The sequence below is a fragment of the Glutamicibacter sp. V16R2B1 genome (assembly GCF_005774635.1).
Lineage (GTDB): Bacteria > Actinomycetota > Actinomycetes > Actinomycetales > Micrococcaceae > Glutamicibacter > Glutamicibacter creatinolyticus.
This window is the reverse complement of the sequence record NZ_VATX01000014.1, coordinates 1-86,775: the sequence shown is the minus strand read 5'-3', so window position 1 is coordinate 86,775 and position 86,775 is coordinate 1. Positions and strand designations below refer to the sequence as shown.

The following is an 86,775-nucleotide window of genomic DNA, read 5'->3' as shown; positions in this document are numbered from 1 at the left end:
CACCATCACCCAAGAACGCCCACACGTGCTGATCACTGGTGTCCTTGATGCCCCGGTTGTGCAGGTACCGGTTCAACTGGGCCTGGTAAATCGCGTTGGCCGGACCCAACCCCATCGACACGGTCGGGAACTGCCAAAACTCCGGCATCGAGCGCGGGTGCGGGTAGGAGGGCAGGGCATGGCCCTGCTTCGACTTCTCCTGCCGGAACCCGTCCATGTCCTGCTCCGAAAGGCGCCCTTCCAAAAACGCGCGCGCGTACATGCCCGGCGAGGCGTGGCCCTGGAAGAAAATCTGATCCCCACCCCCGGGATGGTCCTGACCACGGAAGAAGTGGTTGAACCCGACCTCGTACAACGTCGCCGCCCCGGCATAGGTGGAAATATGCCCACCCACCCCGATATCCGGGTGCTGGCCACGATGCACCATGATCGCCGCGTTCCAGCGCATATACGCCCGGTACCGGCGCTCGATCGCCTCGTCCCCGGGGAACACCGGCTCCTGATCCACCGGGATCGTGTTCACATAATCAGTGGTCGTGACCATCGGCACGCCCACCGACTTCGCCCCGGCCCGCTGCAACAACGACCGGATAATGAACTGGGCCCGCTCGGTGCCCTGCGACTCGACCAGCTGGTCAAAGGAATCCAACCATTCCTGGGTCTCTTCCGGATCCCGGTCGGATAACTGATACGTCAGACCACTACGGATACCGGTGATCTGCTCGTCCGTGGCCCGGGCACCCTCGGCGGCAGCCGGATTGCCGGAGTGGCGGTTTGCACCCGTGGTCGGCGCGTCTTCAATGATGGTCATGGATACAGTCCTTCATGGGTCGAAGCGTGGTGGCTTAGGGTAAAACAACACGCTTAAACTTCCGCTTTATGGAAACTCTCTATCGCATACTAAGATTAAGTGAGAGCCCTCACAAGTCTTGGGATGAAACATGCGTCATTCATTCCGCCGGGACCTACGGTTAAAGCCGAAGCCAACACACGTATTGCCAACACCCCAGGGAGCCACAGGTGACAACGAATCCGGTATCCGTTTCGGAAGAATCCCGCCGCACCATCATCATCACCGGAGCGGGCTCCGGCATCGGCCGGGCCAGCGCCCGCGTGCTGTTGAGCCAGGGGTGGAACGTGGTGCTGGCCGGACGCACCGAGGAAAAGCTGCGCCAGGCGGCCGACGGAAATCCCCGCGCCCTCGCCGTGGCCGCCGATGTTGCCCAGAGCGCGGACGTCGCAGAACTTTTCGAGAAGGCCAGTGCACGCTTTGGCCGCATCCACGCCCTGTTCAACAATGCCGGGACCTTCGGGCCCGCCGTCCACGTCGGGGATTTGAGCGAAGAGGACTGGGACGAAGTCTGCGCGGTCAACCTCACCGGTGCCATCAACTGCGCCCGGCAGGCCTTTAACCACATGAAGGACCACGGTGGCGGACGCATCATCAACAACGGGTCCATCGCCGCCCAGGTTCCCCGCCCCCAGTCGGTGGCCTACGCGGTCACCAAGCACGCGATCACGGGGTTGACGCGGTCCATGGAATTGGATGGGCGCCCCTGGGGCATCACGGCCTCACAGATCGACATCGGCAACGCGGCCAGCGAGATCATGGATCAGCTGGGCACCTCCACCGGCGCCCTGCAGGCGGACGGCACGCGCAAGGTTGAGCCCACCTTCGCGCTGGAGGAAGCGGCCCGCGCCGTCGCATTTATCGCCAGTGCGCCGGCGAGCGCGGCCGTTAACCAGCTGACCATTACCGCAGCGGGAATGCCCTACATCGGGCGGGGTTAAGCAAACCCGTCACAGGCCACTGCCGGGCGGGCGGGGAGCGGGCGTAGAGTGGGAACCTGGCTGCGGCCAGAAGCACTGACGCACAGCACGGCAAGGAGCACTTTTTTGACGTCCGACAACGCGGCTGCCACGCCCCTGGAAATCATTGAACCGGAGAACTGCGGCAATGCCCCGCGCGCCCAGGTCATTCGCGACCTGGTGGTCGCCGTGCAAAGCAAGGATGCCGAACACCTGGCGCAGTGGCTGGCCGATGACGTGCAGTGGGAAATTGTGGGCTTCCAGCGCCTGTCCGGTTTGACCGAGGTGCTCAAGTGGGTGACCAACGCCCGGGACAACACGCAGCTGCGAATCAACAGCATCCTTACCCATGGCCGGGAGGGGAGCGTGGACGGGCGGGTGACCAATGTACAGAACATTTCCGTCGCCTTTTGCTACATGATCCGTTTCACCAGCACCGCGAAAACGGCAAAGATCGCACAGGTGCGCAGCTACCTGGTCTCCCGGCCCATCTAGGCCGGCAGCTGCCGGAGGGACCCTTGGCTTAGAAGAACTGGCCCAGCAGGCCGGTCAGCTTGTCGAACGCCGATTCCCAGGCGGCGGTACTGCTGGCCAGCACCTCACGGGGCAGCGGGCCCTGGGTGAGGGTAACGATGGTTTGCCCGGCGAATTCCTTCAAGTCGATCCGGGTGTGAATTACCAGATCCAGCGTCATTTCATGCGGTCCGTCGGCGCTGACCAGGCAGGTGTACTCATCGAATTCGGTGATCGTGGCCTTCAACGGCACTTCCTGGGTGGGGTCCTGGTGCTGGTACATGACCAGTTCGTGGCGTCCGCCGACCTTGGGTTCCAGGACCACGGAGGATTCCTTGATCCCCCATCCGGCCGGACCCCACCATTGGGCGATAATTTCCGGTTCGCAGAACGCGGCCCACACGGCGGTGCGCGGCGCGGCAAAATGGCGGGTCAGTACCAGTTCGGTCATCTCATCCATGCCTTGAAGATTACCGCGTACTTCACCGCCACAGCGAGGTATCCGGTGTGCCGTTGGCCTCAGCGTCCGGAAGGACCCGGGGACTTAGCGCGGCTGCATGCGCGCCGCGGTCTGCACCGTCTGCGCATCCGCCTGGGTTCCGCGTGCTTCGTGGGCCCGCAGCACCTTGACCGCACGCTCCCATTTCACCCGTTCCCGCGGACTGGAGTGCACCGAGCGTTCCGCGGGGCCGAAAATCGTCAGGCCAGCGTACTTCAGGCGCCACAGGAAGCGGTATCCCAGGCTTAGTCCCGTGGTATCGGTGATGACGGGCAGTGATGACTCGTCCATGATTTCCCCTTTAGCTCTGCGCCCGATGCGGGCCTTACATCTATTGTAGGCAAATAATTGGGGCACCAACTAATTAGTCGGCGTTATCATCAGCACTTTGTGCCGCGCTGATCAACCGGGTCATCAGCCGCTGGATGTCATGCACATCCTGCTCATCCATCTGCAGCCGGCGCATCATCTGCACCGGGACCTGCAGGGCCTGTTCACGCAGCTGCGCCCCCCTTTCGGTCACCTCGATCAGGATGGCCCGCTCATCCTCCGGATTGCGCCGCCGGGTGACCAGCCCGTGGGCCTCCATGCGCTTGATCAGCGGGCTGAGGGTCCCGGGGTCCAGATGCAGCTGGGCGCTCAGCTCCCGCGCCCCGATCGGGCCCTGTTCCCACAGGGCCAGCATCACCAGGTATTGCGGATGGGTGAGCCCCAGGGGTTCAAGCACCGGACGGTAGGAGGAGATGACCGATCGGGAGGCCACTGCCACCGCGAAACACACCTGGTGCTCCAGCTTCAGCAGATCGTCCTGATTCAACTCCGCCTGTCCCACGTTCGGGCCTACTTCCTTTTTGATGATGCCGCGTGCCGAACCCGGCACCGGGGCTATTGCTCGAGCCGCGCCACCGTTTCAATGGTTTCCCCATCGGGCAGCGTGCCCCGGGCATAGTGCGCATCACGCACCTTGCGGGCCCGTTCCCATTTCATCCGCTCGCGGGGACTGGACCCGACCGAACGCTCGGCCGGGCCGAACACGTACAGTGCGCAGTAGCGGATCCACCACCTGAGCCGGTATCCCAGGCTCAGCCCGGTGGTGTCGTGGACAATCGGCAGTGGTCTGTCATCCATGTGGGGCCATCCAGGGTCCTGTGCGGGCCGGGGCGGCCCTATATCCAGTGTAGGCTCACCGCGCTGTTGTGTGGGTGCAGTAACTTGGAAGATGCACCACTCGACCGCGGGCCGCCCCGCCACTTCACCTCAAGGAGATCCGTGAACGTCACGCCCAGCACCATCCCCGGCGCCGTCACTCACTGGATCGCCCACCAGTCCCCGGCCACCTTCTCCTCGGTGATGGCCACCGGGATCATTGGCTACGGGCTGGGTTTGGCCGGGCACCGCACCGTGGGCCAGCTGTTCTCCTGGACCGCGGTGGGCCTGCTGCTGATCCTGCTGGCCGCCCTGGTGGTGCGGCTGATCACCCACGGCCGGGCGATGCTAGCGGATCTGCTCAACCCCTCGGCCGCGTTCGGGTTCTTCACCATCGTGGCCGCCTGCACCGTGGTCTCCCTGGACCTTGGCGCCCTGGGCCTGACCCGCATCTCGCTGGGGATCGCCACCGCCGGCGGGATCCTGTGGGTGGGCCTGTGCTATGTGATCCCGGCACTGCTGGTGCTCATTGAGCGTCCCGAACCGGGCATCGCGCACGCCAACGGCTCCTGGTTCCTGTGGGTGGTGGCCACCCAGGCGGTGGCCGGCACCTTCGCCTTCCACCCCTACATCTTCCGGCTGGGCAATATTGCGGCGCTGGCGATCTGGCTGCTGGGCTGCATGCTGTACCTGATGATCGCCACCCTGGTGACCATCCGGATGCTGCGGTACCCCAACCATCCCGAGACGCTCTCCCCCACCTACTGGATCTTCATGGGCGCCACCGCGATCACGGTGATGACCGGCTCCCAGCTGCTGTCCCTGGCCAATGCGGGGGTGCTGGAGCCGTGGCTGCACCCGATGATCGCGTTCACCTGCTTTGCGCTGCTCTCGGTGGGGGTCTGGTTCATCCCGCTGCTGGTGCTCTTCGGATACTGGCGCCACGTGGTGCGCCGCCACCCGCTGCGCTATGAGACCAGCCTGTGGGCGATCGTCTTCCCGCTGGGCATGCTGGCCAGCTGCTGCCAGTTCCTGGGACGCGAAACCGATTTCCCGGCGCTGCAGCACTTTGGCCAGGGGTTCATCTGGGTGGCGGTGGCCGCCTGGGTGGGCACCACCGCGTTATGGCTAGGCATGCTGGCCCGGAGATCCTAAGCTGGGTGCATGAGCAACCTTGAGCAGGCCCCGGCGGAGATCGGCTGCACGAATGCCGAGCCGACCGAACAGGTCCAGATCCTGGAACCGCGCCCGGTGCCGCTGGGCGGGCCGCGCGCCATGACGGTCTACCGCACACTGCCGCAGAAGCAGCGCAGCCTGATCGGGGCCTGGTGCTTCCTGGACCACTACGGTCCGGACGATGTCTCCAAGAGCCTGGGGATGGCCGTCCCACGTCACCCGCATACCGGCCTGCAAACGGTGTCCTGGTTGTTCACCGGGGCGATCGACCACATGGACTCGGCAGGTTTCAAGGCCACGGTGCGTCCCGGGGAGCTGAACCTGATGACCGCCGGGTACGGGATCACCCATTCGGAATTCTCCACGAAGGACACCACCGTCCTGCACGGCGCCCAGCTGTGGGTGGCGTTGCCGGAGCATGCCCGCAACATGGAGCCGACCTTCGAAAGCTACCGCCCCGAACCGCTGACCGGCCCGGGCTGGAGCCTGTCGGTGTTCCTGGGCACGCTGCGCGCCGAGGGGCAGGAATCCACCTCCCCGGTGAGCGTGTACACGCCGCTGACCGGCGCGGAGCTGACCCTTCAGGCGGGGGCCTCACTGTGCATTGAGGTGCCCGAGGGGCACGAGCACGGGGTCATGGTGGACACCGGCGCCCCCACCGTGAACGGCCAGGAACTGGGCCACCGCGACCTGGGCTATCTGGGGCGGGGCACCGGCGAACTGCGCATCCAGGCCGGGCAGGACCCGGTGCGGGTCATCATCATCGGCGGGGAGCCGCTGAACGAGCAGATCCTGATGTGGTGGAACTTCGTGGGCCGCACCCATGAGGAGGTGGTCGCCTTCCGTCAGCAGTACCAGGCGGAGATCGGCGCCGAGCCCGGGGACGCCTCCGAGGACCGCTTCGGCCCCTTCCCCAAGGACACCCCGGCCGCGCTGCCGGCCCCCACCCTGCCCACCGTGCGGCTGCGTCCGCGCGAAAACCCGCCGGTGTAGCGCCACCGGCCAACCGATTTTCCATCATCCGACAACCCAGCGACACAAGGAGCACCATGAGCCAGATCGTCCCGCAGGCACTGCCCGAACGCGACCGCTACGTCCTTGACGATGCGGGCAAGCACATCGGCGCCGCCCACTACCGCGACTACCAGGGTGAGAACGGGGTGGAGCGGATCTTCTTCCACACCGTGGTCGATGAAGAGTACAGCGGCCAGGGCCTGGCCTCGAAGCTGGCGGCCTTCGCCCTGGAAGACACGGTCTCGGCCGGGATGAAGATCGTCCCGGTCTGCCCGTACATCAAGAAGTATGTGGGCAAGCACCAGGAGTTCGAGCCGGACGTGGTCCCGCCGCGCCCGCACCACCTGCAGATCCTGCCCAAGGCCTAACCGGGACGGCGGCCTACCCGCCGACCGCGTGCAGGGTGAAGGCGCTGAGGAACCCGAGGGTGACCAGCAGCCCGGTGTAGTCGTGGTCGACCGCGTACGCCTCGGGGATCATGGTGTCCGCGATCATGGTCAGGATGCCGCCGGCCGCGACCGCGGTGGCGAACGCCAGCACCTCGGCGGGCATCTGTGCCAGCGCGATGGCACCGATGAAGGCGGCCAGTCCGCTGGCCACCGCGATTGCGCCCCACAGCGCCAGCACGGCGCGGCCCGGGCGGCGGGCCTGCTTCATGTCCGCGGTGCTGGCCAGTCCCTCGGGGATGTTGGAGATGAAGATGGCCGCGAGCATGGTGGGGTTGATTCCCGCTCCGGCCACGACTCCCAGGCCCAGGGCCACCGATTCGGGAATCCCGTCAATCAGCGCTCCGACGGCGATTGCGGTGCCGGAGGAGTCCTGGGTCCGCGGGGTGCTGGCGTGGCGTCGCGCCGTCAGCCAGGCCAGCAGCCGATTGGCGCCGAAGTAGAGCCCCGCGCCGGCGAGCACCCCGGCGACGCTGGCCGCCAGGCCGCCCTGCTGGTAGGCCTCCAACACCAGCTCAAAGCTCAGCGCACTGATCAGCACCCCTGAGCCGAAGGCCATGATCGCGCAAACCCAGATCCGCGGAATGCGCAGCCACCAGGCCGCCCCGGCCCCCAACAGCAGGGCCGAACCGGCCACGGTGCCCCACAGCAGGGCTTGAAGGCTCTGGATCATGGCACCCACTATAGCGGTGCCTGGATGCCCGGGCTGAGCGGGATCAGCCCAAAAACACAGCCCTGCATTCAAGGCCCTGACATCACCCCGATCGGGTCTGCCGCATCGTGCTGCCCGTGGATGCAGAAATCGGACTCGCTCCTGCCCAGGTGCCAGTGAGGACCAAGACTCTGGACAATCTCTGCTTCGCCGACTCGCCGCCCCGATAACGGCGTGTAGTAGCTCGATTTAAAGACAACCGTGGTGCTTTTGGCGTTGATCTCTGCCGTTACCTGCGTCTTCACCTGCGGGCTGCCGGCCCTCTGGCTGGAGTCGGATGCGCCTTCGGGATTTGTCCTACCGTGGCTCGGGTCAAGCCAGGGGTTGCCCCTACCCTTCGCTTTGCATGTTGCTGAACCGGGAGTAGTGGCCCTGGAAGGCGACGGTAATGGTCTTGGTGGGACCGTTGCGGTGCTTGGCCACAATCACGTCGGCCTCTCCGGGACGATTTTCCTTGTCGTACACGTCCTCGCGGTGCAGCAGGATCACCATGTCCGCATCCTGCTCAATCGAGCCGGATTCACGCAGGTCCGAGACCATCGGCTTCTTGTCCGTACGCTGTTCCGAACCACGGTTCAGCTGCGAGAGCGCGATGAGCGGGACATCGAGCTCCTTGGCCAGCAGCTTCAGGTTACGGGAGAACTCCGAGACTTCCTGCTGGCGTGATTCAACGCGCTTGCCCGAGCTCATCAGCTGCAGGTAGTCCAGCACGATCATCTTCAGCTCGTTGCGCTGCTTCAGGCGGCGGCACTTGGCGCGGATCTCCATCATCGACATGTTCGGGGAGTCGTCAATGAATAGCGGAGCCTCATTCAACCGTCCCATGGTGGTGGCGATCTTGGTCCACTGGGCATCCTCCACCGACCCCTTGCGCAGGTCCTGCAACTGGATCGAGGCCTCCGCGGAGAGCAGACGCATCGCGATTTCATTGCGCCCCATTTCCAGGGAGAAGAACACGGTGGCCATGTTGTTCTTGATTGCCGCCGAACGCGCAAAGTCCAGGGCGAAGGTCGACTTGCCCACGGCCGGACGCGCGGCGATGATGATCATCTGCCCGCCCTGCAGGCCCTGGGTCAACTCATCAAACTCGTAAAAGCCGGTGGGGACACCGGTGATGCCGTCACCGGCGTTGGCCGCATTTTCGATCTCATCGACGGTGCCCTCGATGATCTCGCTGAGCCGGACATAGTCTTCGCTCGAGCGATTCTCCGCAACCTTGTAGACCTCGGCCTGCGCCTCGTTGACGATGGCGTCCACGTCCCCGTCCGGGGAGTAGCCCATCTGCACGATCCGGGTCCCGGCGTCGACCAGGCGGCGCAGCACGGCGCGTTCGCGCACGATCTCGGCGTAGTAACCGGCGTTCGCGGCGGTGGGCACGGACTGGATGAGGTTGTGCAGGTATGCGGCACCGCCCACCCGGACGATTTCGCCCCGCTTGGTCAGCAGGTCCGAAACGGTGACGGCATCAGCCGGTTCGCCCCGTCCGTAGAGATCAATGATGGCCTCATAGATCGATTCATGGGCCGGACGGTAGAAGTCGTTGCCGCGGACCACCTCAATGACATCGGCGATCGCGTCCTTGGAGAGCATCATGCCGCCCAGAACCGACATTTCCGCGGCGATGTCCTGCGGCGGCGTACGCCCCGCCTCGGAGTCGCGGTTCTCGTAGGCCTGCTCAGCGCTGGCAATAGACATTCAAATCCCCTTCTACCCACCGGGAACTCGGCGACCGGTTCACCGTCCACCTCGTATCGTTCCATCGGGCCCCGACAGTTTGGGGGCGCTGGGGAAACTTGTGGATATTTCAGTTCCAGAGCCAACAGTAGGCCTCTTATGTAAGGGCGTAAACTCACTTATCCACAGGATCTGTGGACAAGCGGCAGCTATCTGTGGAAGGGGGTGTGCAGGAACTGGGGAGAACGCTGTGGATTTCCCCACTTAAACGCAACTAATACCTCATTGACTTGGTTGTTTAGGTTTTCACACGTGTGGATAAAAAATAAATTTTCCTCCGCGGCATTGTGGGTTTTGGATCTTTTCCACAGCCGGAAAGCCCACAATTCGGGGGCGTGGAGGCGTCAACCACGGTTATCCACCCCCAATCCACAACGCTGTGGAAAGCTTTGTGGATTACTTCAGATCTAAAAACTCGCTACTCATCGCAGGACCACCCATTAAGGTCCTTCGGATGCGGGGCTTCGTCCACAGATCCCCGGCCTGCCTCATCTCGGGACTGTGCACTGCGCCTGACACGCAACCCGGTTTGAAGCGGTTAACGCAATGAATCCCACCGCGGCGTACGACGCAGTGGGATTCATCGATGCCGCCCTGCCATTAGACCAGGGCCGGCACCTTGAGGGTGTGGAAGGCGGAATCATGGAAGATCGACGGGGTGTGCGCCGAGGCCTGGTGGCCGTGCACCTGCAGCAGGACGACCCAGTGGTCCCCGGCTTCAACCTCGTTGTAGATGGAGGTATCGAGCCAGAGGGTGGATTCCTCGATGAACAACGCCTGCTGCTCGGTGATGTGGGTGTGCAGCCCGGCGAAGCGGTCACCCTTCTTCGAGGCGATCTGGGCGCAGACCCCCTCGTTGCGGCTGCTGAGCACCGAGACCCCGATACGCTGTGCCCGCCGCAGCTTCGGCCAGGTGTTGGAGGTCTTCTGCACGGCGAACATCACCAGCGCCGGATCCAGGGAGACCCCAACGGTAAACGAGGAGGCAACAATTCCGGTCTTGACGCCATCGATTTCGGCGCACAACGCCGCGACGCCCGAGGGGTGCTGGGCGAAGACCTTGCGCAGGGTCAACGGGTCGAGATCCTGATTCAATGACATGATTCGTATCCTTAGCATCAGGCCCACCGTGGTCGGCGACGGTCGAATGCCCATAGCGCCGCAGGGCCAAGCTGCTGCACTGTGGATTCGAAGGTTTTACGCCTCGGTGTGCGGTACTTGTTCCACGCGGTGGCGCGCGGAACCGAATCCTCACCTGGAGCACCCCACTACCGTTTAGAGGGTTGCCGGCCAGCTAGCCAGGGCTTGTCAGCTGACGCTCTTGATTCTGTCTACGACACTATGGCCCGTCGCGGCGTAACGTCAAACATTTCCTGTCTTATACCGCAATCTTCGACATATTGTTTCGTCCGCCCCCTCCTTCCGCTACGCTCGCCGCCGATAATTTCGCCCGACGCAGCTCACCAACGGACACCGCCTCCTACGCTGGTCGCCCCGCGGGCGCCGTTGAGCGCAATGGCACGCAGTTTCTTTGTCTGGGGTTCAGTTTCATGCCACGATGTCTTGCGAGGTGCCCTGCGTCACAGCGCAGGGCCGGATAGTTACCGACCCCGAGGAGCCCCCATGGCATCGTTGCTGGCCAACCACTCAGAATTGACTCCCCTGCGCTTCCTGGAACGCTCCGTGGAGGTCTACCCGGAGAAAACCGCGGTGATTCACGGTTCGCGCAGCTACACCTGGGCCCAGTTCGAGGAGCGCGTCCAGCGGCTGGCCCAGGTGCTGGCCCAACGCATTTCCCCGGGCGACCGGGTCGCGGTGCTGGCCCCGAACACCCCGGAAATGCTGGCCGCCCACTACGCGGTCCCGCTGGCCGGCGGCATCCTCGTTGCCCTGAACACCCGCCTGGCCGCCCACGAGCTGCAGTACATCTTGTCGCACGCCGAGGCCCGGCTGCTGTTGGCGGACACCGAGCTGCTGGGCAACACCGCACGGCTGCGCCAGGAGGTGGCGAGCCTGGAGGCGCTGATCGAGGTCACCGACGACCAGTACACCGGCCCGCGCCCCCAGGTGCCGGTCGACGCGGTGCTGGAGGACCTGCTGCGCCACGCCCCCGCCGGCCGCCTGCCCTATACGGTGGGCGACGAGCGGGCCCCGATCTGCCTGAACTACACCTCCGGGACCACCGGCAAGCCCAAGGGGGTGCTGTATTCACACCGCGGCACCTATCTGAACGCGCTGGGTGAGGCGTTCCACCAGCAAATGGACGTGCACACCCGCTACCTGTGGACGCTGCCGATGTTCCACTGCAACGGCTGGTGCACGCCCTGGGCGGTAACCGCCGCCGGCGGCACCCACCTGTGCCTGCGGGCGGTGCGCGAGGACGCCGTCTGGGATGCCATCGACCAGCTGGGCACCACCCACCTGTGCGGGGCACCAACCGTGTGCTCGATCATCGCCGACGCGCCCCGGGCCCACCGTGTGGGCCAGCCGCTGCGCATCACCACCGCCGGCGCTCCCCCGTCACCGGCCATCATTGGCAAGCTGCACCGGCTGGGCATCGAGGTGGTGCACGTCTACGGGTTGACCGAGGTCTACGGCCCGTACACGATCTGCGAGTACCAGCAGCACTGGGATGAGCTGGACGCCGAGCAGCGGGCCGCCAAGCTCTCCCGGCAGGGGGTGGGCATGGTGACCGCGGAGTCCGCCCGCGTAGTGGACCTGGACATGAACGACGTGCCGGCCGACGGACAGAGCATGGGCGAAATCGTGCTGCGCGGCAACAACGTGATGATCGGCTACTACAAGGACGAGCCGGCCACTGAACAGGCCTTCGCCGGGGGCTGGTTCCACACCGGGGACCTGGGCGTGATGCACCCGGACGGCTACATCCAGCTGCGCGACCGGGCCAAGGACATCATCATCTCCGGCGGGGAGAACATTTCCACCGTGGAGGTCGAGCAGGTGCTGGCCAGCCACCCGCAGGTGCTGGATGTGGCGGTGGTGGGCATCGCGGATGAGAAGTGGGGCGAACGCCCCATCGCCTACGTCGTCCGGGCCAGCGGCTCACAGGTGGATGAGGCGGCCCTGATCGCCCACGCTCGCGAACAGCTGGCCGGGTTCAAGGTGCCGCGCACCATCGTTTTCCCGCAGGATTTGCCCCGCACCTCCACGGGCAAGGTGCAAAAGAACGTGCTGCGCACCCTGCCGCTGCCCTCCGCGGCCACCACGCGCTAAACCCGGCGCGCGGTGGGCTGACGTGCCGGCGCCTGGCTTGCTACGCTGTTGCTCCCCGGGGTTGAGGAGGGCAGCATGCGAGGCCGACACTGCTGGTACCCGCTGGCCGCCCTTTGCCTGCTGCTGGTCGCCTGCAGCGGCCCGGCGCCAATCCCGCCGGCCGCCCCGCAGAGCGGCGCCAGCCCCACCGCCAGCGGGCCCACCGGGCCCTCCCCCGCGCACCGCGCGGAGGTCACGGTCATCACCCGGAACCTGCAGGCCCCGTGGTCGATCTGCCGGGCCATGGACACGACGCTGGTCAGTGAACGGGACACCGCCCGGATTCTGGAGGTCGACACCGCCGGGCGCCAGCGCACGGTGGGTACCGTGCCGGGGGTGCGCTTGGGCGGTGAGGGCGGGCTGCTGGGGCTCGCGTTCGCCGAACCGGACCAGCTCTACGCGTATTCGACCGGGGCCACCGGCAACCGGATCCAGCGTTTCACGCTGCACGGTAAGCCCGGCTCGCTGCGCCTGGGGCAGCAGCGGACGGTCATCGATGAGCTGCCCGCCGCCGGGATCCACAATGGCGGGCGGATCGCCTTCGGGCCGGATGGCAAGCTCTACGCCGGGGTCGGGGACGCCGCGCAGCCGGACGCCGCGCAGGACCCCGAGAGCCTGGGCGGCAAGATCCTGCGCCTGGAACCCGATGGCGGCATCCCTGCGGACAACCCGTTCCCCGGTTCGGCCGTCTACAGCCTGGGCCACCGCAACGTGCAGGGCCTGGCCTGGGACGGGCGGGGCCGGATGTACGCCAGCGAGTTCGGGCAGAACACCTTCGATGAGCTGAACGAGATCCGTGCGGGGGGCAACTACGGCTGGCCGCAGGTGGAGGGCCAGGCCGAACGGCGCGACCGGCGGTTCACCGACCCGATCGCGCAATGGCCCACCGGGCAGGCCAGCCCCAGCGGGATCGCGATCGCCGACGGATGGGTGTACCTGGCCAACCTGCGCGGGCAGCGGTTGCGCCGCGTGGAGCTGGCTAACCCGCAGCACCAGCAGGAGCTGCTCACCGGCCAGGGGCGATTGCGCGCGGTGCTGGAGGTCGGGCCGGGACAGCTGTGGGTGCTGACGAACAACACCGACGGGCGCGGCACCCCACAGCCCGGGGATGACCGGATCATCCAGCTGCGCCTTCAGGCGCCGCCGGGCAGCTAGTGCCGCGGCCCGTCCAGCATCCGGGCGAGCCTGGCGCGCCAGCGGGCTGGCCGGGCCGGCGCCGGGGCCGGACGCATCAGGTAGAGGGCCCACAGGCACAACCCGCCGGCCACCGGGGCGTGCAGCTGCATCCACTCATACCAGCTGGCGGTGCCCGCCAGCACCCACAAATCCACCCAGCCAAGGTCCGCGCCGAAGGCGCCCAGCCAGATCGGCAGCACATAGAGGATCCCGCAGCCCACGAACGCGCCCACATACCGCCATCCGGACGGCAGCCGGGGATCCAGGTGCGCCAGCGCCGCGGCCCACGCCACGGCCAGCAGTGCGCCCACCAGGCGCAGGGGGTTGAGCATCAGCTCCCCCAACCCGGTGCCGGCGGAGAATACGGCTTCACCGGTGGCCGACTGTAGCAGCTGGATCAGGTAGCCGGGCAGCGGGGGAAGCACCAGCAACACCGGCAGCAGGCCGGCCAGGATCAACCCGTTTTTTCGGCTCATTCTCCCAGTATGCCCGGCGTGCTAGCGTGCGTCGGCCAGCAGCCCCGAACGCACCGGCTGCATGTCCCCGGTCTCGATGTAGCGCTGGTGCCAGGACAGCGCCTCATCGAGCAGGTGCGGGGTGTGCTTGCCATAGCTGTTCTTCCGGGCCCGGTCGAAGTAGTCCTGCAGCATCGGGCGGTAGTCCGGGTGCGCGCAGTTATCGATGATCACCTGGGCCCGCTGCTTGGGTGAGAGACCGCGCAGGTCCGCCAGGCCCTGTTCGGTAATCAGGATCATGGTGTCGTGCTCGGTGTGGTCCACGTGGCTGGCCATCGGCACGATCCCGGAGATCTTCCCGCCCTTGGCGATGGAGGGGGACATGAACACCGACAGGTAGCCGTTGCGGGCGAAGTCCCCCGAACCGCCGATGCCGTTCATGACGTGGGAGCCGACCACGTTGGTGGAGTTCACGTTGCCGTAGATGTCCGCCTCGATCATCCCGTTCAGTGCGATGCAGCCCAGCCGGCGGATCACCTCGGGGTGGTTGCTCATCTCCTGCGGGCGCAGCAGGATCCGTTCCCGGTAGTAGTCCACGTTCTGGTTGAACTCGGCGATCCCGGCCTCGGAGAGCGAGAAGCTGGTGGCGGAGGCGAATTCCAGGGTGCCGTCCTTGATCAGGCTGAGCATCCCGTCCTGGATCACCTCGGTGTAGGACTGCAGCCCCTTGTAGCCGCCGCGGGACAGGCCGGCCAGCACCGCGTTGGCGATGTTCCCGACGCCGGACTGGATGGGCAGCAGCTTCTCGGTCAGCCGCCCGGCACGGATCTCATGGTCCAGGAAGTCCAGCAGGTGGTCCGCGATCTTCTCGCTGGTTGCATCCACCGGGGCGAAGGGTGAGAGCCGGTCGGGTGCCTTGGTCTCCACCACGGCGATGACCTTGGAGACGTCCACGTCCAGATAGGGCTGGCCGATGCGGTCCTTGACCGTGGTGATCGGCACGGGCTGGCGGTGCGGGGGCAGGGCGGTGCCGTAGTAGATGTCGTGCATCCCGTCCATGGCCGCGGACTGTTCCTCGTTGACCTCTATGATCACCTTGTCGGCCATCTCCAGCCAGGTCTTGTTGTTGCCGACCGAGGAGGAGGGGATCAGCTGGCCCTCGGCGGTCACCCCCACGACCTCGACGATCGCCAAGTCGATCTTGCCGTAGAAGCCGAACCAGGCGTGCTGGGCGACGTGGGAGAGGTGGATGTCCATGTATTCCATCTCGCCGTCATTGATGCGTCGGCGCAGCTCCGGATCCGACATGTAGGGCAGGCGCAGGTTCATGCCGTCGGCCTTGGCCAGCACCCCGTCCAGTTCCGGGGCGGTGGATGCGCCGGTCAGCACGTTGATCTTGAAGGCCTGGCCCGCATCATGGGCCTGCTGCATGTGTTCGGCCAGCGCGCCGGGCACAGCCTTGGGGTATCCGGCACCGGTGAAGCCGCTCATGGCTACGGTCATGCCCGGCTGGACCAGCCGTGCCGCGTCAGCGGCACTCATCAGGCGGTCGGTGAATGCACGGTGGTGAATTCTGTGGTGCACGGGTGGTCCTCTCTGCGATCGATACGTACGACGGTGTGGCGTATCCCAGCGAAACACTCTATCGCCGTCGGCGGGGATGATTCCTCTTTTCGCGCTCCATGGAAGGTGAGGGGGCGAACTGCTCGCTGGAAAGTAGTGAATCTGCGGTGAGAGGACAGTGAATGTGCCGCTCGTTACGCGCCATGTTGCCAGGACATGACCCCGGACACGCGCGCACTTGAAGTGGCCCACAGCCGATGCGGACTCCCCTGTGCTGCAAAAATGCCGTGGTGCGCCGTGCCAGCGCATAGGCTAGCTTCCAACAAGGGGCCGGCTGTTCAGGGCCGGCCAAAGAATGTGAGCCACCACCATTAGGAGCCTTAGATGGATGACACCGCCTCGGACCCACTGCTGTCGCAGATGCGCCGGAACAGCCGATTCACCGAAGCCACCGGCCTGATCATTGACGAGGTCAGCAGCACCTCAGTCACCGGGCACGCGCAACTGGGCGAGGAGCACCATACCCCGTGGGGCGTGGTGCACGGGGGCGTGTACGCCTCGATGGTGGAAACCGCCGGTAGCGTCGGGGCCAGCTACGCGGTGGCCGACCGGCAGCAGTTCGCCGTAGGGGTGCACAATGCCACGGACTTCCTGCGGCCCACCAGTGCCGCCCAGGTGCGGGTCACGGCCCGGGCCCTCTTCCAGGGCCGGACCCAGCAGTTGTGGGAAGTAATCATCACCGACGTCGACAGCGGCAAGGACCTGGCCCGCGGGCAACTGCGCACCCAGAACATTCCGGCGCCACAGGATTCCGGGCAGTAGTCCTTCCACGAGGATCCCTTGTCACAGTTGATTTAAGATTCCCGCCCTGCCGCTTGTCGGGAGGCCGTTAAACGTCAGCGGGTGGCCTGCCTTCCCGAAGGAAAGCAGGCCACCCGCTGTACAGAAGTGGTCGAGAAGACTTACTTCTTGGCCGCAGCGACGACCTGCAGGCGCAGGTTGGCGCTGACGTCGTCGTGCAGACGAACGGTGGCGGTGTAGTTGCCGGTCGACTTGATCGACTCGGTCAGCTGGATGCTGCGCTTGTCCAGCTTGCCCAGGCCAGCAGCCTCAACGGCGTTGGCGACGTCGGCGGTGCGCACGGTGCCGAACAGGCGACCGGTGGCGCCAGCCTTGACGGTCACCTTGACCGGCTGGGACTTCAGCTTGGCAGCCAGTTCCTGCGCGTCCTCGAGGTTCGCGATGGCGCGAGCGGCACGTGCAGCCTTGATCGACTCCACCTGCTTCTCGCCGCCCTTGGTCCACACGATTGCGTGGCCGCGGGGCAGCAGGTAGTTGCGTGCGTAGCCGTTCTTGACCTCGACGATGTCGCCAGCGGTACCAAGACCGGATACTTCATTAGTCAGAATGATCTTTGCCATGGTGGTATCCCTCTTCCTTAACCGCGGCCAGCGCCGGAGTAAGGCAGCAGGGCCACTTCGCGGGCATTCTTGATAGCCTGAGCGATCTTGCGCTGTTCCTGCACGGACACGCCGGTCACACGACGAGCGCGGATCTTGCCGCGGTCGGAGATGAACTTGCGCAGCAGTGCGGTGTCCTTGTAGTCGATGACGGTGATGTCAGCGGCCTTCAAGGGGTTGGACTTTGGTTTGGGCTTACGGATTTCAGCCTTAGCCATCGTGGAGCTCCTTTAGTTTGGGAGCCCGCAGATTCCTCTGCGGGATGGTGAATAAATAGTGGTTAGAAAGGCGGTTCGTCGCTGCCGGGATTGCCCCAGCCGCCATGGTTGCCGCCGCTTGAGCCGCCGGTGCTCCACGGGTCGTTGGATGGTGCATTCCATCCGCCACCCTGCTGCTGTTGCTGCTGCTGTGGGGCACTTTGCTGCGGGGCGTTGGAGAAGCCTCCACCGCCGCCAAAGCCGCCGCCTCCGCCGCCGGAGCGCTGGGTGCGGGTGACCTTGGCCGAAGCGAAGCGCAGCGAGGGGCCGATCTCGTCGACCTCCAGCTCCATGACGGTGCGGCGTTCGCCTTCCTTGGTGTCGTAAGAACGTGAGCGCAGCCGGCCCTGGGCGATGACGCGCATGCCCTTGGTCAGCGACTCGGCAACGTTCTCTGCGGCTTCACGCCACACCGATGCACGAAGGAACAGGGCTTCGCCGTCCTTCCACTCATTGGTCTGGCGGTCGAAGGTGCGCGGAGTCGAAGCGATCGTGAAGTTCGCGACGGCGGATCCGGAGGGCGTGAAACGCAGTTCCGGGTCGGCGGTCAGGTTTCCGATCACGGTAATTACAGTCTCGCCTGCCATGCTCTCTCCTCAGGTTGTTCGAACGTTGTTCTTACGAAGTGGAAATGCTGCTCGCGTAATTAGACGCGGGCTTCTTCCGGACGAGTGACCTTGTGGCGCAGGATCTGCTCGTTAAGCTTCAGCTGACGCTCGAGTTCCGAGGAAGCGGCCGGCTCCGACTTGTAGTTCACTACAATATAGATGGCTTCGGACTTCTTCTGAATCTCGTAAGCCATCTTGCGACGGCCCCAGATGTCAACGTTGTCGATCGAGCCGCCGGCGGAGCGGATGACCTCGAGGTACTTCTCGATGGTCGGTTCCACGGTACGGTCGTCGACCTCGGGGTCGATGAGGACCATGAGTTCATAAGCACGCATGTGAACCCACCTCCTTTGGGCTAAACGGTCACGGTATTTCCGCAACAGGAGGTTCTTTGCGTTATCCAATGCCTCCCGTGCCCGCTTTTTGGGCACGATGCAGCACAGACTTTCCAATCCTACCCGATTCCCGGCGGCCGGGGATGCGCGGGTGGCCCAGATCATGTTCGATGAACCGCATGGCGCCCTGGTTCCCGTCTAGCGGCCGTCCAGGGCGGCCTCCAGGCGCTGGCCGAACACCGGTGCCAGGGTGCGCATGTAGGTGTCGGAAATATGGTGTTTGTCCCGGTAGACCAGCACGTTGCCGATCACGGCCGGGCACCGTTGTGCAATGCAGAACTGGTCACTGAAGTCCAGGACCTGCACGCGCGTTTCCCTGGCCGCCGCTTCGCGTGTCACGTCCCCCCGTTCGAAGGCCTTGGAGCGCGCAACGGAGCAGCGCGACAGATCCTGCTGATGCTGCTGCACGCAGTCCCGGGCATACTGCTTTGTTCCCGGGCGCGGGGTGTCCACCACGGCAAAGACATCCAGCCCGGCATCCTCCAGCTCGCCCCAGAGTTGTGCGTACCCCTGCGCCGGGTCACCGACGAACTCGGCCCCCGCCCAGTTCGCGGTGACGACGGCGTCAATGTCCGTGCGGGAGGTGAGCAGTTTCGTGGTCTGCTCGGTGGCCTGCCGGCAGCTGATGCTCCCCTGCCGTTCGGCCGTTCGCTCGCCCGCACTGTAGGGGCAGGAGTTCTTCAAGTAGGTGATTACCCTCCAGCCCCGCTGGGCGGCATGAGCGTGCAAGGCCTCATACCAGTGGGCGGCGTGGGAATCACCGACCAGGGCCAACGTGAAGGTGGCCTGCGGGCTGCCGGATTCACATTCGGTGATCGAGGTTGACTGTGGTTCCTGCACGCAGGACCCCAGTTGTGGCTGGTCCTGCTCGGCCGTGGCCGGGATGGGGACGATCTGGTTTTGGCGGGGCAACAGCGCCGGGGCGCCGGCGGTGACCGAGGCGGCCCCGAAGCCCTGGGGCGGCGCGTTGAGCAGGGCCGTGACTTCGCGCTGTTCGCGGTCGATGGACTGCTGCTGCAGCAGCACCGGGGTCAGCGCCAACAATGCCACCAGCCCCATGGCTACCGCCCCCGCCCCCAATGCGCGGGGCGGCGAACCTGCCAGTGGACGGTAATTCCGGGCCGGGTTTTCCACCAGATACAGGCTGGCGGCCGCCAGCGCCAGACTGATCCCCAGCAGCACCAGTGACTCCACCGGCGAGCGGTTGGCCCCGGTGAACTGTTCGGCAAAGACGATCAGCGGCCAATGCCACAGGTACAGCGAATAGGAAGCCAACCCCACCCACTGCACCCACCGCCAACGGACCACAGGCCGCAGCGATCCGGGGCCGCTGGTGTCCCCGGCCGCAATGATCGCTGCGCAGGCAAGCACCGGCAGCGCCGCGGCAATCCCGGGGAAGACCGTGGCCGCATCATAGTTCCCGGCCGCCCAGAGAATCAGGGCCAGCCCCAGCAGCACGGCGGCGTTGCGCACAGACCAGGCGCTCACCCAGCGTGGAAGGCGCAGCCTGCCAGCGGCGTGGGCGTGCACGGCCAGCGCGAGAAGCCCGCCGGCGGCCAGCTCCCAGATGCGGGTGGTGGTGATGAAGTAGCCAGCCGCGTTGCCGCGGTACCCAGTGAGGACCGAATAGCTCAGGGAAAGCCCGGCCGCGACGCTGAACCCCACCCACAGGACGCGTTCCAGGCGCGTCGGCGTGCCGGCCCCGCGCCCGGTGCGGGCGCTCAGCCAGCAGGCGCCGAGCACCAGCAGCGGCCAGAACAGGTAGAACTGTTCCTCAACGCCCAGCGACCAAAAATGCTGCAGCGGCCCCGGCGCCTGGTCGGCGGCCAGGTAGCCGACCGAGTCGGCCGCCAGCACCCAGTTCTGCACCGAGAACGTGGAGGCGAGCGCCTGGATCCCCAGCTCCTGCCATTGGGTGCGCGGCAGCAGCAGGAGGGATCCACCAACCACCGCCGCGATGACCACCAGGGCCGCGGGCAGGATCCGGCGGGCGCGGGCGGCAAAGAACGCGGGCAGGTTCACCGTGGCGGTGCGCTGCGCCTCGCGCAGCAGGTGCCCGGTAATCAAGAAGCCGGAGATCACAAAGAAGATGTCCACTCCGATGTACCCGCCGGGCAGCAGCCCCGGTTCCAGGTGGTAGGCGACCACCAGCAGCACCGCCAGGGCGCGCAGGGCCTGGATTTCGGGCCGGAAATTCTTTGCGGGCACGGAATTCGAGCTCATGGTCTTCGATCTGAGCATGCCCGAGTTAACTCCCGGTGACCAGATGATGACCAGTTGCGCGCCGCCCTGGCGGCGGGAATTATGCCGCGAAGAATTCCTTGGAGACCCTGCTCAGGTACCAGGGATCATCCACGCCGCACATTTCGCGGGCCGAATGCATCGACAGCAGGGGGATGCCCACGTCGATGGTGCGGATGCCAATCCGGGTGGCGGTCAGCGGCCCGATGGTGGAACCGCACGGCACCTGGTTGTTCGAGACGAACTCCTGGTACGGGACCTGCGCGGCCTGGCACCAGCCGGCGAAGGCCGCGGCGCCCACCGCGTCGGTGGCATAGCGCTGGTTGGCGTTGATCTTCAGCAGCGGCCCGGCGTTCAGCTGCGGACGGTTGGCCGGGTCATGACGTTCGGGATAGTTCGGGTGCACGGCGTGTCCGGCATCGGCCGAGAGGCACACCGAGTTGGCCAGGGCCCGGGCGGTGTGTTCGGCCCCGGCCTGGAAGGAGGCCTGGATCCGGGAGATCAGTTCCTCCAGGAACGGTCCGGCGGCCCCGGAGCGGGAGGCCGAACCCAGCTCCTCGTGGTCGAACGCCGCCAGCATCGCAATGTGATTGCCGCTGGGCTTGCGGAAGTGCTCAATCAGGGCGATCAGTCCGGCATGCACGCTGGAGAGGTTGTCCAGCCGCCCGGAGGCGAAGAAGTCCTTGCCGTGCCCGAACACTTCCCCGCGTTGGGCGGCGGCGGTGAGCACGTCATAGCCGGCGATCTGCTCGGCCTGCACCCCTGCCGCGGCGGCCAGTTCACCCAGGATGTCGGCCTCGGCCAGGTCTCCGGCCCCGAACACCGGGTTGGTGTGGGTCTGCTTGTCCAGCTTCAGGCCCTCATTGACCTGGCGGTCCAGGTGGATGGCCAGTTGCGGGATGCGAAGCAGTGGTTCGGTATGGGCCAAGTGCACCGAGCCGTCGCGCAGCACCAGCCGTCCGGCCAGCACCAGCTCGCGGTCCAGCCAGGAGTTCAGCAGTGGCCCGCCGTAGACTTCCACCCCGGCCTGCCACCAGCCGTTGGAACCGGTGGTCGGCTTCGGCTTGAGCTTGAATCCGGGGGAGTCGGTGTGCGCCCCGAGGATGTGGAAACCAGTGGTGGCCGTGGCGGCCTCGGGCTGCACCCAGGCGATGACCGCCCCGTCGCGCACCACGTAGTAGCCGCCGGCGCCCAGTTCCCAACCCTGGGTTTCATCCAGTGCGGTGAACCCGGCCGCGTCCAGGCGCCGGGCGGCGGTGGCGGCGGCGTGGTAGCTGGAGGGCGAGGTGGCGACATACTCGGCGAGGTCGGCAATATGGGCCATAGCAGCGGCGTGTGCCATTACTGGATGCTCACTTCCTTCATGGGGTTGCTCGGCCCGTCGGCGTTGGCGGGGCCTTCTCTAGCTTAGCCCTCCGCCGCCTGGCTCACAGTTGCCCTCCGGGGGCAGGGCAAGGGCCGGGGCGCTTCAGCGCCCCGGCCCCCTTATCCGGCTACTGGCCCTCGTCCTGCTGCTGGGCGTCGCCGCGGGCGTTTTGCTCGGCGACCGGTTCGACAGCGTCCTGGACCTCCTGGGGATCGGTGTCATCCGGGAAGGGCTCGGTTTGCCGGTGGGCTTCGACGTGGTCCGGCTGCTTGCCCTTGACCATCCCCTCGGTCTCCTGCTTCATCTGGTCATCGAGATTTGATCCGTGTTTGGTGTTGCCGCGTTCGGCCATGACGTTCTCCTCCCTACGTGGCTGCGCCACGCTCGTGCCGGTTGGGTGCCTCACGCTAGCACCGCACCGGAGGTGACAGAAGGCATTGCGGGTGATCCCCAAGAAACGTTCAGGCTGCCGGGCCACGCCGGTGGCGCAGGACGCGTTCGTCGGCGCTGACTGGGAATCCGCACTGTGCTACCCCGCCGCGGCGGCAGCCGGGAGATGATGTGCCCATGTGGATTGGATGGATCGAGTTTGACCTGCTGCTCGGCGACGTGCACTCGCTGAAGCAGAAGCGTTCGGTGGTGCGCCCGGTCATTGCCGAGATCAAGCGGAAGTTCGAGGTTTCCGCGGTGGAAAGCTCCCACCAGCAGCTGCACCGCCGCGCCGGGGTCGGGGTGGCGGTGGCCGCCGCCGACGCCGCCCGCATGGTGGAGGTGCTGGACGCGGTGGAGCGGCTGGTCGCTTCCCGGCCCGAGGTGGATTTGCTTAGCGCCCGGCGCGGGACGCATTCCTCCACGGACGACTAGATTTCCCGGGCCGGCGGGGGTGCGCTTAGTAGTCCAGGCCCTGGGAGGGGATCACCAGCCCGGTCTCATAGGCGTAGACCACCGCCTGCACGCGGTCACGCAAGTGCAGTTTTGTCAGGATGCGGCGCACATGGGTTTTCACGGTCGCCTCGGAGAGGAAGAACCGGTGGGCGATCTCCGCATTGGACAGCCCCTCGGCGAGCGCGCGCAGCACCTCCTGCTCGCGCGGGGTCAGGTCATCGAGCAGCGGGTCGCGTTCCAGGGTCCCTGCCGGGCGTGCCGGGGAACCCCCCGCGGCGGTGCGCACATAGGTTTCCAGCAGCCGGGCTGTCACCCGCGGGGCGACGACCGCGTCCCCGCTGGCGACCAGGCGGACCGCGGAAACCAGCTCCTCGGGGGCCACGTCCTTGAGCAGGAAGGCGCTGGCCCCGGCCTGCAGTCCGGAGAACGCGTACTCGTCGAGGTCGAAGGTGGTCAGGATGATGATCTTGGTTTCCGGGTGGGCCTTGGCCAGCCGCTCAGTGGCCTCGATGCCGTCCATCCGGGGCATGCGCACGTCCATGAGCACCACGTCGGGGGCCAGGGTTTCGGCCTGGGTCAGCGCCTCGAGCCCGTCGGCGGCCTCCCCCACGATCCGCATGTCCTGCTCCCCCTCCAGGATGAGCCGGAAGCCCATGCGCAGCAGCGGCTGGTCATCGACCAGCATCACCTTGATCATTTGTTCCATCGGGACTCCTCCTTGGGTGTGGTGCGCTGGGGCGCGTCGGTGTCGGGCAGCTGCAGGCAGGCCTTGACGATCCACCCGCCGTGGGCGCCGGGTCCGGCGTTGACGCCCCCGCCGAACAGTGCGGCCCGTTCGCGCATGCCACGCAGCCCCTGCCCGGAGCCGGCGCTGGGCCCGCCGCTTCCCTGTCCGTTGTCCACCACCTCGATGCGCAGTGCCTGCCGGTCCCGGTCCAGGCGCACCGAGACGGCGGTGACGTTTCGAGCGTAGCGCAGCGCGTTGGTCAGCGACTCCTGCACAATGCGGTGCACGGTGAGCTGGAAGGCGGCGTCCTCCGGCAGCGGCTCACCGGTGTAGGTGTAGGTCAATGGCAGGCCGGCGACCCGGAAGCCCTCCAGCATCTGGGCCATGGACCCCTCGGTGGGCTGCGGGGCCAGCTCCCCGCCCTCGGTGTTGCGCAGCACCCCCAGCATCCGGCGCATGTCGGCCAGGGCGGCCCGCCCGGTGCCGGAGAGTTCGCTGAGCACCGATTCGGCGCGGGCCGCGTCCTTGCGCCCCACCACCCGGGCTCCGTCGGACAGGGCGATCATCACCGACAGCGAGTGGGCGACGACATCATGCATCTCCCGGGCGATGCGGTTGCGTTCCTGCACCTGGGCCAGGCGGGAGACCTGGGAGGCCCAGTGGTTCAGCTCGGCCTCGTGGATCCTCGAGTTGCGCACGTTCAGCCCGATGATGGCGGCGGTGAGGTACACGGTGGCCAGCAGACCGCCGGCCACCCCCAGGAACAGTGCCTGTCCGCCGTAGTCGTCCACGGTGGTGCCGTCCTCGAAGACCAGTCCGCTGGTGCCGGGGTAGCCAATAACCAGCAGCAACAGCAGCTGGAACGCGGCGGCCAGCACCGCCAGCGGGATGGAGCGCTTGCCCGAATAGTTCGTTCCCACGCTGTACAGGGCGATGATCATCCCCACCCCGGAGTAGCTGGCGTCGTTGCCTGCCAGTACCATTCCGGCGCAGTCCAGCACGAATACGATCACCAGCACGCTCATCGGCGCCCGATTGCGCCACAGCAGGGCCACGCCGACCGCGAGCATCAGCAGCAGCACCCCGACCGGGTTGAAGTCGCTGATGTAGGCGGCCGGTACGAAGGAGAGCAGGCTCAGGAACAGGTACACCGCCGAGGTGCCCACGGCGACGAACACCGGGTGCTGGCGCAGGTAGCGGCGGATCCAGCCCACCCGCTTGGCGGTGATCGCGTCGAAGGAGACCACCGGGTCGGCGGTATCGGACTGGCTCATGATCCCCAATATAGTCCCTGGCCAGTGCGTCCGCTCCGGGTGCCGCGGGCGGTCACCTAGATGTCCCGGGCCTTGACCAGGATCCCGGCCAGCACCAGCGGGATCAGCATCCAGCCGCCCACCACCAGCAGCTGCTGCCAGGTTTCCCAGTCCGAGGGGTAGCTCAACGGCAGGGCCAGGGACATGCCAGCCTGGTCGGGCAGGAACGGGGCGACCTTCTGGAACCAGTCCACCAGCGAGGCGATGATGCTGGTGGCGATCGGCACCACGAAGAACAGGGCCACCAGCACCGTGATGCCCCCGGCCGAGTTGCGCAGCATGGTGCCCAGCGCCAGCCCGATCATCGTCACCATAACCAGGTACAGGGTGCCGAACCACATGGCGCGCTGGAACGGTTCGGAGGTGAAGTTCAGCGGCATCGAATACATCTGGGCCAGCGGCTTGCACACCAGGTAGGATAGGGCGAAGGAGGCCAGGCCCACCACGACGGTCACCCCGGTCATCAGCAGCGCCTTGGCCGTGAGCACCCGCAAGCGCTGCGGGCTGGCCAGGAAGGTGCTCACCGCGGAACCGGTGGTGAACTCCCCGCTCATCAACAGCACGGCCAACGCGCCGATGATCAGCTGGGCGAAGGAGAGCCCGGAACCGATCATTTCGGCCACGAACCCCTCCGAGGCCATGTCCGGCATGCCCGGGGTGCCGGCGGCCGGCGTGCCGGCGACCATCCCCACGCTCCACAGCACCAGGGCCGCGAAGCCGACCATCACCAGGATGGAGACGGCCACCAGGATCCGGGTGGAGGTCAGGGCGAAGAACTTGATCGCCTCCCCGCGCAACACGCCCCAGAGGCTGACGTTGCCGCCCAGAACGGGCACTGCGTGCTTGCTCATCGGTGGTCCCTTCGTGCTGCCAGTTCCTGCTCGGACTGGGTCTGGTATTCGATTGCGTCGCGGGTCAGCTCCATGTAGGCGTCCTCCAGGGTGCGCTGCAGCGGACGCAGTTCGCTGAGCACCACCCCGGTTTCCAGGGCGCGGCGCCCAATGTCCTGGGAGCTGGGCCCGTAGACCTTCAGCGTGGTGGCGTCCTCGCGCACCAGCTGGACCCCCTCGGCCGCCAGCGCGTTCATCAGCACCTCCAGCTGCTCGGACTTCACCAGGGTCTGGCGCACCTCGGCCTCCAGGAACTGGCTGATCGGGGCGTCGGCCATGATCCGTCCGCGCCCAATCACGATCAGGTGGTCGGCGGTCTGCGCCATCTCGCTCATCAGGTGGGAGGAGATGAACACGGTCTTACCCTCGGAGGCCTGGTGGCGGGCCAGGGTGCGCACCCAGGCCACCCCTTCCGGGTCCAGGCCGTTGACCGGCTCATCCAGGATCAGCACCCGCGGGTCCCCCAGCAGGGCGGTGGCGATCCCCAGCCGCTGGCCCATGCCCAGGGAGAAGCCGCCGACCTTCTTGCGCGCCACCTGGCGCAGCCCGGTCAGCTCCAGCACCTCATCCACCCGGGAAAAGCTGATCCCGTGGGTGGCGGCCATGGCGCGCAGGTGGGAGCGCGGGGTCAGTGACTTGTGCACGCTCTTGGCCTCCAGCAGCGTGCCCACCTCGGTCAGCGGGTGGCGGGATTCACCCAGGCGGCGGCCGTTGACCGTCACCTGCCCGGCACTGGGGCGGGCCAGTCCCACAGCCATGCGCATGGTGGTGGACTTGCCGGCGCCGTTGGGGCCGAGGAACCCGGTGACCATCCCGGGCTGGACCGTGAAGGAGACGTTGTCCACCGCGGTCTTCGCGCCATATCTCTTGGTTAGCTGCTGGGCCTGAATCATGCTTTCAGCCTAGGCTCTGCTCGTCGGGCGGTCACCGCCCGCAATGTTGATTTTGCTGATCCCCCATAAGGATGAGTTCACCCCGCCCCGGGCGGGGACCGGGCCTAGTTCAGCGACTGGTTCAGCGAAAAGACCAGCCCGAAGATCAGCACCGCGGCAAAGGGCAGGGCCAGCACCACGAAGGTCTTCCACTGGTCGCGGGCGATGGCGATGAATTCGCGCAAAAATGCGCTGGGCCGGTAGTAGGCGGCGGTCTTGCCGCCGAAGGAGGCAGCGTCGTAGCCCAGCTGACGGGAGGCCAGGGCGGCGCGCAGGCTGTGGTAGTCGCTGGTGACGATCCACAGGCCCTCTTCCCGGCCCTGCTCCCGGAGCAGCTGGTGGGAGTACTTCAGGTTCTCCACCGTGTCCCGGGCCCGGTCCTCCACCAGGATCCGCTGCCGGTCGATCCCCTGCTCCTGCAGGTAGCGGGCCATGCTCACGCCCTCCGGCTCCGCTTCGTCACTCCCCTTGCCGCCGCTGGGCACAATCCAGGCGCTTTCCGGCGGCAAGCGGCGGAAGAGCTCAATCCCCTTGTCCAGCCGTCCGCGCAGCAGCGCCGGCACCGTGCCGTCGATTGTTCGCGAGCCGAGCACCACAATCCCCGAGGGGTCCTTGTAGACCGGGAACTTGGCGTACACCCAGGCGTAGAGCAGCACCATGGCGAACATCATGGCGGTGAACACGGAACCCATGAACAGCACGAACGCGCTGACCAGCCCCAGCCAGTGGTGGGAGAGCACCAGCAGCACCGCTAGCGCCGGAAGCCCCAGCACCAGCAGCCCGGCGATCAGCGAGAGCAGGTTGCCCAGCCGGGCCCCCTCCCGGCGCCACATCAGCACCCCATTGTAGATCAGCACCCCGGCGAAGATCAGGACCATCAGCGGCAGCGAGAACAGCAGCAGCGCCAGCACGAATCCGGCCCCGGGCACCGTGCTGGACAGCGCCTCGGTGATGCTGCTCAGCGTCAGCAGCACCGCTGGCAGCAGGACGGCGGCGTTGATCAGGCGGCGCGGTTCGGAGCGGTACATCCAGATGAAGACGATCCACAAGGTGGCAAGGGTGATCAGTGTGGCCATGCCTCGATCCTATTTCATCACCGGTTTCCGCGGCCGGACATGGCGCTGCCGGGATTCAGCGGATCCCGAACTCATGGGACAGCATGGCCTTTGCCCCCAGATAACCGCCCATGCCGTGCACCGACGGGCCCGGAGGGGTGGCCGAGGAGACCAGGTACAGTCCCTTGGACTGCAGCCACCACGGATTGGTGCTCACCCGGGGGCGCCGGATACTGCCCAGCAGATCCATGGTGCCCCCGGACAGGTCGCCGCCCACCAGGGCAGGGTTTTGCCGCTGCAGTCCGCGCGCGGTACGCACATGCTGTTCGAGCACCACGTCCCGGAAGCCGGGGGCGGCAGCCTCAAGCTGGGCTGTGATGCGCGGTGCCATGTTGGCATCGGAGCCCAGCGGGACATGGCAGTAGGCCCACAGCACCTGCTGCCCGCCGGGGGCCCGAGTGGGGTCAAACTGTGAGGGCTGGGAAACCAGCACGAACGGATGATCGGCGGGACGACGGCGACTTTCCCGTTCGGTGCGCAGCACCTGCCGGGCGGTACCGGCCAGGTGGATGGTGCCGGCCTGGGCCAGCAGCGGATCCCTCCAGGGCACCGGTTCACGCAGCACATAGTGCACTACGCAACTGCCTGGGGAACGCCGGGGATTCGCCAGCCGCTGTGCCAGGGCATGCGGAATCCGACCTCGCCCGAGCCGGGCGGCGGTTTCCGGGGAGGTGTCCAGCAAGATGGTCTGCGCGTCCATTTCCCCGAGTTCTTCGATGCGGCGCCCGGTCTCAATCCGTCCTCCGTGGGCCCTCAGCTCGGTGGCCAGCGCCTGGCTGATCGCCTGGGAGCCACCCCGGGGTATCGGCCACCCGCCCGCGTGGGCAGCAGCGGCCAGAAACAATCCGGCTCCGGCACCGGCCGGTCCGCGCGAACCACCGGCCACATGGGCGGCGCAGCCGGCCAGCAGCGCGGCCGCCTTCGGGTAGCGTCGGCTCAATGCCTGTTGCAGGCCCATTCCGCCCAGGGTCGCGGCCCCGAACGCGGTCAGCGTTCCAGGATGGGCGGGTAGTCGCAGCAACGGATTCAGCAGGGTGTCCCCCAGCTGGTTAATCCGCTGCACCAGCGGACCCAGGAGTCCGGCGAACACCGCGCCCTGCCCAAGGGGTAGGTTCGAGCCCGAATCCAGGTGCTCTACGGTCCGGTCCAGATCCTGCCAGGCGTAGGCGGTGCGCTGGTCGAGCACGTGGGCGTAGGACATCTGGGGCACAAGGAAGTCCACTCGTTCGCGGACCTTCAGGTCGGCGAACGCCGGGGAGAGCAAAGCCATGGGGTGCACCGCGCTACCCACATCGAAGACCGCCTCGGACCCGTCCAGGGGGATGGTGCGCGCGGCGCCGCCGATGGTGGTGTTGGCCTCGTAAACCGTGACATCCAGTCCTGCCCGTGCCGCCACACACCCCGCCGCCAGCCCGTTGGGTCCGGCCCCGACCACGGCGACCCGGCTCATTCAGCGCTCCTACCGCCGGCGGAGGTGGTGGCTTCGAAAGGGATGCTCCCACGCCGACTTCGCACAATGCTCCAACTGATCCGGTCATCCGCCCCGGCGAACGGGCCGGCTTGCGGGTCTTCTTGGCCTACCGCTCTGACTGGGTCATATTCCGGTTTTAGAATACTTTGAACGACACGGAACATAAGGTATCCGAGCATGAACATATGGGCCAGGACCAACACGACGTAACCCGACTCGGGGAACGCGTGATTGGCCTCCACCTCCGAGGAGTAGCTGTGGATGTAGAACCACAATCCATAAAAGTGCAGCACCTCCACCGCCATCCACACAGTGAATTCCTTCCACCGCGGCAACGCCAGGGCAAAGAGCGGAATAAGCCACACGATGAACTGCGGCGAATACACCTTGTTCACCAGCACGAACGATCCCACAATCAGGAACACCAGGCTCGCCACTCGCGGACGGTGCCGGGCGAAGAAGGTCAACAACGCCACCGCCACGCAGGCCAGGAAGAACAGAACCAGCCCCAACCGGGAGATGGCCTGGGCCTCCAAATGCACCATCCCCGGCACCTTCGCGGCGACAATGTTCCACACGTGCCAGAAACTGGATAGTCCGGCACCGCGTTCGGAAGTGAACTTGAAGAAGTGGGCGAAGGACTCGGGGAAGGCCAGGGCGTAGGGCATGTTGACCGCCAGCCACGCCGCCAATGCCGACCCGCCGGTCACGGCAAAAACCCGAAGCTTGCCGGTGCGCAGCGCAAGGACAAGCACGGCGCCCAGGAACAGGACCGGGTACAGTTTTGTGGCGGTCCCCAAACCAATGAGCACTCCCGCCAACACCAGGTGCCGACGTGCAAAGCTGAGCATCCCCAGCGCGAGCAGGGCCACTGCCCACATGTCCCAGTTGATGCTTGCCGTCAAGATCATCCCGGGGGCAATGGCGACCATGGCCGCGTCCCACGGACGACGCCCGGCCATGCGGGCAGTGCACAGGACGGTCACCAGCCAGAGCACCGAAACCAGGACCAGGTTGAGGTCAAAGTACAGCAAGGCGCGGTTCACTGCCGTCTCCGGAACCAGGGCCGCCACCCCGGAAGCGGCCGCGCTCATCAGCACCGGGTACTCGAATTCGGCTCCCGCGCTGAAAGGGGCCCACGGATTTTCGGCAAAGCCCCGCGCTCCGAAGAGCGGAACCCAGTCGGTGTAGCAGGCCATGAGGTAGGGATTCTGCCCCGTCCAGCCGTTGACGCGGCATGGGTTCTTGGCCAGTAGCATCAAAAGCGAACCGGTGACGGTGAGGATGATCAGCACTCGTTCGACCGTAAAAATCCCCGGGCTCACCCGCCCGGGATCGCTGCGCCGCCCCAATGGACCACCAATAACGCGAGTGAACTGACGCAGGAAGGCGTCACTGCGCGAGGGCACGGTGATCCGCCACGGCTGGCGGGTCTGCTGTCGCTTTCTTGGCTCACCCATGATCCCCACCCTAGTTGTTGGAAATGTCGAAGACCCGCATCAGGCCCGCTTGTCCTGCATGTGTTAACGCATGACCCCGCGTCCCACCGCTTCCTGGGCGTCGCTGCGTTTTCCGCCTGTACCGCCGACCGGCGGAAGGTAAAGCGGACGCCGGCTCAAGCACTGCCAGCAACCCACCCGCCAATCCCCGGGCTTCCAGCTTGTCTTGGGCCGCAAGGACTGTGGGTGGCTTTCTGAACCAAATGGACGGGGCATTTCCGGCCCGCGTTGAATTCCCTCCCCGGCGAAACCTGTCACCAGCGAAGAACCAGGCGCTCGAGCAGCACTTGCGCCGCCCGCCAGGGACGTTTCTGAAAATGCAGGACATGCAATCTACTGTCGGCGCGTTGGCCAACTTCCGACCCGCTTATAGTGAGGACATGGAAACGGGGCAGCAGCGGGCCATGGACGCGGCCATTGAACTGGTGGGGACCCAGGGGCTGCGTGCCCTGACCCATCGTCGGGTGGATGAACATGCCGGTCTGCCCGCGGGTTCCACCTCCAACTACGCCCGCACCCGGGCGGCCCTGGTACATGCGGTCATGGATCGGATCATCGAGCTGGAAGCCCGGGCCACCGAGGCGGCCACGATGCCGGCAACGGCCGCACAGCTGCTGGAGTCCATGGCCCGGCTGATCGATGCGACCACCGGCGAGCGCCGGGTGCTGAGCACCGCGCGGCTGATCCTGTTCATGGAGGCCAGCCACGATGAGCGGTTGCGGGAACGGGTCACGGCCGGCCGGGTGATCCTCGAGCGTTTTGTCACCGCCGCCCTGCAACGCCTGGGCGCCGGGGATCCCCAGTCCGGGGCCAGCGCACTGATGGCGTGCGCGGAGGGCATCATCCTGCACCGCATCGTGCGCCAGGACCGCTCGGATGCCCGGCCCGCACTGCGCCTGGTGCTTTCCGGCATCCTTCCTATCGACCCGGTCGGTGCGTAGGCGGGTAATTACACCTGCACTTCACCCCGCGTTTACCCAAAGGGTGCGCAACGGTTAACTCCGGCTCCTAGCGTCAAGGACGTGAGCAATACCAACCAGCCCAGCGTCTTGGCGATCATCCCGGCCCGTGGAGGATCCAAGGCGGTACGGCTCAAGAACCTGCGCAAGGTCGGCGGCCAGAGCCTGCTGGGCCGTGCGATCCAATCGGCCCAGGCCGCGGCCTCAGTCAGCGAAGTCGTGGTCAGCACCGATCATGAACAGATCCGGCAGGAGGCCCTGGCCTACGGCGCCAGCGTTGTCGACCGCCCGGCCGAAATCGCCGGGGACACGGCCAGCAGCGAATCGGTGCTCCTGCACGTGCTCGCCCAGCGCGAGGAGCACCCGCAGATCACCCTGTTCATCCAATGCACCTCCCCCTTCATCGACCCGGCGGACCTGGATGCCGCGGTGCAGCAGGTGGCCTCCGGCAAGGCCGATGTCAGCTTCGCCGCGGTCCCCGATCACGGCTTCCACTGGGGCCTGTCCCCGGAGGGCGCGGCGGTGGCCGTTGGCCACGACGCCGCGCACCGCCCACGCCGCCAGGACCGGGAACCCAGGTTTCGGGAAACCGGCGCCTTTTACGCCATGCACACCCCCGGCCTGCTGGCCAGCGGGCACCGCTTCTTCGGGACCCTGGCGATCCAGCAGGTACCGGTGGAGCACGGCATCGACATCGATTCGGAAGCCGACCTGCACTGGGCGGACCAGCAGGCGACCGGCGCCGCCGGACACATCGAGGTGGATGCGGTGGTCACCGACTTCGACGGGGTGCACACCCCGGACACCGCCTATCTGGATGAGCGGGGCACCGAATCGGTGCGAGTTTCGCGTTCGGACGGGATGGGGGTCGAACGGCTGCGGGCGGCCGGGGTGAAGTTCTTGATCCTGTCCAAGGAACGCAACCGGATCGTTTCCGCCCGCGCCGCGAAGCTGCAGGTGGAGGTCGCCCAGGGCATTGAGTCCAAGGCCGAGTACCTCTCACGCTGGATGGCCGATGAGTCCATCAATCCCGCTCGGGTGGCCTATTTGGGCAATGACATCAATGACGTGCCCGCCATGGAACTGGTGGGTTGGCCGGTCACCGTGGCCGATGCCCGTCCCGAGGCCCACCGTGTGGCCCGACACCGACTTACCCGTGCCGGAGGGTCCGGCGCGGTGCGTGAACTGGCCGAACTCGTGTTGGCCGCGCGCAGCAGGTAAAGACCGTCCGGGGCTGGTCCGCAGCCCCACGACCACAGACTTTCCACCACTACGAAAGGCAGTATCCATGACCACCGTGAACACCGAAATCAAGCCCGTTGCCATCGGCGAGCACCTGCTCGGTGCCGGCCAGCAGGTGTACGTGATCGGCGAAATCGGAATCAATCACAACGGTGACATCGAGATCGCCAAGCAGCTGATCGACGTGTCGGCGGCCGCCGGGGCGAACGCGGTGAAGTTCCAGAAGCGCACCCCGGAGGTCTCCACCCCGATGGACATGCGCGACAAGATCCGCTCCACCCCGTGGGGCGAGATGACCTACCTGGACTACCGCTACCGGGTCGAGTTCGACCAGGCCCAGTACAAGGAGCTGATCTCCTACGCCGCCTCCAAGGGCATGCACGCCTTCGCCTCCCCCTGGGACGTTCCCTCGGTGGAGTTCATGGAGGCCCAGGGCGCGGTGACCCACAAGGTCGCCTCCGCCTCGGTCACCGACCTGGAGCTGCTGCGGGCGCTGGCCGAGACCGGCAAGCCGATCATCCTGTCCACCGGGATGTCCACCATCGAGCAGATCGACAAGGCCGTGGAAACCCTGGGCACCGACAAGCTGGTGCTGATGCACGCCACCTCCACCTACCCGCTGCCCCCGGAGGAGGCGAACCTGCGCACCATCGAGACCCTGCGCGATCGCTACCAGGTGCCGGTGGGCTACTCCGGGCACGAACGCGGCCTGCAGATCTCCCTGGCCGCCGTCGCCCTGGGCGCGGTCACCGTGGAACGCCACATCACGCTGGACCGCACCATGTGGGGCTCGGACCAGGCCTCCTCGCTGGAGCCCAAGGGCTTCGAGGCGCTGATCCGCGACATCCGCATCCTGGAGCAGGCCATGGGCGACGGGGTGAAGAAGGTCTTCCCCGGTGAGCTGGCCCCGCTCTCGCGCCTGCGCCGCGTCGACGGCTAACCCGGTCCCGCCCGGGAACCACCCCTGATTCCGGGGCCCGCCACGGGCCCCGGAATTCGCGCTTTGCCCGGCCTGGCCCGCCGCAGCCCCCTCCCCCCGCCACCTGCCCCCGCATGAAAGATCCGCAGTGACCGCAACGCACACCCCCACCGGAACCGCACGGGTTCCGGGATTGATCAGCGTCATCATCCCGGCCTACAACCAGGAGCCCTTCATCAACGACGCCCTGGACTCGCTGGTCGCCCAGCGCCTGGGCCGCCATCGCCTGCAGGTCATCGTGGTCGATGACCACTCCAGCGACCTGACGCCCACCCTGGTGCAGGACTACCGGGGCCGCTTCGAGGACCTGCGGCTGATCACCCACCCGGAAAACCGCGGGGTGTCCGCGGCCCGCAACACCGGGTTGGCGGCGGCCACCGGCAGCTACGTCACGTTCCTGGACCCGGATGACTGGTTTTCCCGCGACCACCTGGCCTCCCTGGCCGACGGGCTGGAACGGCTCGAGGTGGACTTCGTGCGCTGCGACCAGGTGCGGGTGCGCGGCACCAGCCGCAGCATCCACCGTGCCCCGCAGGCGCTGCACAATGTGGTCCTGGATCCGCGGGAGGACATCCTGCCGGTGGATGCGGCCAGCATGATCGACTACCCGTATGTGTTCACCGGCATGTACCGCCACGACGTGCTGGGCGACACCCAGTGGTTCGACCCGGCGCTGGCCACCTGCGAGGACCGGCCCTGGCTGTGGCGGCTGTACCTGTCCAGCACCAGCTACGCGGTGGTGGGTGAGGCCAGCCAGTTCTACCGGCGCAACCTGCCCGGCTCCCTGACCCAGGTGTTCGACGAACGCCAGCTGCACTTCATCCCGGCCTTCGGCCAGATCGTGCAGCTGGTCAGCCAGGACCGGGAGGCCGACCGCTTCCTGCCCAAGGCGCTGCGCCAGTTCTTCGCGATCGCCTGCCACCATCTGGACCGCATCGGGCAGTTCCCCGCCGCGCTGGCCGCCGAGCTGCGCCGCCAGCTGGGGGCCGCCCTGGCCCAGCTGCCGCCCAGACCGATGGCCGAGGCGCTGGAACAGCTGGACCCGCGCCGGCGCAAGCTGCTGCGCACCGTGTACACCCCGGCGCCGGTGGGGGTGGGAGCATGATCCAGCTGCTTGCCGCCTCCACCAGCTTCCAGGTCATGTGCCTGGCGGCGATGCTTGACGCCGGACTGCTGCCCCCGGCCGAGCGCCGCATCCTGGTGCTGGCCAACGGCTCAATGGCCCCGGAGCTGACGGTGCCGCTCGATGAGGTGCCCGGCTTCCCGGCCCTGGCCGAGCGTTTCGATGCCGTCGTGGACTTCGGGGCGCTGATCGCCCCGCGCCGGGTCGGGGCCTTCAACCCGCGCACCGAGGAACTGGTGACCTTCGAGCGCCTGCTGCGCACCGCCTGGGGCCTGGGCCGCGAACCGGTGCACCTGGTGCTCGAGTCGATCCAGGTCAATCCGGCCCAGGCGCTGGCCCGGATCTTCCACGACGCACCCATCACCGTGCATTCCGATGGCCTGATGTCCTACGGGCCCACCCGCAGCAGGCTGCCGCGCCCGATCGCCCAGCGGATCGCCGGCACCTGCCATGTGGATCTGGTGCCGGGGCTGCGCCCGCTGCTGCTGCACGAGCTGTGTCCACGGCGCACCGTGGTGCCGCTGCCGGCGCTGCGCCGGGTCTTCGACGAGGTGGCCCGCGACCCGCAGGTCACCGGGCTGCTGCCCCGGGTGCCGGCCGACCATGCCCTGGTGCTCGGCCAGTACCTGGGGGCGCTGGGACTGCTGGATGATGAGCAGGAACTGGAACTGCACCGTCAGATGCTGCAGGAGGCCGCTGACTGCGGAGCCGGGCACGTGGTGTTCAAGCCGCACCCCAGTTCCTCCCCCGCCTCGGCACGCAGGCTCGCCGTCCTCGCCGCACAGCAGGGCCTGGGGTTCACGCTGCTGCGCACCCCGCTGCTGGCCGAGACCGTGATCGGGGCGCTGCGCCCGCAGCGCGTCATTTCCTGCTTTTCCACCGCACTGGTCACCGCCCACTACATGCTCGACATACCGGTCAGCGCGGTGGGCACCGACGCGCTGCTGCAGCACCTGGCCCCGTACCAGAACTCGAACCGGATCCCGCTGACCCTGATCCACGCGCTGTTCCGCCAACAGCTGCCGGCCCCCTCCCGGGTGCGGTCGGGTTCGGTGGATGAGCTCAGCGCCCTGGTGCGCGCCGTGTCGTACTGCATGCAGTCCGGGCAGCTCGAATCCCTGCGCGCCCAGACCGAAGAGTACCTGGAAGCCAACTATGCGGCCCACCCGGAGTACTTCAAGCGCCGCCGGCTGGCCAAGCTGGACCTGCCCCCGCGCTGGGCCCACCCCAACTCGCAGCGCAGCCCCGTGCTCCGGTTGCGTCGCGCCGCCGGCCGCTCGGTGCGCGGCATGCAACGCCGCGGGGCGCGGGCCTTTAGCAGCATGGCCCGTCGCCTGGAGTCGGGAGCGCGCGGGTGAAAAAGATCGTGCACCGTCCGCAGGCGGAGGTCAGCCGGCCACGCTTCGGCCACTGCCGAGTCTGGGTCGAATCCCCACTGCAGCTGCTCTCTGCGGTGGAAACCCATGCAGCGGGGCTGCTGGGCAGCAACACCCGAATCGTGCCACGGCAAAACATGCCGCTGGAGGCCACCACCAAAGCACTGCTGCAGGCCGCCCCCCGCGGGCTGGCGATTGCCGAGCCCTCCCGCAACCCACCGGCACCGCTGTCCACCGATGAACGCTGGGTCACCGGGGACGCCTACTCGGGCAGGGTGCAGCGTGCCCTGCTGGGGCCGGTGCAATCCCGTGAAGTGGTCATCATCGACGACGGGCTCGCCACCTTGGCGCTGATCCGCCAGCTGACCAGCCAAGATCCGGTACCACTGGTGCGTGAGCGGGTGGAGAACTCCGCGGGCCGCAGGGCACTGGGACTGGCGCTGTGGTACCGGCTGCGTTTAATGGCGCGCGATCAGCGCCTGCTGATCGTCTCCGCCCTGGACGTGGATGAGCCCACGCGCGAACGCATGGAGCAACTGGGCATCAAGTTTGCCCAGCACCGCTTCGAATGGCTCGCCGCCCAACCCGTGGCCGAGAGCTTCGCCGAACCCACCTTGGTCATCGGCTCGGCGATGAGCACCGACGGGCTGATCCATCCCGAGCCGTATCTGGAATGGCTGCGTGATGTGGCCCAGGACGGGCCGCTGGCGTATTTTCCGCACCGCCGCGAAACCCCGCGCCTGCTCGAGCTGATTGGCCGGATCCCCAATGTCCGGCTCAAGGAGCACACCATTCCCATTGAGATGCGCCTGCGCCGGTTGCGCTCCGGTCAGCTAATCCGCTCCTTGCCCTCCACAGTGGTGCCTTCGCTGCGCCTGCTGCTGGGTACGCAACGTCACCAGGTCATTCCCCAAGCGGTGCCCGAACACTGGTGGACCGCCGCGACATCCCGGCAGCTGCGCGAGCACCTGTCCAATTCCCTGAAGGTGTGATGCCCGGTGACTCCCTCCATCTTGGCCGTGGCCGACTCCGACTCGTACCTGAAGCTGGCCGCCCATCTGCTGCACCAGCTCGGCGACGGATGGCGGCGGCGGGTCGTGGTTGTCCGCACCCCCACAAGCCCCACCGACGAGCAGATCCGGGCGGCGTTCAGCGGCACGGATTTGGACCCGCAGCACGTCCAAATTCTGCCGCTAAGTCACCTCACCGCCGGTACCGTCACCGAAGATGTGCTGTTCGCTTCGGCCACCGGGCCGATTGTCTCGGAAATTTATGCCAGGATCCTGCGCAGCGAACCGGTCGATGCACGCCGCACGGCGCTCGTTTCGGCGCTGCCCGGAGTAGCTTTCCCCGCGACGGCGAAAGGCTGGAACTATCGTCGGGCAGGGGATGCCTTCATCTGCCATTCGCACGCCGAGGTGCGGGATTTCTCCTTCCTGGCCGACTCCGAACCCGGCCACCAGCCCACCCTGTTGCTGGGCAAGTTGCCGTTTTTGACCAGTCCTGGCTTCCCCGCCACTTGTAGCCAGCCGATTAACCGAGTCGTGTTTGCCGCCCAGGCCAAGGTTCCGAGCGCACGTGATGAGCGTGAACAGATCCTGCTGGCTCTGGAAGGCACGGCCCGGATGAACCCGGGTACCGAGGTCATCATCAAGTTGCGCGCCCGGGCCGGAGAACCGCAAACACATCTGGAGCAATACCCTTATGACGCGCTGTTGGAGCAGATGGTCCAGGACGGACGGCTCTCCCGGACCAGCCACATCCGTTTTGCCACGGGGGCGTTGCACGAATTTCTGGTTCCGGGAACGGCGTTGGCCACGGTTTCTTCAACCGCGGCACTCGAGGCCCTGGACCACGGGTTGCCGACCCTGGTCATCAACGACTTTGGCGTTGACGTTTCACTGATTAATACGGTGTTCGTCGGCTCCGGGATTCAAGGCAGTCTGCAACAACTGCAGATGCTCGGACTCAGTAATCCGAACCGCGCATGGCTGAGGGAAAATTACTTTCATCGCAATGCCCGCGATCTGCATGACGCACTGCAACTCCTAGCGTCTAGAGCGCAGACTGGAACGCTGCAGACAGACGAGCAAGTGCTGTCACGTCTGAAGAACTTTCCTCTGCGGCAGCGCGTACGCACCGTAATGCCCCGCCCAATGCTGGAAATTGCCCGAAAGTTGCGGCGGATTCTTGGACAGGCGTGAAATGAGAGCTACCAGACACCTCATGAGCATCTGAAATTTTGCTAATGACATAATATTTCATGATTTTTCAAGCCTAATAACGTGCTCTACGCTCACCGAGCGCGGTCGTTCATGCCCAATAGAATTTTTGGTACTGACTTTGTTTTCAGTCATTACCGACCGAACTCAGGGGAGTTTCCGTCCGCATGAGGTCGGGTGGTAACAGTAACGAGCCTCGCTTCCCAATCTCTTCGCCGAAGCGGGAATGAAAGTGCATAGTAAGGGACTTAAGATCTATGGGGGAGCCTGTTTGCGGATAACTCTTATCTCTTGGATCCGCTCCCCAAAGCTTTCATCGTTTTCCAAAGGAGTTCATGTGTCGGCGAACCCGATCAGAGTTGCCATCGTCGGTGTGGGTAACTGTGCCACGTCACTTATCCAAGGCGTCGAGTACTACCGCGATGCGGCAGCTGATTCCACCATTCCGGGTCTGATGCACGTTCAGTTCGGCGACTACCACGTCAGCGACGTGCAGTTCGTCGCCGCTTACGACGTCGATGCCAAGAAGGTTGGACTGGATCTTGCTGACGCAATCCTGGCCAGCGAGAACAACACCATTAAGATCGCGGATGTGCCGCAGACCGGAATCACCGTCCAGCGGGGACATACCCTGGATGGCTTGGGCAAGTACTACCGCGAAACCATCGAGGAGTCCTCGGCCGAACCGGTGGACATGGTTCAGTCCCTCAAGGACGCCCAGGTCGATGTACTGGTCTGCTACCTTCCGGTGGGTTCGGAAGAAGCGGCCAAGTTCTACGCACAGGCTGCGATTGACGCTGGCGTTGCCTTCGTCAACGCACTGCCGGTCTTCATTGCCGGCACCCCGGAATGGGCGCAGAAGTTCACAGATGCTGGTGTTCCGATCGTCGGCGACGACATCAAGAGCCAAATCGGTGCCACCATCACCCACCGCGTCATGGCAAAGCTCTTCGAAGACCGTGGGGTTGTCCTGGACCGCACCTACCAGCTGAATGTGGGCGGCAACATGGACTTCAAGAACATGCTCGAGCGCGAGCGTCTGGAATCCAAGAAGATCTCCAAGACCCAGGCGGTCACTTCCAACACCTCAGCTGCCCTGGGTGCCGATGACGTACACATCGGCCCGAGCGACTTCGTGTCATGGCTGGACGACCGCAAATGGGCTTTCGTGCGCCTCGAGGGACGCAACTTCGGTGATGCGCCGGTCAACCTCGAATACAAGCTGGAGGTTTGGGATTCCCCGAACTCCGCGGGCGTCATCATCGACGCGGTGCGCGCCGCGAAGATCGCCCAGGACCGCGGCATTGGTGGTCCCATCCTCTCCGCTTCCAGCTACTTCATGAAGTCGCCGCCGGAGCAGTACGACGACGAAACCGCGCGTCAGAAGGTAGAGGCCTTTATTCGCGGCGAGATCGAGCGTTAACGGTCCACTCCCCGCCCGAGTCTTCAGGTGCCCACCGTGTCCACAAGGCGGTGGGCACCTGCATTTAAGAGCTCTCGTGGTCGGACTGTGAAACTCCTGCATTGTTCCAAGGCCTTCGTCATCTGGGTGCGGCGAGGCCCGCCGGGCCACAGGCCGGCGGGCCTCGTCTGGATATTCGGTTGCGGTTCCATCATGTATCCCCCTTGGTCTGGCACTGACGGTAATGGCGTCAGCCGACCCCTAGCGGATACGGAAGTACATTTCCGGTGGAACGTGATTCTTCATTTCACGTTCGCGACGTGCCTGATGGAATCGCGTTTCCTTGAAGCGATCAGTCTGATCGCCGCGGTAGCGCTTTTTCACTAGCCTCCCCTCCTTTCCGTTTGCGTCGAAAGGACGGGAACAACTTGAGGGTTCGAAAGCGAACTACGCGCTTTCAGGCTCTCCGGTCCGGCGAAGATCAATTCCGCGGCGCGGATAGCACGGGTTGGAGTAGTGCAAAGAGGGGCAGACATGAGAAAAGTTCCTAGAGGTTTCGGTCGAATACTGACTATTCAGCCTCAGGAACTTTTTGATGAGTTAGTGTGAGAGAACTAGATCGTCATCTGTCCGGAGGCTGGGGAAACTCGCCGCACGCGGGCGTAAAAGCCGGCAAATCCGCCGCCATTAGTCCAAGAAATCTGGATCATATTCATGTTTCCCACCTCCTTAGGTCTGCTCGAGTCGATCGCACCTCAGGTGCGAGACTGCAACGTTTATTGTCTCTTCGATCTCGTTAGTCTCATTGAGACTTCCCAATCACGATACCCAGCATAACTGAACTCTGCGCGGAATATCCAGCCACAAGGGAAAATACTTTAAAGATTCTTCGGCTTCACGGGCCACGTGGTGCCGCCGGACGTGTGAAGACTGCTGTCCCAGAAGCAGAAGGCAGCTGCAGCTGCAGCTACCAATACATAGCAACGGCAGTCATCCGGAAAGTCTTCGGGCAAGTCCTACCGTCACGGAAAGCACAAACAGCCGCCGTCCTGCAATCACCACACGGCAGCGCGCAGGAGGGCGGCAAACCCGCAATGTGCGCGGCTTAGTCCCGCGACTCGGGCTGCTCGGCCCACCACTGCAGGAGGCGTTCTCCGGCCTTGTCCTCCCCCAAGGGGCCTTCGTCAAGGCGCATGTTCAACAGGAACTTATACGCACGTCCCACTACGGGTCCCGGAGAGATCCCCAGTAGCTTCATGATCTGCTCGCCGTCAAGGTCGGGCCGAATGGAATTCAGCTCCTCCTGCTCAGCAATCTGCTGGATCCGGGTTTCCAGGTCGTCGTAGGCGAACGACAGGCGATCGGCCTTGCGGCGGTTGCGCGTCGTAACGTCCGAGCGGGTCAGGCGGTGCAGACGCTCGAGCTGGGGACCTGCATCTGTCACGTACCTACGTACCGCGGAATCTGTCCAGCCGGCTTCCCCATAACCGTAGAAACGCATATGCAGTTCAACCAGACGGGCAACGGCCTTGATCGTTTCCTTGTCGAAACGCAGGGCACGCATCCGCTGCTTGACCAACTTGGAGCCCACCACGTCATGGTGACGGAAACTGACCGAGCCGTTGCTCTCGAATTTCCGTGTCGCCGGCTTGCCGATGTCGTGCATCAGGGCAGCGAAGCGCAGCACAAAATCTGGTTTCGGAACCGCTCCGTCGGCATCGGTCTCGTGATCAATCGCCTGCTCCAGCACGGTCAGTGAATGCTGGTAGACATCCTTGTGCCGGTGGTGCTCGTCGATCTCCAGACGTAACGCAGGCACCTCGGGCAGCATGATGTCGGCCAGGCCGGTTTGCACCAGCAAATCGATACCCGATCGCGGGTCCGCGCCATTGATGAGTTTGACCAGCTCATCGCGGATTCGCTCAGCCGAAATGATCTCGAGCCGGTCAGCCATGTGCCGCATGGCCTTGCGAACCTCCGGTGCAACGTTCATTCGCAGCTGCGAGGTGAAGCGCGCAGCCCGCATCATCCGCAGTGGATCATCGGAAAAAGAGACTTCCGGAGATCCCGGCGTACGAATCAGCCCCTCATTCAGGGAGGCGACTCCGTCAAAGGGATCGATGAGTTCCAGCTGCGGCAAACGCAGTGCCATGGCATTCATGGTGAAATCGCGTCGGTACAGATCGTCTCGCAGATTATCGCCAAAGGCCACGACGGGCTTGCGAGAATCCTTGTCATAGGCATCCGCGCGGTAAGTCGTGACTTCAATGGTGTCCCTGCCCTTACGCAGCGCGATGGTTCCGAAGTCACGGCCCACATCCCACGTTGCGTCCGCCCAACCCTCAATGACGCTCAGGGTCTGATCCGGCAGCGCGTTGGTCGTGAAATCCAGGTCAGGTGAGACGCGTCCAAGGTAGAGATCACGGACCGGTCCACCGACCAGCGACAGCTCGAATCCAGCTGCGACGAAGCGGTCAGCCAACTCGAAAATGACCGCGGGAAGAATCTGGCGCAGCACTGCGTGGGAAGGAAGTTCGTACATAGTCCTTTAAGGGTGCCAGATTTCCCGGCCCCGTGTGCACGTACTCGGTGGTATTCACTGCGACAAAACTCTCCGCGTCACGTTGTTAACGGAATGTTAGGCGTTTTGTCGATACAGTGGTTTCATGAACCGTCCGATCCCGTCCGCACCTAAGCGCACGCCATTGACAGCGTCAATGGCGCATGCGCACGCGGCTGGAGGGCACCAACAGCTGCCCACCGTCGAGGAGGTTTCCTCCGGCGGTATCGTGATCGATTTCGATGATTCCTCCTTCCCCGTAGCAATCATCGCCCGGTACAACCGAGGCGGGCGGCTCGAGTGGTGTCTTCCCAAGGGCCACCCGGAGGGCGAAGAGACCAATGAGGAAGCCGCGATCCGGGAGATCGAGGAAGAGACCGGAATTGCCGGTCGGATTCTCGCGCCCCTGGGATCCGTGGACTACTGGTTTACCGTCACCAACTACCGGGTCCACAAAACGGTGCACCACTTCCTGCTCGAGGCCACAGGTGGCGAGTTGACCATCGAAAACGATCCGGACCATGAAGCCGTGGACGTCGATTGGGTTCCCCTGAACGCATTGGGCAAGAGGCTGTCTTTTCCCAACGAGCGGCGCATTGCCGACCTCGCGCGCGAGGTGCTGACCCGCTATGTCACCGGTGGTTAGCCAACAGGGTTCACAGGTGAATCGCCCCGGAGAACGCCGGCACGGAATCTACAGAAAAACAGCGTCTTCGACGGCCACGTGACTCTAGCCAAATCACCCACATATCCCGTCGTATCGCAGGTAACATGAGGGATGGCGGGGAATCCGCCTGAATGCTCAACCAACCCTTGGAGATGCACGTGTCGCAGTCCATCGATGTCGGGTCCGTCCTCGGCGGTCGCTACCAGGTCACCGAATTTGTCTTGACCTCCGCCGAAGGAGACCTTGTCCTCGAAGGCATTGACCAGGTGCTGAACAGATCCGTCAGTATTCTGGTTGCGTCGACGGACAATTCCTCACAGTTGGCCAGCAGCGCGCGCGAAATCGCGATGGACGAGCGTTCCGCTGCGGTCCAGGTCCTCGATCTTGGCGTTACGGACGCCAATCAAACTTATCTCGTAGCCAACCTGGCCAATTCGGCGGACTTGCTCGACTTGGTGGTTGAGCGCGACGCTCCTTATGTCGAGCCGTTTTTCACAGATACTCTGGGCACCGAAATCTTCGGTGAATCTCGTCAGGCAGTACCGCAGACCTACGAGGACGACGACGCCTACTACGAGCACCTCCGCTATGAGGAGGAGCCGGAAGAGCAGGGCCGTATCGGAAACGCTCTCAGCAGTGGATTCAGCGGTCTGAAGAACAGGTTCGGACGCAAGAATGCGTCCGCTGAAGGTGATGAGCAATCACTGCCTTCTGCAGAGGGCGATGATGTCGACCCGAAGACGGCTCCGCAGGAGACGTCTTCTCCAAGCACCACACCGGTTGCGCCGATTAAGGGCTCGGAAGGGGGCGCTAAGCCTGCCGACAGGGCAAAAGTCACCCGTCTTGAGGACGACGAGCCGAATGTCACCGCCACGGCGGCGTTGTCTTCGGCCGAGCTTTCCAAGGGCAAGGAACCAAAGTCTTCCAAGGACAAAAAGAAGCCTGCTGCCGCAGGGGCGACGTCAGCGGCAGCTGCAGCATCCGAGTCTCCTAAGAAAGAACCCCGCGGGGATAAGCCAACTGGCTCTCAAAAGGCCAGTGGGGCTGCGGGGGCCGCCGATGCCGGCGGGGTTGCTGCTGCCGCAGCAGCCGCATCCGGCAACGGCTCGAAGGCCAAAACCTTCCCCGCCGCAGCCAAGAACGTTCCTGCCTCCAACGCAGATTACGAAAATCCGGAAGAGAACAACGAAAACAGCAGTAAGGGAGCTCGCCTGTTGGTGGGCGCCGTGCTGATCGCTGTACTCGTCATTGGGGTAGTTTTCGCGTTTAACTTCCTCGGCCGTGGTGGAGGCGATGAGCCCGTAGCTCAGACGCCGCCGAACGAAACTCAGGAGCAGCCCGCCGAGCCGAATGAGGAGTCCCCTTCGGACACCGAGTCCCCGTTGCCTGCCCCGGAAATTGCTGATGTTTCCCGGCTGGTGCCAGGGAACCAGAAGCTGAACGCTGAAACCGATGACACTCTGTCCAAGATGATCGACGGTAATCCTGCCAGTGTTTACAACACCTACTCGTATACCACCGCGAACTTCGGCGGTTTTGCCTCCAACATGGTGTTTATCCTCGAGCTGGAAGATGAGTCGAAGATCAGCGAAGTTCAGCTTGACGGCCTCAACGCCTCTGGAGGCAGCTACCAGATTCTGATTGGTGACAGCGAAGACCTGGGCGAAGCAAACTCCGTGGCCAACGGCTCATTCACGGGCCCGTCGCTGACTGTTCCAGTGAATGAAGAGCAAGCCACGGGCCAATACGTCTTCTTGAACGTTACTGAACTGCCGCGTCGCGCTTCTGGCGCGAATGCATCTCGTCCCTTTGGGCTGCAGATTGGTGAGTTCTCGGCCAAGTAACACTGACGGAATTTTTCACCGTTATCAAACGTTGAGGTGCATAGTGAGGTCTAACCGCACTATGCACTTCGCATTTACATGAAATGAAAGGGTCCCTCCCCCGTGGCTTCAACACAGAATGATGAAATCCGCGATGTCATCATCGTCGGTTCCGGTCCAGCGGGCTACACGTCAGCAATTTACACTGCGCGCGCGAACCTGAATCCACTGGTCATTGCCGGTTCCGTAACCGCTGGTGGAGAACTGATGAACACCACCGACGTGGAAAACTTTCCTGGTTTCCCACAGGGCATCATGGGACCCGACCTTATGGACAATCTGCAGCAGCAAGCCGAGCGCTTTGGCGCTGAAGTACTCTTCGATGACGTGACGCATCTGGATCTCACCGGAGACATCAAGAAGGTCACCGTCAACGACGGCACCGTCTTCACCGCGCACTCCGTTATTGTTTCGACCGGGTCAGCGTACCGCGAGCTTGGCCTGGAAGATGAGAAGCGTCTGTCCGGCAAGGGTGTCTCCTGGTGTGCAACCTGTGATGGGTTCTTCTTCCGTGATCAGCAAATTGCAGTTGTTGGCGGCGGAGATTCGGCCATGGAAGAAGCACTCTTCCTGACCAAGTTTGCCTCGAAGGTGTACGTGGTGCACCGGAGAAACGAACTACGGGCCTCGAAAATTATGGCAGACCGCGCCATGGCCCACGAGAAGATCGAGTTCGTTTGGGACTCTGAGGTTGTCGGGATCGAGGGTGCTGAAAAGGTCGCCGGACTACGCGTAAAGAACCGTAGCACCGGTGAAGAGAAGACTCTGCCCGTCACGGGCGTTTTCGTCGCTATCGGCAACGATCCACGCACCGAGCTGGTAAAGAATCAGCTCGAGCTGACTGCAGAGGGCACTATCGCTGTTGACGGACGCACTTCTCAAACCTCGTTGAAGGGCGTATTTGCCGCCGGCGATGTCATCGACGCTCGGTACCGGCAAGCGATCACCGCCGCAGGTTCTGGATGCGCAGCCGCAATCGACGTTGAACACTTCCTGGCGGATCTAAAAACCCCCGTACAGGCGACGAATTAAGCTCTACAGAAAGGTGGTTGTCTCTCATGAGCAACGCAAAGGATGTCACCGAAGCAAGCTTCCAGGCGGACGTGCTGGAAGCAAGTAAGCCGGTAATCGTTGATTTCTGGGCAGAATGGTGTGGCCCCTGCCGACAGCTGAGCCCCATTCTTGATCAGATTGCCGTCGAGCACGCCGACAAGGTAGACGTCGTCAAGATCAACGTCGACGAAAACCAGGGCATCGCAGCAAAGTACGGAATCACCAGTATTCCTGCTGTCTACGTTTTCAAGGACGGTGAACACGTCGCTACGTCGATTGGCGCCAAGCCGAAGCCTGTTCTCGAGAAGGAATTCGCTGCCTACCTCTAGGTAGTGAAGAACGAAGTATCGACCACTAAGGGTGGCGGATCAGTGATCCGCCACCCTTAGTGGTCCTTTTCTACCGGAGAATAACCCCTGTCATCGGACGATTAGCGGATCAAAGGCTCTGGAAGAATCGAAGCTTGAAATCAAGTATATTATTTTGTTTTTTCTGTTACCAGTCCTCGACTGATAATCCCGAAGGATCATGCCCGACATGCAGGCCGCTTTCGGCTGATGGCACTGTGAAGAATGATTGCTGTCTTTCCTTCGCTTTCTGCGCGCCGCGTGCTTCTTCCCAAATCTAGCAATGACGTCTCCCGCCACCGTACAATACGAGTGACGTCCATGGGCCATGATGGAAATAGCTATCAGAGCTGGTGCATCACTTGATGGCTACTGGGTACTCCTACTCAATGACCACTATGCTGTCGCCAGAATTTAGCGTTTCGTGCAATTTTGCTGTTCCACCGCACACGGTGCGATTTCAATGAGTCTGCGTAGTGGGGTCAAGAGGGATGATCCCGCGATCATCAAGCTTCCGGAAAGCAGCCTTCTAAACGTAGCCCCGGGCTAGAGCGCTTCCCGTTCCCCCATCATCCTCATCGCAATCGCGGCCGGAGTTCTTGGACACTCGTACTGTAATAGACGGCATTAATCCGCGAGGTGCGTTCAACCGTTGTTGTGGCCAGCTGCAACACGGGTACACCTACCCACAAGCTATAGTCGCAGCGGGCTCAATGCTCCGTTCGTTTGCTAACGGACATGTGGTACCGGCCATCTGGAGCCAATAGAACCGCGGGGAAACACGTAATGCGTAATACGCAGGATCATCAGGTAGGACAATGGTGGTTCCGGTGACAAAAAAGGTGCGGGGCCAAAGACTGGAAAGTCGTTTCCAGTGACACGGGCTCGCCTTACTGCGGCTACACTCTTTCGAGCCTTTTGGTTGCTCTATCTCAAGAGAAGACACTCAGAGTCGCAGCCACTTCTGCGATTGCGTGCAATGTTGTGAGAGCATCCTGCGCGCGTGTTCGAAAAGTTCGATTATTCAGGTTTTACATTCTCTGAACCTTGCCACGCGCCGGTCTTCCGTGGAGTTCCACCGGTCCTGAAAACCCAGGTATGTCACAAAATTAGCGTGTTTTCGATAGCGGACCCAACGTCGCTAATGTTTTCTCTGTTCCAAGTGGAGGAGCAAAATCACCGACCGGGAAAGTTGCCGGTCTTCATGACCCAGCTGTCCCCGAAGACAAGGTCTATCCCTGAATTTCGAATACCTTCGATACCGATCTGCGACTAGTCTCATCCCGGTTTTTCAATGTTTCTACCCACAAGCATCCCGCAGTAGTGTCGCGAATTGGGCAATGACTACTTCAACGCCCACCGGTCCCTACTCCCCTACTTTAGGAAATGCCTGCACTTTCTGTGTTGCCAGTGCTTCGTCCGCAACACGCACAGCTGCCCGGACGCTTTACTCGCTGAACCCGGCAAAGCGAACAACACGAGAAAGTTAGAGTCACCCCTGGCGTTGGTGTCTCTCGAAGGGAATTGCCTAAGGTGTATTCAGGCGTCCAGCTCTGAGACAGCTCAAAGCTCATAGCAGTTAGGCGATATTAGCTATGCCGCCAGAATGGATCGCCAACCGTTTCACGTGAAACTTTGCGATTTACTGTTTGTGCAAGGTTTGAACTTAGAGCTGTAGTACCAAAACCTCGTGTGCCCTCTTCGCTGCACCCCCTCTATTTTCCACACGAACGGCTTCTCTAGGTACAGGCCAGGTTTGCGAGCCCAAAACTTGACGTTGAATCGAACTTCCGGCGTTGGAGTCAGTGGCCTTAGACGCTCTGTAGGGGGCTTAGAGTGCCCCTACATCAGTAACCCATGATCCGGTTCCCGTCGGCCTTCAAGAGGAGACAACGGCGTCGCGAAACTCATTGTCCTTAGACGTACTCCGGCGCGTCACTATCCACTACAAGCCCCTTGCGACATCATTGCCTCGCGGGCAGCCAGAGGACGCAGCAAATGCTTCTAGTGCAACCACAACCTAGGATCCGGCCCCTCACCTTCGAATAATTAGAAACATAACCCCTCGCGACTTGCCGAGTTGCCAATGAGCCCTTCCGTAGGTGCTCCTTGGCCTGCTCCGAAGATTGAGCTCAGCATTGGGCTGCAACACCCTGCGATCAGCGGCTACAGGAGCCTTGCTGAGGGCCGTATAGCTCTCCTCAGGGGTGAGGGTGTGCCCGAGTAGATCTGAAGTCTCAGAAACGAACAGAGGACTTCGAGGATCCGACGGCTGAAGCTCCTCCATCGTATCTACACTTCGTTTACGGAGACGCTGCACGTGGAACAATGGTCAGGGATGTATCTTATGCGCCTGGAAAGACGGCCGGTCGGTGGGCCCGGAAGATGCCCGAGCCGGTCGACAGCGGAACCGCAATAAGTAGGGCGTTTGCTGCCGAGGCAAGCATCCTTGCAGAAGTAGCCCGAATAACTGCAGGATCGCCGCAGGACGCAGATTTGACTGCATGAATATAGGCCGCAGGTTCTATCCGACTCCGCTTATTCTCCTATCTACCGCAAGCTGGGAGTTCCACTCTCCGTTTCACGTGAAACAGTCGAAAATTACAATCTTCCGCTGGAGCGCGGAGCCGTCCACTCCTCGGTTGTGTAGGCGATCTTCATCAGCAAACAAATCGAATTTCGGCTACGAGCCTTATAGGGAAACTGAAGTCCATAAGGAGCAAACTTCCCACCGTTGCCTACGCTATTCGCGGTGGGCAGTCACTGTAGGATCTTCCGGAAGCCAGAGGACTCGAGAGTAGCGCGAACCGTACACCTGTAGGGGCTTCAGAACATGGAGAGAGGTGGCCCGCCATCGATATCAGCGTCGTTATCAAAGGTTCACTCCCTCGCGCGTACAGACCTCGTCGGCACTGGCAGCGTAGACAGCAAGAAGTGCTACGGTCGCGCGTTCAAGTGGCTAGTGGGTATCTCCCACGTATCCATAAGTTCTTGCTACCGATAGCGCCGGCTCGTACTCGGGGAACAGCCAGAGAAAATATGCAGCGGCACAGCGGGTTGTCCAAGATTGGAAACTGGCTAGGCTGAGTTCTCCTGCGTTATAGTGCACCGGTTGATGGAAATTCCCCATGCTTGTAGATTAACCGCTGAGAAGTACGCTTCGCACTCGGGCAACGGAAGATGTACTAGCGATGTTTGCTGAGGTCTCAATTCCTGGTGCCCAACTAGGCGCCGGACTGCTAAGGGTACACATCACTAAACGAAACACGTAGTAACGTCAGTTCCCTGGCTTATCTACTCCTGCATTACCGGGAACCCGCCAAACGCCAGCGATTCCAAGAGTCGAAGAACGCGGATATCGGAAGGACTCTATAATCGTGAAGTTGAAAGGATGAAGATGCTTCATCCACAACCCACCTCCATGACTTGACACTGTTCACTGCTTTTGGGATAGGTAGAACCGGCTTTGGATGTCGGGTAGCAATGGACAAAGTTTCACGTGAAACAGAAATCAACGCACCGTTAAACCAGTTCGTGAGTACGATAGTTGTTCCGGAGCGACCTACCTTCTCTCTAGTCAGCAGTAGAGCGGCGATCAGCGCTATTCTTTGAAATTCTTCACGCTCATTCTGTCATGCTGCTACCTCTCAGTTTGAGAACTTGTGGATCAACACGTTTACGCTCCTCGTTTCGTGGAGCGAGATGCTCACTATATTTAGGCTCTCAAGGACAGGAACACTCCGCGTTCATCTCCGGCGCATTAGAAGCTTATGGCGAATACGACGTCGGTGCGTATTGGTCGGGTAAGCCAGAAAGGTGCCCCGCCTATACAGCCTTACTCCCCTGCAGACGACAAAGGGCGGGTGGTTTCACGTGAAACCACCCGTCCTTTGTTTGTCCTATTAGTCCTTGATCTCCGGTGCAAGTACTGTCATGATGCGATTCAAGTCTTCCACGGAGGCGAATTCGATACTGACCTTTCCCTTTCGGGCGCCTAAGGCAATCTTTACGTTAGTATCAAGGCGGTCCGCCAGTGATGAAGCTATGAAATCAAGTCTTTCATTCCTGGCGGTTTCACGGGGCTTGGAAGGCCGCTTGGAGGTCGGCTTGTCATCGCTAAGCGCCACGGCTTCTTCGGTGGCGCGTACGGAAAGACCTTCATTAATCACCCGTTGTGCCAGCTGCTCAATTGCCTCACTATTGGACAGTCCCAGAAGAGCGCGAGCATGCCCCGCTGACAGTACTCCGGCTGCTACACGACGCTGGACGAGTGGAGGCAACTTCATAAGGCGGATCGTATTCGAGATTTGTGAGCGAGAACGACCGATGCGTGACGAAAGAACCTCTTGAGTGCAATCGAATTCCTGGAGAAGCTGTTGGTAGGCAGCTGCTTCTTCCAAGGGATTCAGCTCAGACCGGTGGAGATTTTCAAGCAGAGCATCCCGAAGTAAGTCCGTATCCTGAGTATCTCGAATGATCGCCGGGATCTTGTTCAGTCCCGCCGCTTGGGTAGCGCGCCAACGGCGTTCACCCATGACAAGCTCGTAGGGTTCACGTCCATCTTCGCGTGAAGGCCTAATGACAATTGGCTGAAGGAGACCAATCTCGCGAATGGAATGTATCAGCTCATCCATCTGCTCTTCGTCAAAATTAGATCGCGGTTGCTTGCGGTTCGGATGGATGTCCTTAACGTCAACTTCCGCAAACCGTGCGCCCGGAACTTCTACCAGTTGCTCTGAATCCGCCTCAATAGTAGGCTCACTAAGCTGAGGCTCTGGTTTCGACGGCTTCGACGCATCCTCCGAAGACGACCTCGGCTTCACGCTTGAGGTTAGATCCGGCATCGTTGCACGACCACGTTTGATCGGCTTTTTAGTACCTGGTACTCCGGCGTCGCCCGTGTTGGTCTTTCGCCCGGGCTCAAAGAACATATCTACGGGACGTCCGGATTTAGACTTAGTATTGCCGGCAACAATAGTTTCGTGCGTGGTTGTTTCACGTGAAACAGAGTCGTTTTCCTCAGCCGCAACGGCCGGGGAACTGGAGATCAACGCACCAAGACCCCGTCCCAATCCCCGTTTTTTCTCAGCCATTGATGGCCCGCCCTTTCATCAAGACACTCAACCCATACCTAGTCTAATGCTGAATGTGCATCAAAACGCTTAGAAACTTCCTACAACCTACCTCTGCCGGTGAGCTAGCGGTCATGCCTTAGAACCTGCAGGTCGCCCTACGATGGGCATTCCAGAATCAACTGATAGAGGTTGTTCTTGTGATGCACATCGGCGGCGGAGCCCCTTTATTTAGGTTCGCCCCGTTCCGCAATTTCCACCGCTGCTTCCAGATACGACAGAGCGCCTGTGGAATTTGGATCGTAAGTAATGACGGTCTGCTGGTAGCTTGGAGCCTCAGAGATTCGCACGCTTCTTGGAATAACAGCCTTCAGAACTTGCTCCGGGAAGTGCTCCCGGACCTCGGTGGCCACTTGGGCGGCGAGGTTGGTTCGTCCGTCGTACATGGTCAGCAGGATTGTCGACACCGAAAGCTTCGAATTGAGATGCGTCTGAATCATCTCGATGTTCTTCAATAGCTGGCTTAGACCTTCCAAAGCGTAGTACTCACACTGGATCGGGATTAGGACCTCTCGCGCGGCTACAAAAGCATTGACTGTCAGCAGGCCCAAGCTGGGCGGACAGTCGATAAACACATAGTCCAGTCGAGGAAGGCCCTCGCGTTGGCGCCATCGTGCGTAGGCGTCCAAGGCCTTCTGTAGTCGCTGCTCTCTGGCGACAACCGAGACAAGTTCTATTTCTGCGCCGGCCAAGTGAATTGTTGCAGGAGCAACTTGAAGCGACGGCAGATCCGGGCAGGTCGCCACGACTTCATTCAACGGAAGATCGTTGATCAGAACGTCGTAAATGCTGTCGACTTCGGAATGATGCTCGATCCCTAGAGCCGTCGATGCGTTGCCCTGTGGATCAATATCGATCACCAGCACATTAAGCCCGCTCTTGGCCAGGGCAGCGGCGAGATTGACCGTAGTGGTCGTCTTGCCTACGCCGCCCTTCTGATTGGAAATCGTGAAGTATCGAGTCTTCTCGGGCATAGGTACCACCTTCTCCGATAGCGCTTCGCGTCGACGATGTTCGCTGGCCAATTGACTCGCTAGTGGGGAAGACGCATCGTTGATGTCGAAGACGTTACTCGACGAATTCTTTCCCTTGGTCAAGGGCGGCACTCCTTACCGTGAATCAGCGCAGTTGTTGCCACTCCGCTGCATGTGTTTCACGTGAAACAAATTAAACAAATTAAGAACGTTGTTTTAGCTCGATCGTTTCGGTGATACGAGCAAAACCCTCGCCTACACATCTAGGTTAGCCCGTATGGGCTAGCCAACCTTGATTCGAACCACCGTAGTCGGGTCCTCCAGTAGGCGCTCACCGACGGTGAGGACCTCGGTGTGAGTTCCACCCAGCTTGCGAATGACCTTCGCGGCCTTTGCGACCTCTTCGGCAGCAGACCGTCCCTTAATGGCTAGCAGCTCCCCCTTGCCGTGCAACAGAGGAATCGTTAGTCCTGCCAAGTTACTCAGGGCGGATACAGCCCGCGCAGTAACATAGTCCGCATCTACGGCATCCAACATCTGTTCCGCGCGCCCGCGCATCACAACTACGTTCTCAAGGCCCAGATCGTCAATAACCTCAGTCAGCCAGATGCAACGACGCTCTAGGGGTTCAATAAGGGTTAGCTGGAGATCTGAACGTGCAATAGCCAGACAAAGGCCGGGAAGGCCGGCACCGCTGCCTACGTCAGCCACCTGCGCGTCAGAGAGCATCAGGGACTCAATAACGGCACAATTCAACACGTGTCGAGACCAAAGACGTGGCACCTCACGCGGACCTAAAAGGCCTCGCTCGATGCCTGAAGTGGCCAGGTGTTCCACGTAGCGCCGAGCCAGTTCCAGTCGGTCGCCGAAGATCGCTTCCGCGGCTGCATTCTCTTCCGCCGTCATGCTGAGGTCTTGGGTCATTTCGGTATTCTCCCTGAGACAAAAGAGCCCACCCGAAGGTGGGCTCTCATTTACTAGAGTGTGGTGACAACGATGTGTCGACGCGAGGCTTCACCTTCGGACTCTGAATGTAGCCCAGCATCCGCGATGATGTCGTGCACGAGTTTACGCTCATACGCGCTCATCGGTTCCAGATGGAACGGCTCATCCGATTCCTGTACCCGCTCGATCGCTTCCTCGGCGATCTGACGCAGTTTCTCAGTACGCGCCGCGCGGTGGCCGGCAATATCCAATACCAGCCGAGAACGCTCCCCTGTGACGTTCAGGACCGCAAGCCGGGTTAGCTCTTGTAACGCGTCGAGCACCTCGCCGTCCTTGCCGATCAGCCCGGCCAGATCAGAACTCTGTTCGTCAGCGACCACGGAAATGTAGGTACGGCCGCCACGAACTTCAATGTCAATATCGCCGTCAAGGTCTGCAATATCCAACAGTTCCTCGAGGTAATCGGCTGCGACATCGCCTTCATCGGCAACATCTACAACATGCTCTTCTACGGCTTCTTCGCCCTGTGACACTTCAGGATTCTCGGTTGCAGTCATGCCTACTTCTTCTTCCTACGATTCTTGCGCTGGGGCTGCACGCGCTGGCCCTTGGGCTCCACCACGGGCTCTGCCTCTTCGGTCTTCTTCTGCCCCACTGGAGGCAGCCCCTTGGCAGCGCGACGGGCGTTCAGCTCACGTTCTGCTTCCGAACCCGGGGTGGGGTTATTGCGGATGACCCAGAATTGCTGGCCCAGGGTCCAAAGGTTGGAGGCGGTCCAGTAGATCAGTACGCCGATGGGGAAGTTGATGCCACCAATGCCGAAGACCAGCGGAAGAATGTACAGCATCATCTTCTGCTGCTGCATGAAGGGGCCCTCGAGGGCTTCCTTCGTCATGTTCTTAGTCATCAGCTGACGCTGGGTAATGAACTGGGAAGCGGTCATGGCCAGGATCATGATGATCGCGACCACGATAACAGCGGGGTTCACCGCACCGGAGTTGATGGTCCCGAGGAACGTTTCCGACAACGGAGCACCGAAGATGGTGGACTGGTCGAAGCTGCGGATATGGTCGGCGTTTAGCGCGCCCACCGAACGTCCTTCGCTGCTGGCCCGTGAAGCGGTATTGAGCACGCGGAACAGGGCGAAGAAGAACGGCATCTGCACCAGTAGCGGCAGACAAGATGAAAGTGGGTTGGTCTTGTGCTTCTTGAACAGCGCCTGCTGTTCCTGAACCATAGCCTGACGCGACATCTGGTCCGTCTTGCCCTTGTACTTCGCCTGAAGCTTGCGCAGGTCCGGCTGCAGGGCTTGCATGGCGCGTTGCGCCTTGATCTGCTTGACGAAAACAGGAATTAGCGCGCTACGAATCAACAGCACCAGGAACATGATCGACAGTGTCCAGGTGACACCGGAGTCTGGATTCATGCCTATGCGCGTAAAGAGCTCGTGGAAAGCCCACAGAATCCACGAGACCACGTATGTGAACGGAGTCAGTATCGTGTCTAAGAAGTTCATTACCGGTCAGGCTCCTTGTGTCCGCGCGGTGCGGCATCATCTTCATCGTCGGGAATCACCGGGTGATTCAAAACTATGATCTTCGGCAGTTTACCGTCGGGCCAAATTCTTCGGCTCTCAGGTACATGGTCGACTCCGCCATGGCTAAAAGGATTGCATCGCAATATGCGCCAGGCCGTTAGCCCTGTCCCTTTGACTGCCCCATGTTTGGTCACGGCTTCCAAGCCGTAGGCAGAGCAGCTGGGGAAATATCGGCACACATCCCCATATAGCGGAGAAATCAGCTTTCGATAGGCGATCAGCAACCCGATCAAGATATTTCGAGGAATATCGATGATGAACCAAACAGGACCGGTGCGGGCCTTGCTTTCCTTGCGCATCATCGGTCCACGAGTTTGTGCTCGATCGCGGACCAACCGCTCGCTACCTGCCGGCGCAATTCATCCCACGACAGCTCCGCGGCGCCTGGAAGGGCCCGTACGACGATGTCAAGGTTTCCCTCGTCGCTACGCAGCTCACGGGCTATCGCTCGTAAACGGCGTTTAGCCAGGTTCCTCTTCACGGCGACGCCAACAGCCTTTGAAACGATAAATCCAATGCGATCCCCACTTACAGGGTCCGCTTGGCGGCGTGCATATAGCACGACGTTCCGGCGCCCGCTTCGGACACCGGAACGTACTGTGGCTGTAAGGTCCTGCGATAGTCGCAGTCGCTGATTCTTTGGCAACATGGCTAGCTACACGGAACGTATGATTTTCCGTGCCCGCCCTGTGTCCAAAAGCTGTGCCGCAAATTTATGCGGACAGCGAGCTGCGGCCCTTGGAACGGCGTGCCGACAGGATGGCACGACCCGCGCGGGTACGCATACGAAGACGGAAACCGTGCTTCTTGGCACGACGACGGTTGTTGGGCTGGTAAGTCCGCTTGCTCACGGTATTTCTCCAAGACGATCTAGGGATGCGACTTGCCCGTTACTACCGGTTAGCAAACAACAGGCTGACGCTCGTACTTATTGCATGCGAGGTTCAGTGGGCTCTTCTAATGATCTGAGCAGGGCACAAAACACACGCATAGGACTGAATAACGATAGAAAAATCTGCACGGCACGTCAAATTGCCGCGATTCCACCTTCTGGGGGTCCGCCCCGAGCTGAAGGCCTGTGAATAATCTATCCCATATCTGTGGATTACGAGCCCGGAGAGAAAGAAATTTCACACATTTTCCGATCCATGCACGTCATTCAGACGTTGGAAACGCCTTGACATCCCGCGAAAAGCGGGTTTCCACACTTCTGAGGGCAAGTTTTTCCCCAGATCTGTGCATAACGTTGTGGATGGGGGCTAGAATCAGAGTCGATGTCCCGCGATTGCCAAGCGTTTTCGGCCCCAAGGGCGACTGAAATGTGATGAGAATTGCACAAACCGAAGGAAGTGGAGCACCTACGTGAGCACCGACGAGACCAATACCATTGGCAGCTCATGGCGTCAGGTGATCCGCCAGATCGAGGATGACGACCGGGTCAAGGCGCGCTACCGCCCGTTTGTATCGCTGGCCAAGGCCCAGGGTCTGATCGGCAGCACTCTCTTGGTAGCAGTGCCCAACGATCTCACACGCGATATTCTCCAGACGCAACTGCGCGAACCTCTTGACGATGCACTGCGCATTGTCTTCCAAGACGAGATTCGCTGTGCAGTCAGTGTTGATCTGACGCTGGCAGATTCTGAGGAAGAAGAGAAGGCCGAGGATGTCGCTGCTGCCGCAGCCATCGAAGAAGACACCGGGCCAGAGCCTACCGGCCCACGTCCCAAGCCGGCGCCGCAGCCGACTCCCCCATCGAATTCTCAAGAGTTCGGTCGTCTGAATCCGAAGTACATTTTTGACACGTTTGTGATCGGTTCCTCCAACCGCTTCGCCCACGCCGCAGCGGTGGCGGTCGCTGAAGCGCCGGCCAAGGCCTACAATCCTTTATTCATTTATGGAGATTCGGGACTGGGCAAGACTCACCTCCTGCACGCCATTGGGCACTATGCTCGCCACCTGTATAAGGGCATCCGGGTTCGCTATGTAAATTCCGAAGAATTCACAAATGACTTCATCAATTCAATTCGGGATGACGAGGGCGCAAGCTTCAAGCAGACCTATCGCAACGTGGACATCCTGCTCATTGACGACATCCAGTTCCTTGCGAATAAAGATGCCACCCAGGAAGAGTTCTTCCATACCTTCAATGCGTTGCACAACCACAACAAGCAGGTAGTGATTACCTCCGACCTGCCTCCGAAGCAGCTACAGGGCTTCGAAGACCGGATGCGTTCCCGCTTCGAATGGGGTCTACTCACGGATATTCAGCCTCCGGAGCTGGAAACACGTATCGCCATCCTGCGTAAGAAAGCAGATGCCGAGAACCTGTCCGCGCCCAGTGACGTCATGGAGTACATCGCTTCCAGGATCTCTACAAATATCCGCGAACTGGAGGGCGCCCTGATTCGGGTGACGGCGTTCGCTTCCCTGAATAATCAGCAGGTTGACCTGACGCTGGCGGAAACCGTGCTGAAGGATCTCATCAGCGAAGACGGCGCGCAGGAGATCACTCCCTCCACCATCATCAAACAGACCGCCGAATATTTTGGTTTGACTATTGACGAGCTGAACAGCAAGTCGCGAACGCGTACTTTGGTCACCGCGCGACAGATCGCCATGTACCTGTTGCGGGAATTGACCGACATGTCGCTTCCTAAGATCGGTGCGGAGCTGGGCGGACGTGATCATACGACGGTGATCCACGCCGATCGCAAAATCCGCGAACTTATGGCTGAACGTCGTGCCATCTTCAACCAGGTCACAGAGCTAACTAACCGCATCAAACAGAGCCAGCGAGAACATTAGGACCGAAAACCACAGCTGTGGATAGATTTGTGGATGAACTGGTGACAGCTCCAGAGGTCTCTGCGGATAACTCAGGGGGTCGCTGTGGATCTAAAAAACCGTGAAACTGAGTATCAACACCTTCGTGGAACTGAGTTCCACTTGAAACCACAGACTGTTCACATGCACAATCTGGGTTCGATCTGCCCTTTAATCGGTTATCCACAGGATCCACAAGGGTTATTAACACTCCCCCTTTAAACCCTTAGGCCTTCAAATAACGAGTCCTTGTTCCCCTGACCTATGCCTCTCACCGAACACCAAGATCAGCTGTCGCTGATGTCGGAGACATTCTGGACAACGCAGGAACCTCGTGACATCACATCGAGCCACTTACCGGAGCGATCAGCTTTTCTCGGTGAGAGCAATAGCTCTAAACATGGCAAGATTGACCTTGCTCCGTGGTTCGTTGTCTATGCTTAAGAACTCGGTAGAGATTGACCTCAAAGGCTTGCTGGCAAGCTAGTGCGCTCCGAAAGGCGGATTGATTCGTGAAGTTCAGCGTTGAAAAGGATGTGTTGGCTGAAGCCGTGTCCTGGACCGCTCGGTCTTTGTCTCAGCGTCCGCCGTCTCCGGTCCTAGCCGGTATTTTGCTGACCACCAATCAAGGAATGGTTCGGCTTGAAGGATTCGACTACGAGATCTCCTCGCATATCCAAATTCCCGCTGACATTTCCGAAGAAGGCTCGATTCTCGTTTCGGGACGCCTCCTGGCGGACATCACCCGAAGTTTGCCTCAGTCCACCGTGACGATTGAAACCGAAGGGTCAAAGATCACGGTGACCTGCGGTCGCTCACGGTTCCATCTGGCAACGATGCCGGTGGATGAATACCCTGAACTGCCCAAACTCCCGGAAGTCTCGGGAACCGTGGACGGTCAAGCTTTCGCCGAAGCAGTTTCACAGGTGATTGTTGCTGCCTCAAAGGACGACACCCTTCCGGTTCTGACCGGGATCAAGGTTGAAATTGAAAATGACCTGATAACGTTCCTGGCCACCGACCGTTACCGATTGGCCATGCGTGAGCTGCACTGGAAGCCTGCCCAGCCGGAAATCTCAACCTCACTGCTCATCAAGGCCAAAACGCTCAATGAAGTCGCCAAGACCTTGGCTTCAGCGGGAGAATTGAAGATTGCCATTGGCGAGAACGGCGAAATGGTCGGTTTCGAAAGCGCCAACCGGCGCACCACCTCGCTGCTGATCAACGGCGATTACCCCAAGATCCGATCGCTCTTCCCCGAAAACACCCCGATTCATGCGACCGTGCGCACCAACGAACTCATTGAGGCGGTTCGCCGCGTCTCGGTGGTGGCCGAACGAAATACTCCAGTACGCATGGCATTCACCGACGGACAGCTGACATTGGATGCTGGAACCGGGGAAGACGCCCAGGCCGAAGAGGCAATCGAAACCCAGCTCTCCGGTGAAGACATCACCGTCGCCTTCAACCCCACCTACCTGGGTGAAGGGCTGGGATCCTTCAACACTGACTACGTGCGCTTCTCATTCACCAGTGCACCTAAGCCGGCAATGATGACCGGACAGGCCTCGGCCGAGGATGACGATCAGGACCAGTACCGGTATCTGGTCATGCCTGTGCGCCTTCCGAACGCGAACTAACTACCTTTGCGGTGGGGGCAGGCAGCCCTCACCGCTTTCATTTCAGGACTCTTGGTGTACATCTCGCAACTCTCCCTCACCGACTTTCGCTCCTACGCGCAAGCCGATGTGCGGTTGGCTCCGGGGATCAACGTACTGATCGGTCCCAACGGGGTCGGCAAAACAAATATCGTCGAGGCCGTCGGCTACCTCGCTACCTTGTCATCGCACCGGGTGAGCAACGATGCGCCGCTGATCCGTTTCGGTGCCGAGCGCGCCATTATCCGCGGAGCCCTGCATCGAGCCGAGCGCGTCACCTCGCTGGAGGTTGAAATCACCAGCGGGAAGGTCAACAGGGCGCGGATCAACCGCGCCAATCCGGTGCGGGCGCGGGAAATCGTGGGGATTGTTCGCACCGTACTGTTCGCCCCCGAGGATTTGGCCTTGATCAAGGGTGACCCGTCCAACCGCCGCAAGTTCCTAGATGACTTGTTGCTTTCCCTGCGCCCAGCGGAAGTGGCCACAAAGAACGACTACGAACGCATCGTCAAGCAGCGCAATGCGCTGCTGAAGTCGGTGCGCGGACGCACCACCCTCAACTCATCGCAGGAAGCAACCCTGCAGGCATGGGACCTGCAACTGGCCGCCATGGGCGCAAGGTTGATGCACGGACGGCTTCGGGTGCTGGAACTGCTCGAGCCCTACATGGCGGCGGCCTACGCCGACTTGGCCGACGGCGCCAAGAGCGCGAGCACCCAATACCTCAGTTCGATCAGTGGAGAGGGTCCGGAGGCGGAACTGGATCATTCGCAGTTGCCCGGCCTCACCCAGCAGCAGCTGCAGGAACAGCTGCTGCACATGGTTGAATCCAACCGGGACCGTGAGCTGGAGCGGGGGATCACCTTGTTTGGCCCGCACCGCGACGACGTGGCCTTGTATCTGGGCAGCACCCCGGCCAAGGGCTACGCCTCTCACGGCGAAACCTGGTCCTTCGCACTGGCGCTGCGCCTGGCCGCCTACCGCGTGTTCGGCGATGACGACCCGCGTCCGGGATCCGGGCCGATCCTGATCCTCGACGACGTTTTCGCCGAATTGGATGCCACCCGCCGCGATCGCCTGGCCCATATTGTGGCCGGCGCGGAGCAGGTGCTGGTCACGGCGGCGGTGCCCGAGGATGTACCATCCACGCTCAAGGGCAGTTTCTTCCAGGTCAGTCCGGGACACGTCGATGACGTCTGAGGAAGAGATTGACCCGGCCAAGGCACTGCTGAACCGGATGCGCCGTCTGGCCGAGGAACGCGGGGAAACCCGCATCGATGCCGCACGCATGGCCCGCGTGCAGCAGCGCCAGGCGGCACGCAAGTCCGGGGACAAGGCTCCCCGCAAGGCCGCCGACGGGGGCCGGGACCCCAGGGTCATTGGCGAAGTGATTTCCCGTTTGTCCAAAACCCGCGGCTGGGGAACCCAGGTGGCCGTGGGCTCGGTGCTCGGACGCTGGGAAGAGATCGTGGGTCCCGACGTGGCTGCCCACTGCAAGCCCGAGTCCTTTGCGGATACGGTGGTGGTGGTGCGCTGCGATTCCACCTCGTGGGCCACCCAGCTGCGGCTGCTGACCCACCAACTGCTCAAGCGCTTCGACGCGGAGCTGGGGCCAGGAATTGTCACCGTGATCAAGGTGCTGGGTCCCAACGCCCCCTCCTGGCGCCATGGCAGTCGTTCGGTCGCCGGCCGTGGTCCGCGGGACACCTACGGGTAGAAATTGCTGGCGTGCCATGTGGCGCTCTCACGCCCCCGGTGCATGCATCCCCCCTCAGTTGCGGTCCCCGAACCTCTTAGATGCAGGATTTTGTGCGTTTAGCGGCCTGTTTTGAGACGCCGATCCCAGCATTTTTCCATAAACCGGGTAGAATTGGTGTAAGTGTGCCCGCGCGGGAGTGTTGCGATTCATTCCGGTCAGGGCATAGGAACATGGCCGCGTCTTTCCGGGTCAACCGGAAGCATCGGCCAGCGCATCAAAATTCGAGGAGTACGTAGCACCCGTGTCTACCGAAAACGCTTCACCGCAGGAGCCAGCGAACAGCCCCAGCTCCACGGAATCGATGTCTTCCAAAGTTGAACACACCTATGGAGCCCAGGACATCACGGTGCTCGAGGGCCTGGAGGCCGTCCGCAAACGCCCCGGCATGTACATCGGCTCCACCGGACCGCGCGGGCTGCACCACCTGGTCTATGAAGTCGTGGACAACTCTGTGGACGAGGCCCTGGCCGGGTACTGCGACACCATCGAGGTGACCCTGCAGGCCGATGGCGGGGTACGCGTGGAGGACAACGGCCGCGGCATCCCGGTGGACGTGCACCCCACCGAGGGCAAACCCACCGTTGAGGTCGTCATGACGATCCTGCACGCCGGCGGCAAGTTCGGCGGTGGCGGCTACGCCGTGTCCGGCGGCCTGCACGGCGTGGGCATTTCCGTGGTCAACGCGCTGTCCCGGCGCGTGGAGACCGAGGTCCGCCGTGAGGGCTATGCTTGGCGGATCTCCTTCGCCAACGGCGGGGTCACCCAGCAGGAGCTGACCCGGGGCGAGGAAACCCAGGAAACCGGCACCATCCAGACCTTCTACCCGGATCCGGACATCTTTGACACCACCGAGTTCGACTTCGAGACGCTGCGGGCCCGCTTCCAGCAGATGGCGTTCCTGAACAAGGGGCTGCGCATCCGGCTGACCGACGAACGGGTGCTGCACACCGAGGACGCGCTGGAGGACGACGAGGCCGGGCAGGACGCCGACCCCAAGCCCCGCGTGGTGGACTACCTGTACGAAAACGGCCTGCTGGACTACGTCAAGCACCTGAACCAGGCCAAGAAGGTCGAGCTGGTGCACGATGAGGTCATCGCCTTCGAGGCCGAGGACACCGAACGCGGAATCAGCATCGAGGTGGCCATGCAGTGGACCACCGCGTACGCCGAATCGGTGCACACCTACGCGAACACCATCAACACCCATGAGGGCGGCACCCACGAAGAGGGCTTCCGCGCCGCGCTGACCAGCCTGATCAACCGCTACGCCCGGGAAAACAAGATCCTGCGCGAAAAGGACGACAACCTCACCGGCGACGATGCCCGCGAGGGGCTGACCGCGGTGGTCTCGGTCAAGCTTGCCGAACCGCAGTTCGAGGGGCAGACCAAGACCAAGCTGGGCAACTCGATTGCCCGCGGCTTCGTGCAGGGCGTGGTCAACGACCAGCTCGGCGACTGGTTCGGGCGCAACCCGGGCTCGGCCAAGGACATCATCCGCAAGGCCCAGCTGGCCTCCCAGGCCCGCGTCGCCGCCCGCAAGGCGCGTGACAACGCCCGGCGCAAGTCCCCCATGGAGTCCTTCGGCATGCCGGGCAAGCTCTCGGACTGCTCCTCGAAGAACCCCGAGGAATGCGAGATCTTCATCGTCGAGGGTGACTCGGCCGGCGGTTCGGCCAAGCGCGGGCGGGACCCGCACACCCAGGCGATCCTGCCGCTGCGCGGCAAGATCCTGAACGTGGAGCGCGCCCGCCTGGACCGCGCACTGGGCAACGCCGAGGTGCAGGCGATGATCACCGCCTTCGGCACCGGCATTGGCGAGGAATTCGACATGGCCAAGCTGCGCTACCACAAGATCGTGCTGATGGCCGACGCGGACGTGGACGGCCAGCACATCACCACGCTGCTGCTGACCCTGATCTTCCGCTTCATGCGCCCGCTGATCGAGCAGGGCTACGTCTACCTGGCCTCCCCGCCGCTGTACCGGATCAAGTGGTCCAACGCGCCGCACGAGTTCGTCTACACCGACAAGGAACGCGACGACGCGCTGCTGGCCGGGCAGGCCGCAAACAGGCGCCTGCCCAAGGACAACGGCATCCAGCGCTACAAGGGCCTGGGCGAGATGGACTACTCGGAGCTGTGGGACACCACCATGGACCCCGAACACCGCACCCTGCGCCAGGTGGCGATGGACGACGCGGCCGCCGCCGACGAGGTGTTCTCCGTGCTGATGGGCGAGGACGTCGAATCCCGGCGCAGCTTCATCCAGCAGAACGCCAAGGACGTGCGCTTCCTGGACATCTAGTCCCAGGCGCGCTCCGCGCAGACACTTCGCCGCATGACGGCGTGACTACCTAAAAGCTTGACTTACCCAAAGGGATGAAATGAGCGACGAGCAGACTCCTGGCAGCGAACCGGTCGACGGGGAGATCGTGGCCGACGGCGGCGACGTGCTGGACCGCATCGACCAGGTTGACTTGCAGACCGAAATGCAGCGGTCCTACCTGGACTACGCGATGGCCGTGATCGTCGGGCGTGCGCTGCCCGACGTGCGCGATGGGCTCAAGCCCGTGCACCGGCGCGTGCTGTACGCGATGTACGACGGCGGCTACCGTCCCGAACGCGCCTACAACAAATGCGCCCGCGTGGTCGGCGAGGTCATGGGCCAGTACCACCCGCACGGCGACAGCGCGATCTACGATGCGCTGGTGCGCCTGATCCAGGATTGGGTGATGCGCTACCCGCTGGCCCTGGGCCAGGGCAACTTCGGCTCCCCGGGCAACGACGGGGCCGCCGCCCAGCGTTACACCGAAACCAAGATGGCCCCGCTGGCCATGGAAATGGTCCGGGACATCAACGAGAACACCGTTGACTTCCAGGACAACTACGACGGGAAGAACCAGGAGCCGGTGGTCCTGCCGGCCCGCTTCCCGAACCTTCTGGTCAACGGCTCCTCGGGCATCGCGGTGGGCATGGCCACCAACATTCCGCCGCACAACCTGCGCGAGGTCGCCGAGGGTGTGCAGTGGTACCTGCAGAACCCGGAGGTCTCCCGCGAGGAGCTGCTGGCCGCGCTGATGCAGCGCATCAAGGGCCCGGACTTCCCGTCCGGATCGATGATCCTGGGCACCAAGGGCATCGCCGACGCCTACCGCACCGGCCGCGGCTCGATCACCATGCGCGCGGTGGTCAACGTGGAGGAAATCCAGGGCCGCACCTGCCTGGTGGTCACCGAACTGCCGTACATGGCCAACCCGGACAACCTGGCGATGAAGATCGCCGACCTGGTGCGCGACGGGAAGATCTCGGGCATCGCGGACATGCGCGACGAGACCAGCGGCCGCACCGGCCAGCGTCTGGTGATCATCCTGCGCCGCGACGCGGTGGCCAAGGTGGTGCTGAACAACCTCTACAAGCACACCGAGCTGCAGTCCAACTTCTCCGCGAACATGCTCGCCATCGTCGACGGGGTGCCGCGCACCCTGCCGCTGGACGGATTCATCCGCCACTGGGTCACCCACCAGATCGAAGTGATCGTGCGCCGCACCCAGTACCGGCTGGCCAAGGCCGAGGAGGAAGCCCACATCCTGCGCGGGCTGCTCAAGGCCCTGGACGCGCTGGATGAGGTCATCGCGCTGATCCGCCGCTCCTCCACCACCGAGGCCGCCCGCGACGGGCTGATGGAGCTGCTGGACATCGACGAGGAGCAGGCCCGCGCCATCCTGGACATGCAGCTGCGCCGCCTGGCGGCCCTCGAGCGCCAGAAGATCCAGGACCGCCATGCGGAGTTGGAAACCATGATCACCGAGTTCAAGGCGATCATCGCCGACCCGGCCCGCCAGCGGGAGATCGTCTCGGAGGAACTGGCCGAGATCGTGGACAAGCACGGGGATGAGCGCCGCACCCGGATCCTAATGGGCTACGACGGGGACATGAGCGTCGAGGACCTGATCCCCGAGGAGGAGATGGTCGTGACCATCACCCGCGGCGGCTACGTCAAGCGCACCCGGATCGACAACTACCGCTCCCAGGCCCGCGGCGGCAAGGGCATCCGCGGGGCCAGCCTGCGCGGGGACGACGTGGTGGAGCACTTCTTCGTCACCTCCACCCACAACTGGCTGCTGTTCTTCACCAACCACGGCCGCGTCTACCGCACCAAGTGCTACGAGCTGGCCGAGGCCAGCCGGGACGCCAAGGGCCAGCACGTGGCCAACGTGATGGCCTTCCAGCCTGATGAGCACATCGCCCAGGTGCTGGATCTGCGCACCTACCAGGACGCCGAATACCTGATGCTGGCCACCCGCGACGGGCTGGTGAAGAAGACCCGCCTGGAGGACTACGACACCAACCGCACCGCCGGGGTCATCGCGATCAAGCTGCGGGAGGGCGATGAGCTGGTCTCCGCCCAGCTGCTGACCCCCGAAGATGACGTGATGCTGGTCTCACGCAAGGGACAGTCGGTGCGCTTCACCGCCACGGACACCGCCCTGCGCCCAATGGGCCGGGCCACCTCCGGGGTGACCGGCATGAAGTTCCGCGACGGGGACGAGCTGCTGGCCGCCGATGTGGTGCGTGATGACTCCTACGTCTTCACCGTCACCAACGAGGGCTACGCCAAGCGCACCGAAGTCTCCGAATACCGTGTGCAATCCCGTGGTGGCTTGGGCATTAAGGTGGCCAAGCTGAACGAGGAGCGCGGTGAACTGGTCGGCGCGCTGATCGTGGAGGAAAGCGACGAGGTGCTGGTGGTGATGCAGTCGGGCAAGGTGGTGCGTTCGGCCGTTTCCCAGGTCCCATCCAAGGGGCGTGACACCATGGGCGTGATCTTCGCCAAGCCCGGCAAGAAGGACCACATCATCGCGGTGGCCAAGAACTCCGAGGAAGAGCTCGAAGAGAACTTGGAGGAAAGTGCAGTACCGTTGAACCCAGAAAATACGACCACTGAATCATCCGAGGACGATCACACCCCCACCGAGGGCACCGCGGATGAAAGCACTGACGGAGGTAACGCATGAGTACACCATCGACGCCTCGCCCGAGCGGTAATGGTGAATCAGGCAATGCGACACCACGGACCACTCAGGTGAAACGGCCGGCGCAGGGCACCGCTCCGCGCGGCAACCAGCCCCGCCCGGCGGCCCGCCCGGGCACCGGCACCGCGCGTCCGGCCACCGGTTCCCGGCCCGCCGCCGGCCAGGCCCGCCCCGCAGGCGCCGCCCGCCCGGCAGCCGGTCGTCCCGCCCCGACCAATGCCCGACCGGCCGGCAGCCAGGAGAAGCTGGTGCGTCCGGCTCCGAAGGCCAAGGTGCGCAAGGCCCGGCTGCTGGTGTCGAAGGTGGAGCCGTTCTCGGTGCTCAAGCTCGCCTTCCTGCTTTCGGTCGCCTTCGGCGTGGTCACCGTGGTGGCCGCGGTGGCGTTCTGGGCGGTGCTGGATCTGACCGGCACGTTCGACAGCTTCAACCAGCTGATGCGCGACGCGATCGGGGCCGACAGCGGCTTTGACCTGCGTGACGCGTTCTCGCTGGGCCAGGTCGCCTCCTACGCCACCATTCTCTCGGTGGTCAACGTGGTGGTCATTTCGGTGCTCTCGATGCTGGGCGCGGTCCTGTACAACATCGCTGCCTCGCTGGTCGGCGGCGTCGGAGTCACCCTGACCGACGACTAAACACGCACCGCAACGCGCTTTTCGAGCCCTGGAGGGATCTGTGATGGATGCCACCAGGGCTCGATTTGTGTCCGGGCCAAAACCCCGGTAATGTTTTATTTCGTTCCGAAGGGAATGGCAAGGGCGTATAGCTCAGGCGGTTAGAGCGCTTCGCTGATAACGAAGAGGTCCCAAGTTCAAGTCTTGGTACGCCCACGGAAACCTTGCCACTGGGAAAGAGGGAAAATGAAAAAGATCCTGATTCTCGGCTCGATCGCGGCCGCTGCAGCGGTTCTGATCAAGAAGGCCAAGGGTTCTTCGGAAACCAAGGAGACCTGGCAGCAGGTCACCGACAAGGTATCCTGATCCCTGCGGGGGTATGGCGCAATTGGTAGCGCATCTGCTTTGCAAGCAGAGGGTTAGGGGTTCGAGTCCCCTTACCTCCACCAGCACATAGAATCCCATCCCACACCGGATGGGATTTTTGCTTTAACCACGCCAGGTTCCCGGCGCCTGCCAGGAGAAAACGCTCAGCGGCCCGTCAATGCGTGCTCTGCGGCGGCAACGTAGTGGCCGAGCAACTGATCCCCGATGCGGCCCCAGGAGCGCTCCTGGACGCTTTCCAGCGCCGCCGCGGCAAACGCCGCGCGCTTGGCGTCATCATAGATCAAATCGGCCACCTGGGAACGCAGCTGCACCAGGTTCCCGGGCTGATACAGCCAGCCGTTGTGCGAGGAAGAGACCAGGTCCACCGGTCCCCCGCGTCCAACCGCCACCACCGGGACCGCACTGGCCATGGCCTCCTGGATGGTCTGGCAGAAGGTCTCCGACTGCCCCGGGTGCACGAACAGATCCAGGGAGGCCAACATCTCGGCCAGCTCGATGCCGCGCAGGAAGCCGGGGAAAACGGCACCGGGCAGCTGCTGCTGCTGCAGGCTTTCACGCAACGGCCCGTCACCGACGATCACCAGCCGCGTGCCGGGAAGGCCAGCCAGTACCCGCAGGTCGGCGACCTGCTTCTCCGCTGCCAGGCGTCCCACGTAGCCGATGATCCGCTGTCCGCCGGGCGCCAGGCGCTGCCGCAGTTGCTCGTTTCTTCGCACCGGGGTGAATAGGGCGGTGTCCACGCCCCGGCGCCACAGCTTGACGCGTCCCACCCCCAGCTGCTGCAGCTGCGAACGGGAGAACGTGCTGGGGGCCAGGGTCAGGTCCGCCGCCAGGTGAATGGCCCGCACATGTTCCCACAGCCGGGCCTCGAGCCAGGGCACGCGGTACGGACGGGCATAGGCCGGCACCTCGGTCTGGTAGACCGCCACGGTGGGCAGGCCCAGCTCCCCCGCCGCCCGCAGTGCCCGCCAGCCCAGCACGAAGGGACTGGCCAGGTGGACGACATCCGGGGCCGAGGCGTGGAACATGCGGCGCAACACCCCGACCGGGCCAGCGGCCAACCGGACGCTGGGATAGCTGGCCAGGGACATAGAGGGCAGGGTGCGTACCGGAAAGCCGCAGTACTGCCCCGGAACCCCCCTCCCGCGACGCTGCAGCGCCTGGGAGGCGGCAGGGGCGATCACCTCGGCCTCGTGGCCGGTGGCCCGCAGATGCTCCAGGGTGCGCAGCACCGAATTGGTGACTCCGTTGGTGTGGGGCAGGAACGATTCGGCGACGATGCTAACCTTCACGCCACCCATCGTGGAAGGCGCATATGGCCGCTTCATGAACCGCTCGGCTCCCCGGGATGAACTTCGCGTTCGTGCACCGCCGTGCCATGATATTGCACATGCCCACGCACGACCCATATACCGCTGATGCCGCGCAGGAAAACGAAACCCGCAGTTCACGCACCGCGGTACTGCTCTTTCCGGCCCTGATCCTGCTTGGCGGGCTGACCGGCATGCTGATGCCCGCAGCCTTCCAGCCGCTCTCCCCGTTGATTAATCCGCTGCTGATGGTGATCATGTTCGGCATGGGACTGACCCTGACCCTGCCGGACTTCGGGATGGTGCTGCGTCATCCGCTTCCGGTGCTGGGCGGGGTCTGCGCCCAGTTTGTCATCATGCCGCTGGTGGGTTGGGCCATCGCCGCGCTGCTGGGCCTGGATCCCGCGCTGGCCGCCGGCGTCATCCTGGTCGGCTGTGCCCCCGGCGGCACCGCCTCCAATGTCGTGACCTACCTGGCACGCGGCAATGTGGCACTGTCCGTGGCCATGACCAGTGTCTCCACCCTGCTGGCACCACTGCTCACTCCCCTGCTCACGCTTTGGCTGGCCGGGCAGTACCTGCCGGTGGCTGCCGGGTCGATGGCCGGCACCGTAGTTCAAATTGTGCTGATTCCGGTCCTGCTGGGCCTGGTCATCCGGTTGCTGTTCAACCGGGCGGTGGAAGCCGTCCTCAAGGCCCTGCCCTGGGTTTCCGTACTGGCGATCGCGTTCGTGGTCACCATCATCGTTGCCGGCAGCGCCCAGACCATTTTGCAGGCCGGACTGCTGGTGCTGGTTGCGGTGATCCTGCACAACGCGGCAGGACTGCTGCTGGGTTATGGAGTCGGAGCCGCACTACGGTTGCCCGAGGGGTCCAAGCGCACCGTATCCATCGAAGTGGGAATGCAGAACTCGGGATTGGCCGCCGGATTGGCAACCCAGTACTTCTCCCCTGAAGCCGCTCTTCCAGGCGCGGTGTTCTCCGTCTGGCACAACCTCTCAGGAGCCCTCGTGGCCGCGTTCTGGCGACGTCGGCGCCAGAACGCCGAGGCAGCAGGCGCCTCCAAGAACTAGCCGGCCACAGGCGGCTACAGCACCTTGCGGCAACATAGGACTCGCGAGGCGGCCAACAGCGGCACGGAAATGTAGCCTTGATTGGTGACCATCCTTCTTGTGATCGTAGGCGTCCTGGGAGTCTCCGCCTCCGGCCCACTGATTGCGGCGTTTCCCGGTGTTCCCGTCTTGGCGATGGCCTTGTGGCGGAACTTCGGCGCCACCGCGGTGCTGGTGGCGCCGACACTGCACCGGGATCCGACCTCGTTTCGCCGCATGGGTCGACGCGAATGGGCCTTTTGCTCCATCGCCGGAGTCTGCTTGGCTTTGCACTTCGTCTGCTTCATGTACGCAGTGCGCATGACCTCGGTGGCTGCCGCAACGGCCTTGGTCTGCATCCAGGGTGTCTGGATTGTGGTGTTCCAACGGTTGCGGGGAGTTAGCTACACCCGCATGGTGTTCCTGGGAATTGCGCTGTCCATCACCGGCGTCGTGATCATCACCGGTTTTGATCTCGGGCAGGGGCGTGAGGCCATTATCGGTGACCTTCTGGCTATCCTCGGAGGAATGCTTGCAGGAGCATATACCCTAGCGGGGTCGGTGGCGCGGCGGACAATGTCAACCGGTGCCTATGCATCGGTCTGCTATGCCGTGACCTCCCTGGTACTGCTGGCGATTTGCCTCCTGGCCGGGGAGCGGATCTGGGGTTTTGACGCCTGGGGATGGTTTGGCATCGTCGCGCTCACCGTGTGTTCGCAGCTTCTGGGTCATACGGCCCTAAACCATTTGCTGAGCATCCTCGGTCCACTGACGGTCTCGACTCTCATTTTGCTCGAGATCCCCGGTGCGGCATTCATCGCGGCGCTGATGATCGGCCAGCTCGTGCCCGCCGGAACCATTCTGGGCCTGATCGTGATCCTCGGCGGCCTAGTTCTCGTGGTCCGCGGACAAGCCAAGCCCGAGCCACCCACTGTGCCTCTCGAATCACCGTAAAACTAGTCAAGCACGTGCATTCCCTTAAAGGAATACACGTGCTTGGCTTGGTCTTTTTTGCTATTCGGACGCCAGCTTGCGAATGTCTTCGGTCTCGGCTTCCGTGGACTTTGCCACCGGAGACTGCGGCTCAGTCGAAGGGGCCGGCATTTGCCAGGGGTCTTCAATCGGCTTTGACGCCTTCCACACCGCTACTAACGCGGCAACGGCCGCGGCGAGCACACCGATCATCATGAACTTGCCGAACCCGAACTTCTTCTTTTCCATGTGAACTCCTTTAGCTAGGCCACGCGCTGGCCCAATGGAAGACCTTCGACTCATCCAGCCTATGCACTTTCTCCCTGTCGCACCATGCGGGAATCGCCAGACCACGCCTTTACGGCGTTTTTCACTCAACGCGTACAGGTGTCTTTGGCGGTCGCCGGTCTCAACGTGGGAGAATAAGGAGCATGACCGCAATTGCAACGCATAAAGCCACAATCCACACCAATAAGGGCGACATCGTCGTCAACCTCTTTGGCAACCACGCCCCGAAGACCGTGAAGAACTTCGTGGGACTGTCCACCGGTGAGCAGGAATGGGTGCATCCCGAAACTGGCGATAAGAAGACCGATACCCCGCTGTACAACGGCACGATCTTCCACCGCATCATTTCCGACTTCATGATTCAGGGCGGCGATCCGCTGGGCCAGGGCTTTGGCGGCCCCGGCTACCAGTTTGATGACGAGATCAACCCTGAGCTGGACTTCAACGCGCCCTACAAGCTGGCCATGGCGAACGCCGGCATTCGCATGGGTCGTGGAACCAACGGATCCCAGTTCTTCATCACCACCGTTCCCACCACCTGGCTGCAGGGCAAGCACACCATCTTCGGTGAGGTTGTTGACGAGGACTCGCGCAAGATCGTTGACTCGCTGAACGCAGTGGCCACCGACGGGCGTGACAAGCCGCTTGAGGACGTCGTCATCGATTCGATCGATATCGAGACCCTCTAGGATCTTCGCGTCATCGACGCCGCGGGCTCCGGTCGCCATTGAAGTGGCGGGCGGAGCCCATACCTTTAACGTCCCCGCCGCTTCCCCAACACTAAATATCTGAGGAACACCCCCATGTCCTACGGGCAAGTCTCACCGGAATCAACGCAGGTACCGACGTGCTACCGGCATCCAGACCAGATCTCCTACGTGTCCTGCCATCGATGTGGGCGACCAGTATGCCCACGGTGCCAGGTCTCTGCCCCGGTAGGGGTGCAATGCATTGAGTGTGTCCGCAACGCCAACAGGGCCATACCCAGTGCGAAGACCGAGTTTGGTGGGACCGCCCGCTCGAGTGCAAAACCGGTGGTGACCTACACCCTGATCGGCGTAAATTTGCTGATATATGTCCTGCAATGGGTCATCCCCAATTTCACGCAGCAAATAGTGCTCGTCGGCGCACTGGCTTACTGGGAGCCCTGGCGTGTACTGACCAGCGCTTTCGCCCACTCGCAGGGGTCTTTGCTGCATATCGCCATGAATATGTACGGCGTGTATATCTGCGGGGTGCTGCTGGAACCGCGTCTTGGACGCATGCGCTTTGGCTGGCTCTATTTCCTCTCGGCCTTGGGTGGTTCTCTGGGCGTCTTGCTTCTCAGTGACCCGTACACTGCGACTTTGGGTGCATCGGGAGCGCTCTCGGGTTTGTTCCTGGCCTTGTTTGTGGTTTTCCGTACCAACCGGACCGCGTTGCGCCAAATGGGAATTGTCCTACTGCTAAATGTCGTTATGGGCTTCGTGGTGCCCGGAATCTCCTGGCAAGGCCACCTAGGCGGAGCAGTGCTTGGCCTAGCTGCCGCAGCGTCCATCGTACTTATCCCCAAGGGATCCCAGCGGACGACCTTGCAATTTGTTCTGCTCGGTATTCTCAGCGTGGTGGTAACGGGCATGCTCTATCTGGCAGCGGTGACCGTTCGTTTTCCACTGGCCTAGTTCGAACACTACTCCAGTGCCTTATCCACACTGCTTATCCACACTGTTAATAACTTACACACATGTAATTCCCGAGCCGAACCGGGTTGTTAGATGCCGTGGATCCCCTTGTTGCCGGGGCTGGAGGGCAGACGTTCAACTATTTTACACAGGAATCTCCACACCTGTGGATAACTTTTAAACAGGGCCTGTAGATTCACGTTTTCCGAGCATGGAAGCATTCGGATCGCCTGATTCGAATTTTTAAACGACTCAAGGCTGACATGTACTTATATGGACTTCTGGTGACTCAAAGTGCTCGTATCCACAGCGGTAATCCACACTGTTAATAACTTACAGGCGTGTAATTCCCCTCCCTCCACTTCCCGGGATCCCCGGGTTTTCGGTTCTTTTGGGGGAGGCGCCGACGGACTTCTCCCCAGCTGTGGATAACTTTGTGAACAAGTTGTCGCGAAAGATTCCCACAGGTGCTGTGGATAGATGTGGGGAGCTGTTGATAACTGCGCAATCAAATCGCCCGCCTATTAGGCAAGGAGGATGTCGCCGGCGGCTCGGGGCGGGATTTTCCGCCTAGAACAGGGGGAGGATCAGGCGGATCGCAAAGTAGAGCATGAACAGGCAGATGAACCCGTCGAGCAATTGCCAAGCGCGTGGCTTGGCGAAGATGCGCGCCAAATAACGCGAGCCAACACCGAGGGCCATGAACCAGACCAAGCTGGCGACGATGGCACCAGCACCAAACTGCCAACGGGCACCGGCAAATGAGTTGCCGATAGAACCCAAGAGCAGAACGGTATCAACGTAGACGTGAGGGTTGAGCCAGGTGAGGGCGAGGGTGGTCAACGCCACTCTCCATGCCGAGGATTCGCTGGGGGAGTTCTTGGTAGCCATGCTCGTGGGAGAGAGCGCGCGGCGTAGCGCGAAGAGGGCATAGAGTGCCAGAAAAAGTGCTCCACCTATGCGTGCCGCACTCATGATCCATTCCGCGCGCTCTATCAGGGCACCCAGGCCGGCAATACCCGCAGAGATCAGGACAATGTCCGAGAGCATGCAGATGATGATCGCCACCCAAACGTGCTGACGAGTGATTCCCTGGCGCAGGATGAAGGCATTTTGGGCGCCGATCGCGACGATGAGCGACAGTCCGGTGCCGAAGCCCAACAGGGCAGGTGTAGCAAGCATGTAGCAACAGTAGAAAAACCCCAGAACTGTTGTCGAACTTAAAAGTCTTAGGACACTTTAGAGTTGCTAATGTGAACTTCGATTTTGAGCAGCTGGAGACTCTTCTGGCAGTCATCGAGGCTGGCAGCTTCGATGGCGCCGCCATTGACCTGGGGATCAGCGCTTCAGCGGTGAGTCAGCGCATGAAGGCACTGGAGAAACGGGCCGGGACCATTCTCGTGTTGCGTAGTAAGCCGGTGCGGCCCACCGAGCCCGGTGTCACGGTGCTGCGCTACGCGCGCCAGATCGTCTCCCTGGGCAGAGAGCTGAACACGCATCTGGGGGAAGGGGAGCATGCGGAAACGCCCCAACGGATCACCATTGGCGTCAATGCCGATTCCCTGGCAACTTGGTTCATCGACGTTCTGCGGGAACTGGGTCGCCGCGAGGACCTCATTTGTGATTTGCGCAGGGGAGATGAGCACCGTAACGCGGAACTGCTGAGGAAGGGCGAGGTCAGTGGGGTGGTGACGACCAGCGCCGATGCGGTGCAAGGATGCGCGGTGCAAAAGTTGGGAACCATGCGCTACTGGGCGGTGGCATCACCGGAATTCATTGCCCGCCGAGACGGGATGGCGCCACGTGACTGGCTGGCGGTGGCCCCGGTGGTGATCTTTGACCGCGACGATCCGCTGCAAGCCCAGCTGCGTGGACGAGTAACCGGACAGTCAACGTGGGACGGAGTGGCGACGCACTACGTCCCGGATTCGTGGCGTTATGCTACGGCAATTGAGGCAGGTATGGGCTGGGGGATGCTGCCGGAACTGCAGCTGCGGCAGCTGCCTGAGCTGCACCGTCTTGACGATGCATGGAGCATTGAGGTGCCGCTGTACTGGCAACGGTGGTCCATGGGTTCGCGGGCACTGGACAGTTTCGGTCGGATTCTGATGTCCGCGGCACAGGCCGCCGGGCTTTAGGCTGTCTACGCTGCGGACCACAGCGGTGTCGCGGAAACTATTTCCAATTTGTGGTCATGAAGAAGCCGATCATGGCAATGCCAAAACCGATCACGATGTTCCAGCCACCAATGTTGGGGATGGGGAAGAGCGTCTGCGAAATGTAGTACACCATGACCCAGACCAGGCCAAGGAGCATCAGCCCGAACATTACCGGCTTGTACCAAACCGGATTCGGGCTCTCAGCGCTGCGCGCCGCGCGCTCCGCGGCGGCCTGGGGCTTCTTCGTGCGACGCTTCGATTCCGGCAATGTATAGCTCCCTAGCTTCATCAGCTCATTGTATTAAACAGGACTCGCCACGGCGTTCCCGGTAGTCTTAGGAACGAAGTATCACCGACAAGACGATACTTCGCGTAGCTTCCATACTAGCCGTTGCGCCGCTTCCCGCGGGGGCTAACTGGCTATGATGCGAACAACTTTGCTCCAAGTATCCCGTGCTAAGGACCGCCCCTTTGAACCGAACGCTTGCCCGGCCCGGACGCCGAACCGACCGCCGTCCCGTCAGCGTGGGCAATCGTCTGCTCGGGTTTTTCGGGGAACTGCTGATCACCCTCGGAATCGTGTTGATGCTCTTCGTTGTGTGGGAATTATGGTGGACGAATATTGACTCGGCCCACGCGCAGAAACAGGCCACCGGTGAGCTGGTGCAAAGCCTGGGCGAAGTGAACATCCCCGAGACGGTGGATGAAAAGGACTACGGCCCGGCCCCCGTTACGGAGATCGCCGATGCAGAGACCTTCGGAATCATGTATTTTCCGCAGTTTGGCCGAAATGGAACGCATCATCCGGTCACCAACGGAGTGGGCAGCGATGTGATCGACAGCGTGGGCATCGGCCACTATCCCAAGACCCAGAAGCCGGGGGAGCAGGGCAACTTCGCGGTCGCGGCCCACCGCCAGACGCACGGACAGGTTTTCTGGGACATCGACAAGCTCGGGGACGGCGACAAGGTCTACCTGCAGACCAGGCAGGGGTACTACACCTACACCTGGCGCAAAACCGAGATCGTCCCGCCCAGCGCCGGAGAAGTGCTGTTGCCGGTGCCCCACGAGTACGGAGCCGAACCGACCACCTCGATCCTGACCATGACCAGCTGCCATCCGCCGTTCACCACCCGTGAACGGATCATCGCCTACTCAGAACTGACCAGCTGGCGACCGCTGGAGGCGGGGCCTCCCGAGGAGATCCGGAACTTGGTCAAGGACGCCACGAGCTAGGAGTAGGAAATGTATTCATGGATTTTTCGTAATTTGCCCGGACCGCTGTGGTTTCGCGTCATCCAGGCACTGATTCTGATTGCCGCAGTCGTACTATTACTGATGGTGTATGTTTTCCCGTGGCTGAGCCAGTTCAGCCCCTTTACCGAGTCGACGATTGGTTTGAGGATACTGTGAGTGCGACAAAGATCCTGGTGATCGACAACTACGACAGCTTTGTCTACACCCTCGTCGGATACCTGCAGGAGCTGGGGGCGCAGACCACGGTCATCCGCAACGACGACCGGGACCTTTCCGGGGCCATTGCGCTGGCCCAGGAGCATGACGGGGTGCTCATCTCGCCTGGGCCGGGGGATCCGGCCGGGGCCGGGGTCAGCATTGACCTGATCAAATGGTGCGGCGAGCACAACAAGCCGATGCTTGGGGTCTGCCTGGGGCATCAGGCCCTCGCCGAGGCCTACGGTGGCACGGTGACCCACGCCGAACAGCTGATGCACGGCAAGACCTCGCTGGTGCGTCATGCTGAGCACCCGGTCTTCGCGCAGGTGGCCAACCCGTTCACGGCAACCCGCTACCACTCACTGGCCGCGGTGCGCTCCACGATCCCGCAGGAACTGGAAATCATCTGCGAAACCGAGGACGGGGTAGTGATGGGTCTGGCGCACCGCACCGCGCCGCTTTGGGGGCTGCAGTACCACCCGGAATCGGTGCTGACCCAGGATGGCTACCTGATGCTGGGCAACTGGCTGCAGTTTGTGGGGCTCGAGGGAGCCGCTGCCAAAGCCGCCGGGCTCAGCCCGCTCTTCTCCGCGTAGCCTCCCGCCCGGGGCGGGAGACAGGGAGCTAGTCCTCCTTGGCCGATGGCGAAGGGCTCTCGCTGGGGGATTCGCTGGACTCAGCCGATTCATCCGGCGATGGGCTGGAAGAGGCGGCCGCCCGGGCGATGGTCAGCTGGATGGTGCTGCCCTGTTCCACATCCTCGTTCGGGCCGGAGGACTGCTCGAGCACGGTGTCGACGGCTTCGCTGCTCTCCTCATAGGTGTACTGCACCTTCAGGCCGAGGTCATCGGCCTCGAGCTTCGCCTTGGCGTCATCCAGGCTGGACCCGGTGACATCCGGGACGGTGACCTTGCCGGTGGACAGGATCAGGTCTACCTGCGAGCCGACCTTGACCTTGGAACCCATTTCCGGGCTGGTCTGCACCACCCAGTCGGTGGGGATGCTTGGATGGTTGATCCTGGTGACTTCGCCAACTTCCAGCCCGGCTTCACGCAGTGCCTCGCGCGCGGCGACCTCGGTCTGGTTTGCCAGCGAATCGGGGATGGTGCGCTGTTCAGAGCCGTCGGAGATGTACAGGCGCACCAGGCTTTCCTTGGGCACCGAGGCACCGCTCTTCGGGTCGGTGCGCACCACCAGGTCCTCGTCGACGGCGTCGCTGTATTCGTGCTCCACCTGCACGTTCAGGTTCAGCGCGGTCAGCTGGGCGGTGGCTTCCTCCTCGGAGAGCTTTGCCACGTTCGGGATGCCCACCGGGGCGTTGCGCTCCTGGTCCAGCTGGACCATCCGGTAGACCATGAAGCCGGCGACAATGACCGCGATCGCGGCAATGATGGAGATCAGCCAGAACATGCCGCGGTTGGACTTGGGCCGCCGGGTCGCGTCGTGCAGCTGCTGGCGGCTGGCGAACACCGGGTGCTCGTCGGTGGGCGGACGGGTGGCGGACGCATCGTATGCGGCGGCCTCGGCGTCCATCGCCTGGGTCGGCTCCTGGTAGAGGGCGACCGTGGGCTGGGTGTTGGTGGCCAGCTGCGGGTCTTGGTAGGGGATGCCGTGCAACGCGTCGTCCAGGGCCCGGGACAGGTCCGCGGCCGAGTCGAAGCGGTCGTCGCGTTCCTTGGCCAGCGCCTTGAGCACCACAGCATCGTAGATCTGTGGAACGTCCGGGTTTGCCTCGCTGGGCGGCACCGGGTCCTCGCCGACGTGCTGGTACGCCACCGATACCGGGGAGTCCCCGGTGAAGGGTGGCTCGTGCACCAGCAGTTCATAGAGCAGGCAGCCGGCGGAGTAGATGTCGGTGCGGTGGTCCACGATCTCCCCGCGTGCCTGCTCCGGGGAGAGGTACTGGGCGGTGCCCACCACCGCGGCGGTCTGGGTCATCGTGGCCGAGGAGTCGTTCACGGCCCGGGCGATGCCGAAGTCCATGAGCTTGACGTGCCCGTCGTCGGTGACCATGACGTTGGCCGGCTTGATGTCCCGGTGCACCACGTGGTTCGCGTGCGAGTGCTCCAGCGCCTGGCAGACCCCGTGCATCACGTCCACGGCGAACTCGGGTTCGATCCGCTCTTCCTTCAGCATTTGGCGCAGCGTGCGACCGGTGACGTACTCCATCACGATGTAGGGCAGCTCATCGGGCCGGGTGTCCCCGGCCGGGATGACCCCGGTGTCGTAGACGCCCACGATGTTCGGGTGGCTGAGCCCGGCCACCGCCTTGGCCTCACGCTCAAAGCGCGCCACCACCATCGAATCGCGCGCCATGTCCGGGCGCAGCAGCTTGATGGCGACCTTCCGGGAAAGCACCCGGTCCATGCCCAGGTACACGTCCGCCATCCCGCCGCGCCCGATCAGCGACTGCAGCTCGTAGCGCCCAGCCACCAGGTCGGGCACGCCCGGCGGAAGCACTGACTGTTCGTTCATCAGTTATCTTCCGTGGCCGATGCAGTGGGCGAGGAGGAGGGGGCGGCGGCAGGGGAGGAAGTCTCGGCCGGTGCCGAGGAGGTGGCTTCGGTCGGCTCGGGGCTGGGCTCCGGGCCGGAGGAGATGACCAGGCTGACCTTGCTCCCCGGGGCCTGGCTGCTGCCGGCGGCCGGGCTCTGGCTCAGCACGGTGCCGGCCGGCTCGTCGCTGGCACGCTCGGTCACCGAGCCGACCGACAGGCCGGCCTGTTTCAGCTGCGACCTGGCGGCACTGGAGGACTGGCCGACCACGCCGGGCACCTCCACGGTTTCCGGGGCAATGGCGTAGGTGACCCGCACGGTCGAGCCCGCGTTGACGGTGCCCATCGGGGAAATGTCGGTGACGTTGCCCGGATCCTCGTCCTGCATGGGCCGAGCCACCGCGTCCACCTTCAGGCCCAGGTCCCGCAGCTGCGCGGTGACCGCATCAATGTGCTGGCCGAGCAAGGCGTTGCTGACCTGCACGGTCTTCGGCGACTGCGCATCCTCGGAAGGGGAGCTGGCGGCGGTGGTGCTCTGCGTCGGCTCGGTGGTTTCCTCGCTCGGCTCGCTGCTGGTCTCGCTCGCGCTCACCGTGGGGGAGACGCTGGACTCATCATCGTCGCTGGCGCCGGTGAACATCGGCATCAGCCAGGCGCCCAGGGCGATCAGCACCGCCAGGACGATGACCACGATCAGCGGGACCAGCCACGGGGCGCGCTTCCTCTCCTCCTGGTCGTGGGCGTCCTCGTTGTCGGCCAGCCCATCGGAGTCGAAGTCCTGGTAGCTGGAGGAGGCCTGCAGCGACTGGGTGGCCGCCGGGGTGACCGGCAGGGCGCTGGTGGCCGGGGCGGCAGCCTGCACCGTGGTGTCCTGGGTGGGCACCGCCTGGGTCTTCTCATCGTCCAGGTTCATCGCCTGGGTGGCGGTGTCCTCGATCCCGGTGCGCAGCATGCCCGGCACCGCGAGCACCGCGGTGTGCGTGTCCTCGTGGCGCAGGGCCTCGGCGGCGTCGGCCAGGGCGTTGGCGTTCTTCGGGCGGTCGGCCGGGTCCTTGGCCAGCATGGACATGATCAGCTGGCGCACCGGGGCCGGAATGGATTCGGGCAGCGGCGGGGGAGTGTCGTTGACCTGGGCCAGTGCGATGGCGATCTGGGATTCGCCGGTGAAGGGCCGGCGTCCGGCCAGCAGCTCGTAGCCGATGACACCCAGCGCGTAGATGTCCGAGCTGCCGGTGGCGGTCTGCCCGGTGGCCTGTTCCGGGGCCAGGTACTGGGCGGTGCCCATCACCTGGCCGGTGGCGGTCAGCGGGACCTGGTCGGCCAGTCGGGCGATGCCGAAGTCGGTGATCTTCACCTTGCCCGAGGGGGTGACCAGGATGTTGCCCGGCTTCACGTCACGGTGCACCAGCCCGTGCTCGTGCGCTGCGGCCAGGGCCCGGGCGGTTTGGGCGATCAGCGACAGCGTGCGGTCCACATCCAGCTTGCGGTCCCGTTCAATGATGGTTGACAGCGGCGGGCCGGGCACCAGTTCCATGACCAGGTAGGCCGAGCCCTCTTCCTCGCCGTAGTCGAAGACGCCGGCGATGCCCGGGTGGTTCAGCAGTGCGGTGTGCCGGGCCTCCACGCGGAAGCGCGTGAGGAAGCCCTCGTTGCCGGTGTACTCCTCCTTGAGGATCTTGATGGCCACCAGCCGACCCAGCACCTGGTCGCGAGCCTTCCAGACTTCGCCCATGCCACCGATCGCGATGCGGTCGGTCAGCTTGTAGCGACCTCCCAATGTAGTACCGGTAACTGGTCTCACTGGTTGAACACCGCCTCTGTCATTTGCTTCATAAGGGAAACCGCCAACCGGTGGTTCTTGTCGTAATCAATTCTTTCAAAGGCCACCGTGATGGCCACTTCGGGGTCATCGCCCGGGGCGAAGCCGGTCACCCAGGAGTTCACCGTGCGCCCCGGCTGGTCATCCGGCACATCCGCGGTGCCGGTCTTGACCCGCAGGTCCACGCCGGGCACGTTGGCCCGCATCGCTGTGCCGGACTGCACCGGGCCCTTCATCAGTTCGGCGACCTTGTTGGCCACCTCCTTGGTGGTGGCCGTGGAGAACTCCTTCGGCTTGGTCTCCTCCAGAACCCGCAGGTCCGGGGCGATGACCTTCTTGACCAGGTTCGGCTGCATGATCACCCCGTCGTTGGCGATGCCCATGGCGACCATGTTCATCTGCAGTGGGGTGGCCTGCACGTCACGCTGGCCAATGACCGACTGGGCCAGTTCGCCGGCGCTCATGTTGGGCTTGAACTGGCTTTCGGTCACCTTCAGCGGGATGTTCAGCTGTTGGTTGAAGCCGAAGCGCTCGGCCACGTCCTCGAACGGTGCCGAACCCAGCTTCTCGCTCATCTGCGCGAACGGCGTGTTGCAGCTCTGCGCGGTGATGAAGCGCAGATCCGCCTGCGTCCGGTTGGCGCAGATGCCCTCGGCGAAGTTGCTGATCTTCGCGCCCTGGATGTTCACCTGCTGCGGGTTGGGGACCGGGGTGTCCATGTCGTACTTCCCGGACTCCAGCCCGGTGACCAGATCCAGGATCTTGAAGGTCGATCCGGGGCTGAACCGGTTGCCCAGCGCCGGGTTGACGTAGGGGCTCAAACCCTTGACGCCGGTCAGCTTCTTCAGGTTCTCCGAGGCGGCCTTGGTGGAATGCACCGAGAGCTTGTTCGGGTTGTAGCTGGGCTTGGAGGCCATGGCCAACACGTCGCCGGTCTTCACATCGGTGACGATGATGGTGCCGCGCAGTCCGTCGGGCAGCATGTTGAACGCCTTGTGCTGCAGCTCGTCGTCGATGGTCAGCTCCACCGAGGCGCCCTCGGTGGTCTTGCCGGTGAACAGCGCGGAGAGCCGGTCAAAGAGCAGGTCGGAGCTCTTGCCGGTCAGCCAGTCGTTCAGTTCGCTTTCCAGATGAGTGGACATGTTGGCCAACGAGTAGAAGCCGGTCAGGTGCGCGTACACCTCCGGGTCGTTGTAGACGCGCTGGTAAGTGAACTGCCCGTCCTCGGTTGGCACCGACTCCGCGATCGGCTTGCCGTCCACCAGGATCGCCCCACGGGGCATGTCGAATTCACGGTACAGCTCACGCTTGTTCAGGGCGTTGCCCGCCAGCTGGTCGGCGGCGAAGAACTGGATGTAGCTCAGCGCCCCGAAACAGACCAGGAACATCACCATCAGGGCAACCCAAACGCGCCGAATGGCCTGATTCACTAGCTTTTCACCGCCTTCGGATCGCTGGCACCGGGGGTGGCCACTTCATCGGTCGGGCCCACATGCCCGGTCATTGGTCTGCGTGAGTTGTGGGAGATCAGCAGCAGCAGCGCCACAATGATCCAGTTCGCCAGCAGTGAGGATCCGCCGGCCGCCATGAACGGGGTGGCCAGACCGGTGAGCGGGATCAGCCGGGTGACCCCGCCAATGATCACGATGCACTGCAGCGCCAGGGTGAAGGACAGGCCGGTGGCCAGCAGCTTGCCGAAGCTGTCTCGCGATCCCAGTGCGGCGCGCAGCCCACGGGAGACCAGCAGCAGGTAGAGCATGATGATGGCGGCCACGCCGATCAGCCCCAGCTCCTCGCCGAAGGAGGCGATGATCATGTCCGAGTTGGCCAGCGGCACCCGGTAGGGCGAACCGTTGCCCAGCCCCGTGCCGATCAGCCCGCCGTCGGCCATGCCGAACAGGCCTTCGACGATCTGCATGCTGCCGCCGGTGGCGTAGTAGATGTCCGGGTTGAACGCGTCCAGCCAGGTGGTCAGGCGTCGGGTCACGTGGCTCATGGTGGTCGCGGCGAACACGCCGCCGACCGCCACCATCAGCAGGCCGATGACCACCCAGGAGATGCGGGCGGTGGCCACGTAGATCATCACGATGAACAGGCCGAAGAACAGGATCGAGGACCCCAGGTCGCGCTGGACCACCAGCACGCCGATGGACAGGATCCAGGCGACCACCATGGGCGCCATGTCCCGCATGCGCGGCAGCTGCATGGGACCGACCTTGCGCCCGGCCATCAGGATCAGGTCGCGGTTGGAGGAGAGATAGCCGGCGAAGAAGATCGACAGGGTGATCTTGGCCAGCTCACCGGGCTGCAGGGAGAACCCGGCCACCCGGATCCAGATCCGCGCGCCGTTGATGGTCACCCCGAGCCCGGGAATCATCGGAAGCAGCAGCAGCACAATGGATGCCAGCAGGGCGATATAGGTAAAGCGGCGCAGGTTGCGGTGATCGCGCACCGCCCACATCACCACCGCGGCGATGAGCATGGCGATGCCCGTCCACAGCAGCTGGCGGAACGATTGCTCCGTGGACTTTGCCAGGTCCAGGCGGTAGATCATGGCCAGACCCAGCGAGTTCAGGGCGATCGTGATCGGAAGTATTACCGGATCAGAATATTTGGCGAAAAGCCGCAATAGGATGTGGACCAGCAGCGCCAGGCCACTGAGGATCCCCATCTCCAACACGAAGCCGCTGCGGTCGGTTTCCTCGGTGGCGGTCCCGATCAGGTAGAAGGCGGCGAAGCCAACTCCCAGGGCGAGCACGAGCAGGAGGAGTTCGAAATTGCGCCGGGGAACCGGTGCTGTCTGCAATTCGCTCATTGCATGATCTCCTCACAGTAGGCGGGCACGGGTTCCTGGTCATTGTTCTGGTCGTCCCTGGCCGGGGCCTGCACCGGACATTTCTGCTTGGCGGTCACCAGCAGTTCGTGCACCATCGCCTGGGCGTGGTTCAGGTCCTGCGCGTAGAGCGAGGACTCGACCCGCTGACGCGAATAGGTGGGCAGGGCCTCGAGCGGGATATTGCTGACCGACTCCACCTCGGAGAGGGAGATCGGCCCCAATTCCTGGGGCACCCCGCGGTAGATGGCCACATTGCCGTCCTTGGGAGCCACGAAATACTGGGTTTGGGTCCACAGGTAGCCCCACGCGCCGACGATCACCACCAGCACGCTCATCAGGGTCAGCAGCGCCGGCAGGAACCAGCGTCGACGCGGGCCGTGGCTCTCGAGCGGGTCGAGCATGTCGCCCGCTTCCGGTGAACGGTGGGTGAGCAGGGCCGCGGCGCGGCGCTCACCGGTGCTCTGGGTTACCACCGGGATCTGCCCGGTCTGGGTGGCCAGGTCGGCGGCGCCCACCAGTACGTGCGGGCGCTGGGAGATCTCATGGCGGATCAGCGAGGCGCTGGCCTCGATGTCACCCTCCACGGCGATCGTCAGCTGTCCGGTGTCCGGTTCCGGCTCTCCGGAGACCGCCTGGACCGGGGGCAGGTCAGGAGTTTCGACAATGTCGAACAGGACGATGGTGACGTTGTCCGGCGCCCCGTTGTGCAGGGTCGTGGCCACCAGGTCGGCCGCGATCTCCTCCAGGTCCGCGGTGGTGCGCATCGCCTGCTCAATGATTTCGTCGGGCACCACATCGGTCAGGCCGTCGGAGCACAGCAGCCAGCGTTCACCGACCGCGGCCGGCAGCTGCTGGATGTCCAGTTCGGGGGAGGCATCCGAATCGCCAAGGACGCGCAGCAGCACGTTCTTGTGCGGGTGCACCGATGCTTCCTCGGGGCGGATTCGGCCTTCCTCGACCAGGCGCTGCACGAACGTGTGGTCCCGGCTGATCTGCTCGAACACCCCGTCCTTCAGGCGGTAGGCGCGCGAGTCGCCAATGTGCGCCAGGTGCAGCGTTTCCTCGGAGAGCAGCAACGAGGTCACGGTGGTGCCCATGCCCGAAAGCTTCGGGTTCGCGCCCACCAGTTCGTTCAGCACCAGGTTCGCCGCCTGGATCTCATCGGGCAGCGCGTTCTGCGGGTCCGGGGTGTAGCGGCGGTCCAGGTGGATCAAATCCAGCACGGTGGAGGCCGAAGCCACATCGCCACCGACATGCCCGCCCATGCCGTCGGCCAGCACCGCCAGGTACTCGCCAACGTAGGCCGAATCATCGTTCTTTGAACGCACTCGGCCTACGTCTGACAGGGCGGCAAACTTGAGCTTCAATGCCATAGGCTAGGCCTTCAACTCCAGCACAGTCTTGCCAATGCGGATCCGCTGGCCCAATTCCACGGGCTGCGGACGCGACAGCTGGTTCTCCCCGATAAAGGTGCCGTTGGTGGATCCCAGGTCCTCCAGGAACCAGCGTGAACCCTGCGGGAAGAGCCGGGCGTGGCGACCGGAGGCGTAGTCGTCTTCCAACACGACGGTTGCATCCTGGGCGCGCCCAAAGAGGATCGGCTGGCCGTCAAGCTTGATTTCGCGGCCGGAAAGTGGGCCTTCCACCACCTGCAGGGCGGTGGCCGTCTTGCGGGCGGTCGGTTCGGGTTCAGCCAGTGTCGGGTTCTTCTTGATCGCCCGGGCGCTGGGCTGGCCGGTGCGGGCGCGGGTCCCGATGACCAGGTCACGGCGCATGGCGCCCACGACGCTGAGCACCAGAAGCCACAGCAGAACCAGGAAGCCCAGGCGGAACAGGGCGAGCAGCAGGTCGTTCATGCGCGTCCCTTCTGCCCCTGGGCGATGAGTCGGAAGACAACCTTGGTCTTGCCCAGGGAAATGACCGAGCCATCGCCCACCCGGGTCTCGCCGTTGACCTTGCGGCCGTCGACGAAGGTGCCGTTGGTGGACCCCAGATCGAGCACCACGTAGTCATCTCCTCTTTGTTCGACACGGAAATGTTGCCGGGAAACGCCCGGGTCATCGATCGGGATGTCGGTGGAGGCTGAACGGCCCAGCACAATCGAATGATGGTGCAGGGCATAGCGCTGGCCATCAACCTCCAGCACGGCCTGTTTGGCCACCGGTGCCGGGGCGGCGCGTGCCGGTTCGGGGCGGGCCGCGGCCCGCGGCTGGGCGGTGGTGCGTGGCTGCTCGGCCGCCGGGGTTGCCGGAGCCGGTGCTGCGGCCGGTGTGGGAGCGGGAGCTGGATTCTTTACCGACGCGGAGGCGGCGGCGCCTGCCGCGCCTTCCTTGATGGAGGCGCTGATCTCGACTTCACCGCGGCGGCGGTCCTCTTCGCCCACGAAGTGAATGCGGATGTTGTCCCGCACCGAGTATCCCTGGCTCATCGCGTGCTCGGCGGTAACCTTGGCCATTTCGTTGACAACCGAGGAACCCCAGGCCTTGGCGGTCTGGTAGTCATCGTTGCTCAGGTGTACGACAAAGTCGTTGGGGGCAAGGCTGCGCCCTTCGCTGATGGCCAGGATGCCCCGGTCCATTTCATTGCGCAGGGCAGTAGTCAGTTCCACCGGTTTGATCTCCGCGCTGCTGTTGCCACGAAAGAAGCTGGTGACGACCTTCTCTAGACCACGTTCGACGTTGTCGAGAAAGCTCATTTCGAGCGCTCCTTTCTTAGATTCACGCATGTCGCAGGGCAAGTGCTTGGTTCCTGCGACCCGTGTGGCGCGGAACGTCTCTGTCGATCTTACTGTTTTCGGCTGTGGAAATGCAGGATGCCAACTGCACGCAGTCCGACGATACGGCAACGATTTGGACACCTAAAGAGTTTCAATTGTGTCGCTAACCACATTTGCCCATTTCGATTAGGAGAATCGAATCGAGTGTGTATAAGATTATTTTCGTTGCTGCGAGAGTAGCGAACAAGCGCGAGTGGCGGAATTGGTAGACGCGCTGGCTTCAGGTGCCAGTGCCCGCAAGGGCGTGGGGGTTCAAGTCCCCCCTCGCGCACACACCGGATATCCCGGGACATCACATAGTTGATGTCCCGGGATATTTCTTTAACCCAGGCCCCGCGAGCCAGTCTGGGGGCTATAGGCAATAAAGTGTGTCTGGCCCGGGCGTGTTCCAAGGCCAGACACCTTCAAGACCAGTGACTAGTAGCTGTTTCGAATCCAGCCTCTTCTGATGAACTGTCCATCTTCGGTACTAGCGCCGGTGCCATAAAGCTCCGGGCCGATTGGCTCGTC

At 63.1% G+C, this 86,775-nt stretch carries 81 protein-coding genes, 3 tRNA genes, 1 pseudogene and 1 riboswitch; of the genes and pseudogenes, 40 read left to right on the top strand and 45 right to left on the bottom strand.

From position 1 onward, the window contains the following. Positions 1 to 811: pseudogene (locus FDN03_RS10075) on the bottom strand (pyruvate dehydrogenase (acetyl-transferring), homodimeric type); the annotation flags it as partial. A gap of 209 nt (positions 812 to 1,020) precedes the next feature. Between FDN03_RS10075 and FDN03_RS10070 the strand changes: the two are divergent. Together FDN03_RS10070 and FDN03_RS10065 are read left to right on the top strand one after the other, a co-directional pair. Then, a complete protein-coding gene (locus FDN03_RS10070; protein WP_171021205.1) occupies positions 1,021 to 1,791 on the top strand; it encodes an SDR family oxidoreductase in 771 nt (256 codons plus the stop codon). 105 nt (positions 1,792 to 1,896) lie between these two features. Next, entirely contained in the window at positions 1,897 to 2,304 is a 408-nt protein-coding gene (locus FDN03_RS10065; protein ID WP_171021204.1) for a nuclear transport factor 2 family protein, read from the top strand. A gap of 28 nt (positions 2,305 to 2,332) precedes the next feature. Here the strand turns inward: FDN03_RS10065 and FDN03_RS10060 are convergent, their stop codons facing one another. From FDN03_RS10060 to FDN03_RS10045, 4 genes are all read right to left on the bottom strand, one after another. Next, positions 2,333 to 2,782 (bottom strand): SRPBCC domain-containing protein, encoded by a 450-nt coding sequence (locus FDN03_RS10060; RefSeq protein ID WP_138176516.1) that lies wholly within the window; start codon positions 2,780 to 2,782, stop codon positions 2,333 to 2,335. A gap of 84 nt (positions 2,783 to 2,866) precedes the next feature. Continuing rightward, a complete protein-coding gene (locus tag FDN03_RS10055; RefSeq protein ID WP_054821247.1) occupies positions 2,867 to 3,112 on the bottom strand; it encodes a hypothetical protein in 246 nt (81 codons plus the stop codon). Between the two features lie 73 nt (positions 3,113 to 3,185). After that, on the bottom strand, positions 3,186 to 3,653 hold the full coding sequence (locus tag FDN03_RS10050) for a MarR family transcriptional regulator (protein ID WP_138176514.1): 468 nt from the start codon (positions 3,651 to 3,653) through the stop codon (positions 3,186 to 3,188). A 53-nt stretch (positions 3,654 to 3,706) separates the two neighbouring features. Further along, a complete protein-coding gene (locus tag FDN03_RS10045; RefSeq protein ID WP_054821246.1) occupies positions 3,707 to 3,949 on the bottom strand; it encodes a hypothetical protein in 243 nt (80 codons plus the stop codon). Positions 3,950 to 4,090: 141 nt separating this feature from the next. On the opposite strand from FDN03_RS10045, the gene FDN03_RS10040 reads away from it, so the two are divergent. Genes FDN03_RS10040 through FDN03_RS10030 form a run of 3 tightly spaced genes read left to right on the top strand, consistent with a single transcriptional unit; the run spans position 4,091 to position 6,525 of the window. Next, positions 4,091 to 5,122, top strand: a complete 1,032-nt coding sequence (locus FDN03_RS10040) for a tellurite resistance/C4-dicarboxylate transporter family protein (protein ID WP_138176512.1) — start codon at positions 4,091 to 4,093, stop codon at positions 5,120 to 5,122. A gap of 9 nt (positions 5,123 to 5,131) precedes the next feature. Continuing rightward, on the top strand, positions 5,132 to 6,136 hold the full coding sequence (locus FDN03_RS10035; protein WP_138176510.1) for a pirin family protein: 1,005 nt from the start codon (positions 5,132 to 5,134) through the stop codon (positions 6,134 to 6,136). Between the two features lie 56 nt (positions 6,137 to 6,192). Then, positions 6,193 to 6,525: a GNAT family N-acetyltransferase gene (locus FDN03_RS10030; protein ID WP_138176508.1), complete on the top strand. Its 333-nt coding sequence runs from the start codon at positions 6,193 to 6,195 to the stop codon at positions 6,523 to 6,525. Positions 6,526 to 6,538: 13 nt separating this feature from the next. Here the strand turns inward: FDN03_RS10030 and FDN03_RS10025 are convergent, their stop codons facing one another. The 3 genes from FDN03_RS10025 to FDN03_RS10015 form a co-directional block, all read right to left on the bottom strand. Then, entirely contained in the window at positions 6,539 to 7,276 is a 738-nt protein-coding gene (locus FDN03_RS10025) for a ZIP family zinc transporter (RefSeq protein ID WP_138176506.1), read from the bottom strand. A gap of 369 nt (positions 7,277 to 7,645) precedes the next feature. Beyond that, positions 7,646 to 9,010, bottom strand: a complete 1,365-nt coding sequence (dnaB, locus tag FDN03_RS10020) for a replicative DNA helicase (RefSeq protein WP_054821444.1) — start codon at positions 9,008 to 9,010, stop codon at positions 7,646 to 7,648. Positions 9,011 to 9,649: 639 nt separating this feature from the next. Then, a complete protein-coding gene (locus FDN03_RS10015; RefSeq protein ID WP_138176505.1) occupies positions 9,650 to 10,150 on the bottom strand; it encodes a flavin reductase family protein in 501 nt (166 codons plus the stop codon). Between the two features lie 108 nt (positions 10,151 to 10,258). Then, a riboswitch (SAM riboswitch) is annotated at positions 10,259 to 10,376 on the bottom strand. Positions 10,377 to 10,672: 296 nt separating this feature from the next. Here FDN03_RS10015 and FDN03_RS10010 point away from each other — a divergent pair. Together FDN03_RS10010 and FDN03_RS10005 are read left to right on the top strand one after the other, a co-directional pair. Further along, on the top strand, positions 10,673 to 12,283 hold the full coding sequence (locus FDN03_RS10010; protein ID WP_138176503.1) for an acyl--CoA ligase family protein: 1,611 nt from the start codon (positions 10,673 to 10,675) through the stop codon (positions 12,281 to 12,283). Between the two features lie 75 nt (positions 12,284 to 12,358). Beyond that, a complete protein-coding gene (locus FDN03_RS10005; RefSeq protein WP_138176501.1) occupies positions 12,359 to 13,477 on the top strand; it encodes a PQQ-dependent sugar dehydrogenase in 1,119 nt (372 codons plus the stop codon). Here the strand turns inward: FDN03_RS10005 and FDN03_RS10000 are convergent. After that, positions 13,474 to 13,974, bottom strand: coding sequence for a hypothetical protein (locus FDN03_RS10000; RefSeq protein WP_138176499.1), 501 nt, complete (start codon positions 13,972 to 13,974; stop codon positions 13,474 to 13,476). The two genes, FDN03_RS10005 and FDN03_RS10000, sit on opposite strands and share 4 nt — an antisense overlap. A 21-nt stretch (positions 13,975 to 13,995) precedes the next feature. Then, the gene (locus tag FDN03_RS09995) at positions 13,996 to 15,537 is read right to left on the bottom strand and encodes an acetyl-CoA hydrolase/transferase family protein (RefSeq protein WP_281283953.1); all 1,542 of its coding nucleotides are present in this window, start codon (positions 15,535 to 15,537) and stop codon (positions 13,996 to 13,998) included. Between the two features lie 363 nt (positions 15,538 to 15,900). Between FDN03_RS09995 and FDN03_RS09990 the strand changes: the two genes are divergently transcribed. Next, complete coding sequence (locus FDN03_RS09990) at positions 15,901 to 16,338, top strand: PaaI family thioesterase (protein ID WP_054821277.1); 438 nt, start codon at positions 15,901 to 15,903, stop codon at positions 16,336 to 16,338. 140 nt (positions 16,339 to 16,478) lie between these two features. On the opposite strand, the gene rplI is transcribed toward FDN03_RS09990, so the two are convergent. The 7 genes from rplI to FDN03_RS09955 all read right to left on the bottom strand — a co-directional run bounded on the left by rplI (position 16,479) and on the right by FDN03_RS09955 (position 22,225). Beyond that, positions 16,479 to 16,937, bottom strand: coding sequence for a 50S ribosomal protein L9 (gene rplI, locus FDN03_RS09985; protein ID WP_138176495.1), 459 nt, complete (start codon positions 16,935 to 16,937; stop codon positions 16,479 to 16,481). 17 nt (positions 16,938 to 16,954) lie between these two features. After that, on the bottom strand, positions 16,955 to 17,194 hold the full coding sequence (rpsR, locus tag FDN03_RS09980; protein ID WP_013350683.1) for a 30S ribosomal protein S18: 240 nt from the start codon (positions 17,192 to 17,194) through the stop codon (positions 16,955 to 16,957). A 62-nt stretch (positions 17,195 to 17,256) separates the two neighbouring features. Beyond that, positions 17,257 to 17,820: a single-stranded DNA-binding protein gene (locus FDN03_RS09975; RefSeq protein WP_054821276.1), complete on the bottom strand. Its 564-nt coding sequence runs from the start codon at positions 17,818 to 17,820 to the stop codon at positions 17,257 to 17,259. 59 nt (positions 17,821 to 17,879) lie between these two features. Then, positions 17,880 to 18,176 (bottom strand): 30S ribosomal protein S6, encoded by a 297-nt coding sequence (rpsF, locus tag FDN03_RS09970; protein WP_054821275.1) that lies wholly within the window; start codon positions 18,174 to 18,176, stop codon positions 17,880 to 17,882. A gap of 198 nt (positions 18,177 to 18,374) precedes the next feature. Further along, the gene (locus FDN03_RS09965; RefSeq protein ID WP_138176493.1) at positions 18,375 to 20,459 is read right to left on the bottom strand and encodes an acyltransferase family protein; all 2,085 of its coding nucleotides are present in this window, start codon (positions 20,457 to 20,459) and stop codon (positions 18,375 to 18,377) included. 79 nt (positions 20,460 to 20,538) lie between these two features. After that, positions 20,539 to 21,819: a M18 family aminopeptidase gene (locus FDN03_RS09960; RefSeq protein WP_054821657.1), complete on the bottom strand. Its 1,281-nt coding sequence runs from the start codon at positions 21,817 to 21,819 to the stop codon at positions 20,539 to 20,541. A gap of 151 nt (positions 21,820 to 21,970) precedes the next feature. Next, the gene (locus FDN03_RS09955; protein WP_249354486.1) at positions 21,971 to 22,225 is read right to left on the bottom strand and encodes a hypothetical protein; all 255 of its coding nucleotides are present in this window, start codon (positions 22,223 to 22,225) and stop codon (positions 21,971 to 21,973) included. Between the two features lie 185 nt (positions 22,226 to 22,410). Between FDN03_RS09955 and FDN03_RS09950 the strand changes: the two genes are divergently transcribed. Next, entirely contained in the window at positions 22,411 to 22,707 is a 297-nt protein-coding gene (locus tag FDN03_RS09950; protein WP_138176491.1) for a DUF503 family protein, read from the top strand. Positions 22,708 to 22,732: 25 nt separating this feature from the next. Here FDN03_RS09950 and FDN03_RS09945 read toward each other — a convergent pair whose 3' ends face one another. The 7 genes from FDN03_RS09945 to FDN03_RS09915 all read right to left on the bottom strand — a co-directional run bounded on the left by FDN03_RS09945 (position 22,733) and on the right by FDN03_RS09915 (position 30,636). Beyond that, complete coding sequence (locus FDN03_RS09945; RefSeq protein ID WP_138176489.1) at positions 22,733 to 23,434, bottom strand: response regulator transcription factor; 702 nt, start codon at positions 23,432 to 23,434, stop codon at positions 22,733 to 22,735. Beyond that, on the bottom strand, positions 23,422 to 24,729 hold the full coding sequence (locus FDN03_RS09940; protein WP_138176487.1) for a histidine kinase: 1,308 nt from the start codon (positions 24,727 to 24,729) through the stop codon (positions 23,422 to 23,424). The genes FDN03_RS09945 and FDN03_RS09940 overlap by 13 nt, the downstream gene beginning before the upstream one ends. Before the next feature lie 56 nt (positions 24,730 to 24,785). Next, the gene (locus tag FDN03_RS16435) at positions 24,786 to 25,619 is read right to left on the bottom strand and encodes an ABC transporter permease (RefSeq protein ID WP_171021203.1); all 834 of its coding nucleotides are present in this window, start codon (positions 25,617 to 25,619) and stop codon (positions 24,786 to 24,788) included. Further along, a complete protein-coding gene (locus FDN03_RS09930) occupies positions 25,616 to 26,551 on the bottom strand; it encodes an ATP-binding cassette domain-containing protein (protein WP_138176485.1) in 936 nt (311 codons plus the stop codon). The genes FDN03_RS16435 and FDN03_RS09930 overlap by 4 nt, the downstream gene beginning before the upstream one ends. Before the next feature lie 104 nt (positions 26,552 to 26,655). After that, entirely contained in the window at positions 26,656 to 27,666 is a 1,011-nt protein-coding gene (locus FDN03_RS09925; RefSeq protein WP_138176483.1) for a YdcF family protein, read from the bottom strand. 55 nt (positions 27,667 to 27,721) lie between these two features. After that, positions 27,722 to 29,155, bottom strand: a complete 1,434-nt coding sequence (locus FDN03_RS09920; RefSeq protein WP_138176481.1) for an NAD(P)/FAD-dependent oxidoreductase — start codon at positions 29,153 to 29,155, stop codon at positions 27,722 to 27,724. Beyond that, a complete protein-coding gene (locus tag FDN03_RS09915; RefSeq protein ID WP_138176479.1) occupies positions 29,152 to 30,636 on the bottom strand; it encodes a glycosyltransferase 87 family protein in 1,485 nt (494 codons plus the stop codon). The genes FDN03_RS09920 and FDN03_RS09915 overlap by 4 nt, the downstream gene beginning before the upstream one ends. 365 nt (positions 30,637 to 31,001) lie before the next feature. Between FDN03_RS09915 and FDN03_RS09910 the strand changes: the two genes are divergently transcribed. From FDN03_RS09910 to FDN03_RS09875, 8 genes are all read left to right on the top strand, one after another. Continuing rightward, entirely contained in the window at positions 31,002 to 31,616 is a 615-nt protein-coding gene (locus FDN03_RS09910; RefSeq protein ID WP_212743899.1) for a TetR family transcriptional regulator, read from the top strand. Between the two features lie 81 nt (positions 31,617 to 31,697). Further along, complete coding sequence (locus FDN03_RS09905) at positions 31,698 to 32,855, top strand: acylneuraminate cytidylyltransferase (protein ID WP_138176477.1); 1,158 nt, start codon at positions 31,698 to 31,700, stop codon at positions 32,853 to 32,855. 67 nt (positions 32,856 to 32,922) lie between these two features. Continuing rightward, positions 32,923 to 33,816, top strand: coding sequence for an N-acetylneuraminate synthase family protein (locus tag FDN03_RS09900; RefSeq protein WP_138176475.1), 894 nt, complete (start codon positions 32,923 to 32,925; stop codon positions 33,814 to 33,816). A 127-nt stretch (positions 33,817 to 33,943) separates the two neighbouring features. Then, complete coding sequence (locus FDN03_RS09895; protein WP_138176473.1) at positions 33,944 to 34,960, top strand: glycosyltransferase family 2 protein; 1,017 nt, start codon at positions 33,944 to 33,946, stop codon at positions 34,958 to 34,960. Further along, positions 34,957 to 36,336: a polysialyltransferase family glycosyltransferase gene (locus FDN03_RS09890; protein WP_138176471.1), complete on the top strand. Its 1,380-nt coding sequence runs from the start codon at positions 34,957 to 34,959 to the stop codon at positions 36,334 to 36,336. Before FDN03_RS09895 ends, FDN03_RS09890 begins: the two co-directional genes overlap by 4 nt. Beyond that, positions 36,333 to 37,346 (top strand): hypothetical protein, encoded by a 1,014-nt coding sequence (locus FDN03_RS09885; protein WP_138176469.1) that lies wholly within the window; start codon positions 36,333 to 36,335, stop codon positions 37,344 to 37,346. The genes FDN03_RS09890 and FDN03_RS09885 overlap by 4 nt, the downstream gene beginning before the upstream one ends. 6 nt (positions 37,347 to 37,352) lie before the next feature. Continuing rightward, the gene (locus FDN03_RS09880) at positions 37,353 to 38,558 is read left to right on the top strand and encodes a DUF6716 putative glycosyltransferase (RefSeq protein ID WP_138176467.1); all 1,206 of its coding nucleotides are present in this window, start codon (positions 37,353 to 37,355) and stop codon (positions 38,556 to 38,558) included. Between the two features lie 355 nt (positions 38,559 to 38,913). Then, entirely contained in the window at positions 38,914 to 39,999 is a 1,086-nt protein-coding gene (locus tag FDN03_RS09875; protein ID WP_054820501.1) for an inositol-3-phosphate synthase, read from the top strand. A 240-nt stretch (positions 40,000 to 40,239) separates the two neighbouring features. On the opposite strand, the gene FDN03_RS16945 is transcribed toward FDN03_RS09875, so the two are convergent. Continuing rightward, positions 40,240 to 40,362, bottom strand: coding sequence for a hypothetical protein (locus tag FDN03_RS16945; protein ID WP_279402141.1), 123 nt, complete (start codon positions 40,360 to 40,362; stop codon positions 40,240 to 40,242). 721 nt (positions 40,363 to 41,083) lie between these two features. Then, positions 41,084 to 42,520: a CCA tRNA nucleotidyltransferase gene (locus tag FDN03_RS09870; protein ID WP_138176465.1), complete on the bottom strand. Its 1,437-nt coding sequence runs from the start codon at positions 42,518 to 42,520 to the stop codon at positions 41,084 to 41,086. Between the two features lie 124 nt (positions 42,521 to 42,644). Here FDN03_RS09870 and FDN03_RS09865 point away from each other — a divergent pair, with 124 nt between their 5' ends. From FDN03_RS09865 to trxA, 4 genes are all read left to right on the top strand, one after another. Further along, positions 42,645 to 43,184, top strand: coding sequence for an NUDIX hydrolase (locus tag FDN03_RS09865; RefSeq protein WP_138176463.1), 540 nt, complete (start codon positions 42,645 to 42,647; stop codon positions 43,182 to 43,184). Between the two features lie 152 nt (positions 43,185 to 43,336). Beyond that, on the top strand, positions 43,337 to 45,049 hold the full coding sequence (locus tag FDN03_RS09860) for a hypothetical protein (protein ID WP_138176461.1): 1,713 nt from the start codon (positions 43,337 to 43,339) through the stop codon (positions 45,047 to 45,049). Between the two features lie 102 nt (positions 45,050 to 45,151). Then, a complete protein-coding gene (gene trxB, locus FDN03_RS09855; RefSeq protein WP_054820498.1) occupies positions 45,152 to 46,120 on the top strand; it encodes a thioredoxin-disulfide reductase in 969 nt (322 codons plus the stop codon). A gap of 26 nt (positions 46,121 to 46,146) precedes the next feature. Further along, positions 46,147 to 46,470 (top strand): thioredoxin, encoded by a 324-nt coding sequence (trxA, locus tag FDN03_RS09850; RefSeq protein ID WP_138176459.1) that lies wholly within the window; start codon positions 46,147 to 46,149, stop codon positions 46,468 to 46,470. A gap of 3,920 nt (positions 46,471 to 50,390) precedes the next feature. Here trxA and FDN03_RS09845 read toward each other — a convergent pair. The 8 genes from FDN03_RS09845 to rpmH all read right to left on the bottom strand — a co-directional run bounded on the left by FDN03_RS09845 (position 50,391) and on the right by rpmH (position 55,987). Beyond that, positions 50,391 to 51,581, bottom strand: coding sequence for a ParB/RepB/Spo0J family partition protein (locus FDN03_RS09845; RefSeq protein ID WP_138176457.1), 1,191 nt, complete (start codon positions 51,579 to 51,581; stop codon positions 50,391 to 50,393). Positions 51,582 to 51,787: 206 nt separating this feature from the next. Beyond that, complete coding sequence (locus FDN03_RS09840; protein WP_138176455.1) at positions 51,788 to 52,717, bottom strand: ParA family protein; 930 nt, start codon at positions 52,715 to 52,717, stop codon at positions 51,788 to 51,790. A 159-nt stretch (positions 52,718 to 52,876) separates the two neighbouring features. Then, positions 52,877 to 53,518 carry a 16S rRNA (guanine(527)-N(7))-methyltransferase RsmG gene (gene rsmG, locus FDN03_RS09835; RefSeq protein ID WP_171021202.1) on the bottom strand — a complete coding sequence of 214 codons (642 nt, stop codon included), beginning with the start codon at positions 53,516 to 53,518 and terminating at the stop codon, positions 52,877 to 52,879. Between the two features lie 53 nt (positions 53,519 to 53,571). Then, positions 53,572 to 54,096: a R3H domain-containing nucleic acid-binding protein gene (locus FDN03_RS09830; RefSeq protein ID WP_138176453.1), complete on the bottom strand. Its 525-nt coding sequence runs from the start codon at positions 54,094 to 54,096 to the stop codon at positions 53,572 to 53,574. Positions 54,097 to 54,098: 2 nt separating this feature from the next. Continuing rightward, the gene (gene yidC / locus FDN03_RS09825; RefSeq protein ID WP_138176451.1) at positions 54,099 to 55,055 is read right to left on the bottom strand and encodes a membrane protein insertase YidC; all 957 of its coding nucleotides are present in this window, start codon (positions 55,053 to 55,055) and stop codon (positions 54,099 to 54,101) included. Next, positions 55,055 to 55,435: a membrane protein insertion efficiency factor YidD gene (yidD, locus tag FDN03_RS09820; RefSeq protein WP_138176520.1), complete on the bottom strand. Its 381-nt coding sequence runs from the start codon at positions 55,433 to 55,435 to the stop codon at positions 55,055 to 55,057. Before yidD ends, yidC begins: the two co-directional genes overlap by 1 nt. Then, entirely contained in the window at positions 55,435 to 55,785 is a 351-nt protein-coding gene (rnpA, locus tag FDN03_RS09815; RefSeq protein WP_138176449.1) for a ribonuclease P protein component, read from the bottom strand. Before rnpA ends, yidD begins: the two co-directional genes overlap by 1 nt. 64 nt (positions 55,786 to 55,849) lie before the next feature. Beyond that, positions 55,850 to 55,987 carry a 50S ribosomal protein L34 gene (gene rpmH / locus FDN03_RS09810; RefSeq protein ID WP_138176447.1) on the bottom strand — a complete coding sequence of 46 codons (138 nt, stop codon included), beginning with the start codon at positions 55,985 to 55,987 and terminating at the stop codon, positions 55,850 to 55,852. 511 nt (positions 55,988 to 56,498) lie between these two features. Between rpmH and dnaA the strand changes: the two genes are divergently transcribed. The 10 genes from dnaA to FDN03_RS09765 all read left to right on the top strand — a co-directional run bounded on the left by dnaA (position 56,499) and on the right by FDN03_RS09765 (position 67,466). Then, complete coding sequence (dnaA, locus tag FDN03_RS09805) at positions 56,499 to 57,941, top strand: chromosomal replication initiator protein DnaA (protein WP_054820493.1); 1,443 nt, start codon at positions 56,499 to 56,501, stop codon at positions 57,939 to 57,941. A 530-nt stretch (positions 57,942 to 58,471) separates the two neighbouring features. Continuing rightward, positions 58,472 to 59,599 (top strand): DNA polymerase III subunit beta, encoded by a 1,128-nt coding sequence (dnaN, locus tag FDN03_RS09800; RefSeq protein WP_138176445.1) that lies wholly within the window; start codon positions 58,472 to 58,474, stop codon positions 59,597 to 59,599. 54 nt (positions 59,600 to 59,653) lie between these two features. After that, positions 59,654 to 60,817, top strand: coding sequence for a DNA replication/repair protein RecF (recF, locus tag FDN03_RS09795; RefSeq protein ID WP_138176443.1), 1,164 nt, complete (start codon positions 59,654 to 59,656; stop codon positions 60,815 to 60,817). Continuing rightward, positions 60,807 to 61,334, top strand: coding sequence for a DciA family protein (locus FDN03_RS09790; RefSeq protein WP_138176441.1), 528 nt, complete (start codon positions 60,807 to 60,809; stop codon positions 61,332 to 61,334). Before recF ends, FDN03_RS09790 begins: the two co-directional genes overlap by 11 nt. A gap of 343 nt (positions 61,335 to 61,677) precedes the next feature. Continuing rightward, on the top strand, positions 61,678 to 63,678 hold the full coding sequence (gene gyrB / locus FDN03_RS09785; protein ID WP_138176439.1) for a DNA topoisomerase (ATP-hydrolyzing) subunit B: 2,001 nt from the start codon (positions 61,678 to 61,680) through the stop codon (positions 63,676 to 63,678). Positions 63,679 to 63,757: 79 nt separating this feature from the next. Continuing rightward, positions 63,758 to 66,388: a DNA gyrase subunit A gene (gene gyrA / locus FDN03_RS09780; RefSeq protein ID WP_138176437.1), complete on the top strand. Its 2,631-nt coding sequence runs from the start codon at positions 63,758 to 63,760 to the stop codon at positions 66,386 to 66,388. Next, a complete protein-coding gene (locus tag FDN03_RS09775) occupies positions 66,385 to 67,038 on the top strand; it encodes a DUF3566 domain-containing protein (protein WP_138176435.1) in 654 nt (217 codons plus the stop codon). The genes gyrA and FDN03_RS09775 overlap by 4 nt, the downstream gene beginning before the upstream one ends. Positions 67,039 to 67,159: 121 nt before the next feature. Continuing rightward, positions 67,160 to 67,233, top strand: a tRNA-Ile gene (locus FDN03_RS09770). A gap of 30 nt (positions 67,234 to 67,263) precedes the next feature. Next, positions 67,264 to 67,383 (top strand): DLW-39 family protein, encoded by a 120-nt coding sequence (locus FDN03_RS16595; RefSeq protein ID WP_212743898.1) that lies wholly within the window; start codon positions 67,264 to 67,266, stop codon positions 67,381 to 67,383. A gap of 7 nt (positions 67,384 to 67,390) precedes the next feature. After that, positions 67,391 to 67,466, top strand: a tRNA-Ala gene (locus FDN03_RS09765). Positions 67,467 to 67,547: 81 nt separating this feature from the next. Here the strand turns inward: FDN03_RS09765 and FDN03_RS09760 are convergent. Next, positions 67,548 to 68,696 (bottom strand): glycosyltransferase family 1 protein, encoded by a 1,149-nt coding sequence (locus tag FDN03_RS09760; RefSeq protein ID WP_138176433.1) that lies wholly within the window; start codon positions 68,694 to 68,696, stop codon positions 67,548 to 67,550. Between the two features lie 98 nt (positions 68,697 to 68,794). On the opposite strand from FDN03_RS09760, the gene FDN03_RS09755 reads away from it, so the two are divergent. Both FDN03_RS09755 and FDN03_RS09750 read left to right on the top strand, forming a co-directional pair. Continuing rightward, entirely contained in the window at positions 68,795 to 69,787 is a 993-nt protein-coding gene (locus tag FDN03_RS09755) for a bile acid:sodium symporter family protein (RefSeq protein WP_138176431.1), read from the top strand. An 84-nt stretch (positions 69,788 to 69,871) separates the two neighbouring features. Continuing rightward, positions 69,872 to 70,759, top strand: coding sequence for a DMT family transporter (locus tag FDN03_RS09750; protein ID WP_138176429.1), 888 nt, complete (start codon positions 69,872 to 69,874; stop codon positions 70,757 to 70,759). A gap of 60 nt (positions 70,760 to 70,819) precedes the next feature. On the opposite strand, the gene FDN03_RS09745 is transcribed toward FDN03_RS09750, so the two are convergent. Beyond that, a complete protein-coding gene (locus FDN03_RS09745; RefSeq protein ID WP_054820821.1) occupies positions 70,820 to 71,026 on the bottom strand; it encodes a hypothetical protein in 207 nt (68 codons plus the stop codon). A 182-nt stretch (positions 71,027 to 71,208) separates the two neighbouring features. Here FDN03_RS09745 and FDN03_RS09740 point away from each other — a divergent pair, with 182 nt between their 5' ends. Next, the gene (locus FDN03_RS09740; protein WP_138176427.1) at positions 71,209 to 71,754 is read left to right on the top strand and encodes a peptidylprolyl isomerase; all 546 of its coding nucleotides are present in this window, start codon (positions 71,209 to 71,211) and stop codon (positions 71,752 to 71,754) included. 348 nt (positions 71,755 to 72,102) lie between these two features. Further along, on the top strand, positions 72,103 to 72,726 hold the full coding sequence (locus tag FDN03_RS09735) for a rhomboid family intramembrane serine protease (RefSeq protein ID WP_246049659.1): 624 nt from the start codon (positions 72,103 to 72,105) through the stop codon (positions 72,724 to 72,726). 570 nt (positions 72,727 to 73,296) lie between these two features. Here FDN03_RS09735 and FDN03_RS09730 read toward each other — a convergent pair. Next, a complete protein-coding gene (locus FDN03_RS09730; RefSeq protein ID WP_138176423.1) occupies positions 73,297 to 73,908 on the bottom strand; it encodes a LysE/ArgO family amino acid transporter in 612 nt (203 codons plus the stop codon). Between the two features lie 71 nt (positions 73,909 to 73,979). Between FDN03_RS09730 and FDN03_RS09725 the strand changes: the two genes are divergently transcribed. Beyond that, positions 73,980 to 74,864 carry an ArgP/LysG family DNA-binding transcriptional regulator gene (locus FDN03_RS09725; protein ID WP_138176421.1) on the top strand — a complete coding sequence of 295 codons (885 nt, stop codon included), beginning with the start codon at positions 73,980 to 73,982 and terminating at the stop codon, positions 74,862 to 74,864. Between the two features lie 37 nt (positions 74,865 to 74,901). Here the strand turns inward: FDN03_RS09725 and FDN03_RS09720 are convergent, their stop codons facing one another. Next, on the bottom strand, positions 74,902 to 75,153 hold the full coding sequence (locus tag FDN03_RS09720; protein WP_054820827.1) for a cell division protein CrgA: 252 nt from the start codon (positions 75,151 to 75,153) through the stop codon (positions 74,902 to 74,904). A gap of 203 nt (positions 75,154 to 75,356) precedes the next feature. Here FDN03_RS09720 and FDN03_RS09715 point away from each other — a divergent pair, with 203 nt between their 5' ends. The 3 genes from FDN03_RS09715 to FDN03_RS09710 are packed head-to-tail and all read left to right on the top strand — an operon-like array spanning position 75,357 to position 76,936. Continuing rightward, positions 75,357 to 76,121 (top strand): class E sortase, encoded by a 765-nt coding sequence (locus FDN03_RS09715; protein ID WP_138176419.1) that lies wholly within the window; start codon positions 75,357 to 75,359, stop codon positions 76,119 to 76,121. Positions 76,122 to 76,130: 9 nt separating this feature from the next. Further along, on the top strand, positions 76,131 to 76,298 hold the full coding sequence (locus FDN03_RS16430; RefSeq protein WP_171021201.1) for a hypothetical protein: 168 nt from the start codon (positions 76,131 to 76,133) through the stop codon (positions 76,296 to 76,298). Next, a complete protein-coding gene (locus FDN03_RS09710) occupies positions 76,295 to 76,936 on the top strand; it encodes a gamma-glutamyl-gamma-aminobutyrate hydrolase family protein (RefSeq protein WP_138176417.1) in 642 nt (213 codons plus the stop codon). The genes FDN03_RS16430 and FDN03_RS09710 overlap by 4 nt, the downstream gene beginning before the upstream one ends. Positions 76,937 to 76,964: 28 nt before the next feature. Here the strand turns inward: FDN03_RS09710 and pknB are convergent, their stop codons facing one another. The 7 genes from pknB to FDN03_RS09675 are packed head-to-tail and all read right to left on the bottom strand — an operon-like array spanning position 76,965 to position 86,184. Next, entirely contained in the window at positions 76,965 to 78,815 is a 1,851-nt protein-coding gene (gene pknB, locus FDN03_RS09705; protein ID WP_138176415.1) for a Stk1 family PASTA domain-containing Ser/Thr kinase, read from the bottom strand. Further along, positions 78,815 to 80,611 (bottom strand): protein kinase, encoded by a 1,797-nt coding sequence (locus tag FDN03_RS09700; protein ID WP_349291712.1) that lies wholly within the window; start codon positions 80,609 to 80,611, stop codon positions 78,815 to 78,817. Before FDN03_RS09700 ends, pknB begins: the two co-directional genes overlap by 1 nt. Positions 80,612 to 80,631: 20 nt before the next feature. After that, positions 80,632 to 82,083, bottom strand: coding sequence for a penicillin-binding transpeptidase domain-containing protein (locus FDN03_RS09695; protein ID WP_138176412.1), 1,452 nt, complete (start codon positions 82,081 to 82,083; stop codon positions 80,632 to 80,634). Next, entirely contained in the window at positions 82,083 to 83,468 is a 1,386-nt protein-coding gene (locus tag FDN03_RS09690; protein ID WP_054821388.1) for an FtsW/RodA/SpoVE family cell cycle protein, read from the bottom strand. Before FDN03_RS09690 ends, FDN03_RS09695 begins: the two co-directional genes overlap by 1 nt. Beyond that, positions 83,465 to 84,862, bottom strand: a complete 1,398-nt coding sequence (locus FDN03_RS09685; protein WP_138176410.1) for a PP2C family serine/threonine-protein phosphatase — start codon at positions 84,860 to 84,862, stop codon at positions 83,465 to 83,467. Before FDN03_RS09685 ends, FDN03_RS09690 begins: the two co-directional genes overlap by 4 nt. Before the next feature lie 3 nt (positions 84,863 to 84,865). Next, entirely contained in the window at positions 84,866 to 85,345 is a 480-nt protein-coding gene (locus tag FDN03_RS09680) for an FHA domain-containing protein (protein WP_054821811.1), read from the bottom strand. Further along, positions 85,342 to 86,184, bottom strand: coding sequence for a DUF3662 and FHA domain-containing protein (locus tag FDN03_RS09675; RefSeq protein ID WP_138176408.1), 843 nt, complete (start codon positions 86,182 to 86,184; stop codon positions 85,342 to 85,344). The genes FDN03_RS09680 and FDN03_RS09675 overlap by 4 nt, the downstream gene beginning before the upstream one ends. A 268-nt stretch (positions 86,185 to 86,452) precedes the next feature. Between FDN03_RS09675 and FDN03_RS09670 the strand changes: the two genes are divergently transcribed. Beyond that, a tRNA-Leu gene (locus FDN03_RS09670) sits at positions 86,453 to 86,536 on the top strand. The last annotated feature ends 239 nt before the right edge of the window (positions 86,537 to 86,775 follow it).

Coding starts and splice junctions, on each gene's coding strand:
- FDN03_RS10060 (WP_138176516.1), bottom strand. CDS start 2,782: ATGGATGAGATGACCGAACTGGTACTGACCCGCCATTTTGCCGCGCCG.
- FDN03_RS10055 (WP_054821247.1), bottom strand. CDS start 3,112: ATGGACGAGTCATCACTGCCCGTCATCACCGATACCACGGGACTAAGC.
- FDN03_RS10045 (WP_054821246.1), bottom strand. CDS start 3,949: ATGGATGACAGACCACTGCCGATTGTCCACGACACCACCGGGCTGAGC.
- FDN03_RS10035 (WP_138176510.1), top strand. CDS start 5,132: ATGAGCAACCTTGAGCAGGCCCCGGCGGAGATCGGCTGCACGAATGCC.
- FDN03_RS10030 (WP_138176508.1), top strand. CDS start 6,193: ATGAGCCAGATCGTCCCGCAGGCACTGCCCGAACGCGACCGCTACGTC.
- FDN03_RS10025 (WP_138176506.1), bottom strand. CDS start 7,276: ATGATCCAGAGCCTTCAAGCCCTGCTGTGGGGCACCGTGGCCGGTTCG.
- dnaB (WP_054821444.1), bottom strand. CDS start 9,010: ATGTCTATTGCCAGCGCTGAGCAGGCCTACGAGAACCGCGACTCCGAG.
- FDN03_RS10015 (WP_138176505.1), bottom strand. CDS start 10,150: ATGTCATTGAATCAGGATCTCGACCCGTTGACCCTGCGCAAGGTCTTC.
- FDN03_RS10010 (WP_138176503.1), top strand. CDS start 10,673: ATGGCATCGTTGCTGGCCAACCACTCAGAATTGACTCCCCTGCGCTTC.
- FDN03_RS10005 (WP_138176501.1), top strand. CDS start 12,359: ATGCGAGGCCGACACTGCTGGTACCCGCTGGCCGCCCTTTGCCTGCTG.
- FDN03_RS10000 (WP_138176499.1), bottom strand. CDS start 13,974: ATGAGCCGAAAAAACGGGTTGATCCTGGCCGGCCTGCTGCCGGTGTTG.
- FDN03_RS09990 (WP_054821277.1), top strand. CDS start 15,901: ATGGATGACACCGCCTCGGACCCACTGCTGTCGCAGATGCGCCGGAAC.
- rplI (WP_138176495.1), bottom strand. CDS start 16,937: ATGGCAAAGATCATTCTGACTAATGAAGTATCCGGTCTTGGTACCGCT.
- rpsR (WP_013350683.1), bottom strand. CDS start 17,194: ATGGCTAAGGCTGAAATCCGTAAGCCCAAACCAAAGTCCAACCCCTTG.
- FDN03_RS09975 (WP_054821276.1), bottom strand. CDS start 17,820: ATGGCAGGCGAGACTGTAATTACCGTGATCGGAAACCTGACCGCCGAC.
- rpsF (WP_054821275.1), bottom strand. CDS start 18,176: ATGCGTGCTTATGAACTCATGGTCCTCATCGACCCCGAGGTCGACGAC.
- FDN03_RS09965 (WP_138176493.1), bottom strand. CDS start 20,459: ATGAGCTCGAATTCCGTGCCCGCAAAGAATTTCCGGCCCGAAATCCAG.
- FDN03_RS09960 (WP_054821657.1), bottom strand. CDS start 21,819: ATGGCACACGCCGCTGCTATGGCCCATATTGCCGACCTCGCCGAGTAT.
- FDN03_RS09950 (WP_138176491.1), top strand. CDS start 22,411: ATGTGGATTGGATGGATCGAGTTTGACCTGCTGCTCGGCGACGTGCAC.
- FDN03_RS09945 (WP_138176489.1), bottom strand. CDS start 23,434: ATGGAACAAATGATCAAGGTGATGCTGGTCGATGACCAGCCGCTGCTG.
- FDN03_RS09940 (WP_138176487.1), bottom strand. CDS start 24,729: ATGAGCCAGTCCGATACCGCCGACCCGGTGGTCTCCTTCGACGCGATC.
- FDN03_RS16435 (WP_171021203.1), bottom strand. CDS start 25,619: ATGAGCAAGCACGCAGTGCCCGTTCTGGGCGGCAACGTCAGCCTCTGG.
- FDN03_RS09930 (WP_138176485.1), bottom strand. CDS start 26,551: ATGATTCAGGCCCAGCAGCTAACCAAGAGATATGGCGCGAAGACCGCG.
- FDN03_RS09925 (WP_138176483.1), bottom strand. CDS start 27,666: ATGGCCACACTGATCACCCTTGCCACCTTGTGGATCGTCTTCATCTGG.
- FDN03_RS09920 (WP_138176481.1), bottom strand. CDS start 29,155: ATGAGCCGGGTCGCCGTGGTCGGGGCCGGACCCAACGGGCTGGCGGCG.
- FDN03_RS09915 (WP_138176479.1), bottom strand. CDS start 30,636: ATGGGTGAGCCAAGAAAGCGACAGCAGACCCGCCAGCCGTGGCGGATC.
- FDN03_RS09910 (WP_212743899.1), top strand. CDS start 31,002: ATGCAATCTACTGTCGGCGCGTTGGCCAACTTCCGACCCGCTTATAGT.
- FDN03_RS09900 (WP_138176475.1), top strand. CDS start 32,923: ATGACCACCGTGAACACCGAAATCAAGCCCGTTGCCATCGGCGAGCAC.
- FDN03_RS09890 (WP_138176471.1), top strand. CDS start 34,957: ATGATCCAGCTGCTTGCCGCCTCCACCAGCTTCCAGGTCATGTGCCTG.
- FDN03_RS09870 (WP_138176465.1), bottom strand. CDS start 42,520: ATGTACGAACTTCCTTCCCACGCAGTGCTGCGCCAGATTCTTCCCGCG.
- FDN03_RS09865 (WP_138176463.1), top strand. CDS start 42,645: ATGAACCGTCCGATCCCGTCCGCACCTAAGCGCACGCCATTGACAGCG.
- FDN03_RS09860 (WP_138176461.1), top strand. CDS start 43,337: ATGCTCAACCAACCCTTGGAGATGCACGTGTCGCAGTCCATCGATGTC.
- trxA (WP_138176459.1), top strand. CDS start 46,147: ATGAGCAACGCAAAGGATGTCACCGAAGCAAGCTTCCAGGCGGACGTG.
- FDN03_RS09845 (WP_138176457.1), bottom strand. CDS start 51,581: ATGGCTGAGAAAAAACGGGGATTGGGACGGGGTCTTGGTGCGTTGATC.
- rsmG (WP_171021202.1), bottom strand. CDS start 53,518: ATGACCCAAGACCTCAGCATGACGGCGGAAGAGAATGCAGCCGCGGAA.
- FDN03_RS09830 (WP_138176453.1), bottom strand. CDS start 54,096: ATGACTGCAACCGAGAATCCTGAAGTGTCACAGGGCGAAGAAGCCGTA.
- yidC (WP_138176451.1), bottom strand. CDS start 55,055: ATGAACTTCTTAGACACGATACTGACTCCGTTCACATACGTGGTCTCG.
- yidD (WP_138176520.1), bottom strand. CDS start 55,435: ATGCGCAAGGAAAGCAAGGCCCGCACCGGTCCTGTTTGGTTCATCATC.
- rnpA (WP_138176449.1), bottom strand. CDS start 55,785: ATGTTGCCAAAGAATCAGCGACTGCGACTATCGCAGGACCTTACAGCC.
- FDN03_RS09790 (WP_138176441.1), top strand. CDS start 60,807: ATGACGTCTGAGGAAGAGATTGACCCGGCCAAGGCACTGCTGAACCGG.
- gyrB (WP_138176439.1), top strand. CDS start 61,678: ATGTCTTCCAAAGTTGAACACACCTATGGAGCCCAGGACATCACGGTG.
- gyrA (WP_138176437.1), top strand. CDS start 63,758: ATGAGCGACGAGCAGACTCCTGGCAGCGAACCGGTCGACGGGGAGATC.
- FDN03_RS09775 (WP_138176435.1), top strand. CDS start 66,385: ATGAGTACACCATCGACGCCTCGCCCGAGCGGTAATGGTGAATCAGGC.
- FDN03_RS16595 (WP_212743898.1), top strand. CDS start 67,264: ATGAAAAAGATCCTGATTCTCGGCTCGATCGCGGCCGCTGCAGCGGTT.
- FDN03_RS09755 (WP_138176431.1), top strand. CDS start 68,795: ATGCCCACGCACGACCCATATACCGCTGATGCCGCGCAGGAAAACGAA.
- FDN03_RS09745 (WP_054820821.1), bottom strand. CDS start 71,026: ATGGAAAAGAAGAAGTTCGGGTTCGGCAAGTTCATGATGATCGGTGTG.
- FDN03_RS09740 (WP_138176427.1), top strand. CDS start 71,209: ATGACCGCAATTGCAACGCATAAAGCCACAATCCACACCAATAAGGGC.
- FDN03_RS09730 (WP_138176423.1), bottom strand. CDS start 73,908: ATGCTTGCTACACCTGCCCTGTTGGGCTTCGGCACCGGACTGTCGCTC.
- FDN03_RS16430 (WP_171021201.1), top strand. CDS start 76,131: ATGTATTCATGGATTTTTCGTAATTTGCCCGGACCGCTGTGGTTTCGC.
- pknB (WP_138176415.1), bottom strand. CDS start 78,815: ATGAACGAACAGTCAGTGCTTCCGCCGGGCGTGCCCGACCTGGTGGCT.
- FDN03_RS09690 (WP_054821388.1), bottom strand. CDS start 83,468: ATGAGCGAATTGCAGACAGCACCGGTTCCCCGGCGCAATTTCGAACTC.
- FDN03_RS09685 (WP_138176410.1), bottom strand. CDS start 84,862: ATGGCATTGAAGCTCAAGTTTGCCGCCCTGTCAGACGTAGGCCGAGTG.
- FDN03_RS09680 (WP_054821811.1), bottom strand. CDS start 85,345: ATGAACGACCTGCTGCTCGCCCTGTTCCGCCTGGGCTTCCTGGTTCTG.
- FDN03_RS09675 (WP_138176408.1), bottom strand. CDS start 86,184: ATGAGCTTTCTCGACAACGTCGAACGTGGTCTAGAGAAGGTCGTCACC.